The organism is Streptomyces sp. NBC_00286 (assembly GCF_036173125.1).
Lineage (GTDB): Bacteria > Actinomycetota > Actinomycetes > Streptomycetales > Streptomycetaceae > Streptomyces.
In genome coordinates this window covers 7,576,517-7,691,859 of record NZ_CP108054.1, presented here as the reverse complement: position 1 = coordinate 7,691,859, position 115,343 = coordinate 7,576,517, and the positions used below count along the sequence as shown (strand labels likewise).

Below are 115,343 nucleotides of genomic sequence, written 5' to 3'. Positions count from 1 at the left end.
CACGAACGCGGCGATGAAGCCGATCGTGGACAGCATCGACACCGTGAACAGGAGGGCGACCGTACGCTCGGACCGCTTGGCGGCCCGCTCGTCGATGTCCTGGATGCGGTGTTCGTGGGGCGGCAGCCCCGGGTCCGCGAACGGGTGCTTCTCGCCGGGAACGGCTACTTCGCCGTTCTTGTCGGCGGCCTGCTCAGCGGGCAGGTTCTCTTCTGGAGTTTCTTGGCTGCTCATGACTTCCTGGCCTTTGCGGTCCGGGCGGCCACCCACACGGCGACGGCGATCAGTCCACCGAGACCGAAGACCCAGCCGAACAGGCCCTCAGTGACCGGCCCGAGGCCGCCCAGCTCGAGGCCGCCGGGGCTCTTCGACTTGTCGCTGTTGACCTCGTCCAGGTACGCGATGATGTCCTTCTTGTTCTGCTCCGTCAGCGTGCTGTCGGGGAAGGACGGCATGTTCTGCGGGCCGGTCTGCATGGCCTCGTAGATGTGCTTCGGATCGACGTCTTCCAGCGTCGGGGCGTACTTGCCGTTGGTCAGCGCGCCGCCCTTGCCGGTGAAGTTGTGGCACTGCGCGCAGTTGGTACGGAACAGCTCGCCGCCCTTGGCGATGTCCGCGCCCTCCGGGCTGTACTGGTTCTCGGTCGGCACGGCGGGACCGGCGCCCAGCGAGGCGATGTACGCCGCGAGCTGGTCGATCTCGGCCTGCGAGTAGACCTTCGGCTTTTCCGGTACCTGGGCGCCGGGCTGCTGTGCCGGCATCCGGCCGGTGCCGACCTGGAAGTCGACGGCCGCGGCGCCCACACCCACCAGGCTCGGACCGTCGGTGGTGCCCTTACCGCCGGTGCCGTGGCAACTGGCGCAGCCGACGGCGTAGAGCTTCTGACCCTCCTCGATGGTGAGGGACTGGGCGGTCTCATCGGCCACGGCCTTGTCCGGGGGCGCGACCAGGGTGTAGATCCCCCCGGTGGCCGCCAGCGCGATGAGTAGGACGACGACCGCCGCCAGCGGATGGCGTCGTCGTGCGGAGAGCTTTTTCACGGATTACCCCGGTGTCAGGATCTTCTGCGTCGATGCTTCTGGGAGGTGCGCCTGTGGAGCGCGCGGGAGCGGGCCCGGTTACTTGATCATGTAGATCGTGGCGAAGAGGCCGATCCAGACGACATCGACGAAGTGCCAGTAGTAGGACACGACGATGGCGGCGGTCGCCTGCTCGTGCGTGAACCTGTGGGCCGCGTACGTACGCCCCAGGACCAGCAGGAAGGCGATGAGACCACCCGTCACGTGCAGGCCGTGGAAGCCGGTGGTCAGGTAGAACACCGAGCCGTACGGGTCTGACGAGAGCGAGAGGCCCTCGTGCTTGACCAGCTCCGTGTACTCGAGGACCTGACCGCCGATGAAGATCGCACCCATGATGAAGGTGACGATGAACCACATCCGGAGCTTCTTCACGTCCCCGCGCTCGGCCGCGAACACGCCGAGCTGGCAGGTGAGGGAGGAGAGCACCAGGATCGTGGTGTTGGCCGCCGAGAACGGGAAGTTGAGGAGGTCGGCCTTCTCCGACCAGAACTCGGGACCGGTCACCGATCGCAGGGTGAAGTACATCGCGAAGAGGGCCGCGAAGAACATCAGCTCGGAACTCAGCCAGATGATGGTTCCGACGCTGGTGAGGTTCGGCCGATTGACCGACGGGTGCGCGTGCCCGGTATCTACTGTCGTTGCTGTCGCCACGACCGACATTATGTCGGTCGCTTATCCCGCCCTCACTCCGGGGGGTGCCGTTCGGAGTGTCTGTCCGCTGTGCGCTGCTCGGATGGGTCAGGGAAGGGGGTACGGACCGGTGTGGATCAGGTGGTCGAGGGAGTAGCATCCGCGCATCGGGCCATGCCTGCCCGTATGGCCTATGGCCGTTTGACCTACGTCCGTACGACGTCCTTACGACGCGAGTCCCGAAGTCACGGAGGAACAATGCAGGCGACCGCCACGGTGCTGGTCTACAGCGACGACTCCAACACGCGGGAGCAGGTGCGGCTCGCCACGGGGCGTCGGCCGGCGACTGATGTTCCTCAGGTCGAGTTCATCGAGTGCGCTACTCCTGCGGCGGTTCTGAAGGAGCTGGACCGGGGTGGGATCGATGTGTGCGTGCTGGACGGGGAGGCCGTGCCGATGGGTGGCATGGGGATGTGCCGGCAGATCAAGGACGAAGTGTTCAACTGTCCGCCTGTGCTTTTGCTGATCGGGCGGCCTCAGGATGCGTGGCTGGCCACGTGGTCTCGGGCGGATGCCACGGCGATCCTGCCGGTTGAGCCTGTTGACTTCGCGTCGGCGTTGGCTTCCCTGCTGAGGCAGAAGGCCCTTAGCGCCTGAGAGCTCGGTTCGACAGGTGGTTTGGCGACCGCCGGTCCGTTGCGGTTGATCGCGCCCACGCGGCGGAGCCGCAAATCGACACAGCCCCGCGCCCCTTCGGGGCGCTTACGCCGATACCGGGCTCAAGCGTGCCCTCTCCTCTGGGCTTGGGCCCTCTACCAGCGCGCTGCCCTTTTGCCAGTTCTGCCAATCGAGGTTCCATTCGCCGTGGCCGTTGCCGAAGGCGGGCATCATCTCGCCGTTTGAGTTGAGGACCTTGACGAGGTCGCCGGGGCGGACCGTCTTGAAGAACCAGGCGGCGTTCTCGGTGCTCATGCCGGTGCAGCCGTGGCTGACGTTGGCGGAGCCCTGGGAGCCGGTGGACCAGGGGGCGGCGTGGACGTACTCGCCGCTCCAGGTGACGCGGGTGGCGTAGTACACGGGCAGGTCGTAGTTCTCCGAGCTGCCCTCGGCGATGCCGATGCTGGTGCCGCGCATCCGTACGAAGTACTCCTTGCCGAGTACGACCTTGACGCCGTTGCGGGTCTCGAAGCCCGGCTTGCCGGTGGTGACGGGGATCTGCTTGATCTCCTTGCCGTTCCGGTAGACCGACATCGAGTGCGCGGCGGCGTCCGTGACGGCCTCGACGCGGTCGCCCGTGGTGAGCTTCAGCGGCTTGGTCTTGCCGCCCCAGAGCCGTTCGGCGATCTTTATGCCGTCGAGGTTGCTGGACGCGCGGATCGTGGCGTGGGCGGGCCAGTACTCCTTGGGGCGGTAGTGCAGGGTCTTGTGGTCCACCCAGTGCCAGGCGCCCTGCACGGCGGGCTGTGAGACCACCTTGAGGGCGCGCTCGACGACCTTGCGGGCCGCCTTGTCCTTGAGGGGCGCGCTGAGTTCGGCCGTGACAGGCTGGCCGACGCCGTACGTACCCGCTTGGGGGCCGAACTTGACACCCAACCGCTTCTTCGTGGTGGGCCTGCCGGTGTCGAAGGTGAGGACCTTGCGGCCGGGTGCCCCGTCGCCGTTCTCCGTGCTCACCCGCACCGTGTAGCGGGCGTTCGCGGCCAGTGGTGAGGTGCTGTGCCAGCGGGAGCCGTCCGCGGAGAGTTCGCCCGCCACGTACCGCCCGGTGGCGTCCGTGGCCGTCACGTCGGTGATGCGTCCGCCGGAGTCCTCGGCGGTGATCTCCAGGGGCTTGTCCGGGTTGGCCTTCTTGCCGTCGCCTACCGGGGCGTTGAAGGAGACCTGGTCCGTGGCGTCGTACGGACTGGCCGAGAGCGGGTGGCCGTCGGAGGTGCAGGCCGTGACGCCCGCGCCCAGGGTGACCAGCAGCACGGTGCAGCTGGCTACCGTGCGGTTTCGCGGTGAGAGGCTCATGCGTTCAACGTAGGAACGTATGACCGCGGTGGCGCGGCGGGTGGCCCGTGTGAGGGACGTGTTGTCCGGCAAACGAGGGAGCCCGGACCCTCCGTGACGGAGTGTCCGGGCTCCAGAGCGCCGAGCGCGTGTTACTGGGTGCGGTTCTCGCCGTGGTAGTACTCGAAGACCCAGCCCCACAGGCCGATCATGATGATCGGCACCGAGAAGTACAGCAGCCACCAGCCGAAGACGACACCCATGAAGGCGAGCGCGCCGCCGATGCCGAGGGAGAGCGGCTGCCAGCTGTGCGGGCTGAAGAAGCCGATCTCACCGGCGTCGTCCGCGACGTCGGCCTCCTTGTTGTCCTGGGCGCCCACGTCGACCCGCCGGGCCGTGAAGGCCAGGTAGTAGCCGATCATGATGCTCAGGCCGAAGCCCAGGAAGAGCGCCGTGGTGCCGGCCGGCTCCTTCGACCAGTAGCCATAGACGATCGCCATGACGAGGATGAAGACGGCCAGCCAGATGAACATCTTGCCCTGGATCTTCACTTGCCGGCCTCCTTGCCACCAGCGAGGGACTTCTCGGCGGGACCGACGTTCTCGAGCTGGTCGATGGCGGCGATCTCCGGGTGGTGCAGGTCGAACGCCGGGGATTCACTGCGGATCCGCGGCAGGGTGAGGAAGTTGTGCCGCGGCGGCGGGCAGGACGTGGCCCACTCCAGGGAGCGGCCGTAGCCCCACGGGTCGTCGACTTCGACCTTCTTGCCGTACTTGGCGGTCTTCCACACGTTGTAGAAGAACGGCAGGATCGACAGGCCGAGCACGAAGGAGCTGATCGTCGAGATCGTGTTCAGCGCGGTGAAGCCGTCGGCCGCCAGGTAGTCCGCGTACCGCCGTGGCATGCCCTCGGCACCCAGCCAGTGCTGGACGAGGAACGTGCCGTGGAAGCCGATGAACAGCGTCCAGAAGGTGATCTTCCCGAGGCGTTCGTCGAGCATCTTGCCGGTCATCTTCGGCCACCAGAAGTGGAAGCCGGAGAACATCGCGAACACCACGGTGCCGAACACCACGTAGTGGAAGTGCGCCACCACGAAGTACGAGTCCGAGACGTGGAAGTCCATCGGCGGCGAGGCCAGGATGACACCGGTCAGACCACCGAAGGTGAAGGTGATCAGGAAGCCGGTGGCCCACAGCATCGGGGTCTCGAAACTCAGTGACCCCTTCCACATCGTTCCGATCCAGTTGAAGAACTTCACGCCCGTCGGCACGGCGATCAGGAACGTCATGAAGGAGAAGAACGGCAACAACACGCCGCCGGTGACGTACATGTGGTGCGCCCACACGGTGACCGACAGGCCGGCGATCGCGATGGTCGCGCCGATCAGGCCCATGTAGCCGAACATCGGCTTGCGGGAGAAGACCGGGATGACCTCGGAGATGATGCCGAAGAACGGCAGGGCGATGATGTACACCTCTGGATGCCCGAAGAACCAGAACAGGTGTTGCCACAACAACGCGCCGCCGTTGGACGCGTCGAAGATATGGGCGCCGAACTTTCGGTCCGCCTCAAGGGCGAACAGCGCGGCGGCCAGCACCGGGAAGGCCAGCAGCACCAGCACGGCGGTGAGCAGCACGTTCCACACGAAGATCGGCATGCGGAACATGGTCATGCCCGGGGCGCGCATGCAGATGATGGTGGTGATGAAGTTGACCGCGCCGAGGATGGTGCCGAAGCCGGAGAACGCCAGGCCCATGATCCACATGTCGGCGCCGATGCCCGGCGAGCGGACCGCGTCGGACAGCGGCGAGTAGGCGAACCAGCCGAAGTCGGCGGCGCCCTGCGGGGTGAGGAAACCGCCCACCGCGATCAGCGAGCCGAACAGGTACAGCCAGTAGGCGAACATGTTCAGCCGCGGGAACGCCACATCGGGGGCGCCGATCTGCAGCGGCATGATCCAGTTCGTGAAACCGGCGAACAGCGGCGTCGCGAACATCAGCAGCATGATCGTGCCGTGCATCGTGAACGCCTGGTTGAACTGCTCGTTCGACATGATCTGGCTGCCGGGGCGGGCCAGCTCGGCGCGCATCAGCAGCGCCATCACGCCGCCGATGACGAAGAACGCGAACGACGTGACCAGATAGAGCGTGCCGATCGTCTTGTGGTCCGTGGTGGTGAGCCACTTGACGACGACGTTGCCGGGCTGCTTCCGCCGTACCGGGACCTCGTTCTGGTACGTGTCTTCCGGCGCGGCACCCTGAGGTTCGTTGAGGATGCTCACAGTTGGTTCGTCTCCCGGTTCTTCTCGTGGTCCGTCTGCTCGATACCGGCCGGGACGTAACCGGTCTGGCCCTTCTCCGCGAGCTCCTTGAGGTGCTGCTCGTAGCGCTCTTCGGAGACGACCTTCACGTTGAAGAGCATCCGGGAGTGGTCGACGCCGCACAGTTCGGCGCACTTGCCGAGGAAGGTGCCCTCCTTGTTGGGGGTCACCTGGAAGGCGTTGGTGTGGCCCGGGATGACGTCCTGCTTCATCAGGAACGGCACCACCCAGAAGGAGTGGATGACGTCACGCGAGGTGAGGACGAAGCGGACCGTCTTGCCCTTGGGGAGCCAGAGGGTCGGGCCGGGGTTGTTCGTCTGCGGGTTCTCCGAGCCGGGCGTGCCGACGTCGTAGACGCCGCCGGCGTTCGCCGGGAAGTCGTTCTTGAACCGTTTCGGAATCGCGTCCAGGTTCTCGTCGGTCTTCGCGTCGCCGTTCGAACCTTCGACGTTCTCGATGTAGTTGAAGCCCCAGCTCCACTGATAGCCCACGACGTTGATCGTCACATCGGGCTTCTTGGAGGTGTCGAGGAGCTCCGACTCGTCGCGGGCGGTGAAGTAGAACAGCACCGAGACGATGACGAGCGGGACCACCGTGTACAGCGCCTCGATGGGCATGTTGTACCGGGTCTGCGGGGGAACCTCGACCTTGGTGCGGCTGCGCCGGTGGAAGATGGTGCTCCACAGGATCAGACCCCACACCAGCACGCCGGTAGCGAGCGCGGCAGCCCAGGAGCCCTGCCACAGGGAGAGGATCCGCGGAGCCTCTTCCGTGGTCGGGGTCGGCATACCAAGGCGGGGGAAGTCTTCCCAGTTGTACGAGCAGCCGGAGGCTGTCGCCAGGACCAGGCCCACAGTCAGTGCCTGCAGCAGCTTCCGCCGGAGCGGGCGCCGCGGCGTGGGGGTACCGCCCGCGCCCCCCGGGGCGTGGGGGAGGTCGGAGCCGTTGGGACTCACGTAGCGCCTTCCCGAGAGTCTCGCCCGCGCGTGATTGGCTGCGGCCTTCTCGGTGGTCGGTCGCCGCCCTGCGACGGGCAGGGGTTTGGATGTTTATGCGGACCAAACCCTAGCCGACGCCCTCCGGGGGTTCGCGGGGAGGGGGCCCCTCCGTGCCGCGAGTCGCTCCGCGGGTCACGCCGACGGGTTGGGCGCCCTTGGGATCGCTTTCAACCGGCGGAGTTTGGGGCGCCTAGTAGCTCGATCGTGCGGATTTGTGTGGCGAGTGCGAGTTGTCTGTGGTTTCTCGCGCAGTTCCCCGCGCCCCTGTCGGGGCGCTGCCCTGCTGGAAGTTTTAGCGTTGCTGTGTGGCCTACTTTGACGTTGCTTCCAGTGCTCCTCTCCATCCTGTTGCTCGGCAGGCCCTAGTCGCCGCGCTCGATGAAGGATGGGCCGATCCTGCTCGGCTTTATCGCGAGGGGCGGCGGGCTCGGCTGTTGCTCGATGCGGCTCGGGAGGCTGCTGCCGAGGCTGTTGGGTGTCGGGCTGACGAGTTGGTGTTCACCTCGTCCGGTACGTCGGCCGTGCACTCGGGGATTGCGGGGGCGCTGGCGGGGCGTCGGCGCGTTGGGCGCCACCTGATCGTGTCCGGGGTCGAACACTCTTCTGTGCTGCATGCGGCGGAGGTTCACCGGAGCGAGGGCGGGTCGGTGACCGAAGTGGCCGTACTGCGTACCGGGGCCGTGTCCCCGGACTCGTACGCCGCCGCGCTGCGGCCCGACACCGCGCTGGCCTGTCTGCAGTCGGCCAACCATGAGGTGGGTACGGAGCAGCCGGTGGCCGCGGTCGCCGCCGCGTGCCGTGAGGCGGGCGTGCCGCTGCTCGTCGACGCGGCGCAGTCGTTGGCGTGGGGGCCGGTCGAGGGTGAGTGGTCGGTGCTGACGGGCAGCGCGCACAAGTGGGGCGGGCCGTCGGGTATCGGGCTGCTCGTCGTACGCAAGGGGGTGCGGTACGCGGCTCAAGGCCCCGTCGACGAACGGGAGTCGGGGCGCGCTCCCGGCTTCGAGAACATCCCCGGCATCGTCGCCGCGGCGGCGTCGTTGCGTGCTGTGCGCGCGGAGGCCGCCGCCGAGTCGGCCCGGCTGCGGGAGTTGACGGACCGGATCCGGGCGCGGGTGCCGGAACTGGTCCCGGACGTGGAGGTGGTGGGCGACCCGGTGCGCCGGCTCCCCCATCTGCTCACCTTCTCCTGTCTCTATGTCGACGGAGAGACCTTGCTGCACGAGCTCGACCGCGAGGGCTTCTCGGTGTCGTCCGGATCGTCCTGTACGAGCAGCACGCTGACGCCGAGCCATGTGCTGAAGGCGATGGGGGTGCTGACGGAGGGCAACGTGCGCGTGTCGTTGCCCCTGGGCACGCCCGAGCAGGACGTGGACCGCTTCCTCCAGGTCCTCCCTGCTGCGGTCTCGGCGGTCCGCCAGAAGCTGGGCGCTCCGGTCCACGCGCCGCGGGCGTCCGCGGCCGAAGAAACCCTCACCGTGGACGCCCTCGGCAGGCGCTGCCCCATCCCGGTGATCGAACTCGCGAAGGTCATCGACGACGTTCCCCTGGGCGGCACGATCCGCGTCCTCTCGGACGACGAGGCGGCCCGCCTGGACATCCCGGCGTGGTGCGCGATGCGGGGCCAGGAGTACGTAGGAGAGGAGCCGGCGGACCACGGTTCTGCTTACGTGGTCCGCCGTACGTCGTAGATAGAGGTGGCCGTCAGCCCAGGTGGGACTGGACCTCCGCCGCCGCCTCATGCCCGTACGCCTTGGTGAAGCGGTCCATGAAGTGGGTGCGGCGGAGCTCGTACTCCTGGGTGCCCGTGGTCTCGATGACCAGCGTGGCGAGCATGCAGCCGACCTGGGCGGCGCGCTCGTGCGAGACGCCCCAGGCCAGGCCCGAGAGGAAGCCCGCGCGGAATGCGTCACCGACGCCGGTCGGGTCGACCTTCGCCGTCTCCTCGGCGGTGCCGACCTCGATGGTGTCCTCACCGACGGCCTCGATACGGACGCCGCGCGCGCCGAGCGTCGTCACACGGTGGCCGACCTTGGCGAGGATCTCGGCGTCGGTCCAGCCGGTCTTGGACTCGATGAGCCCCTTCTCGTACTCGTTCGAGAAGAGGTACGTCGCGCCGTCCAGCAGTATCCGGATCTCCTCGCCGTCCATGCGGGCGATCTGCTGGGAGAAGTCGGCCGCGAAGGGGATCCCCCGGGTGCGGCACTCCTCGGTGTGCCGGAGCATCCCCTCCGGGTCGTCCGCGCCGATGAGGACGAGGTCGAGCCCGCCGACGCGGTCGGCGACCTTCTTGAGCTCGATGAGCCGGGCCTCGCTCATGGCGCCGGTGTAGAAGGAGCCGATCTGGTTGTGGTCGGCGTCCGTGGTGCAGACGAAGCGGGCGGTGTGCAGCACCTCGGAGATGCGTACGGACGAGGTGTCGACCCCGTGCCGGTCCAGCCAGGCCCGGTACTCGTCGAAGTCGGCGCCCGCGGCTCCGACCAGGATCGGCGAGGTGCCGAGCTGGCCCATGCCGAAGGCGATGTTGGCGCCCACACCTCCCCGGCGTACTTCGAGGGAGTCGACCAGGAACGAGAGCGAGACCGTGTGCAGCTGGTCGCCCACCAGCTGGTCGGCGAAGCGCCCGGGGAAGGTCATCAGGTGGTCGTTGGCGATGGAGCCGGTGACTGCGATACGCACGGCTAGGACACACTCCTGCGAGGAGGGAGATTGACAGTTCACGCTATCGGGTCGGCTCCGCGACTTCGAAGCGGGCAGAACTACCCGATAGTAGGGCTTTTGCCGTAGGCCTTGCGGTGCTTACCGTTCCAATATGACGAACCTCAAGATCCACGGCTCCGCTCCGCTCGGCTTCGAGGGCTCTCTCGACCTCGACGGCGGCCTCGCGGAGCTGCGCGGCGACTGCGCCAGGATGGTGCCGCACTGGCCCGCATCCGCCCGGATCACTCCCCACCCGGTGTCCCCGTCACTCATCCACGGGGTAACGGTTCCGCCGACGTCGGCGCGGCTGCTGGACGCCATGTCGGACTACGGGGACTGATCACCCCTGAAGGGGCGCGGGGCTGTGACATCTGCGGCTCCGCCGCGATGGTGGCCCCCGCTCGAGTGGAGGGCCGGTTCCTCAGCGGGGGTCCGGCGGAGCGCCCCGATAGGGGCGCGGGGCTGTGACATCTGCGGCTCCGCCGCGTGGGCGCGAGCAACCACAACGAACCGGCACTCGCTCAGCCGCCGGAGGCACCCGCGGGGAACTGCGCTGAGCCGTGAGTGGGTGGCGACCAGCCCCTGACGAATCGCGGCATTCAGTCCGCCTCCCTCCCGGAGGGAACCGAGCGCTCCCCCGCCGCGTCCCATGGCTGTCCCCCGTAAAGGGGAGACAGGATACGACCCTGCTGCGCCCTGCCCTGTCAGGGCTGGGTCTCATGGGACCGCGGTGCGGTAGAAGGAGCGATGCGGTGAACACCGAGCGACCCGATGACGATGCCGTCCGGGAGGACGCCGCCCCGGGTGAAGCCGTCCGGGCAGAGGCCGCCACAGACGAAGCCGTCGCGGACGAGGCCGTCCGGGCCGAGACCACGCCCGGCGAAACGGCAGCAGACGAGGCCGAGCGGGACGAGGCCGCCCCGGGTGAAGCCGTCCGGGCAGAGGCTGCCCCAGCCGAAGCCGGCGGGGCCGAGGCCACGCCAGACGAGACGGCGGGGGCGCAGGCCGCCACGGACCAAGCCGTCACGGATGAGGCCGTCCCCGCCGAGACCACGCCCGGCGAAACGGCAGCAGACGAGGCCGAGCGGGACGAGGCCGCCCCGGACGAAGCCGTCCGCGCCGCAGCCGCGCCGGACGGGAGCGTCCGGGAGGAAGCCACCCCGGACAAAACCGCTGCGGCCAAGGCCAGCCCGGACCAGACCGCCCCGGACGAGGTCGTCCGGAACAAAGCTGGCCGCGACGAAACCGGCCATCCGCGCCGGAGGCGTTCCATGGCCGTCGCCGCCTCGGTCGTCGCCGCTGTGCTGCTCGTCGGGGGCGGCGGGGCGTACTTCGCCACGACCGCGTCGGACGGCGGTGGCGCGGATGACCGGGGCGGGTCCGGTACGCCGGGAGGCCAGGCCGAGCCGCCGCCGCTCGCCCTGGACGGCTACACCGGGAGCGGTTCGGGCGAGCCGAACGGCGTCGCGCCCGGCGAGCCCGACCCGAACGGCACGAAGTACCGCCTCGCGGGCAAGGCCCCCGAGGGCCCCGACTCCGCGCCCGTGTACCGCACGAAGGGCGAGGTCACGGCCGCCGAGGTGGCCGACCTTGCGAAGGCCCTCGGCGTGCCGGGCAAGCCGGTGGCGGAGGGCGAGGCCTGGAAGGTCGGGGCCGCCGAGGTCGGTACGGGACCGAGCCTTCAGGTGAACAAGACGGCGCCCGGCAACTGGACGTACAGCGAGGGCAACGCGACCTCCGAGGACGCCAAGGCCGAGCCGGTGAGCGTGGACGCCGCGAAGAAGGCCGCCGCGCCCGTCCTGAAGGCGATCGGCCAGAACGACGCGAAGCTCGACGCGAGCCAGCTCATGGGCACGAAGCGCGTGGTGAACGCCGAGCCGGCGTTCGGCGGGCTGCCGACGTACGGCTGGACGACCGGTGTCCAGATCGGAGCGGACGGTCAAGTGGCGGGCGGCAGCGGCCGGTTGAAGCCACCGGTGAAGGGCGACTCGTACCCGGTGCTCGACGCGCAGCAGACGCTCGACCTGCTGAACCGGTCCGGTGCGGGCGACGGACGCGTGGGCATCGGCGGCTGCGCCACCCCGGCCCCCCTGGAGGAGGGGACGGAGAACGCCCCGTGCGAGCCGTCGACCTTGAAGGTCAAGCCCGCTGATGTGGTCGAGGAGGCCACCTTCGGTCTGGCGTCGCAGTTCGTGGACGGGCAGCAGGCCCTGGTGCCGTCCTGGCTCTTCGAGGTACGGACCGAAGGGGCCGAGCAGACCTACACGGTGACGCATCCGGCGGTCGAACCGAGCTATCTGACCGCTCCTGCCCCGAAGCCCGAGAACCCCAGCGGCGACCCGAGCGCCGCGCCGAAGCGCCAGGACGTCAAGGTCGAGGGCTACAGCGCTGACGACAGCAAACTGACCGTGCGCTTCACGGGCGGCGTCTGCAGCGACTACTCGGCCTCGGTCGAGGAGACGGGCGACACCGTGACGGTCAAGGTGACCGAGACACCGTGGAAGGACAAGGTCTGCATCATGATCGCGAAGACCTTCCACAAGACCGTGGACCTGAAGGAACCGCTTGGGGACCGCAAGGTCGTGGGTACGGACGGCAAGGCGCTGCCCCTGGAGAAGGACCTGCCGAAGGTCACCGAGTAGGCCCCGCCGGGCAGGACCGACAGCACGCGAAGGCGGCGCCCCGTTGGAGGGGGCGCCGCCTTTCTGCGTAGACCGCGGCCTTCTGTACTGCCTGTGCTGGCCGTCCTGGGACGGACCTACGAGGCCGGGCCCGGCGTCAGTTGAAGGAGTCGCCGCAGGCGCAGGAACCCGACGCGTTCGGGTTGTCGATCGTGAAGCCCTGCTTCTCGATCGTGTCCACGAAGTCGATGGAGGCGCCGCCCAGGTACGGAGCGCTCATACGGTCGGTGACGACCTTCACACCGCCGAACTCCTTGACGACGTCGCCGTCCAGGGAGCGCTCGTCGAAGAAGAGCTGGTACCGCAGGCCGGAGCAGCCGCCGGGCTGAACGGCGACGCGCAGCGCCAGGTCGTCGCGGCCTTCCTGGTCGAGCAGGGCCTTGACCTTGGCCGCGGCGGCTTCCGACAGGAGGATGCCGTCGCTCACGGTGGTGGTCTCGTCCGATACGGACATCTGCTTCTCTCCCGGGTTGTACGGAGACTGCTTGCCGACGATTGCAACCGGCGGGGCCGCGGATTCATTCCGGGCCGAGGGCGTGTCTTTCGCTTGCACCTTCATGCTCGCACATGCGGTCGGCACCAGAAAATGTCCTGTGGACAACCCCTCAGCCGAGCCCGGAGCCGCCGGGGCCTGTGGATAAGCCCGGCACCCCCAGGACGTACGCCTGGCCAGTACGCCGACCACACACCTCGCCGTACGCCTTCTCGCAACCTGCCCTTCCGCCGCCTCTCACCGCCCACTCACCGAATCGGAACGAGACGGGATTCACGTCACATCGACAATATGGGCATCGTCAAACTGACACGAAGCGGTTATGATAGATAACGTCAATTCGACGAAAAGGCTTGTCCTGCTTGATCGTTCCAGGTGATTCAAGCGAGCCGCAGAACAGAAAGGGTGCGTGTTTCGTGACCACCGCCCAGACCCAGGAGCTCGACGTACAGCCGACGCCCCTCGCCCTGCTGCTGCTCGGCCGCGAGGCCGACCCGAGGAGCGAGCGCGGCGTCGAGTGTCCCGGTGACCTGCCCTCGCCGTCCGACCCGGACCTGGTCGAGCGCGCCCGCGCGGCAAAGGAGAAGCTCGGGGACAAGGTCTTCGTGCTCGGCCACCACTACCAGCGCGACGAGGTCATCCAGTTCGCGGATGTCACCGGGGACTCCTTCAAGCTGGCCCGGGACGCGGCCGCGCGCCCGGAGGCCGAGTACATCGTGTTCTGCGGCGTGCACTTCATGGCCGAGTCGGCGGACATCCTGACCGGCGACGACCAGAAGGTCGTCCTCCCCGACCTCGCCGCCGGCTGCTCCATGGCCGACATGGCGACGGCCGAGCAGGTCGCCGAGTGCTGGGACGTACTGACCGAGGCCGGGATAGCCGAGCAGGTCGTCCCCGTCTCGTACATGAACTCGTCCGCGGACATCAAGGCGTTCACGGGCAAGCACGGCGGCACGATCTGTACGTCGTCCAATGCCAAGCGGGCCCTGGAGTGGGCCTTCGAGCAGGGCGACAAGGTCCTCTTCCTGCCGGACCAGCACCTGGGGCGGAACACCGCGGTGCGGGACATGGGCATGTCGCTCGACGACTGCGTCGTCTACAACCCGCACAGGCCGAACGGCGGCCTGACCGCAGAGCAGCTGCGCGACGCCAAGATGATCCTGTGGCGCGGCCACTGCTCGGTGCACGGCCGCTTCAGCCTGGAGTCGGTCGAGGACGTACGGGCCCGGATCCCCGGCGTGAACGTCCTCGTCCACCCCGAGTGCAAGCACGAGGTGGTGGCAGCGGCGGACTACGTCGGTTCCACCGAGCACATCATCAAGACCCTGGAGGCGGCTCCGTCGGGCTCCAAGTGGGCCATCGGCACGGAGCTGAATCTCGTACGCCGCCTGGCGAACCGTTTCGCACCCGAGGGCAAGGAGATCGTCTTCCTCGACAAGACGGTCTGCTTCTGCTCGACCATGAACCGCATCGACCTCCCCCACCTGGTCTGGGCGCTGGAGTCCCTGGCCGAGGGCAACCTGGTCAACCGCATCGAGGTCGACCGCGAGACGGAGCAGTTCGCGAAGCTGGCGCTGGAGCGGATGCTGGCGTTGCCGTAGGGCCGACCTGCCACAAGGATGCCCCCTTCCAGGAGGAAGGGGGCATCCTTGCGTTTCAGAAGCCGCGGCGGAACGTGCGCTGCCAATACGAGTCCGCGGCACGCCGCGCCCAGGAGAGGCTGGTTCCGCGAGGTCAGCAGCGAGTATCCGTCAACGCCGAAGGGGATTGAGAACCGAACCGGATCTGGCCGCCGGCTCGGGTGCAGACGCCCAGCGTGTCGGTCCCCTGCGACCAGACCTCCTACCCCGTCGAATTCCTCAATCCCAGACGGTTTGACGACGTGTTGATCCAGGCGGTTACTTGCCACGAGCTGTAGTCGTCACGGAAGCTCTGCCAGGCATAGGTATACGCGTAGTTCTTGCCGCACCCCTTGTACTGCTTCACAGAGGCGACAGTCTGCCCATCCCACTTTATGTACGCAGTACCGCCGATCTGGTCGACATCGATGCAGCCCGGAGGCGACTCGGCGGCGGCGGCCGGGCTTGAAGTGCTGATGACCCGCGCCGACGGCAAGTGCGAGCGTGGCTGCGGCTGTTGAGAGAAGTCTTTTCATGATCCCCCCGTAGAAGTTCAGGCATCGAACGCCAAGATCACATTTGTCTACATGTCAGTGGCGAGCTGCAAGAGAGTAATTGTCAATTCCTGTGGACCAGTTGAGGTGGTTCAGATCGCGCTGGGCTCGGGTCGCTCGACGAGTTGACCGCGTTCGAAGCGGGCTCCAGCGCAACGAGGTGGGGTGCGCTCACGGCCCGCCACCCCTGCTGGGCGGACTCGACGAGCTTGAAGACCATCGCGAGGGCGTCGGTGCGGGAGCCAGTGCCGCAGGTGACCTTGGTACGCAGTCGGACGGTGGCGAAGGTCGACTCGATCGTTGTCTCAAGTCGCCCAGCGGGCGCCCGCCTTCTTCGCTCGCTTCTTCGCCCGGCGCCCTTGCGGAGTCCACCACCGCCAGGAGCTCGGCGATGAAGCCGCCTCCGCCCGTGACACTCAGGGCCATGGGGAGGACAGCGAAGATCGTTGTCCGGGCCGTCATCAGGATGGGGTGGAGGCGGTGACGGCCGCCTTCCAGTACAGCCGTCGCCCGCGGTCCCCGGGGCGCCACGATGCGAGCAAGCTCGCCCGTGTCCGTCGATGTGTGTTTTCGTTCTTAGGGATGTACTTCTTAAAACCGCGCTAAAAAACGAGGTCCCCATGCCGCGACGCCCTCACCGGAACATCCCGAAGCCGCCTCACGTCTTCGACCGCGACCTGGAGTGGAGCGAACTGACCGCCTTCGCCTCCGACGAGGATCGGGGGCCGCACCTCGCGGTCGTGTCCGGACGTCGCAGACAGGGGAAGAGCTTCCTACTCAAGGCCCTCACCGCAGCGACCAACGGCTTCTACTTCGCCGCCGTCGAAGCCACGCGGGCTGAGTCACTCAGTCTGCTGGGCAGGGAGATCGCTCGTTTCACCGACGCTCCCGTGCCGCCCATACCGCAGGACTGGACCGAAGCCCTTGAGCTGCTCTTCGACCTGGCCACGCAGCGCCCTGTCACGATCGTCATCGACGAGTTCCCCTATCTCGTCCGGGGCGACGCCTCCCTCCCCTCCCGCCTTCAGAGGATCATCGGAGCCGGATTCGGCGACGATCTGCGCCGCCATCCCCGCATCCTCCTCTGCGGCAGCGCGATGTCGTTCATGGGCGGTCTGCTCTCCGGCACGTCACCTCTGTACGGTCGCGCGCGACTCAACCTCGTCGTACACTCCCTGGGCTACAGGGACGCGGCCAAGTTCTGGAACATCGACGACCCACGCCTCGCCGTCCTCACCCACGCTGTAGTCGGCGGAACCCCGGCCTACCGGAAGGAGCTCGTGGCCAACGACGTGCCGGAGGGGCTGGACGACTTCGACGACTGGGTGTGCCGTACGGTCCTCAACCCCATGCGCCCGATCCACTCCGAGGCCGAGTTCCTACTGGCCGCCGAACCGGACGTACGCGACCGCGCCCTCTACCACTCCGTCCTCGCGGCGGTCGCGGCCGGCAACCACACCAGCGGGGGCATCGCGAGCGCGGTGGGCCGCAAGGCCACCGACATCTCCCAGCCGTTGACGGTGCTCAAGCGGTGCGGACTGCTCACCGTCGAAGCGGACGCCTTCCGCGGTAACCGCAGCGCCTACCGCATCGCCGAACCCCTGATCACGTTCCACCACGCGGTGGTGCGCCGCAATCAGAGCCTCATGATCGAGGAACGCGACCTGAACTCGGCCTGGTCCGAGTCCCGGGACACCTTTCTGAGCAAGGTCGTCGGCCCCCACTTCGAGCACCTGTGCCGCGAATGGGTCTCGTGGCACGCCGAACCCGACACCTTCGGCGGTCTGCCCATCGATGTCACCTCGGGAACCGTCGCTGATCCTGCCGCACGGACCTCCCACGAAGTCGACGTCGTCGTACGCGGCGCAGTCGGCCAGGATCACGGCATCCTGCTGTCGATCGGCGAGGCGAAGTGGAACAAGGTCATGGACGTACGCCACCTCGACCGGCTCCGCCACGTCCTCGGGCTCCTCGCAGCACGAGGCATCGACACCAGCCACGCCCGCCCCGCCTGTTACAGCGGCGTCGGCTTCACGCCGGACCTGCAAGCGGCAGCCGAGCGCGGCGAAGTGGTCCTCGTGGACCTGGAGCGCCTGTACAGCGGGGCGTAGACGCTCCGACGCCCCTGTGTGGAGGCGGAGCGACACCTGAGCCGTCCACGCCGCCCAACGGCACCGGTGGCACAAGCGGGAACGCCGGCCTCTTCGGGGGCACCGGCTGACCCACCAGGCCCTCCGCGGACCGATCGTGCGCCTTGGGTGACCGCTCAGGCGCCGAGACTCTGGATGGTCCCCTTCACCAGACGGTTGCCCTTGGCCCCGCTCCACGAGGTGTATGACGACAGCTTGGCAACCGCCACACCCAGCCACTCGGGATCACCGAGCCAGTCCAGCGCCTTCGCCTCGCTGAGCTGGTCGAACAGCGCCTTCAGCACAATGACGTGGCCGCCCGTGTAACGGCGCTCGTGATGCGTGTACCGCACCGACCACGGCTCGTACGGATGACGCCGGATGCCGTGCAGGGAGCAGCCGTCGCGGCCCATGTCGGCACCGGGCTGGGCGGCCCCGACGAAGCCTCCGGCGGGGGTGGCATGCCACCTCCGGTAAGCGGCTCGCACCTTCAGCTCCATGAGTTGGGGCCACTCGATGGCGAGCAGCGGTGCCGCCTCCCCGCGCCGACGGTGCTCCAGGCCCTCGGGCGTGAGCACGATGGACAGGCCAACCTTCCGCGTCGGGTCCCCGATCACCCACCTGTCCCCGATCAGCTCCAGCGGCCCCAGGTGCTGTGCCATGGCCTCTCCCTCTGCCCTGCCGTCCATTCGCCCGGGAACATAACCGACGCCCGGACCGACGCCCCAGGGTGGCCGCCTCCGGACCGTGCGCGCCGCAGCGATGCGTTCGGGGTCGTCGATCCCCGGGTCTGCGGACCGCCTGGCATCCAGTGAGGTCTCCCACCGGTAATGCTTGCTCATTCGATCGATCTCCTCACGGGGGTTCCGAGACAACGGTTGTACCGTTCCTCGGCGAGTTTGATCGCATCGGGATACCAGCCCTGCTGGGTTCTCTCTCGTACTCCACCCATGCGTTGAGCGATCAGCTCTCTGGTAGTCGCGCGCCCCGGCTCGCCGCGATCCGCAACGCGTCCCCCAACGCTTCGGCCAGCCGTACACCGGCGAAGCGCAACTCCCGATCCCCCGCGCTCGGTTCGTCGAGCAGCGACTTGGCCGCGTCCAGGACGTACGCGGCCGAGCCGAGTAGTTCCGTCTCCAACTCGTCCGCCATACGGGACAGTCGGCTGTCGGCGTCGTCCGTGCTGAGGTAACACGGGCGGCCGTCCGGCGTGGTCCAGGGCAGCAGCCGCAAGGGGGTGCCCGTTCCGTCGCGCATCATCTTCCGTCGCTCCTCCGAACCTGGCCTTCTGTCGGGCATGACCACCGGTGATTGATTACCGTGTGTGTCGCCATCGTTGCGCTATGGCAGGTTGCTTCAACAGGAGTGCCCCGTCCCGGCGTTGAGATCGGGACGACAACGGCCAACAGCTGACAGTCGAGAGGCGAGACCGATGACGTTCAAGCCGCAGACCCTGACCCCGTACCTGTCCGCCCGCCACTACTTCGGCGCCGAGCAGCGCCGCCATCGCGAGGGCGCGGCCCTGTCACTCGTACAACTCGCGGGCATCGTGAACTCCAGCAAGAGCACGCTCGCGCGCGTGGAGACAGCGGAGTTGATGCCACCGCCGGATCTGCCGGACCGGCTTGACGTCGCGTTCGGCACGGACCGGCACTTCCACGGGCTGTACGAACTGGCCAAACGCGAGGCGCATCCGGACCAGTACCGGCGGTTCATGGACTTCGAGGCACAGGCGGACGTGATTGAGAACTTCGGCGCCCAGGCTCTCCCTGGGTTGCTGCAGAGCAAGGAGTACGCCGAGGCTCTGCTCAGCCGCCAGGAGGACCTGACTCGGGAGCAGGTCGAGGAGCGCGTCAACGCCCGCCTGTCCCGTCAGGATCGGCTGCGCTCGGCCCAACCGCCCCTGCGCTGGGCGGTCATCGACGAGTCCGTGCTCCGGCGACAGGTCGGCAGCGAGGAGTGCATGTACAGACAACTGGCCTGGCTACTCGAACAGGTGGATACTCCGGACAGCAAGGTCCAGGTGATGCCCTTCAGTGCCGGTCCACACTCGCTGATGGGTGGCGCCCTGACCCTGCTCACCCTTCCCAACGGCTCCAACGTGGCCTACGAAGAGGGCATCCAGGTCGGTCACCTCTACGAGGACCGGGACTCGGTGAAGAAGTGGCGACGACAGTACGACGTACTGCGCGCCAACGCCCTCCCACCGGCGGCTTCGGCGGAGCTGATCCGAGACGCGATGGAGGACCACAAGCCATGCAGCACACCCCCGAGCTGAACTCCGCCCGGTGGCGCCGGAGCAGCTACAGCAACACCAACGGGGGCGAATGCGTCGAGATCACCGACGACTTCCCCGGCGTCGTCCCCGTCCGCGACAGCAAGACCCCCCACGGCCCCGTACTCCTCGTCCCAGCCGCCGCCTGGGACGAGTTCGTCAACTCCCTGAAGGCGTAACGCACGATGGTGCCCCGTACGCGAACGTACGGGGCACCATCGATCCGGCACCATCAACCCATCAGACGCCCGCCGGCTCCGGCTCCCCGGACTCCGCTTCCGCGGAGGACCCGGGTGCGGTCCCGGCCTTCTTCTCTCGCTTCGCCGCCCTCTTCTTCGCCCGGCGCTCCTTGCGGAGTTCCACCATCGCGTACAGCGTCGGGACCAGCAGCAGCGTCAGCAGCGTCGACGTGATCAGGCCGCCGATGACCACCACCGCCAGGGGCTGGGCTATGAAGCCGCCTTCGCCCGTGACGCCCAGGGCCATGGGGAGGAGGGCGAAGATCGTTGCCAGCGCCGTCATCAGGATGGGACGGAGGCGGTGGCGGCCGCCCTCCAGGACGGCCTCGACGACTCCGTAACCCTGCCTGCGGTACTGGTTGATCAGGTCGATCAGGACGATCGCGTTCGTGACCACGATGCCGATGAGCATCAGCATGCCGATCATCGCCGGTACGCCCATGGGGGTGCCCGTGGCGACCAGCAGGCCGATCGCGCCCGTCGCCGCGAACGGGATCGACACCAGCAGGATCAGCGGCTGGATCAGGGACCGGAAGGTCGCCACCAGCAGCATGAAGACGATCGCGATCGCCGCGAGCATCGCGAGGCCGAGGGACGCGAACGCCTCGTCCTGGTCCTGCGAGACACCGCCGATCTCCGCCGTCGCCCCGTCGGGGAGCTTCAGCGCGTCGAGCTTCGTCGTGAGGTCCGCGCTCACCGCGCCCGTGTTCTCGCCGGTCGGCTTCGCCGTGATCGTCGCCGCGCGCTGGCCGTCGATGCGGGTCATCGAGACCGGGCCGTCGACCAGTTCCACCGTGGCGATGTCACCGAGGGTCACATCGGGACCGAGCTGGAGCTTCTTCAGTTCGTCCAGCGTCTGGGCCGGCTTCGCCGACTTGATGACCACGTCGCGTTCGGTGTCGTCGAGGATCGCCTTGCCGCTGGGGGTGCCGCGTACCGATTGGGCGACGGCGGCGCCGAGCGTTGTGTCGTTGAACCCGGCTGCCGCAGCCTCGGAGTTGGCCTTGACGGATATCCGCGGTACGGACTGGGCGAGGTCGCTCGTCACGTCCGTGACGTCGTCGAGTCCGGCGACCGCGTCCCGCACCTCCTCCGCGGCCTCGCGCAGCACCCCGGCGTCAGCGGCCTTGACGACCACGCTCAGCTCCTGGGCGCCGAAGCCGTCACCGGCCGAGATCGTCGTCGTACCGATCCCGGAGAGCTGGCCGAGCCCCTCCTCGATGCGGTCCTGGACGTCGTCGTACGAGGCCGAGTCCGCGACCTTGACGGTGTACGAGGCCTGGTTGGTGTCCGTGCCCCCGCCGAACGCGGCCAGGAAGCCGGAGGAGCCGACGGTGACCTGGTAATCCTCGACGCCCTTCACCCCGTCGAGCATCTGCTCGACCTTCTTGGCCTGCGCGTCGGTCGCCGCCAGGCTGATGCCGGGCTTCAACTCCTGCTTGACGGTGAGGACTTCCTGCTCGCCCTGGTCGAAGAAGTTGGTCTTCAACAGCGGCGCCATGGCGAACGTACCGATGAGGACGACGACCGCGATCGCCACGCTGGTGAGGCGGCGCCGGGTGGCGAACCGCAGGACAGGGACGTAACTGCGCTGGAGTCGGCTGCGGGCCTCCTTCTCCTCGGCCTTGCGGCGTGCCTCGTCGGCGTCCTCGGGCGTGCCCTTGGGAGCGCGCAGGAACCAGTACGAGAGCACCGGTACGACCGTCAGCGAGACGAGCAGTGAGGCCAGCAGTGCCGCCGTCACCGTCAGGCTGAACGAGCCGAACAGTTCGCCGACCATGCCGCCGGTCAGGCCGATGGGGAGGAATACGGCGACCGTCGTGAGGGTGGAGGACGTGACCGCGCCCGCGACCTCCCGTACCGCCTTGAGGATCGCCTCCTGGCGCTCCTCGCCGTAGCCGAGGTGGCGCTTGATGTTCTCCAGGACCACGATCGAGTCGTCGACGACTCGGCCGATCGCGATCGTCAGGGCGCCCAGCGTCAGCATGTTGAGCGAGAGGTCCCGGGTCCACAGGACGATCAGCGCGAGGACGACCGACAGCGGGATCGAGACCGCGGTGACGAGGGTCGAGCGGACCGAGGCCAGGAAGACCAGGATGATCACGACCGCGAACAGCAGGCCGAGCGCGCCCTCGGTCGTCAGGCCCGAGATGGACTTGGAGACCGCCGGGCCCTGGTCGCTGACCACGGTGATCGTCGCGCCGGAGCCGAGGTCCTTCCGCAGGTCCGGCAGCTTGTCCTGGACCGCGTCGGAGATGGCGACCGCGCTGCCGTCGTGGTCCATCGTCAGCGAGACGGAGAGGCTGGGCTTGCCGTCGGTGCGGGTGATGGACTGCGCGGTGGCGGGCTGCTCCTCGACCGTGGCGATGTCCCCGAGGCGTACGGGCTTCTTGACGCCCTCGCCGGTGACCATCAGGTCCTGGATCTGCTTGAGGGAGGTGAAGCCGCCGCCGACCTGGACGGTGCGGTTGCTGCCGTCCTCGTCGAAGGAGCCGGCCGGGACGGTCGCGCCGCCCGCCTGAAGAGCCTGGCCGAGGACCGCGGGGTTGACCCCCGCGCGTGCCATCTCGGCGTCGTCCGGAGTGACGGTGACCTCGAGGCCCCGTACGCCGTCGACCGTGACCTGGCCGACGCCGTCGATGTCGCGCAGCTCGGGCACAACGGTGCGGTCGAGCTGGTCCGAGAGGGCCTGCTGGTCCTTGTCGGAGGTGACGGCGAGCACGACGGTCGGGATGTCGTCGGTGGAACCGGCGACGACCTGCGGGTCCACATCGTCCGGGAGCTGGACGCGGGCGCGGTTGACGGCCTGCTGGACGTCGGCGACCAGCTGCTCTGTGTTGTTGCCGTAGTCGAAGGACGCCATGATCAGGGCGTTGCCCTCGCTGGCGGTGGAGGTGACGCCGGAGATGCCGTCGACGCCTTCGAGGTTGTCCTCGATGGGCTCGACGACCTGCTTCTCGACCACGTCGGGGGACGCGCCCTGGTACGGCGCGAGCACCGACACCACAGGCAGTTCGATGGTGGGCAGCAACTGCTGCTTGAGCTGCGGGATCGCGATCGCTCCGAAAGCTAACGCGACGATCGACATCAGCCCGATCAGGGCCCGTTGCGCGAGGCTGAACCTGGACAGCCAGGACATGGGTGGCGGATCTCTCTTCTGTGGCTGAGGGTGGCTGTGTTGCTGGAGCGGCAAGAAGGGCACATGTGAGCGCCTACCCCTACACCCTGAGCCACCGTCGAGAGCCGATCCGTCGCTCCCAGGTCTCGTTCCTTATCCGGCCCCTACTGCGGGCGCAGTACGGGCGGCCGGAGCTCACTCCACCCTTGGACGTACGAGCCCCGACTCGTAGGCGATGACGACCAGTTGGGCCCGGTCACGGGCGCCCAGCTTGGCCATGGCGCGGTTCACGTGGGTTTTAACGGTGAGCGGGCTGACGTCGAGACGCTCGGCGATCTCGTCGTTCGAGTGGCCGCCCGCGACCTGGACGAGGACCTCGCGTTCCCGTCCGGTGAGCGCGGCGAGGCGTTCGGCACGGGCCGGGTCCCGGTCGTCGTCCGCTCCGTCGCCCTGCGCGAGGAACTTGGCGATCAGCCCCTTGGTGGCCACCGGCGACAACAGCGCCTCGCCGCTCGCCGCGACCCGGATGGCGTTGAGCAGCTCGTCCGGCTCGGCTCCCTTGCCGAGGAAACCGGAGGCGCCGGCCCGCAGGGACTGCACCACGTACTCGTCGACCTCGAAGGTCGTCAGCATGACGACCCGTACGTGCGTGAGGCCCGGGTCGGCGCTGATCAGCCGGGTGGCGGCGAGACCGTCCATGCCGGGCATGCGGATGTCCATCAGGACGACGTCGGCCCGCTCCTCGCGCGCGAGCCGCACCGCCTCGGCGCCGTCCGAGGCCTCGCCGACGACCTCCATGTCGGGCTCGGAGTCGACCAGCACACGGAACGCGCTCCGCAGCAGGGCCTGGTCGTCGGCGAGCAGGACGCGGATGGTCATGCGAGGTCCCCCGTGGGTGCCGTTCTCCTGGATGCCGCAGTCGTCGACGGCACGTTCGCCGAGGCGGTGCCTCCGGTCGTGCCCCCGGCCATGTCCTCGGTGCGGCTCTTGACCGGCAGGATCGCATGGACCCGGAAGCCGCCTCCGTAGCGGGGTCCGGCGGTGCAGCTGCCGCCGAGTGCGCCGACCCTTTCCCGCATGCCGAGCAGCCCGTGCCCGCCGTTCTTGTCGAGCCGGGCCTCGGCGTCGTCGCCGGGCCCGTTGTCCAACACGGTGATCTCGACGTTCGGACCCACGCGTACGACGCTGACCTCGGCCTTCGCCTCCGTACCCGCGTGCTTCTGCACATTGGTGAGGGCTTCCTGGATGATGCGGTACGCGGCCAGGTCGACGGCCGCGGGCAGGGCGGTGCCCTCGTCGGTGCGGGCCACCTCGACGGGCAGACCCGCGTTGCGGAAGGTGCCGACGAGTTCGTCGAGCCGGTTCAGGCCCGGGGCCGGTTCGGTGGGCGCCTCGGGGTCGCCGGACTGCCTCAACAGGCCGACGGTGGCGCGGAGTTCGTTGAGCGCGGAGCGGCTGGCCTCGCGTACGTGCGCGAGGGCTTCCTTGGCCTGGTCGGGGCGCTTGTCCATGACGTGGGCGGCGACTCCGGCCTGGACGTTGACGAGCGCGATGTGGTGGGCGACGACGTCGTGCAGATCGCGGGCGATGCGGAGGCGTTCCTCGGCGACGCGGCGGCGGGCCTCTTCCTCACGGGTGCGTTCGGCGCGTTCGGCGCGCTCTCTTATGGCGTGTACGAAGGCGCGGCGGCTGCGCACCGCATCGCCCGCGGCGGCGGCCATGCCCGTCCAGGCGAAGATGCCGATGTTCTCCTGCTCGTACCAGGGCATGGAGCCGGCGAGCATCGCGACGCCCGTAAGGACGGTCATGGTGAGCAGGCCGACCCGCCAGGTGGTGGGCCGGTCGGTCGCCGACGCCACCGTGTAGAGGGCGACCACGGCGGCCATGGCGACCGGGGTGCGCGGGTCGCCGCTGACCAGCTCGAGGAGGGTGAGGGCGCCCGTCACCGCGAGTACCGGGAGGGGGCCGCGGCGGCGGAAGACCAGGGCGACGGCGGCCAGCGTCATCAAGCTGACGCCCAGCGCGTCGGGTACCTGCGTGCCCCACGTTTTGCCGTCGCCGTGCTCCTCCGGGGCGGCGAACGACGCGACGATCATGATCGCCAGTACGGCTGCTGCCAGCGCACCGTCTGCTGCCAGCGGGTGGGCTCGCAGCCAGGTTGCGGTGCGCTTGATTGTGCTCACGCGTTTACGGTACGGGGCCACTGCGTTGGGCGGAACTGGTGGCAACGGTCACCGGAGGCGGCGGGCGCCTATGGGGGTGGTGGATTCGGATCACTGGCGAGTGCGGCTTCGTTGTGGTTGCTCGCGCCGTTCCCCGCGCCCCTGACGGGGCTGCGCCCCGCCATGGGGCGCGTTGCACAGGCGCCCTAGTTTTCGTCAGCCCGGAATCAGGCCGTCCTCGGTCAGCATCTCCCTGACTTCCTCCAGGGTTGCGTCGGGGGACGGGAGGATGAGTTCCGAGGGTTCCAGGGTGTCGTCGGGGAGGGGGGTGCCCAGGCGGCGTACCGCTTCGAGGAGTGCTCCCAGCGTGCGCCGGAAGCCCTCTTCGTCGCCGGACTCCATCTCCGCCAGGAGTTCGTCGTCCAGCTTGTTCAGTTCGGCGAAGTGGGCGTTGTCCAGCTTCACCTGTCCCTCCCCCATGATCCGTACGATCACGACGCCCTCCTCAAGGCGTGGGACTGCTACGGCGTGGGACTCACTGCTTGTCGAAGCGCGGGGTGTCCCGAGGCTGGTCCTGTGCCCCGGACTGCGACTGGTCCTGGGACTGTGCCTGCCCCGAAGTATTGCCCGTGCCGCCCTCGATCGCCTGCTGGGGCGTCGACGGGCCGGCCAGCTCCGCCTTCATGCGCTGGAGTTCCAGCTCCACGTCCGTGCCGCCGGAGAGGCGGTCCAGCTCGGCCTGGATGTCGTCCTTGGCCATGCCGGACGGGTCGTCGAGGGCGCCGGAGGCGAGCAGTTCGTCGATGGCGCCGGCGCGGGCCTGAAGCTGCGCCGTCTTGTCCTCGGCGCGCTGTATGGCCAGACCGACGTCGCCCATCTCCTCGGAGATCCCGGAGAAGGCCTCGCCGATGCGGGTCTGCGCCTGGGCCGCGGTGTACGTGGCCTTGATGGTCTCCTTCTTCGTACGGAAGGCGTCGACCTTGGCCTGCAGCCGCTGGGCGGCGAGCGTGAGCTTCTCCTCCTCTCCCTGGAGGGTCTGGTGCTGCGTCTCCAGGTCCGTGACCTGCTGCTGGAGCGCGGCACGGCGCGACAGCGCCTCACGGGCCAGGTCCTCGCGGCCGAGAGCGAGGGCCTTGCGGCCCTGGTCCTCCAGCTTCGAGGACTGGCTCTGGAGCTGGTTGAGCTGCAGCTCCAGGCGCTTGCGGGAGGTCGCCACATCGGCGACTCCGCGGCGCACCTTCTGCAGCAGCTCCAGCTGCTTCTGGTACGAGTAGTCGAGGGTTTCGCGCGGGTCCTCGGCCCGGTCAAGGGCCTTGTTCGCCTTCGCGCGGAAGATCATCCCCATACGCTTCATGACACCGCTCATGGGCTTCGCGCGCCCCCTTCTGACGGACTCCAGCTCCAGCGACTGCAACAGAACCCACGGTACGGGCTCTGCATCCATTACCGCACTGTTCGGGGACGGATGCGCTCATCCCCAAGGACGACTGTTGTCGGTACCGCTCCGGCGTAGGGAGTAGATGACTCCCAGGGTTAGGTACGGGACCAGTTCGGGATTACCTCAGGCGCACTGGGGGCGAACCGTCGGCAACGCCCTCTCTGTGTCCCCCCTGTGCCCCTACAGACGACCGGTGTTGCCGGATCGTTCCCCGCAGGACTGTGGTCCATGCGTGGTGACCCCTTACCCTTGGGTTTTGTGTTCCGTAGCCGTGCCAAGGAAGAGAAGGCCCTCGCCGACAAGGCGCCGGTGACCGACTCCAAGCAGCCCCGCGACCCGCAGGCCCCCAAGGGTCGGCCCACGCCCAAGCGCAGTGAGGCCCAGTCCCAGCGCCGCAGCGTCGCCCATACGCCGACGAACCGTAAGGAGGCGGCCAAGCGGCAGCGTGAGGACCGCCGTGCCGCCCTTGCGAAACAGCGCGAGGCGCTGGCCAGCGGCGACGAGCGCTATCTGCCCGCCCGAGACAAGGGTCCGGTGCGGAAGTACGCGCGCGACTTCGTCGACTCACGTTTCTGCGTCGCCGAGTTCTTCCTGCCGATGGCCGTGGTCATCCTCGTACTGAGCATGGTGCAGATCCCGCAGTTGCAGAACATCGCTCTGCTGCTGTGGCTCTTCGTCATCGTGATGATCGTGGTCGACTCGATCGGCATCGCGATCCGCCTGAAGCGGCAGCTGAACGAGCGCCTCCCGGACGAGTCCAAGCGCGGCGCCGTCGCCTACGCGCTGATGCGCAGCCTCCAGATGCGTCGCCTCCGGCTGCCGAAGCCGCAGGTCAAGCGCGGAGAGCGGCCCTGAGCGCGCAGGCTTTCGCGGGCGGTGCGGCGGATGCCTGGCTGAGCAAGCTCGGCGGATTACGGGATGTCGTACGGCAGGAACTGGTCGCCCGGCAGCTCGATGAGCAGATAGCCGGGCGGTTCCCTGTGGGGCAGCGGCTGCGGGTGCTCGACGTGGGCATGGGCCAGGGCACCCAGGCGCTCCGCCTGGCGCGGGCCGGGCACAAGGTCACCGGGCTCGAACAGGACTCGAAGATGGTCGCCACGGCCCGCGAGGCGCTCGCCGCCGAGCCGGAGGGGATCCGCAGCCGGGTACGGCTCTTCGAGGGGGACGGGCGGGAGACCGGTGTCCACTTCCTGCCGGGCAGTTTCGATGTGGTGCTGTGCCACGGCGTACTCATGTACGTCGAGGAGCCCGACGCCCTGGTCGCAGGTCTGGCCCGGATGCTGGCCCCCGGCGGCCTGCTCTCGCTGCTCGTACGGAACGGCGACGCCCTCGCGATGCGGCCGGGCCTCGCCGGTGACTGGGCCGGAGCACTTGCTGCGTTCGGCACCAGCGCGTACACGAACCGGCTCGGCCTCGACGTACGCGCGGACCGGCTCGACGCGCTCACCGGCACGCTGGCCGGGATCGGGGCGCCGTTGCACGCCTGGTACGGGGTGCGGGTCTTCACGGATCTGGCCGCGGACGACGCGCCCGTTCCGGACGACGTGGAGGCGCTGCTGGCCGCCGAGGAGCGGGCGGGGCGGACGGATCCGTATCGGGGGGTGGCAGCGTTGCTGCACTTGTGCGGGGTGCGGGGCTGAGGGCGCCTGCGGAACCTGGGGCACCTTGAAGCGCTGGTGGCCGCGACCGTTCGTACGGTCGCGGCCACTTTGCTGATTGCGGTACGTCTACGAGTCTTCGAATCTACGAAGAGGCCTCCGCGTGCAGGCTCATCGGGCCGTAGATCTCCGTGGCGTCCTCGAACAGCCGGACCTGGTCCGCTCCCCCGTCGGCCAGCGCCTTCCAGTGCTCACCGAGCCAGGACTCGGCGTCGCCCTGCGTGGTGAACTCCTCGGGCTGTACCGCGGGCTGGACCTCCGCCCCGTCGGCCTTCTCGAACCGCCACGTCCATGCCGCCATGTCGCCTCCCAAGTACCGAACCAGTACCGAGCAAGATCGGGTTACGGCCCAGACTAGGCGCTCCGCCGCGAGTTCGGGGTTCGCGCCTCCAATGGGTGCATCTCCAAAGGGTGCGTCTCCAAAGGGTGCGTCTCCAAAGGGTGCGTCTCCAAGGAGACTCTCAAGGGACCCCTGTCGCGCATGCGGTGGCCGAGGCGGAAAAATCAACCCCGTGGACATCACTCTGCTCGGGACCGGTGCTCCCGATGGTCTGCCCCGCCCTGGTTGCCCGTGTGCGGCCTGCGCGGCCGCGCTGGGGCGGGATGCGCGGGCCGCCACCGCCGTTCTCGTCGACGGCACGTTGTTGCTCGACCTGACTCCTGGGGCGGCGTTCGCGGCTGCCCGGGTGGGGCGGTCGCTGGCCGGTGTGCGGCAGGTGCTGTTGTCGCATCCGCACGACGGGCCGGCGGTCGAGGTGCCCGCGGGGCTGCCGCAGCCCGGGCGGGTGCCAGACGGGCGGGAACTGGCGCTGCTCACCGGGCACCGGGTGCGGGCGGTGGCGCTGGACGCGCCCGGGACGGGGTACCTGGTGACCGGGCCCGACGGACAGCGGCTGCTGTATCTGCCGCCGGGGGCCGCGCCCGCGGGGCTCGAGGGGACTGAAGCGGCAGTCGAGTCGTACGACATGGTCGTCGCCGATGTGCTCGGGCGGCCGGACGCGCTGGCCCGGTTGCGTGCGGCCGGGGCCGCCGGGCCCGCGACCGACGTGATCGCGGTGCATGTCGACCACGATGTGCCGCCGGGTCCGGAGTTGCGGCGGCGGCTCGCGGCGGCGGGGGCGCGGGCGGTGCCGGACGGGACGACGCTGACCGTGGGGGTGTACGAGGACGTCCCCGACGTACCGCGCCGGACGCTGGTCCTCGGCGGGGCGCGGTCCGGGAAGTCCGTGGAGGCGGAACGGCGGCTGGAGGCCTTCCCGGATGTGCTGTACGTGGCGACCGGGGGCACCCGCGACGGGGACGGCGAGTGGGCGGCCCGGGTGAGCGCCCATCGTGAGCGGCGCCCCGGTTCCTGGCGTACCACCGAGACCTGCGATCTCGTACCGCTGCTGAAGGAGGACGGGCCGCCGCTGCTCATCGACTGCCTGTCGCTGTGGCTGACGGACGCGATGGACTCCGTCGACGCCTGGGACGACGACGAGTGGGCGGGTGGGGGCGAGACGGCCCTGCGGGCGCGGGTCGAGGAGCTGACGTCCGCGGTCCGGGAGACCCGCCGCACCGTCGTGGCCGTCTCCAACGAGGTGGGGGCCGGGATCGTCCCGGCCACGCCTTCCGGGCGCCGTTACCGGGATGAGCTGGGGCGGTTGAACGCGGGGTTCGCGGCGGAGTGCGAGCACGTGTTGTTGGTGGTGGCGGGGCAGGCGGTGGCGTTGCGGGGGTGAGGACAGCTCAGCGCCGGGCGATCACTCGGTACGAGTTGGAGAAGCGGGTGCGGCGCAGCAGTGGGGCAAGCGTGTGGTCCAGGGCGAACGGGACGGCCAGCGCAGGTGCAAAACGGCCGGCCGAGCGGAGCGCGACCGCTCCGGTGAGGTCGTACGGGACGTGCGGCGCGCGCCGGTCGACGCAGACCACCGTGCAGCCGAGCGCGTCGAGTTCGCCGAGCAGGTTGCTCAGCGGTACGAGGTGCAGATGTCGCGGCTGCCCGTACGACAGCCACCACTTGCCCAGCAGCGACCCGAACGCACAGTCGGGGTCCGGGACTTCGACCAGCAGATGCCCGCCGGGCCGGAGTACGGCGAGCGCGGCGCGCAGTTCCTCGCGCGGGTCGGGGCTGTGTTCCAGGTGGTGGAGCATGCTCACCACGTCGTAACGGGCCCGCAGCCGCCCCGCGAGGTCGGCCAGCCGGCCGCGGTACGCCTCCTCGATACGGCCCAGCGCCCGCGCCCGCTCGACGCGTGCACCCACATCGGTCCCGTCGAAGGCCGTGTACGGGTGCACCTCCCTGGCGGCGGCCGGGAACCGGCCGTATCCGGTGCCGACGTCCAGCCAGCTCTCGGGCTCGGGATACGGGAGCATCGCGCGGGCCGCGGCGAGGTGGCGTCCGCGGCCGGACCGGGTGCGGAGGATGCGTACCGGCAGGGTCTCGTGGGGGAAGTCCCGCTGGTAGTAGGCCAGGCCCTCGGCGGTGAGGCGGGGGTTCTGGAAGACGTGGGCGCAGTCCTGGCATTGCTCGAGGACGAAGGTGCCGGGCTTGTGCTGGAGCAGGTCAGGCGTACGCAGCAGGGTGCGCAGCCGTCGTGAGCCGCACCAGGGGCAGTCGGGTCTGCGGGGTTCGTGGAACTCGCCAATTTCCAGGGCGAGTTCGGTGGGATACGTGGCGCGGTGGGCGGCACGATGCGAGGCGCTGGTCTGGGGTGTGGGGGACATGAGGTGCTCCTGCGGGGAAAGGACGGCGCGGCACGACCCGTACGGGCGGAACATCCGGTGCAAACCGGAACGTATGGGATCGCCCTTGCCAATTCAATGACGTTGCGGAGTCGTCTCCTTACGTACTGCAACAAGGGTGTTGACGGTGCTGGCCGGGGGCCATGTCGTACAGGCGGACCGTCCAAGGTCGGCTGCGGACGCTGCCGGTACTGTTCGGCGAATGAGCTCGCTTAATCTCGACGACTTCTCCGATCTGATCGAGCGTCCCGACGGCGGGGTGCGCCGTGACGCCGAGGCGCGCCGGGAGCGGCAGATCGTGCCGCCGGGGTCCCTCGGGCGCCTCGACGAACTGGGTGAGTGGCTGGCGGCCGCGCAGTCGGCCGTGCCGGTGCGGGCGATCGAGCGTCCGCGTGTGCTGTTGTTCGCGGGTGACCACGGGGTGGCCGAACTCGGTGTCTCCGCGCGGCCGCCCGGCAGTGCGGACCAGTTGGTGCGGGCCGTACTCGACGGCGCGAGCCCCGGGGCGGTACTGGCCCGGCGGCTGGGCGTTCCCGTACGGGTGGTCGACATGGCGCTCGACTGCGAGCCGGAGTCGCTGCCCGACGAGGTCGTACGGCATCGGGTGCGGCGTGGATCCGGGCGGATCGACGTGGAGGACGCGCTGACCCTCGAGGAGGCGGAGGCGGCGTTCCGTGCGGGGGTCGCTCTCGCGGACGCGGAGGCGGACTCCGGGACCGATCTCGTCGTCCTCGGGGATGTGAGCGTGGGCGGGACGACGGCAGCGGCCGTACTGATCGCTGCGCTGTGCGGGACCGATGCGTCTGTGGTCACCGGGCGCGGGGGGCGCGCGATCGATGACCTGGCCTGGATGCGTAAGTGTGCGGCCGTACGGGACGCTCTGCGGCGGGCGCGGCCCGTGCTCGGGGATCAGTTGCAGCTGCTTGCGACGGTGGGCGGGGCGGATCTTGCCGCGATGACCGGTTTTCTGTTGCAGAGTGCGGTGCGGAAGACGCCGGTGATTCTTGACGGGGTCGTCTCGGCCGCGTGCGCGCTGGTGGGGCAGCGGGTTGCTTTCCGTGCGCCGGACTGGTGGCTTGCGGGGCAGAGCAGCGGGGAGCCGGCGCAGGCCAAGGCTCTTGATCGCATGGCGCTCGAGCCGCTGCTTGACCATGGGGTCACGGTGGGCGAGGGCGCGGGGGCGTTGCTTGCTCTGCCGCTGGTTCAGGCGGCGGCGGCGCTGGCCGCGGAGCTGCCGGAAATGCCGGAGGCTGAGGAGCCGAAGGGGTTGGAGGACCCGGAGGATCCTGAGCCCTTGGAGGCTCAGGGCCCTGAGGGGCCCTGAGCGCTCCGCACGAAGGGCGGTTCGGAACTGCGGGTCCGTTGTGGCTGGTCGCGCAGTTCCCCGCGCCCCTAACGGGGCGCCGATCGCCCCACGCGGCGGAGCCGCAAATCGATACGGCCCCGCGGGCTGTCTCCGGCGGTGGGGCGGGTGCGGGTGCGTTGTGGTTGCTCGCGCCCACGCGGCGGAGCCGCAGATTGATACAGCCCCGCGGGTGCCTCCGGCGGTTGAGCGGGTGCGCGTGCGTTGTGGTTGCTCGCGCAGTTCCCCGCGCCCCTAAAGAGGCCTGCGGCCTCCCTAGGGGCGCGGTGCCGCACCCTGTCTTCGGGAAGTCCGCCTAACTTTCGGGGAGCCGCTTCGGAGTCGGGTCCGGTCTGCCGCCGATCCAGTCCTCCAGTTTGCGGCGGGGGACGGACCAGCGGCGGTCGTGGCGGTAGGCGCGGAGGCTTGATCTGGCTCGGGCGCGGGGGCGGCTGCGGTAGAAGCGTTTGGCCCACGGGGAGCCGGGGCGGGCCAGGCGGACGGCGCCGATCAGGGCGATGAGTGGGACGATCACGCCGAAGATCGCGAGACGGGCCTTGCCCTTGGCGAGGGCGAGCAGGGCGATGAGGAAGTTCCCGGCCACGGTGCTGATGGCGGCGCCGCGGTCCTGGAGTTCGTTCTCGCTGAGGTCGTTGACGCCGAACGGCACGAAACCGAGGAGGACCAGGCCCACCAGTGCCGCCGTGACCGCCACGACCTCGACGCTCTGGCGGCCCTGCTCGCTCCAGTAGACGTCGTCGAGATGCAGGATCAGCGCGAACTCGTCGAGCACCAGGCCCACGCCCATCCCGAAGAGGACCGCGCACAACCCCGAGCCGAAGCCGTGCCCTCCGCCCGCCACCGAGCCGAAGCCGCCGACGACGGTCAGGATCACTCCGGGGACGACGTGGTGGACGTGTACGCCGCCGGTCTTGACGTTGCCGAACGGGCCCTTGCCCGCGCGGATGAGCCGGGTGATGACCCGCGTGATCACGAAGGTGAGTACGAACGCGGCGAGCGCCAGTAGCAGGGGGAGTTTCCCCGGCTCGTAGATGTTCCGGTACCACCAGTCACCCATGTCCCCATCCTGCGACCGGATCGGGGCCGCTGCCTGCTGTGCCGTACTCTGCGGCGCGTGTCCAAGCCGGAGAACGAACCCGCGTACGGCTCCGAGAACGAGCCGGAGAAGCAGCCTGCGCCCGAGGCGTCCGGGATGTCCGGGGCCTCCGGGACGTCCGGGACGTCCGGGGCGTCCGGGGCCCCCTGGCCGGACGGCCTCCGGTTCGCGTTCGGCACGCTCACCGTGTTTCCCGTCGCGGTGTCCCGCTGGGACCGTGAGGCCGCACGGGCGGGCATGCTCTGCGCGCCCGTCGCGGGGCTGGCCGTCGGGCTGTGCGCGGCTGTGGCGGGCGGGCTGTTGCTGCTCCTGGGCGCCGGTCCGCTGCTTGCCGCCGTGGTCACCGTCGCGGTGCCCGCCGTGCTCACTCGCGGGCTCCATCTCGACGGGCTTGCCGATACGGCGGACGGGCTTGGCAGCGGTAAGCCTGCGACGGACGCGTTGCGGGTCATGAAGCAGTCGGATATCGGGCCGTTCGGCGTCATCACCCTGCTTTTCGTGCTGCTGGCGCAGGTGGCCGCCCTGTCCCAGGCGTACGGGGCTTCCTGGGTCGGCGGCATGTTCGCGGCCGTCGTTTCGGCGACCATTGCTCGGCTTGCGCTCACGCTTGGCGCTCGGGCCGGGACGCCTGCGGCTCGGCCGGAGGGGCTGGGCGCGGCCGTCGCCGGGGCGGTTCCCCTGCGGGGGGCGTTGCTCGTGGGGGGCGTCGTCACGGCCGTCGGTGCGTTCCTGGGGGCGTATGACGGGATGTACGGCTTCGTGCGCGGCGCGCTCGCCGTACTCGTCGCCTGTGCGGCGGCCGAGCTTCTGCTGCGGCGCTGTGTCCGCCGCCTCGGCGGTGTCACGGGGGACGTGTTCGGCGCGCTGGCGGAGACGGCGGCGACGACTGCGCTGGTCGTTCTGGTGCTGGGCTGAGGGCAGGTTTCTCGCCCCCGCCGCCCCTACCCATTCCCATCCCTGGGGCTCCGCCCCAGCCCCCCACCAGGGGCTCCGCCCCTGGACCCCGCTCGGGGCTCCGCCCCCGACCCCGTTTCGGGGGCCAGCCCCCGAACCCCCGGTCCTCAAACTCCCCCAGCTACCGCTGGGAGGTGCCCCCAGACGGGCTGATTTTGCGCGGCACTCGCCGGAGGGACTGTGTTGCGCGGCGCGAGCCGGGGGACTGTGTTGCGCGGTGCCTCGCCGAAGGGCTGAACGTGCGCGACGCTCGCCAAAGCGCCGAACTTGCGCGGCCACCGCCCGACGGCTGATCTGGCGCGACCGAGCCTTGTCAGCGCAGGCCCGCACCAATCAGCCCGTCTGGGGGCACCTCTGGGGGCACCCCCAGCGGTAGCTGGGGGAGTTTGAGGACGAGGCCGTTCAGGCCGATGGGGTCCGGGGCGGAGCCCCGAAAGGGGTCTGGGGCGGCAGCCCCAGCGGGGTCCAGGGGCGGAGCCCCTTGGTATGGGACGGGTAGGGGCGGCGGGGGCGCATCACCACTCACCCCAGCCGCAGCGCATGCGGCAGCGTCCCCCACGGGTGTGCGCCCGTGCCCGGTACCGCGCAGTGGACGGTGGCGCCGCGCGCGTGCGCCAGTTCGCCCACACGGGCGCCCGGCGGCACCCCGTACACCAGGTGGCACAGGCGCGTGCGCGAACCGCCCTTCCAGGGGGCGGGCCGCAGCGTCCGGTACGTCTCCCAGGAGCCCTCGAACGTGACCAGGACGTCCGCCAGCCTGCCGTACGCGACATGCGGTGGCGCCCCGTGGTTGAAGACCAAGGTGTCGCAGCCCGCACCCCAGGCCGCCGTAGCCAGCCGCTGGTAGTGGCCGAACTCACCTAGCCCAGTGGCTACTTGGTCGAGGAACGCGCCGTTCGTGCCGTACCAGTCGCGGTGTCGGGTCAGGTCGGCGGCGACCTCGGCACGCGGGCGGCGGCCGTAGGCGGTGTCCACGTACCCGAAGACCCGCACCTCGGCCGCGCGCAGACGCTCCGCGATCTCCGCGAACGCCGAGTCCGGCACCTCCCCAGGCCCGCTGGCCGGGTTCAGCACAACCCCGTAAAGGCGGGGCGCCGCGGCGACTATCGCCTCCCACTCCGCGGGGCGGACCGACGGGTGCTCGTAGTACGGAACCAGCAAACGGCTCACCGGTGGGCCGTCGCTCTGCCCAGCAGCCAGCACACCAAGGACGCCAGTACGCCGGCGGCCGTGGCATACACCACGAGGCCGATCAGGTGCGGGTCCGCACCATCCACCAGCAGCGCCACGCTCTGCGCGAGCCCCGCGGCGCAGCAGACCACCGCGGCGCTCAGGACCGCGCCAAAAGACTGAAGCAGCAGGCCTGTCCACAGGACCACGCCGAGGAGCAGCAGGGCGGTGAGGCGTACGCCGCCCAGGCCGGGCGCGTCGGGCCACAGCGCGGCCGTGGCGATGCTGAGCAGGAACAGCGCCGCGAGATAGCCGCTGAGGCACTTCACGAGGGTGACCGCGGTGGTCCGCCAGAACGCACGGGACGTACGGCTGGAGCGCAGCCCGGCGAGGCTACCGCTCCGGAACCGGTACAACAGCCACTCCGCGGGCCCCATGCTCAGCGTGAGCGCCACCGCGGCCGGCGCGGCGATCGCGGCATCCGAACCGGCGCCCTCGGCCAGGACGTCACCAAGCGCCACGTAGACCACGAGTACGCCGCTGCCCACCCCGAAGAAGGCGTACGGCAGCGACGCGCCGAGCCAGGGTGCTGCGCCGGGGCGGGAGCGCTTCCCGTCGCCTCGGAAAGGCACCAACGCTGCGAACCCCGCCGCCCAGCTCATCCGCTTCCCGTTCTCCCCCGACTCCCGTACCGCCGGAGCCACTTCACGCACCGCCAACGCCGACACCGCCGCCAGCGAGCCCAGCAACAACACCAGCCGCGCAGCGTCCGGAACCGGCCGCGCCAGTGCCACCAAGGCGCCCGCCGCCATCGGCAGCAGCGCGGCCAGCAGGGCCCGTTCGCGGCCCATCACCAGCAGCACGGTGGCCGCCCCGAGGTAGCAGGACTGCCCGGCCGCGAAGGCGACCGCGCCGAGATGGTCCGCGGCGACGGCCAGGGCGACCAGGGAGCCGAGCAGGGCGCCCGCCGGAGCGCCGATCAGGAGCGAGCGGCGGGAGGCGGTGCGGTCGCCCAGGCCCAGCCACGAGTACGCCCGGTGGGCCAGGCCCTGGTTCCAGGCCCAGCCGCACAGGGCGCCGGCCAGCAGCGGCGCCGTACCGGCCGGGAGTCCTAGGCCGTCCTCGGGGCCCGCGAGGAGGGGCGCCCCGAGGACGTAGCCGAGTCCGGGCAGCGCGAACACGACGCCTCGGAGCAGGCAGCCCAACAGGCCTATGCGCCAGGGGTCGTGGGGCGGGCCCGCCGGTTCGGGGTGGCGGCGTTCGGCGCGTGCGTACAGTTCCTCGGCCAGCGAGAACGAGTCCTTGCAGCCGTACTTCTCGCGTATCTGGTCGTCCGACATGCCGTCGGACTCCAGGAGCGCGGCGATCTCGTCGGGGTGGACGGCGGCGGCTATGAACTCGTCGAGGCGCGTGGCGAGTTCGTCCACCGGGTCGGGCTCCGCCCAGCTGGGCCGGCGTCGGCGCGGTACGGCGGGCAGGGTGTCGTACGGCGCGCCGGGCGGCATCCAGACCGAACCGCTCACCGGTCCGTCCCTCCCCCAGACTCCGTCCGGGGAGACCCCCAGGCGACAGCCTGGTACCAGGGATCGCGCAACTCGGCGGTCCAGTCGACGACGGTCTCGACGGTCGGCTCGTACACCTCGGGCAGGCCCGCGAGCTCGTGGTAGATGGTGCGGAAGGCGCCCACGGAACGGCGAAGCGTGAACCGGTCGATGACGCGCTGGCGCGCCAACCGGCCCATTGCCAGGCGCCATTCGTCGTCCTTGAGCAGCGTAAGCGCGGCCGCGGCCATCTTCTCCGGCTCGCGCGGCGGCACAACCAACCCCGTGTCGCCGACCGCCTCCTTCACCCCGCCGACATCGGTGGAGACCGTGGTCCGCCCGCACGACATGGCCTCGATGATCGAGAAGGGGAAGCCCTCCGAGATCGACGACAGCATCACCACATGCCCGGCCGCGTACGCCCGCCACACCTCGCTGATCCGCCCCTCGAAGCTGATCCCGTCCGTCACACCCAGCTCGGCGGCGAGCTTCTCCAGCTTGGTCTTGTACGCCTCTCCCCCGGGCGGCACGGGACCGAACAACCGCAGCCTGGTCTCGGGGAGTTCGGCACGCACCATGGCGTACGCGCGGATCAGTGTCTCCAGGTCCTTGATGGGGTCGATACGGCCGCACCAGGTGAGCGTGGGCACCTCCGGCTCAGGTCCGGCATGCGGGAAGGCGCCCGGGTCGACGCCGTTGTAGACGGTACGGATCTTGTCGGGGTCGGCGCCGCCGCGTTCCTCCCAGCGGCGGTTGTACTGGTTGCACGGGGTGATCAGGTCGGCTGATTTGTAGCCGAGAGTGTTCAGCTCGCGGTAGAAGCCGAGCATGAAGGCCTTGACGGGCCAGCGCTGTTCCTCGCTGCGGTAGCCGAGATAGCGCTCGCGGAGATAGATGCCGTGCTCGGTGAGCAGGAAGGGTATGCCGTCCAACTCCCGTGCGGCCAGGGCCGGAAGGGTGGCGAGGCCGCTGCCGGTGGAGTGCGAGACGGAGCCCTCGGGGAGCCGTACGCCGAGCGGGCGCAGCGCGTGTTCCAGCAGGTCGGTCGCGGTCAGCGCGTCGTGCACGGTGGGCCGGGCGGCGGCGGTCGGCAGATGCGGCAGGGTCCATATCGCCATGAGCGAGCGCAGCGCGGCCTCGGTGCGCAGGGCCGCCGACAGCCGTCCCTCGCGGGCGAGTTGGGCCAGTTCGTAGAGCGCCTCGCCGAAGTCGCAGTGCGCGCCGGGGTCGAGGAAGGACAGCAGGAACCGTTCATAGGTCTCGAGGAAGCGGCGGCGGGTGCTCCCGCGTGGTGGGCGCCGGGAGCCGGGGCGCCTGCCCCACAGGGGCACGGATATATGCTGGTAGACGTTGGACGGCAGCTCCCAGGTCACGGGTTCGCGACCGCTGCCGGCGAGCGATATGAGGTTGAACTCGACTTCGGGCATGCCCTTCACGAGCTGGTCGCACCAGGTGCTGACCCCGCCGTGGACCAGCGGATACGTGCCCTCCGTGAGCAGGGTGACATGACGGCCGGTGGTGCCGGTGGTCATCGTGGGGTTCCCCCTGGAACAGGTCTACGGCTCGATGGACGGGCGTCTGCTGTGCGCTGCGCTGCTCTCTCGTCAGACGGTTACGCGGGCAGTCTCAGCGTGAGGGCGTTCTGCGAGCTCTCCGGCGTGGTCCAGGCCGAGCGTTCACCGGCGTACGGAGTGCCGAACTCAGCCGTACCGCCCGGGAGTTGCTTGAGCGTGCCCTCCGGAGCGGTCACCGGGATCTCGGTCCCGGACGGGGCCGTGACGGTGACCGTGTCGCCGACCCGGTACGCCGTGACGTCACCGTCCGCGACAGCCCGCTGCCAGGCGGCGCGGCGCTGGAACTCGGTGCCGATCGTGCTCTGCCGCGGGTTCTCCAGCGGGGTGTTGTCAGCGAACAGTGCGCGATAGTCGGCGAGCACCTTGTCCAGGACCGGGTAGAGCAGCCGTTCCTCGGCCAGGTTGGACTGGTGGACGTAGTGCGGGCGCGGGTCGTTGTTCACGGCGTGCCCGAGAGCGATACGGGCCTCCTGGGGGACGATGTACGACGCGAAGCCGGTGGCCGGGTCGAGCGGGCCCTCCAGGCAGGTGGACGTGGGGTTGTTCTCGCAGACTCCGCTGCCGCCGTCGGCCTTGGACGTGTAGACCCAGTTGTACTCGTCGGTCATCTCGGCGGCCGTACCGACGTTGTAGTACACGTTCATCGGGTGGCGCGGCACGGTCAGCGCGGAGCCCACCGAACGCTGCTCCGGTTCACGGGAGTTGTCGGAGGCGATCCACTCGATGCCGGTGTCGGCGAGGGCGCCCGCGAGGTTCGGGTTGTCGTCCGGCTGCTGTGGCAGCGTCTTGAGACCCGAGTGCTCCCCGGTGACCAACTCTGTGGAGTCGACCGGGAGTCCGTGGCTTTCCGCCCACTTCTGGTTGTCGCTGATCTGCGCCGCGATCTCGGCGCGGCTCATGTACTGCGTCGTGCCGTCGGGGTCCTTGGCGCAGCTCCACGGCACGGTGCTGGTGTCCTGGACGCAGCCCAGGAAGGGGTGCGTGTAGGTGTGGTTGATCCAGCGGTACTCGCCCTTGTCGGCGAGGAGTTGGTCGGTCAGCGCGTCCGTGCCGCCGTTCTCGGCCTTCCACTCCTCGCCGGCGCCCGCATTGTAGACCATGTCGAGGGTGAAGTCGCTGCTCTGCTGCCACTGTGCTGCGTACACCGCGTCGTCCGCGGTCATACGGATCGGCGTGGTCCCCTCACCGTCACCCCCGACGCAGTCGAAGTCGCCCGGTGTGCAGTTGCGTTCGGTGTCCCAGCGGCTGTCGGGGGCGAAGACGTCGTCGACATGGACGGAAAAGTAGTTCCTGCTCTGGCCGAGGTGTACGCCCTGAGTCAGCCATTCGACGATGCCACGGGCCAGCACCCGGAACTGCTGCTGGTCGTCGTTGTACGCGAAGGTCACGACGAGTTCGCGGCGGCCGTCGTGGGCGTACTCGCCGACCAGGCTGCCGCGGCCCCCTCCGCCGGGCACAGCGATGTCGACGTAACTGGTGAAGCCCTCGCGCGGCCGGGCCACATACCCGTAACTCTCCTGAATGGAGCCGGAGTTGTCCTCGAACCTCAGCGGTCCGTCGAGATAGCCGAAATATCCCGCCTGCCCTGCCTCGGTGACCGAGGCCTGGCGGCCGTCGAGCGTGCCGGCCCAGCCGCCCTCGGTGGTGTAGTCGAGGCCGACACCGGGGTGCGCCCAGGTGTAGGCGTCGACCTGGGGGATGCCGAAGGTCCTCTCGTACGACTCCAGGGCGGCCTGCTCGGCCGAACCGGCCCCGAACGGCGCCTCGTTGGGCAGGACGACGCCTTGGAACTTGGCGCGCGGCACACCACCGTCCACCGTGTCGCTGAGGAACGCCTCGTCGATCGTCGGGCGGTCCGCGTCGTCGAGATCGACCGTGGTGTACGGGATGCCGGTGCTCTTCAGCTCCTCGGTGATGGCCTCGACGGGGCTGTCGCCGTTGTCGACGACCAGCACCCGGAGATCGATACGCGGCGCCTCGGCCGCGGACGCTCCGGGTGCTCCGAGGCCCAGCGCCAGCATGCCCGTCGCCGCCAAGCCAACGGCTACGGTTCTCCAACTGCGCGCGCTCTGCGGCACGGTGACTTCCTCCCCTGACGGATCCTCATGTGGTCAGCTGAGGGAGGATCCGTGGAAATCATGCAAAGCGAAGAGCGGATCACTCACACCGAATGGGGCGAGTGTGACTCAGGTCACCTCCTGTGAGGGTCGATAAATGGCCGCACCGCCACGGCGGGATGAACGGCCGCTGGAATGAGCGAAACCCGCCACCGAGCGTAGGCTCATGTCCGGTACTCCCCCGGTCCGGTCCAGCCCGCCGATCAGCCGTCTCATAGGCTCCTTCGTCGGGCCCGGCCGAGCCACCCCCCTCGGCCAGCAACTCAATGGAAGCGAGATTTCACCACCGTGACTGCTCTCACTCTCAGCACCGCCGCAGCGCCGGGCCTGCGAGCCGACGCGATCGTCGTCGGTGTCGCCAAGGGCGGCTCCGACAAAGGCGGCTCCGCCAAGTCCGGGGACCTGGTCGTCGCACCGGGCGCGGAGGCCGTGGACAAGGCGTACGACGGCGGGCTCGCCGGCGTTCTGGAGACCCTCGGCGCCTCCGGCGGCGAGGGCGAGGTGACGAAGCTGCCGGCACCGTCCGGCTTCAAGGCACCGGTCGTGCTGGCGGTCGGTCTCGGTGCGCAGCCCGACAAGGACGCCTCGTTCGGCACCGAGACGCTGCGCCGCGCCGCCGGTGCCGCCGCCCGCGCGCTGGCCGGCTCGAAGAAGGCCGCGTTCGCCCTGCCGGTCACGGACGCCGCCGACGCGGGCGCCATCGGCGAGGGCGCGCTGCTCGGGGCGTACTCCTTCGACGTCTACAAGGAGAACGCCAGCAACGACAGCAAGAAGGGCGCGAAGAACGGCAAGGCCCCGCTCGCCGAGGTCGCGCTGCTCGGCGGGAAGCCCCGCGACAAGGCGTACAAGGCGGCCGTCGAGCGCGCCATCGCCGTCTGCGAGGAACTCAACCGCGCCCGCGATCTCGTCAACACCCCGCCGAACGACCTGAACCCGGAGGCCTTCGCCGCCGTCACGCAGGCCGCGGCCAAGGAGCACGGCATCAAGGTGCAGGTGCTCGACGAGAAGGCCCTGGAGAAGGGCGGGTACGGCGGCATCCTCGGCGTCGGCGCCGGGTCCGCGTCCGCTCCCCGCCTGGTGAAGCTCTCGTACACCTCGTCCAAGGCGAAGAAGCACCTGGCCTTCGTCGGCAAGGGCATCACGTACGACTCGGGCGGCATCTCGCTGAAGCCCGCGGGCCACAACGAGACGATGAAGTGCGACATGAGTGGCGCGGCTGCCGTGTTCGCGGCCGTGGTCGCCGCCGCGCGGCTCGGCCTCGAGGTGAACGTCACCGGCTGGCTGGCCCTCGCCGAGAACATGCCGTCGGGGACGGCGACCCGGCCCGGTGATGTGCTGCGGATGTACAGCGGCAAGACGGTCGAGGTGCTGAACACCGACGCCGAGGGGCGGCTCGTGCTCGCCGACGCGTTGTGGAAGGCCTCCGAGGACAAGCCGGACGCGATCATCGATGTGGCGACGCTGACGGGCGCGATGATGCTCGCGTTGGGCAACCGTACGTTCGGCGTTATGGCCAACGACGACGCGTTCCGCTCCGCTGTCGTCGAGGCCGCGGAGGAGGCCGGTGAGGCTTCGTGGCCGATGCCTCTGCCGGACCATCTGAAGAAGGGGATGGACTCCCCTACCGCCGACATTGCCAACATGGGTGAGCGGATGGGTGGGGGGCTGGTTGCCGGGCTGTTCCTGAAGGAGTTCGTGGGGGAGGGCATCACCTGGGCTCACCTCGATATCGCGGGGCCTGCCTTCAATGACTCCGGGCCGTTCGGTTACACGCCCAAGGGGGGTACGGGGTCGGCTGTGCGCACGTTGGTGCGGGTTGCCGAGCTGGCAGCTTCTGGGGATTTGGGCTGAGGTCGCCTGAGAGCTCGGGGGGTGCGGGCTGCTGCGCGACTGCGGGTCGTCCGTGGTTGATCGCGCAGTTCCCCGCGCCCCTGAAGGGGCGCTGTCCTGCACGTCGCGATAGAGGTTGACGTCTCACACACCGGCCCGGCGTCCCGGCTTTCACGGACAAGTGCAAAGATGGGGTCTCGGCAGGACAGGGCCCCACCACAGGGCCGAAGAAAGAGCGGCCGGACACCAGCCGCCGCCCGGTCGGGAGACCGGCGTACGGCGCACATGCATGGAGGACGTGACGTGGCGAACGACGCCAGCACCGTTTTCGACCTAGTGATCCTCGGCGGCGGTAGCGGCGGCTATGCCGCGGCCCTGCGCGGAGCGCAGCTGGGCCTTGACGTCGCCCTGATCGAGAAGAACAAGCTCGGCGGTACCTGCCTGCACAACGGCTGCATCCCCACGAAGGCCCTGCTGCACGCCGGCGAGATCGCCGACCAGGCGCGTGAGGCCGACCAGTTCGGCGTGAAGGCCACCTTCGAGGGCATCGACATCGCGGCCGTCCACAAGTACAAGGACGACGTGATCAGCGGCCTCTACAAGGGCCTGCAGGGTCTCGTCGCCTCGCGCAAGGTGACGTACATCGAGGGCGAGGGCCGGCTGTCCTCCCCCACCTCCGTCGACGTGAACGGCCGGCGCGTACAGGGCCGCCACATCCTCCTGGCGACCGGCTCCGTGCCGAAGTCTCTGCCGGGCCTGGAGATCGACGGCAACCGCATCATCTCCTCGGACCACGCGCTGACCCTGGACCGCGTACCGCAGTCCGCGGTCGTCCTCGGCGGCGGCGTCATCGGCGTCGAGTTCGCCTCGGCCTGGAAGTCCTTCGGTACGGACGTCACGGTCATCGAGGGCCTGAAGCACCTCGTGCCGGTCGAGGACGAGAACAGCTCCAAGCTTCTTGAGCGCGCCTTCCGCAAGCGCGGCATCAAGTTCAACCTCGGCACGTTCTTCGAGAAGGCCGAGTACACGCAGGACGGCGTCCGCGTGACCCTCGCCGACGGCAAGACCTTCGACGCGGAGGTCCTCCTTGTCGCCATCGGCCGCGGCCCGGTTTCCGCCGGTCTCGGCTACGAGGAGCAGGGCGTCGCGATGGACCGCGGCTATGTCCTGGTCGACGAGTACATGCGCACGAACGTGCCGACCATCTCGGCCGTCGGTGACCTGGTCCCCACGCTCCAGCTCGCCCACGTCGGCTTCGCCGAGGGCATCCTGGTGGCGGAGCGTCTCGCCGGTCTGAAGACGGTGCCGATCGACTACGACGGTGTGCCGCGGGTGACGTACTGCCACCCGGAGGTCGCCTCCGTCGGTATCACCGAGGCCAAGGCCAAGGAGGTCTACGGCGCGGACAAGGTCGTCGCTCTCAAGTACAACCTCGCGGGCAACGGCAAGAGCAAGATCCTCAAGACCGCGGGCGAGATCAAGCTCGTCCAGGTCAAGGACGGTGCCGTCGTCGGCGTCCACATGGTCGGCGACCGCATGGGCGAGCAGGTCGGCGAGGCCCAGCTGGTCTACAACTGGGAGGCGCTGCCCGCCGAGGTCGCGCAGCTCATCCACGCTCACCCGACGCAGAACGAGGCGCTCGGCGAGGCCCACCTGGCCCTGGCCGGCAAGCCGCTGCACTCGCACGACTGACAGCCCTCGGGCGCGACGACACAGACTTCCGCAATTCGTAAGGAGCAACAGAAACCATGGCGGTTTCCGTAACCCTTCCGGCGCTCGGCGAGAGCGTCACCGAGGGCACTGTCACCCGCTGGCTGAAGGCCGAGGGCGAGCGCGTCGAGGCCGACGAGCCGCTGCTGGAGGTGTCGACCGACAAGGTCGACACCGAGATCCCCTCGCCCGCCGCCGGCGTACTGGCGTCCATCAAGGTCGCCGAGGACGAGACGGTGGAGGTCGGCGCCGAGCTGGCCGTCATCGACGACGGCACGGGCGCCCCCGCTGCCGCTCCGGCCCCGGCCGTCGAGGAGGTCGCCGCACCTCCGGCCCCCGAGCCGGCCCCGCAGGCCGCCCCGTCCACCGAGGCCGCCGCTCCGGCTCCGGCCCCGACCGCTCAGGCCGCCGCCGGTGGCGGCACCGCCGAGGGCACCGACGTGGTCCTCCCGGCGCTGGGCGAGTCCGTCACCGAGGGCACCGTCACGCGCTGGCTCAAGGAGGTCGGCGATTCCGTCGAGGCCGACGAGCCGCTGCTCGAGGTCTCCACGGACAAGGTCGACACCGAGATCCCGGCGCCCACCTCCGGTGTGCTCCTTGAGATCACCGTCGCCGAGGACGAGACCGCCGAGGTCGGCGCCAAGCTCGCCGTCATCGGCGCCCCGGGCGCGGCTCCGGCCGCCGCTCCGGCTCCGGCCCAGCCCGCCCCGGCCGCGGCGCCCGCCGCTCCGGCCCAGCCCGCTGCCCCGGCCGCGCCTCCGGCCCCTCCGGCTCCGGCCGCCCCCGCGGCTCCCGCCGCCCCGGCGGCTCCGGCTCAGCCCGCCGCTCCGGCTCCCGCGCCGGCCGCGCCCGCTCCCGTCACTCCGGCTCCGGCGGCTCCCGCCGCCGCGCAGCCCACCGACGAGGGCGCGTACGTGACCCCGCTGGTGCGCAAGCTCGCCGCCGAGAACGGCGTCGACCTGGCCACCGTCAAGGGCACCGGCGTCGGCGGCCGTATCCGCAAGCAGGACGTCATCGCCGCCGCCGAGGCCGCGAAGGCCGCCGCCGCAGCTCCGGCTCCGGCCGCTGCCGCACCAGCTGCTGCCGCTGCCAAGAAGGCGCCGAGCCTGGAGGCCTCCCCCCTCCGCGGCCAGACCATCAAGATGCCGCGCATCCGCAAGGTCATCGGCGACAACATGGTCAAGGCCCTGCACGAGCAGGCCCAGCTGTCCTCGGTCGTCGAGGTCGACGTCACGCGGCTGATGAGGCTGCGCGCCAGGGCCAAGGACGCGTTCGCGGCCCGCGAGGGCGTCAAGCTCTCCCCGATGCCGTTCTTCGTGAAGGCGGCGGCCCAGGCGCTGAAGGCCCACGCGCCCGTCAACGCCCGGATCAACGAGGGCGAGGGCACGATCACCTACTTCGACACCGAGAACATCGGTATCGCGGTGGACTCCGAGAAGGGCCTGATGACCCCGGTCATCAAGGGCGCCGGCAACCTGAACCTCGCCGGCATCGCCAAGGCCACCGCCGACCTGGCGGGCAAGGTCCGGGCCAACAAGATCACTCCGGACGAGCTGTCCGGCGCGACCTTCACCATCAGCAACACCGGTTCGCGCGGCGCACTCTTCGACACGATCATCGTGCCGCCGGGTCAGGTCGCGATCCTCGGCATCGGTGCCACGGTCAAGCGTCCCGCCGTCATCGAGACCGACGAGGGCCCCGTCATCGGCGTACGCGACATGACGTACCTGACGCTCTCCTACGACCACCGCCTGGTGGACGGCGCCGACGCCGCCCGCTACCTGACGGCGGTCAAGGCGATCCTGGAGGCGGGCGAGTTCGAGGTCGAGCTCGGCCTGTAACTCCGGTCGTACGTACGCGCCCTCGTCCTCCGCGGAGTTCAGCGGAGGACGAGGGCGCGTCGTCGTTTCCGCAGGGGGTATCCGTACGGGTCATCCGCCCGGGTCTTTACATCGGGCGGCCCCCTGGCAGCATGTAAGGCTTGTCTCACCTGCGCTGAAGCGCCCCCGCGCGCCCCTCTTAGACGGGAACTCGGCCTTATTGTCTAGACGTCAACGCCTCGGGGCCTTCGTACGCCCCCTTCAAAGGAGCCCTCATGACCGCGCCCGTCGTCCACTCGCTGCGCGAACAGATCCGCGAGCACATCGTGGACGGCATCGTGAGCGGGCGCTGGAAGCCGGGCGAGCGGATCGTGGAGCGGCGAATCGCCGTGGAGCTGGAGGTCAGCCAGACGCCCGTACGGGAGGCCCTGCGGGAACTGGAGGCGCTGCGGCTGATCGAGTCGGCGCCGAACAAGGGCGTACGGGTCAGGAGCCTGACGGCCGCCGACCTGGAGGAGATCTATCCCGTACGGGCCGGTCTGGAGCAGATAGCCGCCGAGCTGGCGGCGCAGCGGCTGGCCGAGGACACCACGGCGCTGGAGCCCGAGGTCGCTGCGCTGTACGAGGCGGACCGCGCGGCCGACGGCGAGGCACAGGTGCGGCACACCGTGGCCTTCCACCGGGAGATGGTGCGGGCGGCCGGGAACAGCGTGCTGCTGCACACCTGGGAGGGGCTGGGCATCGAGGTGTTCACGGCCCTGTCGATCCGCTGGCTCGGCACGCGGCAGCAGTCGTACGCGGAGGAGCACGAGGCGCTGGTCGAGGCGTTCAAGCGGCGGGATCCCGACATCGGTCGGCTGGTGAAGGAGCATGTGCTGGGGTGTGCGCCGCGCGCCGACGCGTAAGCGCTCCGCTGGGGGTGCAGTGATTCGGCTGCGGCGCCGTCGTGGCTGGTCGCTCCCGCGCGGCGGAGCCGCACATTGATACAGCCCCGCGCCTCTGAGAGGCCTGCGGCCTCCAAGGGGACGCGGTACTGCAACCGGGACCCCTCAGCCCGCCCGGCTCCCCTCCTCCCCTAGGCCCATCCGGCGGCACGCGCAGGGCGCAAGGCAACCATGCGTGCACATACTGGTGTAAGTCGTGTCGTCCTCCGGGGCGCCGCCCACGCCCGTAGCCGGCCGATGGTGGAGTCCGCATGATCCTGCCAGTGCTCGCCAAGTCCGCGCGCCTGCCTTCGGCCATGTACTCAACGGTCCGCTCCGGCGCCGGGCGGCTGACCACCGTACCGACGGCGCTGCTGCAGTCCATGACGTCGACGCCCCGGCTCTGGCGGACCCCCGGAGGCGTGCAGATCGAGGTCCGGCGCCTCGGGCGGCCCGGCACGGCAGCCGCGGCACGCGAGGTGGAGGCCGCGCTGCGGCGGGTGCCGGGGGTGAGCCGTGCCGAGGTGAACGGCACGCTGGGCTGCGTATACGTCGGCTGCGGGCCGGAGACCGACCTGGAGCGCGTCACCGGACTCGTCGCCACCGCGGACGCCGCCGCCCAAGAGGCGAAGGGTGCGGACGCCGGGCGGGCGCGGAGCCAGGTCGGCTTCCCGGGTGATCCGGGCGCCGCGGTCGGGGCGGCCGTCCGGCTCGGCGCGGGCTTGGTGGCGGTGGGTGTGGCGACGGTGGGCGACAGGCTCCGGTTGCGGGGCCTGCCGCCGGTGGTGATGTCGGCGGTCCAGCTCGTGGAGTCGGCGCCGCCGCTGCGGGACGGCCTGGTGCGCCGGATCGGTGAGAAGGCCACGGAGCGCGGCTTCGCCATGACGAACCTGCTGCTGACGACGCTGACGTTCCGGCCGCTCGGCGCCGCCGTGGCCGCCACCATGGCCGCTGCCCGGTATGTGGAGGTGCAGGCCCGGCGCCGGGCGTGGGCGGAGTGGTCGAGCCGGCTGGCGGTGCACGAAGGGACGTACCGGCATGACGCGTTGCCGGGGTACGAGCGACCGGCCAAGCTGCCGCCGGGGCCGGGCGACCGGTACGCGAACCTGGCGGCTCCGGTGGCCCTGGGTGCGTACGGGCTGACGGCGATCGGCGCGCTCAGCCATGACCGGAGCCTGGCGCTGCTGATCGCGGGTACGCCGCGGGGTCCACAGTTCGGCCGGGAGGCGTTCGCGTCCTCGGTGGCGCGGGCGGTCTCCGACCGGGGGGCGATCGCGCTGCGGCCGGAGGCGCTGCGCCGACTGGACCGGATCGACACGGTGGTCCTCGACGCCAGGGTGCTGGCCACCGGCGGCTGGACCGTCGAGGGCGTGGCGCCCCTGAACGGCGGCCCACAAAGCCCTGCTGTGCAGGAACAGGACGGTCCGACTGTGCAGGAACAGGACAGTCCGGACGACGATGAACTGCACGCCCGGATCCACGAGTTGATGGAGCCGGACGGTCCGCCGAGGCGCCCCCGGCCGCCCGGCGCCGGTCCCTTGCCGCCACAGCGGCAGGGGGACTGGAAGCTGCGGCCGTTCACCGGCGCGGACGCCGCCCCTGCCGCCGAACTACCCGCCCGGCCCGCCGCGCTCGCCCGGCAGTGGGCCGAAGAGGGCGCGCGGGTCATGCTCGTACTGCGGGCGGGCCAGCCGGTGGCCGTGGCAGCCCTCGCCCTCCAACTGCACCCGCTCGCCCACCACTTGGTGCGCGCGGCACGGGACTGCGGCCAGGTGCGGCTGGTGGGCGGCCCGCCAGGGCTGCACCGCAGGTTCGGGCTGCGGGAGGCCGCGCGTACGGGGCACCGGCGTACGGCCGCTCTGGTCCGCTCTCTCCAGTCGCAGGGCCATGGTGTCGCGGTGGTCTCGGCACGGACCCGGCGCGCCCTCGTCCGCGCGGATCTGGGCATCGGGGTGATCGCAGGTGCCCGGCACGTTCCGTGGGACGCCGATGTCGCCGCCCCGCCCGATGTCGTCCACCTGCTGCTGACCGCCCTGCCGGAGGCCCGGCGGCTCAGCCGGCTCTGCACCCGCCTCGAGGCTGCCGGCGCCGCGGCGGGCTCGGGCCTCGCGCTGCTGGTGCCCCGGCCGCGGGCCTGGGCGCGGGCCCGGCTGGTGACCGACGCGGTGACCATCGCCGGGATCGCGACGGGCTTCTGGGCGGGCTGGCGGCTGCACGGGCGTCCGACGCCGGCGGCGGCCGAACGTACGCCCTGGCATGCCATGGCGGTACGTCAGGTGATGACCCGGCTCGGCACCTCGTCCCGGGGCCTGGACGAGGCCGAGGCCGCGCGACGCCGGCAGTTCGCGGGCCGTGACCGGCACGACGGCGCCGTCACCCTGGTCGGCAGGGTCGCCGAGGAGCTGGCCAATCCGCTCACGCCCATCCTGGCGATCGGCGGAGGCATCTCGGCCGCGCTCGGTTCCGTACTGGACTCCGTGCTCATCGGCGGCGTACTCGGCGTGGACGCGTTGGTCGGCGGGGTGCAGCGGCAGCAGGCGGACCAGGCGGCGGAACGGCTGGTGGAGGCGACTTCGGCGCGGGTGAAGGTACGCCGGCCCGGCCGGACCGAGGCCGTGGAGGCGGCCGGTGAGCACCTGGTGCGCGGCGATGTGATCGAGCTGCGGGCCGGGGACGCGGTTCCCGCGGACTGCCGGGTGGTGCGGGCGCAGGGCTTGGAGGTCGACGAGTCCAGCCTCACCGGCGAGTCGCTGCCCGTCGTGAAAAGCGCCGCCCCGACCGCGGCCCGCACGGTCGCGGACCGTACGTCCATGCTCTACCAGGGGACGACCGTGGCGGCCGGCGAGGCACTGGCCGTGGTCGTCGCCACCGGTACGGCCACCGAGGCGGGCAGCGCGGCGGAGGCGGGCCCGGAGGGCGGGCCGCCGGAGAGCGGTGTGGAGCGGCGGCTGAAGGCGCTGGGCCGCTGGTTCCTGCCGCTGTCCGTCGCCGCGGGCGTGGTCCTCTTCGCCATCGATCTGCTGCGCGGACGGCCCCTGGGCGGCGCCCTGGGTTCGGCGGTCAGCCTGTGCGTGGCGGCCGTGCCGGAGGGGCTGCCGTTCGTCGCCACGGTCGCGGAGCTGGCCGCGGCCCGCCGGCTGTCCACCCGCGACACCCTCGTACGCAGCGCCTCCACCATCGAGGCGCTGGGACGCACCGACGTGCTGTGCTTCGACAAGACGGGCACGCTCACCGAGGGCCGGATCAGTCTCCAGCAGGTGTCCGATGCCTTGGAGGAACGCCCGCCCGACCAGCTCACCCCGCCCCTGCGCCGGATCGCCGCCACGGCCGCCCTCGCGGGCCCGCCGGGTCAGGCCGCGACGCTCGCCCATCCCACCGACCGTGCCATCGCGGCCGGCGCCGAACTGCTCGGCGCACCCACCGCCCGGGCCGCCGGACTCGGTACGGACTCCTGGGAGGGCCTCGCGGAGCTGCCGTTCGAGCCGGGGCGCGGCTACCACGCCGTGCTGGGACGCTCCGACTCCGAGACACGGATCGTCGTCAAGGGCGCCCCCGAGGTCGTACTGGCCCGGTGTGTCAGCATCCGCCGGGACGAGACATCTCAGCCCTTCGACGACCGGGTACGGGACGAGATCGAAGCGGAGACCGACCGGCTGGCCCGGCGCGGTCTGCGGGTCCTCGCGGTCGCCGAGCGGGTGCTGCCGGCAGGGGCTCCCCCGCAGCTCGATGACGAGGATGTCGGGGAGCTGAGTCTGCTGGGTCTGCTGGGCCTCGCGGACCCGGTGCGGTCCACAGCGGCCGAGAGCGTGAACCGGCTGTCCCGGGCAGGGGTACGTATCGTCATGCTCACCGGCGACCATCCCAGCACCGCCGCCGCGATCGCCCGGGAGCTGCGGCCCGAGGAGGAGCCGCGGCTGATGACCGGGGCGGAGCTGGACTCCCTGGACGACGCGGCGCTCGCGAAGACGCTGCCGGAGATCACGGTCTTCGCGCGGGTCACGCCGGGGCACAAGGTCCGTATCGTCACGGCTCTGCGGGCGGCGGGCCGGGTCGTCGCCGTCACGGGCGACGGCGCCAATGACGCGCCCGCCATCCGGATCGCCGACGTCGGCATCGCGCTGGGCTCGCGGGCCACCCCGGCGGCCCGCGCCGCCGCCGACGTGGTGGTCACCGACGACCGTATCGAGACCATCGTCGACGCCTTCGTCGAGGGCCGGGCCATGTGGGCCTCGGTGCGCAAGGCGCTGGGCATTCTGCTCGGCGGCAACCTGGGGGAGATCGCCTTCACCCTGGCGACCACCCTGCTCACCGGCCGCAGCGCGCTCAACGCCCGCCAGTTGCTCCTGGTCAACCTGCTCACCGACATGCTGCCCGCCATGGCCATCGCCGCCCGCCCACCCGCCGACCACTCAAGCCGGCTGCTCGCCGAGGGCCCGGAGGTCTCCCTCGGCAAGGCCTTGATTCGGCACATCCGGCTGCGGGCCGCGGTCACCACGGCGGCCGCCACCGTCGCCTGGATCGCCGCCCGCGCGACCGGCACCCGGGCGCACGCCGACACCGTCTCGCTGGTCGCCCTGGTGGGTTCCCAGTTGCTCCAGACGCTGCAGGACGCGGGCCGCGATCCGGTGGTCGCCGCGGCCGTGGTGGGGTCGTTGGCGGTACTGGGCGTGGTGGTGACCGTGCCCGGACTCAGCCACTTCTTCGGCAGTCGGCCCCTGGGTCCGGTGGGCTGGACGATCGCGGTGACGTCGGCGGCGGGTTCGGTTCTGGTGCCCGCCGTGGCGCAGGGCGCGGCCGGCGTGGTGGCACGGACGGGGCGGTCAGCGGGCCCCAGGTCTTGACCTGACCTGACCGCAAGGGGATATTCACGCGCAGGTCACCTTGGGGCAGCCCGCCGGATGGTGTCGGGGCTGACAAAGGAGGCGTAACCCGCACGTCCACATGAAAGGCGGCCTGCCATGCCGCAGATCCTCGGCACGATCCTGACCCAGGTGGCGATCGCCCTGATCGAGGCCGTTCTGGTACGCCTGATCATGCAGCTCTGGAAGTCCTTCGCCGCGAGCGGGCGCCCGGTGGCCGCGGCCACCTAAGTTTGTCCGTTTCAGGGGTTTATCGGCACGTATGCATGGAAGCCGATCCCGGGAGACCAGCGACTCACGCTTTCCAGCACGGGAGGGCGGAGATGATTCCCCCACACGCCGAGCCAGAGCCCCAGGAACAGGCCCAGCAGCAGGAACAGCCCCAGCAGGCACAGGATCAGGAGAAGAGGACGGGCGGCGGCAAGGTGGTGCACCTGCACACCGCACACGCCAACATCCCCATTCCGTACGTCACTCCAGGCGACGCCTTCTCCAAGATCCGGCTACCGAACGTCCGCACGGCCACATCAGCAGCCGCATCCGTGGCCACCACCGCGACCTCCGCGGCCACATCACTGCTCCCCTCACCCCGCAAGCTCGCCTTCTACGGCGTCCTGGGCGGAATGACCGCAGCCGGCGCCATCGGCTGGCCGGTAGCGGTAGCAGTAGGCGCCGCCACAGAGGTAATCACCCGAGAACAGTCGGCCCGCCAACGCGAAGAACACGAACGCATCGAGCGCCAGCACGCCGAGCACGAGGAACGCAGCCAGCAGCCCTCCAAGCAGACGGCGACTGCGTAACGCAGCGTCAGCCCCGCGCCCCTCCAGGGGCGCGGGGCTGTATCGATTTGCGGCTCCGCCGCGCGGGCGCACCGCACCCCTAGGGAGGCCGCAGGCCTCTTAGGGGCGCGGGGCCGTATCAATATGCGACTCCGACGCGCGGGCGCGACCAGCCACAACGGACCCGCAGATCCGAACCGCCCCCGCGCAGCGCGAACGTGCGGCCCCGCCGCGCAGACGGCGCGACCACCGCCCCGTAAGGGGCGCGGGGCTGTATCACTATGCGGCTCCGCCGCGCGGGCGCGACCAGCCACAACGGACCCGCAGGTCACCACTCCACCCCTCAGCGGAGCGCCAATGTGCGGCTCCGCCCCGCGGGCACCCCGCGCCCCTAGGGAGGCGGCAGACCTCTGAGGAGCGCGGGACTGTATCGATTTGCAGCACCGCCGCGTGGGCGCGAACAGCCGCAACGAACCCGCACGGTTCAACCTGCCCAACCCAGCGGAGCGCCAGGCACCCCGTGCCAAAAGCGGCGGCACGGAATGCCAATTTCTCGACATCGGCAGATTTACCCCTTCAACCCTTTGATCGATCATCGATCAGAGAGTTACAGTCACCGACGGGCTGCCACACAGCCCGCCGCCCTGTCCTGCCAAAGACAAAGGGCACATCCCACCCCTTACCGCTGAGGGAGACCGTCGAAGGAACCCCCTTCACGTGCCCCTCCGTATCCGGAAGGCGGCGCAATGACCGACCCCACCGCTATCCAGCCGAGCGAGCTCGACCAGCTCCCGGACCGCGACCCCGAGGAGACCGCCGAGTGGCGGGCCTCCCTGGACGCCGTCACCAAGGCGGCCGGGCCGCACCGCGCCGCGTACCTGATGCGCCGCACGCTGGAACGCGCCGAGGGCAACGGCCTCGCGCTGCCCAAGCTCCTCGAGACCGACTACGTCAACACCATCCCCACCGCCGCCGAGCCCGCCGTGGACGGCGACGAGGCGATGGAGGCCCGTATCACCGCGTGGAACCGCTGGAACGCGGCCGCGATGGTGACCCGGGGTGCGAAACACGGCGTCGGCGGCCACATCGCCACCTTCGCCTCCGCGGCCTGGCTCTACGAGACGGGCTTCAACCACTTCTTCAAGGGCAAGGAGGGGGATGGCTCCGGCGACCAGCTCTACATCCAGGGCCACGCCTCCCCCGGCATCTACGCCCGCGCCTTCCTCGACGGCCGCCTGAGCGAGACCCACCTGGACAACTTCCGCCAGGAGGCAGGCGGCAAGGGCCTCCCCTCCTACCCGCACCCGCGCCGTCTCCCCTGGCTCTGGGAGTTCCCGACGGTCTCGATGGGCCTCGGCCCGCTCTCCGCCATCTACCAGGCGCGCTTCAACCGCTACCTCACCAGCCGCGGCATCAAGGACGTCTCGCAGTCCCACGTATGGGCGTTCCTCGGCGACGGCGAGATGGACGAACCGGAGTCCACGGCCGCACTCGCGCTCGCCTCCCGCGAGGGCCTGGACAACCTGACCTTCGTCATCAACTGCAACCTCCAGCGCCTCGACGGCCCGGTCCGCGCCAACTTCAAGATCGTGCAGGAGCTGGAGGCGCAGTTCCGCGGCGCCGGCTGGAACGTCGTCAAGTCGCTGTGGGGCAACGCCTGGGACGAGCTGTTCCAGCTCGACACCACGGGCGCGCTCGTACGCCGCCTGCGCGAGGTACCGGACGCGCAGGTGCAGACGTACCAGACCCGCGACGCCGCCTACATCCGCCAGGACTTCTTCGGCTCCGACCCGGCGCTCGCCGAGATGGCGAAGCTGCTCAGCGACGACAAGATCCTGGAGTGCTTCCACCTGTCCCGCGGTGGTCACGAGGCGCGCAAGGTGTACGCCGCGTACAAGGCCGCGGTCGAGCACAAGGGCGCCCCGACCGTCATCCTCGCCCAGACGGTCAAGGGCTTCACGCTCGGCCAGGGCTTCGCGTCCAAGAACGCCAACCACCAGATGAAGAAGCTGTCGACGGACGAGTTCAAGCAGATGCGTGACCTGCTCGAACTGCCCATCTCCGACGCGCAGTTCGTGGACGGCGTCGTCCCGTACGGCCACCCCGGCGCCGACTCCCCCGAGGTTCGCTACCTCCAGGAGCGCCGCGCGGCCCTCGGCGGCCCGGCCCCCGCTCGCCGCACACACGCACTGGCCCCCCTCCCTGCCGCCGCCGACAAGACCTTCGCCGCGTTCGACAAGGGCTCCGGCTCGCAGAACGTGGCGACGACCATGGCCTTCGTACGTCTCGTCAAGGACCTGGTCCGCGACAAGCAGACGGGGAAGCGCTGGGTGCCGATCGTGCCGGACGAGGCGCGCACCTTCGGCATGGAGTCGCTCTTCCCCTCCCTCGGCATCTACTCGCCGAAGGGGCAGACGTACGAGCCGGTCGACCGTGACCAGTTGATGTACTACAAGGAGGCCAAGGACGGCCAGATCCTCAACGAGGGGATCACCGAGGCCGGTTCGATGGCGGACTTCATCGCCGCGTCCACCGCGTACTCCACGCACGGCGAGGCGATGATCCCGTTCTACATCTTCTACTCGATGTTCGGCTGGCAGCGTACGGCCGACCAGATGTGGCAGCTCGGCGACCAGCTCGGCCGCGGTTTCCTGATCGGCGCGACGGCCGGTCGTACGACGCTGACGGGTGAGGGCCTGCAGCACGCGGACGGCCACTCGCCGGTCATCGCGGCGACCAACCCGGCGGCGCTGACGTACGACCCGGCGTTCGCGTACGAGGTGGCGGCGATCGTCCGGGACGGTCTGCGCCGTATGTACGGCGAGGCGGCGCCCGGCGAGGACCCGAACGTCTTCTACTACCTCACCGTCTACAACGAGCCCCTGCCGCAGCCCGCCAAACCCGCCGGGCCCGGTGTGGACGAGGGCATCGTCAAGGGCCTGTACCGCTTCAACACGGCCGAGTCGGCGGGGCTGGACGTTGACGCCGCCAATGCGCCGCGCATCCAGCTCCTCGGCTCCGGAACGGCGATCCACTGGACACTCCAGGCGCAGAAGCTCCTCGCCGAGGAGTGGGGCGTGGCCGCGGACGTCTGGTCCGCCACGTCCTGGACGGAGCTGCGGCGCGACGCCCTGGAGGCGGACGCGGCGCTGCTGAGGGGCGAGGAGCGGGTGCCGTACGTCCGTCAGGTGCTGCATGGCGCCGAGGGTCCGGTGCTCGCGGTCTCGGACTACATGCGCCAGGTTCCGGACCAGATCGCGCAGTGGGTCGAGCAGGACTACTCCTCGCTGGGCGCGGACGGCTTCGGTCTGTCGGACACGCGTGAGGCGGCCCGCCGGCACTTCGGCGTCGACGCCGCCTCCATCGTCGTAGCGGCCCTGGCCCAGCTCGCCCGACGCGGCGAGGTCAAGGCGACGGCGGTGAAGGAGGCGCGGGAGCGGTACGGCCTGTAGGGCCGTGGCAGTCGGTCCCCATGCCCGGTGGCACCGGGCATGGGGACCGACTGCCTACTCCGCGGGAGGAATCTGCGCCTCCTCGGGAGTCGGCGGTGGGTCGGGGTGTCGGCGCAGCTGCACGATGGCCAGCGCCAGACCGCCCCACACGACGAGAATCGCGATGATCATCATCACGACGGCGCCGGCGGACATCAGCGGCCCTCCTCTCCGTGCTTGCGATGGGTCTCGCGTTCCTCGGGGGTCTCCATGTCCAGGTCGATCAGCCCGCCCCGGGCCGCCTTCCACGGGATCAGGGAGAGCAGTACGCCGACCAGCAGCGCGCCGATCGCCACGCTCCAGCCCGCTCCCAGCAGGAACTCGGTGGAGTAGCCCTCGTAGTTCTCGTCGAACTCGTCGCGCAGGCTGTCGACCATCATCCAGCCCAGCCCCAGCGGGGTGATGACGCCGAGGCAGATCCGCCACCAGTGACCCAGGCGCACGGCGGAGGTGGCGTCGGCGTCCCGCTGGAGCTCGGGCAGCTTCCGCATCAGCCAGGCCACCGCCACCACGCCGACGAGCGCGGCCATCACGATGCCGTACTGGTTGATGAAGTGGTCGGAGGCGTCGAGGAGGTAGACGCCCTCGTTGGTCGGGAACAGCAGGATGGAGGCCAGTGCCACGGCACCGCCGACGCCGAAGACGGCGGGGACGCGGTGCAGGCCGGTGCGGTCCTGCACGGCGGCGACGACCACCTGCACGATGGAGATCAGCGAGGACAGCCCGGCGATCACCAGCGACACGAAGAAGATCACACCGAACAGGCTGCCCAGCCACATCTCGGAGATGATGGTCGGGAAGGCCACGAAGGCCAGTCCGAGGCCCGCGGTGGCCACCTCCCCGACCGGCACGCCCGCCTGCTGCGCCATGAAGCCCAGCGTGGCGAACACCCCGATGCCGGCGAGGATCTCGAAGGAGCTGTTGGCGAACCCGGCGACCAGGGCGGAGCCGGTGAGGTCGGCGCGGCGCCGCAGATATGACGCGTACGTGACCATGATGCCGAAGCCGATCGACAGCGAGAAGAAGATCTGGCCGTAGGCGGCCACCCAGACACTGCCGTTGCCGAGTTCGGACCAGTCGGGCGAGAAGAAGGCATCCAGGCCCTCCGCGGACCCGTCCAGGGTGACGGCCCGGATCACCAGCGCGACGAAGAAGATCACCAGCAGCGGGATGAAAACCTTGTTGGCCTTTTCGATGCCGCGCCGGATGCCGAACGCCAGGATGACCAGCACGACCACCCAGACCGCGATGAGCGGCCACAGCACCCCGGAGACGTATCCGGAGACGAAACCGGGCGATTCGGAGGCCTGGAGGAAGCTGCCGAAGAGGAAGCCCTCAGGATCGTCGCCCCATGCCTGGTCTGCGGAGAATCCGACGTAGCGGATCGCCCAGGCGATGATGACCGCGTAGTAGGTGGCGATCACGAAGGAGATCGCCACCTGCCACCAGCCGATCACTTCCGCCGGCCGGGCCATCTGCCGCAGCGCGGCGGGGGGCGAGGTCCGGTATCTGCGCCCGATCGTGTATTCCATGATGAGCAGCGGGATACCGGCCGTCAGCAGGGCGATGAGATACGGCAGGAGGAAGGCGCCACCACCGTTCTCGTAGGCGACGGCCGGAAAGCGCCAGATGTTGCCGAGACCGATGGCGGAGCCGATGGCCGCCAGCAGGAATCCCGTTCGTGTTGCCCATTGTTCGCGGGGCTGATCCGCCATGTGCGTGTCCTCGTCCAGGGACGTCCCGATGGAAACCGCTGAACCTCTGAAATGAACTCTGGATCGACGTTAACAGCCGTTACCGGCCCATCACAGGATGTGTGCGCCCAGGCAGGTGGTGCCCCCGGCAGAATGGCGGTCATGCGTGCCGCACGGCTGATCAAGATGGTGTTGCTCCTCCAATCCCGCCCCTCCATGACCGCCGCCGAACTCGCCCGCGAGCTGGAGGTGTCCGAGCGGACCATCACGCGGGACGCGCAGGCGCTGTCGGAAGCGGGGGTGCCGGTGTACGCGGACCGGGGACGGACGGGTGGGTACCGGCTCATCGGGGGCTACCGCACTCGTCTCACCGGGCTCGCCCGGAGCGAAGCAGAGGCGCTCTTCCTGAGCGGAGTGCCCGGGGCGCTGCGCGAGATGGGGCTCGAGGACGCCGCCTCGGCCGCCCGGCTGAAGGTGTCGGCGGCGTTGCTGCCGTCCCTGCGCGACGCCCCGCACAGCGCGGCGCAGCGCTTCCATCTGGACGCCCCCGCCTGGTTCGCCGAGCCGAAGACGCCCGAGCTGCTGCCCGCCGTCGCGGAGGCGGTGTGGGACGACCGCCGGATCACCGCCCGCTATCGGCGCCAAGAGGCGGAGGTGAAGCGGGAGTTGGAGCCGTACGGCCTCGTGCTGAAGGCAGGCGTCTGGTACGTGTGCGCCCGCGTCCCGAACCCGGGCTCCTTCCGCGTCTACCGCATCGACCGGTTCACCGCGGTGGAGAGCGGCGACGAACGCTTCGTACGCGACGAGGCATTCGACCTGCCCGGCTTCTGGGCGGAACGCGCGGTGCAGTTCGCGCGCTCGATCCTGCGGGCGACGGTGGTGATCCGGCTGACGGAGGCAGGCAGACGGCAGCTGAGGTACGCCGTGGATCCGCTCTCCGCGCAGGAGGCGCTGGCCCAGGCAGGCCCGCCCGACGGCGAGGGCAGGGTGACGGTCACGCTGCCCGTCGAGTCGCACGACGTGGCGTACACCCAACTCCTCTCCCTCGGACCGGAGGTGGAGGTCCTGGAGCCGCCCGGGCTGCGGCAGCGCTTCGCGCAGGCGGTGGCCCGGACGGCGGCGTACTACGGCGTGCAGGTCACCGATAGCCCGTGACGTCCGCGGGCTTGCCCGCCTGCTCGACCTCCGCGATATAGCGCCAGGCGTCGGGCGCCGAGCCGTCGGCGTCCGTGAAGCCGTACTCCCGGGCCAGGCCTCCGCTGGACAGCGACTGCCCGTTCCAGCGCGCCACCTCGGGATCGGCGGCGAGCGCGGCCAGCGCCCGCCCGATATACGTGGGCGACTCGGAGATCGCGAAGTGCGGAGCCTGCTCGCAGGCGTCCCGCCAGTTCTCCTCGGTGACATGGAAGGCGGTGTCGAGCATCGCCTCGGAGCGCAGCCAGCCCGGGGTGAGACAGACGGCCGTACAGCCGTACTCCTTCAGCTCCTCGCCGAGGCCGTACGCCATGCGGATCGGGGTCGTCTTGGCGAGGTCGTAGAAGAACGGCTTGCGGTAGGTGGTGCGGTTGTACTCCTCGGTGCCGTCGGTGACCTCGACCAGCAGGCCGCCGCGGTTGCGGACCAGGAGCGGCAGGGCGCTGTGGCTGGTGACGATGTGCGACTCGATGCCGAGGCGCATGACCCGCAGTCCCTTGTCGAGGTCCATCTCCCACAGCTTCGGCTGCTCACGCGAGCCCATGTCGAGGTGGACGTCGCCGCCCCAGAGGTCGTTGACGAGGATGTCCAGACGGCCCTGCTCCCGGTCGATACGGGCGACGAGGGCCCGTACCTGCTCAGGTTCCAGATGGTCCGTCGGCACGGCGATGCCCCGGCCTTCGGCTCCGGTCGCCGCGTCGACCAGTTCGGCGGTCTCCTCGATGGTCTCGGTGGACCGGCCGACCTCGCTGACGTGATCACGGGTCGTACGTCCCGTGACGTACACGGTGGCTCCGGCGCGTCCCAGTTCCACGGCCATGGCCCGCCCGGCGCCGCGTGTGGCGCCCGCGATCAGGGCGATCTTTCCCTTGAGTGGCTGTGCGTTCTCCATACGACCGAGCATCCCGCCGAATGCCGACAGCCGCTGTCCGGCTTTCCATCGGGTTTTCCGTGGGCATGTGCGCGCATAACGATCTGCCTGTGCCCAGGTGCGCGGGCCGGGTACAGGCCCGATGCTGGTGCACGTGATGGACGAGACGGAGTTCTGGGACCTGGTGGACGCAACCCGCGAGGCCGCCGAGGGCGACCCCGACGAGCAGGCCGACCTGCTCGTCGAACGACTCCTCGGCCTAGACCCGGACTCGGTCCTGGACTTCGCCCGTCACTTCGAGGCCCGCTACAACCGCGCCTACTCCTGGGACCTTTGGGGCGCCGCCTGGATCCTCCTCGACGGCGCCAGCGACGACGCCTTCGACTTCTTTCGCTGCTGGCTGATCGGCCAGGGTCGGGATGTGTACGAGCATGCCGTGCACGATCCCGACCAACTCGCCGAACTCCTGCCCGACTTCGACGACGAGGTCGACGGCGACGGCGAGGAACTCGGCTACGCCGCGGACGAGGCGTACGAACAGCTCACCGGCGTCGTCGCCCCGGACCTCGGCATCCCGGCCGCGCCCCCGGAGCCGACGGGCACGCCCATCGACTTCGAGAACCAGAAGGTGCTGGCGGAACGTTTTCCGCGACTGTGGGAGCGGTTCGCGGACTGAGCGCTACTGGAAGCTACCTGCCGGGCAGCTGCCGGTGCGCCTCCGGCGCGTACGAGCCGGTCCTCGGCGCGCTGTGCTGAGGTGCCGCGTTGGCTCGGTCCAGGGCCGACGCTGTGGCGGCGGAGGGGCCCAGCACTACGGCGGCGATCGCGCAGGCCACGGTCCATGGGCTGCGTACGGTTCGTGCCCACAGGGTCGTCCGCCGGGGTCGGCGCTGCTGCTCGTTCTGGTGACTGGTCATGAGTTCCACCTCCGGTCAGTGCGTGCTTCGACGCTAGGAGGCAGGGTTCTGGGTCAGCGGTGAGCCGGCTGTGGTGTACCTGTGAGCCGTTGCCTTCCCTGGAGGTGGGCCGCGCGTTCCCTGATCGCGGGGAGGCGGGCTGTCAGGGCCTCGCCTGGGCAGGCGGTGTAGTAGCCGTCGGCGTGGCCGGCGATGGCCGCGAAGGTGCCGGGGGTGCCTGCTCGATATCTGCTCATGCTGTTTGTGGAGACCAGGCGCACCGGGGAACGCGGGTCGATGTCGCTCAGGCCCAGTTTCCAGGCCGCGACGGCTGCGACGGCGTCGGTCATGGCATGTGGGACCGGCACTCCGGTGGTGAAGGTGCCGATCGCCGCGATTCCCGTCGTACCGACGTTGAAGCCCTGGGTGTGCGCGCCGACGACGGGGCGCTCGACTCCGCCCGCGCGGCCCTCGTAGATGGTTCCACAGCGGTCCACGAGGAAGTTGTAGCCGATGTCGTCCCAGGCCCGGCCGCCGGCTTGGCCGACGTACATGTCCCGGATGATGCGGGGGGTGTCGGCGCAGTCGTAGTCGTTCGGCGAGTCGGTGTGGTGGATGAACACGGCCAGGACGCGGTCGGCGTACCGGGCGGGCGGGCGCGTGTACGCGGCGTCGCCTAGCCAGCGCTCCCTGGGGACGATGGCGGGGCGTTCGGCGCGGTGTCCCGCGGGGGTCCGTGCCGTGGCGGGTCGTCCGGTGCCCGCCGGCGTGCGGTCGGCGGCCACGGCCCAGAGGACCAGCGCGATGACGGCCGCGAGGCCGGGCAGACAGACCAGGGCCACCCGCACCGCACGCGGCAGACGCGACAGCGGTGCACGGAAGACACGCATGAGGCCCACTCTCCGGGAGACCTGTGGCTTCCGCGATGTGTGCTGTGCCACCCGGTGGAACCAACGCCCGTGCTCTGCGCGTTTTTTAGGTTCCACGCACGGGTGCAGATCCCGGCTGGGGGTCCGGGGGTCGTCCCCCGGGAAGACACAGCAGGTTCCACGCGTGCGTGGCCGAATTACGGGCCTCACGCGCGCGTGGGTGATCACTGGGCCCGCGGCGCACGTACTGAGGGGCCCAAGAGAAAGGGTGCTCCGTGGACCTGCTCGACATCCTGCTGTTGCTGGTGATCCTCTTGTACGCGGCGTCCGGCTACCGGCGCGGGCTGGTGGCGGGCTGTGTGTCGCTGGCCGGGTTCGTGGGCGGCGCGGTCATCGGCGTATGGGTGCTGCCCTGGATGATGGACCTGGTGACGGCGGGGACCACGACGGCGACGATCACGGCGGTGCTCACCGTGCTGGTGCCGGCCGCCGTCGGGCACGAACTGGCGGGACGGCTGGCCCTGCGACTGCGCCGCGAGCTGGACCGGGGCCCCCTGCGCATCGCCGACGGAGTGGGCGGTGCCGCGGCCAACACCGTGGCCGTCCTGGTGGTGGCCTGGGTCGCCGCGAGCGTGCTCGGCGCGTCCGCCTCCCCCGTCCTCAGCCAGGCCATCCGCGGCTCCTCGCTGCTCGGCGCGGTGCAGAGCACCATGCCGGAGACGACGCCGGCCTGGTACTCCCGCGCCACCTCGGCGCTCACGGAGGCGGGGTTCCCGCAGGTCTTCAACCCGTTCGAGAGCGAGCCGGCCACGAGCGTCGCCAGGCCGTCCGGGGACAGCGTCACCGCGGCGGCCAACCGGGCCGCGATGCGCTCCACAGTGAAGGTCGAAGGCGTCGCCGGCGACCAGGGCCGCGAGGGCAGCGGCTTCGTGTACGCGGCCGAGCATGTGATGACGAACGCCCACGTGGTGGCGGGCATCGACGAGCCGACCGTACGCGTGGGCGGCACGGGCCGGGCATACGAGGCGAGGGTCGTCCTCTTCGACCCCGACAAGGACGTCGCCGTCCTCGTCGTACCGGACCTCGAAGCCCCCATCCTGCCCTTCGACAACAGCGCGACGCGTGGCAACCCGGCCGTGGTCGCGGGCTACCCGCAGGACGGCGGCCTTGACCTCCAGGCGGCCACCGTCGCGAACAAGATCCAGGCCAGGGGCAAGAACATCTACGGCTCCGAGATCGTCACCCGCGAGATCTACTCCATCCGCTCCACGGTCCTGCCCGGCAACTCCGGCGGCCCCCTGCTGACCACGGACGGCAAGGTGTACGGGGTCGTCTTCGCCCGCTCCACGAGCGACGCCGAGACGGGTTACGTCCTGACCGCCGACGAGGTCGCCGACGACGCCCGGCAGGCGGCGAGGTCGTCGACACCGGTGGACACGGGCGACCCGGTCACGTCGTCCTGAGCCCCGGCAGGGGCCCCGACATCGCCCTGAGCGACGCTCAAAGGCTGCGGCCCATCATCACATCGTCGACGTACTTCCCGTCGAGGTAGAACTCCCCCGGCTGGATTCCCTCCACGACGAATCCCTCCGACTCGTACAGCTTGCGGGCCGGGGTGTTGTGGCCGAGGACGCGCAGCGACATGCGCAGGGCGCCCTGGCGGCGGGCCTCCTCGATCGCCGCGCGGATCAGCGCCCGGCCCACGCCGAAGCCGCGCGCCTCCTCGGCGACGGCGAGGCCCTGGATCTGCCGTACGTGTGCGTTGGAGACGAGCGGGGTGGGGAAACCGAGGCGCACATAGCCGACGAGGCGACCGTCCAGCTCCGCGACGAGATGGTCGCGGGGCCCGTAGCGGTCACCGAAGAACGGCTCGTACGGCGGCTCTTCCCGGGGCCTGACCGCATGCAGATACGACCAGGTCGCACGGTCCAGCCGCCCCAGTGCGTCCTCGTCTTCGAACAGGGCGGGGCGTATGTGCAAGGCGGGCATGGAGGTCACTGTACGGCGGGTGCGCGAGCCGTCGTCCGGTGTTTTTCGGCGCGCTCCGGGGGCCTCTTGGGTCCTCGGCGCGATGGCCCGGAGACCGTGGGCGGAGGATGGGGGCATGGAAGCTTCCCGAATCGCCGTGGCCGGGGCGTCCGGTCTCATCGGTGCGGCACTGGTGCGGTCGCTGACCGCGGACGGGCACGAGGTGGTACGGCTGGTGCGCCGTACGCCCCGGGCGAAGGACGAGGTCGAGTGGGATCCCGAGCGGCAGTACGTCGACGCGGCCGGGCTCAGCGGCTGCGACGCCGTGGTGAACCTCGCCGGGGCCGGGGTCGGTGACCGCCGCTGGACGTCCGCGTACAAGCGGAAGATCCGCGACAGCCGGGTCCTCGGCACGACGGCGCTCGCGGAGGCGGCCACCTCCCTCTCCCCGTTGCCGCGCGTCTTCGTGAACGGCAGCGCGATCGGCTTCTACGGAGACACCGGCGAACGGGCCGTGGACGAGAACTCGCCGCCCGGCGACGGGTTTCTGCCCTCGCTGTGCGTGGAGTGGGAGGAGGCGGCGGCGCCGGCCGAGGAGGCGGGCATACGGACCGTCTTCGCGCGCACCGGTCTGGTGGTGTCCGCCAAGGGCGGGGCCTGGGGGCGGTTGTTCCCCCTCTTCAAGGCGGGACTCGGCGGGCGGCTGGGCGGCGGACGCCAGTACTGGTCGTACATCGCGCTGCACGACGAGGTGGCCGCGCTGCGGCATCTGCTCGACACGGAGTCGTTGTCGGGCCCCTTCAACCTGACGGCGCCGCAGCCGCTCACCAACCGCGAGATCACCGCCGCGATGGGCCGGGTCCTGCACCGGCCCACCCTCTTCGCGGTGCCCGCGCCGGCGTTGCGGCTGGCGCTCGGCGAGATGGCCGGGGATGTGCTGGGGAGCCAAAGGGTGCTTCCTGCGCGGCTGTTGGAGTCGGGCTTCTCGTTCGCTTTTCCGGGGGTTGAGGAGGCGATTCGGGCGGCGGGGCGGGGCTGAGGCGGGGGGGTTCTTTCCCCAGCCCCGCCCCTTCCCGAAACGGGGGGCTGCGCCCCAGACCCCCGGCAGGGGGTGGTGGGTGACACTGCGTGTCGCGGGTGCGGGTGCGTGGTGGTTGCTCGCGCAGTTCCCCGCGCCCCTGGGGTGCGTGGTGGGTGCGGGGCCGCGGTCCGGTGCGTCAGCCCGTCGCCAACAGGGCATACGGCCCCTTGCTGACACAGGGCGTAGCTGTGCCCAGACCGAAGCTAAGCGACGGGCATAGGACGCACCGGCCCACGTCCCCTCCCGCCGGAGGGAGGGTGCCGGTTTCGTCGGGGTGCGGGCTTTTCGGTTCGCTTGCTCTTCGGGGTTGCGGGCAGTCGCAGGTTTTTAGGGGCGCGGGGAACTGCGCGACCAGCCACAACGAACCCGCAGCCGCGACACAACATGTCACCCACCACCCCGGTAGGCACCCACCCACCCGCGGTAGGCGCCCACCCGCCGTAGGCAGCGGGGCCTGGGGCGCAGCCCCCAGTTTCGGGAAGGGGCGGGGCTGGGGAAGAAAAACCCCCAACCGCCGGCGGCAACCCGCGCCCCCGTGCCCCGATGCCCCCGCCCATGCGCGACTCCCCCAGAACACCCGCCGTCCTAACCTCATCCAAAAACTCCGGAATTCCGGAAGCGTGTCGGGGGCATGACGTCCCCAGGAGCCGCGCGACCTCGAGGAGGGGCACGTGCTTGAGCCCGCTTATCAGGCGGACGTCGTCATCGTGGGAGCCGGGGTCGCGGGACTCTCGGCTGCTCACCGGCTGACCAGCGCAGGAGTAAGGACCGTAGTCCTGGAGGCCGCCCCTTACGTCGGCGGCCGTATGTCGACCGAGAAGGTCGACGGTTTCCGGCTCGACCGGATCGGCCGGCTGTTGTCCACCGCGTACCCGGAATTACGCCTCATCCCGGGCCTCGACGCACTCACCCTGCGCCCGTTCGCACCGGGCGTCCTCGTCCACGCCGACGGCCGGACGCACCGGGCGGGCGAACCCGGGAGCACGGCGAGCACCGGGGGCGCAAGGGGCGCACTCGGCGCGGCACGCGCCTTTGTGACCGCCCCCCGGAGGCCACGCGCCACCCGGCGGTCAGGGCAGTCGCCCGACGGAGCCGCCCGGCAGTCAGGGCCGTCACCCGACAGGACCGCCCGACGGTCAGGGCCGTCACCCGACGGCGCCGCACACCGGGCGTCGGCGCCACCGGCCGGCGCCCAGCCCTTGCCACGGACCTTCCCACCGCTCGGCGGCGCCATCGACCAGGCACGGCTCTCCGCCGCGCTCGGCCGGATCGCCGCCGCCCCGGTGGAGCGCCTGCTGGCGCGCCCGGACCGGCCGGCCGGTCACGCGCTGGCGGCGCGCGGCATGCCCGCCCGCACCGTCGAGGGCTTCCTGCGACCGCTGCTGGCCGCACTGCTCTGCGACCCGGACCTGACGACGTCCAGCCGGAGCGCGGACCTGGCCCTGCGCGCCTTCGCCGCCGGAGGGCTGTGCATACCGGAGGGCGGCGCCGACACCCTGCCGGAGCTGCTCGCCGCCGCCCTGCCGCCCGGCACGGTCCACACCGGCGTGCACGTCACCTCCGTGTCCACGACATCCGTACGCACCGCGGAACACGGCGAACTCCGTTGCCGCGCCGTCCTGGTGGCGACCGGCGCCCGCGCCGCCGCCGAGCTGCTGCCCGGCCTGCGGGTGCCGCCGTTCCACCCGGTGACGGTGGTGCACCACACACCCGACGAGGTGCCCCAGGCCGGAGCGGGGCTGCTCCTCGACGCGGACCGTCGCGGCCCGGTGGCCCACACCGCCGTCCTCAGCGAGGTCGACCCGTCCCGCGCCCCCGCGGGCCGCGCCCTGGTCTCGTCCACGATCCTCGGCCCACCGCCTCCGGACGCCGACCGGGTCGTACGAGCCCACCTTGCCGATCTCTACGGCACGTCCACGCTCCGCTGGGAACTCCTCGCCGTCCACCACACCCCCGACGCCGTCCCCGCGATGCCACCCCCACACGACCTCCGCCGCCCCGTCCGCCTCCTGGACGGCCTGTACGTCTGCGGCGACCACCGAGACACCAGCACCGTCCAGGGCGCCCTGCACTCGGGCCACCGAGCGGCAACGGCCCTGCTGACGGACCTCGGCGTGGGCTCGGCCAACACGGCGGCCCCGTTACCCAGGGCCGCATGACCAGACGGGGAGGCCTCGTCGCGGGGCGGGGCCTCCCCCTTCCTCCTACAGCGCTCCCAGCCACAACGGACCCGCAGCGTCAAAACTGCCCCTCCCAGCGGAGCGAGCCGTCAGCGAAGCGCCGCGACCTTGTCGCGATACCCCCGCACGGGCCCGGCGTCCCGATACGGCTCGAGCCGCCGCTCGAAGTCCCGTACGTACTCCACCGCCCGCACCGAACGCATCTCGGCCGCCTGAGCCGCCGCCTCCGCGCCCAGCTGGCAGGCCTGGTCGAGTTCGCCGAGGCCGAGGCGGGCGGTGGCGAGGACGATCCGGCAGAAGAGGCGGCTGCGGGCATAGCCGGGAGCCCGGAGCTGCAGGGACCGTTCGGCGTGCTGGGCGGCGGCGCGGTACTGCTGGAGGTCCCGGTGACAGTGCCCGAACTCGTCCGCGAGCTGCGCCTCGTCGAAGAAACGCGCCCAGTACGGGACGTCGTCGGTGGGCCGCGCCGCCTCCAGTGCCCGTTCGGCCCGTACGAGGGACGCCGTACAGGCCCGTACCTCGCCGAGCACCCCGTGCCCGCGCGCCTCCGCCGCGTGCAGCAGCGCCTGCACGACGGGCGGCCCGGACGAGCCCACGCCCTGCTGGGCGACCCGCGCCAGCTGCACCGCCTCCCGGCCGTGGCCCAGGTACACGGCCTGCCGGCTCATCGTCACCAGGACGTACGACCCGTACGCCCGGTCCCCCGCCGCCTGCGCGAGCCGCAGCGCCTGGACGAAGTACCGCTGGGCCAGTCCGTGCGCGGCGATGTCGTACGAGGTCCAGCCCGCGAGCCGGGTGAGATCGGCCGCGGCGGCGAACAGCTGGCGCCCGGTCTGCTCCCCGTACGTGCCGCGCAGCATCGGCTCCGCCTCGTGCTCCAGGTAGCGCACCAGGGCCTGCCGGGCGTGGCCGCCGCCGTAGGCGTGGTCCAGCGCGCGGAACAGCTCTCCGACCTTCCGCAGCGCCGCGATGTCGCCCGCGGTCACCCGCTGCCCGGGCTCGCGGTCGGTCGCCGGGCGCTGCCGGGGCAGGGCGCCCGGGCGGCCCTGCGCGGGCACCCGTACGACCGTGGGGTCCCCGGCGCGGCTCACCCGGTCGTCGGGCCGCCCGATCAGCCAGTCCCGGCTCGGCACGACGAGCCCCGCCGGGGTGAACGCGATCTTGCGCAGTTCCGCGTGGCTCCCGGAGTCCTTGCGCCACAGCCCGCTGACGATGTCGACGGCCTCCTCGGGCGTGGCCGCGAACTCGAGCCCCGCGTACACGGGGGCGCACGCGTCGAGGCCCAGGTCCTGCGCCGTGAGCCGGCGCCCGAGCCGGCGGGTGAACACCTCGGCGATCAGTGCGGGGGTCGTGCCGCGCGGCTGCTGGCCGCGTAGCCAGCGGGTCACCGATGTCTTGTCGTATCTCAGATCCAGCCCGTGTTCGAGACCGAGCTGGTCCACGCGACGGGCTAGTCCCGCGTTGGAGAACCCCGCTTCTGCGATCAGTGCGGCGAGCTGACGGTTGGGGGTGCGCTGCGCGGGTCGTTCCGTCATCTGCGGTGCGAACTCCTGCCTTCCAGGCCTCTGGGGGAATGACCTTGTGAACGGCGTGAATGTAGCGGTCTGTAAGCGCGCGATTGCAGACTTCGATCCGCATTCATCCGATCGTGTGAGGATTGGCCCGGAGAGTGACGGTCCCCGGACCGACAGAGCCGACCGGACCGACAGACCGGGAGGGCGGACCGGCCCGACCGGGTCGACAGGGCCGAAGTCGGCTGGAACATGGCCGGACGTACAGTGGCGTGTGGCGCGTACGCGCCTTACGGGTCTTCCAGGGAGGCGTTTGCCGTGGGTGAGTTGCGGTTCGTCCGGATGGGTTTCGGAGCGGAGGCCGTCGAGTACCAGCAGGCCTGGGACGAGCAGCGCCGCGTGCACGCCGCCCGCTTCCAGGACGAGGTCCCCGACACCTGTCTGCTCTTGGAGCACCCGCCGGTCTATACGGCCGGCCGGCGCACCGCCCCCGAGGAGCGCCCCCTCGACGGCACCCCGGTCGTGGACGTGGACCGCGGCGGCAAGATCACCTGGCACGGCCCCGGCCAGCTCGTCGGCTACCCGATCCAGAAGCTGCCGCGCCCTGTCGACGTGGTCGCGCATCTGCGCCGCCTCGAGGACGCGATGATCCGCGTGTGCGCCGACTTCGGCCTCGAGACCTCACGGGTCGAGGGCCGCGCGGGTGTATGGGTCCTCGGCGACCCGGTGGAACAGCGCCCCTCCCGATATGGAGGGGCAGCGCGCAGCGCTTCGGCTGAGGGTGGTGGCGGGCGACGGGCGGGAGGACTCTCCCTGGACTTCGACCCACGCCTCACGGACGACGAGTTCGACCCGCGCCTCAACGGCCCCGAGTACGCCCCCTCGAACGCCGGCCAGCGCCGCGAGGACCGCAAGATCTGCGCGATGGGCATCCGCGTGGCCAAGGGCGTCACGATGCACGGCTTCGCCCTGAACGTGAACCCGGACACCTCCAGCTTCGACAAGATCATCCCGTGCGGAATCCGGGACGCGGGCGTCACGTCACTGGCGTACGAGCTGGGGCGCAAGGTCACGATCGCCGAGGTCCTGCCGGTGGCCGAGAAGCATTTGCGGGCCGTACTGGAGAACGCGGACCTGCGACCTCGGGTCACCGCCGGGGGATGAGGGAGGCAAGGGCCGTGGGCAGGCGCAGGCTTTTCCAGGGGCGCGGGGCTGTATCAATTTGCGGCTCCGCCGCGATGGGGGTCCCCCCGCTCGAGCGGATTCGAGAGTGGGGGAGCGACAAGCCACAACGAACCCGCAGCCGCCCACGAACCCCTACACCCCACCCCATGGGCGCCCCGTTCAACCGCCGGAGGCAAGGCGTACGCTGGTGTGCGCCGAGGAATCGAATGCACAGGGAGCCGGTCGTGTCCGCAGTCACCCCCGACGGACGCAAGATGCTGCGCCTGGAGGTCCGTAACAGCCAGACCCCCATCGAGCGCAAGCCCGAGTGGATCAAGACCCGGGCGAAAATGGGCCCCGAGTACACCAAGATGCAGAACCTCGTGAAGAGCGAGGGCCTGCACACGGTCTGCCAGGAGGCGGGCTGCCCCAACATCTACGAGTGCTGGGAAGACCGCGAGGCGACCTTCCTCATCGGCGGCGACCAGTGCACCAGGCGCTGCGACTTCTGCCAGATCGACACCGGCAAGCCGGAAGCGCTGGACCGCGACGAGCCCCGGCGCGTAGGCGAGTCCGTGGTCACGATGGACCTCAACTACGCCACGATCACCGGCGTCGCCCGCGACGACCTGGAGGACGGCGGCGCCTGGCTGTACGCAGAGACCGTGCGCCAGATCCACGCCCAGACCGCGAACCGTGAGGCGGGCCGCACCAAGGTCGAGCTGCTGGCCCCCGACTTCAACGCCGAGCCGGCCCAGCTCGCCGAGGTCTTCTCCTCCCGCCCGGAGGTCTTCGCGCACAACATCGAGACGGTCCCGCGCATCTTCAAGCGCATCCGCCCCGGCTTCCGCTACGAGCGCTCCCTGAAGGTCATCACCGAGGCCCGCGACGTCGGCCTGGTCACCAAGTCGAACCTGATCCTCGGCATGGGCGAGACCCGCGAGGAGATCAGCGAGGCGCTGAAGCACCTGCACGAAGCCGGCTGCGAGCTCGTCACCATCACGCAGTACCTGCGCCCGACCGTGCGCCACCACCCCGTGGAGCGCTGGGTCAAGCCGCACGAGTTCGTCGAGCTGAAGGACGAGGCCGAGCAGATCGGCTTCTCGGGCGTGATGTCCGGACCGCTGGTGCGCTCCTCGTACCGCGCCGGACGGCTGTACCAGATGGCCGTCGAGAAGCGTGGCGCGTACGTCGCCTCGCAGGCCGTCTGAGATCTCCTACGACCTGCGCGATGGCACGCAGTGCCATCTGATCGTGTGAATCTGCACACAAGACATTACCCGCGAGTAGTGTCCGATACGACGCGGTTCTGACCGTTCCCGCAGATGGGGGCCATAGTCAGGGCCGCGTCGGCGTTTTCGGGCCTCGCGTCAAGGCTTCATTGGCGTTTGACCGGTTGGTCATGCCCTGGTAACACCATTCAGTGACTCTGTTCTCACGCCACGTACAGACTCATCCAGAGCCATCACCCGAGGGGGGACCTCCACCATGCAGGCCGCGCCCGTACGCGCCACAGCGATTCCGTCTTTCACCGATGCACTCCGTGCCGTCGAATCGGTCCTCATGAGCAGCGGCCAGCGCACCGCCCGCCGCAACGCATGGACCTCCGTCATGGAGGACCGCCGCCGCGCCAAGGACAGGGTCGAGGCGCAGCGCGTCCTCGAGCAGTCCGTCCTGGAAGCGTCGTTCGCCCCTCGCCCGTGACCGCCCGCCGAGGCGGCACCGCCGTCGTCGGCACTTCCCGCGCCACGTAGACTTCTCGGCATGGCGAGGAAGGACAACGCAGCGGACGCTGCGAACCCCGGGCGACTCAAGCAGATCGCTCTGACCTACAAGATGACGCGCAGGGCCGACTCCAAGATCGGTCTTGTGCTCGCGGCAGTCGGAATCGGCACCCTCGGTGTCTTCCTCGCGATCGGTTTCCTGATCGACCACCCGGTCTATCTCGGCATTCTCGGCTTCCTCCTCGCCTTCCTCGCGATGGCGATCGTCTTCGGCCGGCGGGCCGAGCGGGCCGCCTTCGGGCAGATGGAAGGACAGCCGGGTGCGGCGGCCGCGGTGCTGGACAACATGAAGCGTGGCTGGACGACGACTCCGGCGGTGGCGATGAACCGCCAGCAGGACGTGGTGCACCGGGCCGTCGGCAAGGCCGGCATCGTACTGGTCGCCGAGGGCAACCCGAACCGGGTGAAGGGCCTGCTGGCCGCCGAGAAGAAGCGGATGGCTCGGATTGTCTCGGACGTGCCCGTCCACGACATCCTGGTGGGGACCGGCGAGGGTCAGGTTGAGCTGAAGAAGCTCCGTACGACGATGTTGAAGTTGCCGCGGGTTCTGAGTGGGCCTCAGGTGACCGCGACGAATGACCGGCTGCGGGCCTTGGGCGACATCATGTCGAACCTTCCTATGCCGAAGGGGCCGATGCCGAAGGGGATGCGGATGCCGCGCGGTGGGCCCAAGATGCGGTAGCGCTGCCGCTGAGCTTGGCTGGATAGCGAAGGGCGCCCGGAACTTGTCAGTTCCTGGGCGCCCTTCGGCGTTTGTCGGGGGTGGTTCTGCGGATTGCCGACTGCGGGTCCGTCGTGGCTGGTCGCTCCCCCACTCTCGGCTGCTCCCCCACTCTCGGCTTCGCTCGAGCGGGGGGACCCCCATGAGCGGGGGGACCCCCATCGCGGCGGAGCCGCAAATTGATACAGCCCCGCGCCCCTAAAAGACTGCGGCTTCCCGCAGCCCTGGGTAGGACGCACCCAAAGCCGCGGCCCAGCGTGGGCCGCATCCGCAGCCGCGCTACAGATTGGGCAGCCCCCGAAGCCGCGCCCGGGAGTGGGTCGCCCCTGAAGGGGCCGGCCCGCTCACCGGCGCGTCGTCAGATCCGTACCTCTACCGTCCGCGCCAAGCGGTCGTGCAGCCCCCTGCCGTCGCGGTCCCAGATCAGGGCCGGGATGGCGATGCACAGCAGGGCTGTGCGGAGGAGGGCGCGCAGGGGCTGGACCGTGCCTGTTTCCAGGGTCAGGACCCTCAGGCCGAACAGGCGCTTGCCCGGGGTGAAGCCGATTGTGCCGACCGTCAGGATGCTCATCACGAAGAAGATCAGGAGTGCCCAGTTGCCCGTGGCCTGGTTGTAGCCGTCGGTGAGCAGGCCGTATGCGATCAGGAGGCACAGGCCCCAGTCGACCGCCAGGGCACCGAGGCGTCGGCCGGGGCGGGCGATCGAGCCGGGGCCCGACTCGGGGAGGCCGAGCTGTTCGCCGCGGTATCCGAAGTCGGCACCGGCTTCCTCCGCGGCCGCGCGCGGTCCGGAGAGCCACGATCCGATTGCTTGCCTGTTGTCCACGGGTCCACGGTACTGCGGAGGTTTTGGTATGCGGACAGGTGGGGTCAGCCGGGCCGGGGTCGGTTAACTTGGGCGAAACAAATGGGTCACGCTCGAGAAACCACCCGTCCCTATTGTCGGGTCTCAGCGTGTGCCACCGCACTGGCCGCACGAACGAACTACCACCCCGGCACGGACGGTCGGGAGTAGGAGGAGCTGGATGTTCCAGAACGCCGACGAGGCCAAGAAGTTCATCGCAGACGAGGACGTCAAGTTCGTAGACGTCCGCTTCTGCGACCTGCCTGGCGTGATGCAGCACTTCACGGTGCCGGCAGAGGCCTTCGACCCGAGCGAGGAACTGGCCTTCGACGGCTCCTCGATCCGCGGCTTCCAGGCCATCCACGAGTCGGACATGGCGCTTCGCGCCGACCTGTCCACCGCGCGGGTGGACCCCTTCCGCCGCGACAAGACGGTCAACATCAACTTCTTCATCCACGACCCGATCACGGGCGAGCAGTACTCCCGTGACCCGCGGAACGTGGCGAAGAAGGCGGAGGCGTACCTCGCCTCGACCGGTATCGCCGACACCGCGTACTTCGGTCCCGAGGCCGAGTTCTACATCTTCGACAGTGTCCGCTTCGAGACCAAGTCGAACGAGGCCTTCTACCACATCGACTCCGAGGCGGGCGCCTGGAACACCGGTGCGCTGGAGGACAACCGCGGCTACAAGGTCCGCTACAAGGGCGGTTACTTCCCGACCCCGCCGGTCGACCACTTCGCCGACCTGCGTGCCGAGATCTCCCTGGAGCTGAACAAGGCCGGTCTCCAGGTCGAGCGCCAGCACCACGAGGTGGGCACCGCCGGCCAGGCGGAGATCAACTACAAGTTCAACACGCTGCTCGCCGCGGCCGACGACCTCCAGCTCTTCAAGTACATCGTGAAGAACGTCGCCTGGCGCAACGGCAAGACGGCCACCTTCATGCCGAAGCCGATCTTCGGTGACAACGGCTCGGGCATGCACGTCCACCAGTCCCTGTGGCAGGCCGGCTCCCCGCTGTTCTACGACGAGGCCGGTTACGCGGGCCTGTCGGACACCGCCCGCTTCTACATCGGCGGCATCCTCAAGCACGCCCCGTCGCTGCTGGCCTTCACCAACCCGACGGTGAACTCGTACCACCGCCTGGTGCCCGGCTTCGAGGCCCCGATCAACCTGGTCTACTCGCAGCGCAACCGCTCCGCGGCCATGCGTATCCCGATCACGGGCTCGAACCCGAAGGCCAAGCGCGTCGAGTTCCGGGCGCCGGACTCCTCCGGCAACCCGTACCTCACCTTCGCGGCCCTGATGCTGGCCGGCCTGGACGGCATCAAGAACAAGGTCGAGCCGGCCGAGCCGATCGACAAGGACCTCTACGAGCTGGCTCCCGAGGAGCACGCGAACGTCGCGCAGGTCCCGACCTCGCTCCCGGCCGTCCTCGACTCCCTCGAGGCCGACCACGAGTTCCTCCTCCAGGGCGACGTCTTCACGTCCGACCTGATCGAGACGTGGATCGACTACAAGCGCACGAACGAGATCGCTCCGCTGCAGCTGCGTCCGCACCCGCACGAGTTCGAGCTCTACTTCGACGTGTGATCGACGCGCAGGTCTCGTAAGCCTGCAAACCTCCGGCTTCAGAGCCCCGCCACCGCCTTCACCGGCAGCGGCGGGGCTCCGTCGTTCTTTGCCCGGGCCGCGCCGTTCCTTTGCCCGGTGCGGGGAAGATCGGGATCCGGTTATGGCAATACCGCTGCACACTGGAATCGGGACGAGTGCCCGATGTGTGGGGTGATCGTGATGCGGAGTCGATTCCAGCCCGACCGGCGGTTGAACACGCGGATGGGGGTCACGCTGTTCCTGCTGGGGCTGCTGTACGTGGCGTTCGTCGCGGCCCTGATCGTGCTGCTGAAGTCGTGGGTGCTGGTCGTGGTGATCGCGGCGGCGCTGCTGGGTGCGCAGTACTGGTTCTCTGACCGGATCGCGTTGTTCGCGATGCGCGGTCGGGTCGTGGAGCGTGAGGAGTATCCGCAGCTGCACGGGGTGATCGACCGGCTGTGCGCCACCGCGGACATGCCGAAGCCGGCCGTCGCCGTGTCCGACATGGAGATGCCGAACGCCTTCGCCACCGGGCGCGACGCCGATCACGCCGTCGTGTGCGTGACGACCGGGCTGCTGCGGCGGCTCGAGCCCGCCGAGCTGGAGGGTGTACTCGCGCACGAGCTGTCGCATGTGGCACACCGCGATGTCGCGGTGATCACCGTGGCCTCGTTCCTCGGGGTGCTCGCCGGGCTGCTCGTGCGGTTCGTCTTCTACTCCCAGGTCTTCGGCGGGCACGGCCGCAAGGACCAGAACACGGCCGTCGTGTTCATGACGGTGATGGCGGTGTCCGCGGCCGTCTACGCGCTCAGTTTCCTCCTCATCCGGGCGCTGTCCCGGTACCGGGAGCTGGCCGCCGACCGCGCCGCGGCCATGCTCACCGGCCGCCCCTCGGCGCTCGCCTCCGCGCTGACCAAGGTCACCGGCGACATCGCCAAGATCCCCACCCGAGATCTACGGACCGCACAGGCCTTCAACGCCTTCTACTTCACGCCCGCGTTCGGCAGGACCCCGGGCATCCAGCGGCTCTTCTCCACCCACCCGAGTCTGGAGGAGCGGCTCGACCAACTGGGCCGGATCTCCGGCGAGTTGGGTGAATCGCCGTACTCCGGGAAGGCGGGCTGAGCGGCGATGGGGCTCCTGGACATCCTGCTGGGCCGCAGCAAGCCGGTGGCCCCCGACCTCGATCAGCTCTTCGCGCTGCCGTCGGCCGCGGTCACGCTGGAGGCGGCGGCCGGGTTCAAGCCGACCGGGCACGGCTCGGTGTGCTTCGCGACGGTCGAAGGGGCGGCCTTCGAGGACGTACGCCAGGAAGTGCGGGCCCTGTTGGACGCGGATGCCGAGCGGACGGGGCCGCCGGTGGAGGTGAGCCGGGACTCGTACGGGTATACGTGGCTGGTCTCGCGGCGGTCGCCGGAGGACCTGCCCGCCCTCGTGGGCGATCTGCACGCGGTGAACAGCGCGCTCGAAGGCAGCGGCTTCGGGCCGCAGTTGCTGTGCTCGGTGGTCGGCTTCCGGAGCGGGGGCGACGAGCGGCGCCCCCTCGCGCTCGTGTACCTCTACAAGCGAGGCAGCTTCTACGTCTTCGCGCCGCTCCCCGGCGGCGGGGAACGGCGCGACAACGCCTTGGAGCTGCAGATCAGAGCCGTACTCGCGAACGACCTCCGCCTGGAGCCGGACCTGAGCCGCTGGTTCCCGATCTGGGGCGCACCGGGGCTGTGACGCCGAGGGCCAGGACCACTTGTACTGGCCGCTGCTCGACGCGCCGGCCTGCGCGCCGGATGCCCGGGGAGCCGAGGGCACCCGGCGTCACGGCTCAGTTCTGCGGGCACTCCTTCCAGGCCAGGTGGTAGATGGTGCTGATGTCACCGTCGGTGGAGTCCATGGTCATGAAGCTGGTGCTGTTGGCGGGGGACGTGCCCTTGTTGACCCGGAGCTCGGTGTTGATGTTGAAGTTCCGCTCGACACCGCAGGGCGCCCACACCAATTGGGCCCACTCGGTTTCGTCGGTGGCCTGCCAGTTGTCCTCGTACGGGCCGCTGAACGGGTGCGATCTGGAGGCCGTGTCCGGGGAGCCCTGGAAGTAGTACGAGGCCTTCTGGGTGCCGCTCGCTCCGCGCTGGAGGGAGGCGAAACCCCGGTAGTCGACGCTGGCGATGGCGTAGGTGAAGCCCTGCGGTACGTGGACGATCAGGTTGAGCTGGCAGTTCTTGCGGAACGCGGTGGACGGGGCGCCGCCGCCGACCTGGGCGAGGTAGTCGCTGTAGGTCACCGTGAAGGCGGTGTTGTCCGGGGAGACGGCGACCGCCGCCGTGCCCCGAGGACAGCCGGAACCGTTCACCGTGGCGACCTTGATGACGATCTTGTCCGGGGGCGGGTCGTCGAAAACCGGCGACGAGGACGACGAAGCCTGCGCGGGGAACGCGGTGGCCAGCAGAGCGGCGATCGCGCCGCCCAGGAGGAGCCCACGAGCCATGATTCTCCAATCGGGGAACGGGAAAGGCTGGGAAGATCGACGATCGAAGGTCATGCACATGCCAAGCAGCGACATGCACAGACCCCCAGCCTGTGAAGGAGCTGTGAAGACCGAGAGCGACCGAATCGTATGGACTGCGGGGTGGCACGGCTAGAGCGATCTCCGGCCAACTCTGGCGCGATGGCGCCACCCTCCAGGCCAACTCCCATAAGCCCCGGATATACGGCGGGAAGTGGCCCCGAACGTACCGGTGCCGCCCACCCCCGCGGAGCGGACGGCACCGGATGCTCACGTACTCACGTACTCACGTACTCACGGCGCAGCCTCAGCGGCTGTAGCGCATCAGGGCCCGCACCATGTGGCACGTCGTGTCCGACGGCGGGTGGACGCCGATGAGTTCGGCCGTGCTGCGGATCTTCTCGTTACGGGCCTGGTTGGGCATGTAGACACCGGAGTCCAGCAACGCGATGGCGAGCCGCATCGCCTTGAGGCGCCGGTTGTGCGTGATGTACCAGTCACGCGGACGCCCCGGCGGGAGCGGCCGCTTCTCGATCGGCTCGTACGGCAGGTCCAGCGGAACCGGCCTCCTGGCCGTGGACTGGGTGGGCAGCGGGAAGAGTGCGGCAGCGGGCACGGGCATCCTCCTGTCGCGGTCAGGGAGCCGTCCGTCGGCGCCCTCGAACACTGCTACCAGTTTACTGCCCGCCACTGACATCGAGACACTTCGCAGAGCCCGCCAAAAGCCCAGGTGAGCAAGGAAATTGGCAGGGTGTCACACCAGGTCCGCGAGGTGCGCATGAGGCGGCGTCAAATTCGAACAGAGGCATCGGCCCTTCTCCGTCGACCGGGCGCGGGTGCGCGGGGTGACGCTGCGCGAATCCCTGACCGTACGGGCACTCGGCGGTACGCGGCTGACGCCGATCCTGACCGGAGTGAGCGTAGGACAGGAACTCTCCGACAACGGGCGGCTGTTACCGGCCACCACCCCCGACGCGGCCCTACGAGTGGCCAATCTCCTCCTCGGCACCGCGCCGCCGCCGCTCACCCCTCAACGGCTCGCACACGGCTGGCTGCATCCGCACCCACGCTCGGCCGGGCTTCTGGCACTTGCGCGTTATCTGGCGGCCGACGCAGCACTGGCCGCGGCCCTGGTCCTCCCCGTACGACTCTGGAACTGGCCCTCGTGGCTGATGCTGCTGCCGGCTCTCCTCGCCCTCATCCATCTCCCGGCGGCGTACGGCTATCACCGCAACCTCGGGCATCGCCTCGTCGACGGCCACCTCTTCGCACGTCGCGGCTTCTTCGTCCGCCGCACGGACGTGGTTCAACTGCGCGGCGTGTGCGGCACGACGGTGCGGCAGTCGCGGGTCCAGCGCCGCCTGGGCCTGGCCACGCTGCGGCTGGCCACGGCGGCGGGCGAACGGGTCTACACGGTGCGGGACCTACGGCTGACGGAGGCGGCGGACCTCGCTCGGACCGTGCTCGACCAGGAGAGAATTACTCAACTTCCTTTGTGATCTAAGCCACTTGAGTTACTCGTGCTAACTGTCGAGTAACTCTGTTCGGTATCTCGTACATAGCGGCGTACTCCCCGTTCCCGACCGGTCGCCGCCAGGGCGCCGGAGACAGGAGGCACGCCATGCCGCGTACATCGCGCAAGAGAACGCTCGGCCCCAAGAAGAAGCTCGCGTTGCTGGTGAGCGCCGTGGCGGTCGCCGGAGGCGGGGCCCTCGCCCTGGCGGCCACCTCGAACGCCGCGCCGGCCGGTCAGACGCAGACCTCGGCGGTCTGCGAGGGGCTGGCCACGGCGCTCGGGAACAACGAGAAGTTCATCGAGGGACAGCGCGCCAACCCCGACGCGCAGTCCGAGGCCCGGATCGCCAACCGGGAGGCGGTCATCGCGGAGATCGAGCGCAAGCAGGAGGCCTCCGGCTGCACGCCCGGGGAGTCGGCTCGCTGAGGGTCACCGAGGGGGGCGGGGTGGGCTGAGGCTCGGCCGCCGAGGGGTCAGCCGCCGAGGAAATCGGTGAGGCGGCGGCTCAGTTCGGCGGGTGCGGCCTGTGGCAGTGCGTGGTGCGAGATGCCGGGCAGTACGTACGTGTCCACGCGCGGCAGCAGCCGCCCTGCCCGCGCCGCCACGTCGCGCGCGTCATGAGTCCTGCTGTTCCCGGCCAGGCACAGCAGGACCGACATCTCCAAGCCCCGCAGCGCCTCCGGCTTCGGACGAGGCCCGGTCACCGGCTTCACGGAGGGGAAGCCGGCGGCCGCCTCCTGGAGTTGGAGCCAGTCGGGATCGAGGGGCACTCCCCCGCTCTCCCACTCCAAGAAGGCGCGGACACGGTGGGGCGCGGGGCGCAGCAGCATCGGCAGGGCGTGCAGCAGATACGCCGCCTTGAACCCGGCGAAACACTGCGTCGGGTCCAGAAGGAACAGGCGCCGCACCCGGGCAGGGGCCAACAGCGCGTACTGCAGGGCGATCCAGCCGCCGTACGAGTGCCCGCCCATGTCCACCGCCTCGACACCGAGGCCGTCCAGGAGCGCGTCCAGCCAGGCGGACAGGTCGGCGACCGTACGGGGGTGACGGTCGCCGGCCGGTTCGCTGCGCCCGGGGGCGCCGATCAGGTCGACGGCGAGGACGCGGCGGTTACGCGCGAGGTCGGCGGCCTGTGCGTACCAGGAGGCAGAGGTCGCTCCGCCGCCGCCCGGCAGGAGGAGAAGCGGGGGCGCGTCACGCGGTCCGCAGGCGTTGACGTACGTCGTACCGAACGGCGTCGGGACCCGGACCGCCTCCCGTTCCGCTGGCCACTTGGCCATGACCTTGTCGTAGGCCGACTTAAAGGCGTCGCTGTCGTACGTACGCATGGAGCCCCCTCCCGTATTATCTCGCCAAGCGAGATATTCGACGAGCGAGATGATAGCCCCGGAGGCGGACATGCGGCATCAGGGCCCCGAGATGGAGATCGTCCATCTCCTGCGCGCGGTGACGGTCGAACTCGGCCTGCACAGCGCCCGGTTCGCGCACCACAACGGCATGCACCCGACGGACGTACGCGCCCTGATCGAGCTCATGGATGCCTCCCGGGCCGGCGAGGAGATGACGGCCGGGCGGCTCGGTGCCGCGCTCGGGCTCAATTCCGCCGGGACCACCTCGCTGCTCGACCGGCTGGAGCGGGCCGGGCATGTGCGGCGGGTGCGGGGTCGGCAGGATCGCCGCAAGGTGGTCGTCGAGGTGAACGAGCGGGCCGTCGAACTGGGGTGGTCCTCCTTCGGGCCGCTCATCGGGAAGGCGGTGGAGTTTCTCCAGGGCTGCGACGAGCGTGAGCGGGAAGCGATCCGGGGCTTCCTGGAGGGGGTGCGGGAGGCCGCGGCGGCCGAGGGCGAGTGAGTCCTCGTACCGCCTTCGCTTTGCCTCGTACGGTCAACAGCCCCTCGTAGCCCTTGTATACGGCGGAGCCCACCCGCTCTCAAGGCGGGCCCCCAGCCCACAAGCACCAGGTAACACGGGCTTCACAGTCGGGCAATGATCGGGAAATCCCCTGTTGACAGGCTGCGGGCATCCCCGCGGCGCCCCAGTGCCGCAGCGCCGCGCGCCCGAGACGACCGAGCGCGACAAGACCCACCCCGAAGGATGTGGCCCGTGACCTTCAAGGCTGAGTACATCTGGATCGACGGCACCGAGCCGACGGCCAAGCTGCGTTCCAAGACGAAGATCCTGGCCGATGACGCCAAGGGTGCCGACCTGCCGATCTGGGGCTTCGACGGGTCCTCCACGAACCAGGCCGAGGGCCACGCCTCCGACTGCGTGCTCAAGCCGGTCTTCTCCTGCCCGGACCCGATCCGCGGCGGCGACGACCTGCTCGTGATGTGCGAGGTACTCAACATCGACATGACGCCGCACGAGTCCAACACGCGTGCCGCGCTCGTCGAGGTCGCGGAGAAGTTCGCCGAGCAGGAGCCGATCTTCGGCATCGAGCAGGAGTACACCTTCTTCGAGGGCATCAAGCCGCTGGGCTTCCCCGAGGGCGGCTTCCCGGCGCCGCAGGGCGGTTACTACTGCGGTGTCGGCGCCGACGAGATCTTCGGCCGTGACGTCGTCGAGGCGCACCTGGACAACTGCCTCAAGGCGGGCCTGGGCATCTCCGGCATCAACGCCGAGGTCATGCCCGGCCAGTGGGAGTTCCAGGTCGGCCCGCTCGCCCCGCTCGAGGTCGCCGACCAGCTGTGGCTGGCCCGCTGGCTGCTGTACCGCACCGCCGAGGACTTCGGCGTCTCCGCGACGCTGGACCCGAAGCCGGTGAAGGGCGACTGGAACGGCGCGGGCGCGCACACCAACTTCTCCACGAAGGCGATGCGCGAGGGCTACGACGCGATCATCACCGCCTGCGAGTCGCTCGGCGAGGGCTCCAAGCCGCTGGACCACGTCAAGAACTACGGCGCCGGCATCGACGACCGCCTGACCGGTCTGCACGAGACGGCCCCGTGGAACGAGTACAGCTACGGCGTCTCCAACCGTGGCGCCTCGGTCCGTATCCCGTGGCAGGTCGAGAAGGACGGCAAGGGCTACATCGAGGACCGCCGCCCGAACGCGAACGTCGACCCGTACGTCGTGACGCGTCTGATCGTCGACACCTGCTGCACGGCGCTGGACAAGGCCGGCCAGGTCTGACCCGTACGACGGCAACTCCGTACGACGGCAACTCCGTACGACTCCGTGAGGGGGCGTCCATCACAAACGGTGGGCGCCCCCTCACCGTTGTCCGCTTCATCTGTTTCAATTGGCTCATGGTCGGCCCCGAGAAGCACCCCGCGACAGGTCGCCATGACCTCGAGCCCTTCTGGCCTTCCCGTCAGCACCACGACTACGACCGTGAGTGTTGCCGCGCGCGCTGACCGCGCCGGCCCGCTGACGCCGTACCAACAGGCCCTGGGCCCGCGCGACACGACGTACGTCCTCGTCGAACTTCTCGCGCGAAAGAGCTGACCTCTCATGGCGAACACCCGTTACTTCCCGTCCGCGGATGTCGCGGATCTCCTGCCGCCGGGCACCACCCTGCTGCCCGCTCCCCCGCACACCCTGCCCAAGCTGCCGGGCCGACCGCCCATGGTCGGCTACCTGGTACTCGTACCGGCCGACCAGCAGCCCGCCCTGCCGCCCATCACGGCTCCGGAAGACGCCCCGGACCGCGAAGAACCCGAGGGCGGCGACTCCCTCGTACACGTCGACCCCGTGCGGCGTACCGCCGAGGTCGACGGACGGCCGCTCGAACTCACCTACCTGGAGTTCGAGTTGCTCGCGCACCTCGTGGCGCATCCGCACCGGGTACACACCCGCGACCACCTGGTGTCCACGGTCTGGGGCTACGGGCATGTGGGCGACGGCCGCACCGTGGACGTCCACATCGCCCGGCTGCGCCGCAAGCTCGGTGCGGAGCACCGGGGGGCGATCCGGACAGTACGGCGCGTGGGGTACAAGTACGTTCCGCCGAGCGGGCGTTGACTCTCTGCTGAAGGCAGATTCCCGTTCCGTCCCGCGGGCCGGCCGGGCAGAGTCGAAGGCATGAGACTTCTGATGCTGGGCGGTACGGATTTCGTGGGGCGGGCCGTCGTCGAGGCCGCGCTCGCCCGCGGCTGGGACGTGACGGTCCTGAACCGGGGAACCCACGAGCCTCCGGCCGGGGTGCGGTCGCTGCTCGGCGACCGCACCGCGCCCGACGGGCTCGCGGCGCTCGCGGCGGCCGAGGGCGACTGGGACGTCGTCGTCGACACCTGGTCGTGGGCGCCACGTGCCGTACGGGACGCGGCGCGGCTCCTGAAGGACCGCGCCGGCCGGTACGTCTACGTGTCCAGCTGCTCCGTGTACGCGTGGCCGCCGGCCGCCGGTTACACCGAGGAAGCTCCCCCGGTGGAGGGCGCCTCGGCGGACGCGGAGCAGACCGACTACGCGCGGGACAAGCGCGGCGGTGAGCTCGCCGCCGTCGACGCCTTCGACGAAGAGCGCTCCGTGCTCGTACGGGCCGGTCTGATCCTCGGCCCGTACGAGAACGTCGGCCGCCTGCCATGGTGGCTGACCCGCATCGCCCGCGGCGGCCCCGTCCTCGCACCCGGCCCCCGTGAGCTGCCGCTCCAGTACGTCGACGCCCGCGACCTCGCCGAGTGGGTACTCGGGGCGGCGGAACGGGAGTTGAGCGGCCCGTACAACCTCATCAGCCCGCAGGGGCATACGACGATGGGGGCACTCCTCGACGCCTGCGTGCAGGCAACGGGCAGCAACGCCGAACTCCGCTGGACCGCCCCCGAGTTGATCCTCGACGCCGGCATCGAGCCCTGGACCCAACTACCGGTCTGGGTACCACCGGCGAGCGAACTGCACGGCGCCCTCCACAGCGCGAACGTGTCACGCGCCGTGGCAACTGGCCTTCAGTGCCGCCCCGTTGAGGAGACGGTGACGGACACGTGGGCGTGGCTGCAGACCCTGGGCGGGACGGCACCTCAGCGCCCGGACCGACCGGCGAAGGGCCTCGACCCGGAGGTGGAGGCGAAGGTGCTGGGCCTATGAGCTGAGGCAGGGGCTCGCTTCATAGCGCCGGTGTCGAAAGGCGCCCCTCAGGGGCGCGGGGCTGTATCAATTTGCGGCTCCGCCGCGTGGGCGCGACCAGCCCAAACGGGCCCGCAGCCGATGAACGGCCCATCCGCGTGGGAGCGGCCAACGGACCGCAGCGTCCAAACCGCCCACCCGAGCGGAGCGCCATGGTGTAGCTGGCAACACCCCTTGATCGGAGCCCAGCCCCCGTGCCCCGTCCCGCCCCCTCCGCCAAACTGACGCCATGACGACCATCGAGACGAAAAGTGGCGGTTCCGCCGAGACCAAGAGTGGCGGTTCCGCGCGGGTGCGGGGGAGCGGGATCGCGGCGGTGCGGGGGCTCGGGCTGGCGCCGGTGCTGCTGCCGGGGGCCGTGCTCTGCTTCACGCTCTCCGTGGTGTCCATCGCGTTGATACCGATCGGGATCGGGCTCGTCACCACGCCCTGGGTGCTTACGGGCGTGCGGGCGTTCGCGGACTGGCGGCGGGTGCTGGCCGCGCAGTGGTGCGGGGTGAAGATCCCGTCGGCGTACCGGCCGGTCCCGAAGGGCGCCAAGCCGTGGACGCGTACGTTCGCGTTGCTGCGCGACCCGGCGACCTGGCGAGACCTGCGGTGGCTGCCGGTCGACATGACGGCGGGGTTCGTCACCGTGCTGCTGCCGGCGGTGCTGTTCCTCTACCCCCTGGAGGGGTTCGCGCTGGCGGCCGGGCTGTGGCGGGTCTTCGCGGACGCCGGATACGTCGCGTACTGGTACGGCTTCGTGCCGGTCACGGGCCAGGCCTCCGCGTTCGGCGCCGCCGCGCTGGCGCTCGCGCTCCTCTTCCTGGCCCACTTCGCCGGCCCGCGGCTGCTGAAGGCCCACTTCCAGCTCACCCGCGCCCTCCTCGCCCCGGGGCAGGGCGAGCTGGCCGAGCGCGTCCGCGTCCTGACCGAGACCCGCCGGGACGCGGTGGACACCTCGGCCGCCGAACTGCGGCGCATCGAGCGGGACCTGCACGACGGGGCGCAGGCCCGGCTGGTCGCGATGGGCATGGACCTCGGCACCGTCGAGGCGCTCCTCGACAAGGACCCCGAGAAGGCCAGGCAGTTGCTCGCCGAGGCCCGCCAGAAGTCCGCCGACGCGCTCACCGAGCTGCGCGACCTCGTCCGCGGCATCCACCCGCCCGTGCTCGCCGAACGCGGACTCGGCGACGCCGTACGGGCGTTGGCGCTACGGCTGCCCGTCGGCACCGAGGTGGACGTGGACCTCCCGGGGCGCGCGGACGCCCCCGTCGAGTCGGCCACGTACTTCGCCGTCAGCGAGGTCCTCACCAACGCCGTGAAGCATGCGGAGGCCGACCGGATCTGGGTCGATGTGCACCACACCGACGGCATGCTGCGGATCGCCGTCACCGACAACGGCAAGGGCGGGGCCGGGATCGGGGCCGGTTCGGGACTCTCCGGAGTCGAGCGGCGACTGAGTACATTCGACGGCATCCTGGCCGTCAGCAGCCCCGCGGGCGGTCCCACCATGGTGACCATGGAGATCCCTTGCGAGTTGTCCTAGCCGAAGACCTCTTCCTACTGCGCGACGGACTGGTCCGGATGCTCGAGGCGTACGACTTCGAGATCGCGGCGGCGGTGGAGAGCGGTCCCGAACTCGAGCGGGCGCTCGCCGAGTTGGAGCCGGACGTCGCCGTCGTCGACGTACGGCTGCCGCCTTCGCACACGGACGAGGGCCTGCAGTGCGCGCTCAAGGCGCGCCGGGCGAGACCCGGGCTGCCGGTGCTGGTGCTGTCGCAGCACGTGGAGCAGTTGTACGCGCGGGAGTTGCTGGCGGACGGGACCGGCGGGGTCGGCTATCTGCTGAAGGACCGGGTCTTCGACGCCGAGCAGTTCATCGATGCCGTACGCCGGGTCGCGGCGGGTGGCACCGCGATGGATCCGCAGGTGATCCAGCAGCTGTTGTCGCGGCGTCAGGCGGAGAGCCGGCCGCTGGGGCGGCTGACGCCGCGTGAGCGGGAGGTGCTGGAGCTGATGGCTCAGGGCCGCTCGAACGCGGCGATCGCGGAGCGCCTCGTGGTGACAGAACGGGCCATTGCGAAGCACACCTCCAACATCTTCGCGAAGCTGGACCTTGAGGTGTCGGACGATGATAATCGCCGCGTCCTGGCCGTTCTCGCCTATTTGGATCAGGGACGTTGAAACAACACCGGCATTCACTGAACAAGAGTCAGCGTTACCCCCTCAACTGCCGTTGAAACAGGGGGTTCTGGGCCCTTTGCGCCGGAATTGCTCCACCAATCTCTCACTAATTTCTGATGCCGCTGAACACCCCATGAGCCCCTTGCGTATTGAAGGACGCCGCTTCACCTCCTGTCGGGCGCCTCAATGCCCCGCAAGGAAGCCAGAGGAGTTCCATGGGACGCACGAACCGAAAACGCCGCTCAACGCTCGCCAACCGGGCGATAGCCGCATCGGCGGCTCTCGCGCTGGGCGGCGGCGGCTTGCTCGCGGCCAATATCTACGCATCGGCGGGTGAGGGGAACTCGCAGCAGAACGCGCAGCCGACCGCCGCAGGGGTGGCAACGATCAAATGCCCGGACGTCGGGCAGTCACTGAAAGATGTGCCGGACGGCGCCCGCCAGGGTGTCGACCAGGAGCTGGCGAAGCTCGACCAGCAGATCTCGGAGGCCTACACGCGTCTCGCGGACACGCGCCAGGCCCAGGCCGGTGACGCCGCCTACGTCGACAACGCCATCCTCGGCCCGCTGAAGTCCAAGCGGGTGGCCACCATCGACCGGATGAACATCAACATCCGGAACGCGGGCGGCCAGCCTCTGCAGGGTGCCGAGCAGATGGCCCAGTGCGAGGGTGTGCCGGCCGACCAGATCAACAACGGTGGAGACCAGGGTCAAGGCGACGGCCAGGACCAGGGCCAGGGCGATGGCCAGGACCAGGGTCAAGGCGATGGCCAGGACCAGGGCCAGGGCGACGGTCAGGACCAGGGCCAGGGTGACGGTCAGGACCAGGGCCAGCAGGGCGGCCCGGTCGCAGCCGACTTCCAGGACATCACCCAGGTTCAGCCGAACGGCGGCCCGCAGGGTGTGAACGGAAACGGGCTCCCCGCCAACGGTGACTCCGGTTCCACAGGCAGCTTCACCACGAGCTGTGGCACCAACGGGAACGACAACCACAACTCGGACAACATCATCGTTGCTCCGGGTGTCGACAACGGCGCCCAGCACACGCACGACTACGTCGGCAACCAGGACAACGACGCGTTCACCAGCGACGAGGAGTTCCTCCAGGCTGACACCAGCTGCGAGAACCAGGGCGACAAGTCGTCGTACTACTGGCCGGTGCTGCGCCTGCAGAACGGTGAGGACGAGTTCGACGCGAACGACCTCGGTGGCGGTGCGGAAGGCAACATCGGCCCGATCCAGGAAGCCGCCCAGGCGGAGCTGAAGTTCGTCGGCAACAAGGCGGGCGACGTCGTCGCGATGCCGCAGGCCCTGCGCATCATCACCGGTGACGCCAAGGCCTTCAGCAACGGCCTCGCCAACGCCAACACGAACTGGAGCTGCACCGGCTTCGAGGACCGGCAGCTGACGGACAAGTACCCGATCTGCCCCGAGGGCAGCTCCGTGGTGCGGACGTCCTTCTTCCAGAGCTGCTGGGACGGTCAGAACATCGACAGCGCCAACCACCGTGACCACGTGGCCTTCGTGAACGAGGACGGTACCTGCGACAACGGCTTCCAGGCCATCCCCCAGCTCCAGGCCCGTCTGGTCTACGACGTTCCGGCGCCGCAGATCGAGAACGGACAGGTCCAGAACCCGTTCGCGGTGGACGGCTTCCCGACGGAGCTGCACAAGCCGATCACCGACCACAACGACTTCCTCAACTTCTTCGACGAGGAGACGATGAACCAGGTGGTCGAGTGCATCAACAGCGGCCAGGACTGCCAGTAGCACAGTAGGTAGGCAGTAGGCAGTAGAAAGCCGGCGGTGGGATTCCCACCGCCGGCTTTCGCTTGCCCTCGAAGTGCGCCGGACCCGGGCGGCCAGCCGTGGTGACCGCCCTCGTGGTCAGCCGTGGTGACCACCCTTGTTGTGACTGCCACCGGGGTTCATGTGTTCGGACCCTTCCTCCATGGTCCCGCCGATTTGGCCGCGCAGCGCCGTGACCGTCTTCTCCTTGCCGATGGCGACCCACTTGCGGCCGACGAGGTAGTAGCCGCCGTAGTCCTTCGCCGAGTTCAGCCACTCGCGCTGACCGCGGTCGGTGGCGAACGTCGCGAGGACGAACCTGCCCCCGGAGTTCTTGCAGATGGCCTGCCGGATCGTGTCCTCGTCCATCTGCATGTTCGGCTTGCAGCCGGCCTGGCCCGCGATCTTCTCCAGACTCCCGGTCGCGGTCGCGGGGACCTTCTCCCCGCCGTCGTCCGAGCCGCAGCCGGTCAGCACCACCAGCGCGGCGGCTGCTCCGGCCGCGGCCAGACTGTGTCGCGTCAACCTCATCTTTTCCTCCGGTCACGTCCGGCGACATGTACTCCACGCCGCAGAGAGCCCCGGCAAGGGCCCTGTACTCGATACGGCTCCCGGGCGCCTCACGCTCAATCGGCCCCCCACCGAACCACACACCCGGCCCCGGCGGCCAACGCCCGCGGACACCCATCCGACGCCCGCCGGACGCCCACAGACACGCGCAGCTGGGCGCTGGACATGTGAACACCCTTACGGCACCGTCCCGTTGGAGGCCGGATTCGATCGGTAAGGTGTTCGCATGACAACCGGGGTACAGGTACGCCGCAGGATGGGTGTCGAGGAACGACGGCAGCAGTTGATCGGCGTCGCCCTCGAGCTGTTCAGCCGACGCTCGCCCGACGAGGTCTCCATCGACGAGATAGCCTCGGCCGCCGGCATCTCCCGGCCCCTGGTTTACCACTACTTTCCCGGCAAACTCAGCCTGTACGAGGCGGCGTTGAAGCGTGCCGCCGACGATCTGGCGACCCGGTTCGTGGAGCCGCGGGAAGGCCCGCTGGGCACGCGGCTGCTGCGAGTGATGCGACGGTACTTCGACTTCGTCGACGAGCACGGGCCCGGCTTCTCGGCGCTGATGCGGGGCGGCCCGGCGGTCGGCTCCTCCGCCACCAACGCCCTCGTCGACGGCGTACGGCAGGCCGCGTACCTGCAGATACTGGCGCATCTGGACATCGACCGGCCGCCCGCCCGCCTGGAACTGGTCATCCGCTCCTGGATCTCGCTCGCCGAGTCGACGGCCCTGATCTGGCTGGACGGCCGCCGCATCCCCCGAGCCGAGCTGGAAGCACAGCTCGTCCACGACTTCGCGGCGCTGGCGGCGGTGAGCGCGGCGTACGACGACGAGATGGCGAATCTGCTGCGCCGCATGCTCAAGGACGAGCCGGCCGAGGGCCCGTTCATGGACCTCGTCGGCCGGCTCGTAGCGCTCGCGTCGTAGCTCTGCCCCTACGCCCCTACGCCCCTACTCCTCGAACTTGCTGTACGAGGCGTCCAGGTCCCGCACCTCCGCGGAAGCGTGCAGCGTGACCCCGGCGGGCTTTACATGGGCCCGTAGCAGCTCCAGCGTCCGCTCGGTCAGCGCCGCCTTCGTCTCCTCGGTACGGCCGGGCAGCAGCGCGATCATGACATGCACCAGCGCATGCCCGTCCGCCTCCCCGCCGATCACCAGGTCCTCTGTCGGCCGGAACCGCGTCTTGCACGCCGGGAGCTTCGCGGCGGCCGTCTCCACCACCATCGTGTGCAGCGCGAGCGCGAACCCCTTCCGGTCGAAGGCGTCGGCAAGCGGCGCCGAGTAGTCGACGGTGATCTGCGGCATGGGCACTCCTGTTCTACGGCTCTTGCCAGCAGCCTAGCCGGTGGCCTGCGAGAAGACCGCGACACTGCGGGCCGGGACAGCGAAGGTGCCCGACTCCGTCTCGTACGACGAGCCCTTGACGACCGGGTCCGAGCCCGCGGCCTGCACCGGATGCAGCGCGTACGGCTTCCCCGCGAGCGCCGCGATCCCCTGTGTCTGCCGCTCGGGCGTCGCGTTGAAGACGACGACCAGGTCGCCGAGGTTCATCGTGATCACACCGGGCGTCTCCTCTCTGCCGCCGGACAGCGGGAAGGACAGCTGGGACTGCACCTGCTCGGCGGTGGAGAGCCCGAAGACGCTCTCGCTCGTACGGATCTTCAGCAGGTCCCGGTACGCGGCCGAGGTGCCCTCGATCTGCGGGCAGCCCACCTCGATGGAGCCCAACAGGGGCTTGGCGTATGGCCACTTGGACTGATTGTCGGCGGCCATCGGCAGCCCGCGCCCGAAGCCGTTGCCGTCCCGGCAGTCCCAGTGGATCGCGTTGAACCAGTCGCCGCTGTCGTACGAGTTGCGGTCCAGGGACTTGGAACGCAGCAGGTCGGTGCCCGCCTGGGAGAGCGCCGGTCCCTGCGAGAGCGTGGCGGTGGCCATGGCGAGGACCTGCATACGAGCACGGTCGGCCGCACTCGTCGAGGACGGCAGCTTGAAGGCGAGCGCGTCGAACAGCGACTCGTTGTCGTGCGCGTCCACATAGGCGAGAGCATCGCCGGGCGCGTCCGCGTATCCGGCGGGCGCCCCGTTGTAGTCGACCTCGGAGCCCTTGACCTGCCGGCCGCTGGAGTCGGTGAAGCGGTAGTCGGCGAGGTTGCCGGAGAGCCCCACCTTGATGAGGTCCTGGTAGTGCAGCAGGCGGGCCTTCTGCTCCTCCGAAGTGCCGTTGTTGGCAGAGGAGTTGGGGTCGGTGAAGAGCCCGGAGGCGAAGCCCTGGACGCCCGGGTCCTCGTCGAACGGGCCGCCACCACGCACCGCGTCACGCGCCCGGTCGGAGAAGGTCGCGATGCCGGTGCCGGCCATGTTCTTCTGCGTGGCCTGGACAAAGCGGGCGTCGTCGGCGACCTCGCCGAAGTTCCAGCCCTCGCCGTACAGGATGATCGCCTTGCCGTCGACGCCGTCCTTCTCGAGCGTGAGCGCGTCGAGGGCCTTGCGTACGGCGAGGATGTTCGCCTTCGGGTGGTGACCCATGAGGTCGAAGCGGAAGCCGTCGACCTTGTACTGCTTCGCCCAGGTGATGATCGAGTCCACCACCAGCTTGCCCATCATGGCGTTCTCGGGTGCGGTGTTGGCGCAGCAGGTTGAGGTGGCCACGGAGCCGTCGGCGAGCAGCCGCTGGTAGTAGCCGGGCACGATCTTGTCGAGCACGGAGGTGCCTGCCTGACCGCTGGAGGTGGTGTGGTTGTAGACCACGTCCATGACGACCCGCAGCCCGTCATCGTTGAGGGACTTGACCATCTTCCGGAACTCGACCGTACGGTCCGTACCTTCGGGATCAGTGGCGTACGAGCCTTCCGGCACCGTGAAGTGGTACGGGTCGTAGCCCCAGTTGTACGCGTCCTTCGCGGCGGTCTTCGCCACGCACTCCTGCTGCTGGTCGGAGTCGGCGGGGTAGGAGACGAGGTCGCAGCCGGGGGCCGCCTGGTCGGCCTTCGTCTCCGGGATGGTGGCGATGTCGAAGGCGGGCAGGAGATGGACGTACGAAGTCCCGGCCTCCGCAAGCTTCTTGAGGTGCCGGGAGCCGTCGCTGTTCTTGTCGGTGAAGGCCAGATAGGTGCCGGGGTGCTTCGCCGTCCTGTCCTCGATGGAGAAGTCCCGGATGTGCAGCTCCTGGATCTGGGCGTCCTTCAACGGGACGGCCTTCGGCTTTCTCAGGCGCGACCAACCGTGCGGGGCAAGGGACTTGTCGGCGAGGTCGATGACAAGGCTGCGCTTGGAGTCGGTGGTCAGAGCGAGGGAGTAGGGGTCGGTGACCTTGTTGGTGACGACCTTCTGGACCGTCGGCGCCCAGACCTTCACGACGTACCGATAGGGCTTGTTCTTCCAGGACTTGGGGCCGGTGACCGACCAGACGCCGGTGTTCCCGTCCCGCTTCATCGGCACGGCGGCGGCCTTCTCACCGATCTCCAGTGACACGTTCTGGGCCGTGGGCGCCCAGAGGGAGAGCGTGGGCCTGCCCTTGCGGAGCACGGGGCCGAGGTCCGCGTCCCTAGCGTCGTACAGATCGTCGAGTACGCCTGCGATTTGCACCGCCGTCTCGGCCACCACGGCGCCGTTGGCGGCCAGTTGGGTGGCGACGACGCGGCCTCGCAGCGCCTCACGGACCCGGTCGTGGGCGCGGTCACGGTCGCGTGGATCGACCGACCAGGCGGTGTGCTTCGCCAGGTGTGGGAACTTCTCCTTCTGCGCCTGGGTGAGCTCGCTTCCCCGCAGCCGCAGGCGGCGCGCGTCGGAGAGGTCGCCGTCATGGGCGTACAGCAGCTGGGTGGAAGCGGCCGACTTGGCGCCGTTCCAGACGACCGTGTTCGCGTCGAGCCAGACGGCCTCGGCCTTGTGGGCAGCCTTGGGGGCGGCTTTGGGGTCTGCTTCGGTGTCGCGGGTGAGGTCGTGCCGGGCGGGCTCGGCGGCGGGCCTGGCGCCGGACGGCGGCGCAGGCGAAGGCGCGGTGTTCGCGTGCGCCGCGAGGGCTGCCTGGACGAGCACTGCGGCCAGCGCGGTTACGGTGACCGCAGCGACTCGCCTGGTACGGGCGGTACGGCGCTTCGGCGACGCCGGTTGCCATCTCGATATCACGGATGTGGACTCCTTGCGATGACGGCTCTCGTGGGTCCGACCCCGAGCGACCGTATCGCCGCCGAAAGCCTTGCTGCAAGACTTCTGAAACATCCAGAAACAACTTTCAGCAGTTGCAGTCGCCGCTGGCTGCGGTGGCTCAGCAGCTCGGCTTTCCGGCGTGAATCGCCAGGGCCGTATTGGAACCGAGGGTCGCTGTGAACTGCCCCGAACTGTCCACGGTGACGGTCGTGTTGCTCTGCACGTCGCAGTACGTGCCGCCCGGAAGCGACGTCTGATACGTACGGGTCAGAGCGCTCGACTCGTGATTGATGGCGACGTACCCCTTGTCGCCCCGCCCGAAGGCGATCGCGTCGCCCCCGTTGTCCCACCAGTTGGTGACGGGCTCACCGCGGGTGGCGTTGCGGAAGGCGACCATCGACTTGATCTCCGGCCAGGCGTGCTGGCACTTCCAGCCGTCCTGCCAACAGGCGCTGACCGCACCGCCGTTGGGCGGGCCGGCGTCCGTGGACGAGAACTCGAAGCCGGAGTTGATGTCGGGCGCGCCGTAGGGGTAGGCCAGCATGAAGACGTTGGCGAGGGTGTAGTTGGCGTTGTCCTTGTAGCTGAGGGTCGATCCGTTGCGCTCGGTGTCGTGGTTGTCGACGAAGACGCCGGAGACACCGCTGCTCATGTAGCCCCAGCCCTCGCCGTAGTTCTTGAGGTAGGCGAGGTTCTCGCTGTTGAACACGCGCTTGAGGTCGTAGGCGTACCGGAACTCCTGGACGTCCCCGTTGCCGGTGTACTCGGTGGGCTGGACGGCCTCTCCACTGCCGTAGATGACCTCCTGCTTCCAGTACGCGTCCGGATTGCTCAGCCGCGACTTGATGGCGGAGAGGTCGCCCGCCGGGATGTGCTTGGCCGCGTCGATACGGAAGCCGTCGACGCCGTAACCGAGCAGCTTGTTCATGTAGCCGGCGACGGCGGAGCGGACGTACTCCTCGCCTGTGTCCAGGTCGGCGAGCCCGAGCAGTTCGCAGTTCTGGACGTCGGCGCGGTTGGTGTAGTCGCTGATGCGCGAGGTGCAGTCGTTGAGGTCGTTCGACGAGTACAGGCCCGGGTAGTCGTACTTGCTGTACGAGGAGCCGCCGGTGCCGGTGCCGTTGCCCGCCGCCATGTGATTGATGACGGTGTCGACGACGACCTTCACGCCCGCGCTGTGGCAAGCGGCGACCATGTCGGTGAAGTCACCGGTGCTGCCGAGCCGTCCGGCGATCGCGTAGCTGACGGGCTGGTACGAGGTCCACCACTGCGCGCCCTGGATGTGCTCGGCGGGCGGGGAGACCTGCACGTAGCCGTACCCGGCCGGGCCGAGCGTGCTGGCGCACTCCTTGGCGACCGAGTCGAAGTTCCACTCGAAGAGGACGGCGGTGACGTCCTTGCCACCGGGCGGCGACGCGGACGCGGTGCTCGCGGGGACGGCGAGCACGGCCGAGGCGGCCGCTACGAGGGCGAGGGTGCCGGAGAGAGATTTACTGGCCATGTGGGGTCCTTCTCCATCGAAGGTGGCGCATTGCGGGTGCGGGTGCGGGTGCGGGTGCGGGTGCGGGTGCCATGGAACAGCCGGTGAACTTTCTTGCTGAAAGCTTGCAAGCCTGCGGTGCGGCAGATAGTAGAGGCACACCTCCCGAAGCGGAAGCCGAGCCTCTGAAAATGCCGGAAAGTTCTTGCAGCGACTGCCAGTTGGCGGCTTACCAGGGTCCCGCGACCACCCGACCGGGGAAGCCCCCAACGGCATCCCGTTACGCCGGAGAGCGGGGCGCTATGTGGACTGCCGCTCCCGCGTTTCGACCGCCCTTACGAGGTCACGACTCAATAAAGGTAATACCAAGGCAAAGTCACGGCTAGATCATGGCAAAGAACACCCACCGCGAGGTCGGGCAGATACGCCAAGATCGAACTAACCATCCCATCCTGCCGCTTTATCTGCTGTTAACGTCACCGCGGCTCTGAAAGCGACATGACCACCAGGGCCTGACAACAGAAGATAAACGGGAGGAAATGTGCGTAAGTTGGCAGCGGGCGCCCTTGTGGTGGGCCTCTTCGCCATGGGCGCGGGCACGGCAGTCGCGGCGTCGTGGCACGACATGCCGACGTTCTCGACCGGCGGTGCGAAGCTCCACCACGGCGAGTACGCGTGGCACCCGGCGGGCACGCACCACGGCGCCTTCGAGTGGAAGGGAAAGCTCCAGGACACCGACCACGATGACGGGCACAACGTGTACGTGCAGGTGAAGGTCGAGGGGTACGGCTGGAGCCGCTACAACGGGAAGCAGAAGAAGACCGTTTCCATCGGAGCGCGCAACTGGGCGGCCCCGCAGCGTTACACCGACGACGCGGACATCCGCGTCTGCCGTGACAAGGGTTCGTTCAACCCTGATAACTGCTCGGTCTCCAAGCACTACAACAGGTAAGCGAAAGCACATCGGCAAGTCTCGGGCCCAGGTTGACCACCTGGGCCCGGTCGCTTCTTTGGGGGAAGCCATCAGTACGTCAAAAGTCCTTTCGGCCAAGGGAGTTGACCTCTCCTACGGCAAGCAGCCGGCTGTCCGTGACGCTCACCTCTCGATCGCCCGGGGGGAGGTCGCCGTCATCACCGGGCAGAGCGGTTCGGGCAAGTCCTCGCTGCTGTACTGCCTTGCGGGCGTGCTGCCTCCGGCGCGCGGGCAGGTTCGGTTCGAAGGGCAGGTGCTCGGTGGCCTCACCGACGAAGAGATCAGTGCGCTGCGCCGGGAACGGTTCGGTTTTGTCTTCCAGTACGGCGAGTTGCTGCCCGAGCTGACCATCGAGGAGAACACCGCTCTGCCGCTGCGCCTGGCGGGACAGCGCAAGCGGCCCGCGCTGGCGGCCGCCGGTGAGGTGCTCGACCGGCTCGGAATCGGTGAACTGCGCGAGCGCCGCCCCTCGCAGGTGTCGGGCGGACAGAGCCAGCGCGTCGCCGTCGCCCGGGCCCTGGTCCACCGCCCGGCCGTCGTCTTCGCCGACGAGCCGACCGGGTCCCTGGACAGCGCCAACTCCTCTGCCGTACTGAAGGAGTTCCTCGACCTGGCGCGCTCGCAGGGCACCGCCGTCATCCTGGTCACCCATGATCCCGCCGTCGCCGCGCAGGCCGACACCCACTACACGATGTCCGACGGCGTGCTCACGTCTCGGGGGGCGGCGTGAGGGAGTTCCTGCTCGGCCTGCGCCTGTTGTTCGGCGCCGGCCGCGGCAACCGCATACGTTTCTTCCTCATGGCGGTCGGCGGCTCCCTCGGAGTCTGCTGCCTCGCCCTCGTCCTCACCATTCCTCAGATCCTCGACGCACACGACGGCCGGGCCGCCGCACGACAGCCGGAGACCGCATCCGCGCAGCCCGCGGGTGCCACGCTGGTCCTCCAGCGCACCGACCCGTACGGGTCCAAGGGCTTCACTCGGGTGTTCATCGCCAAGGGGACCGAGAACACCAAGGACGCGGACAAGATCCCGCCGGGGCTGAAGGAACTCCCGGACCCTGGCGAGGTGTTGGTCTCCCCTCGGGTACACGACCTGCTGCGTGACCAGCCCGCGGTCAAGGCACTCATGCCGGGCCGAGAGGCGGGTCTGATCGGCGCCGCAGGGCTCGCCCATCCCGACGAACTGTTCGCTTACGTCGGCACCACTCGCGACAAGATCGCCGACGAGGGCCGCGCCCTGGAGAGCTTCGGATACAGCTACGCCCCCGTCCCGGCCATCGAGCCCTCCACACTCACCTACGTCCGCTTCGCCATGGGATCACTCGTCCTGCTCCCCCTCGGCATCTTCCTCTCCGTCTGCGCCCGACTCTCCGCCGCCAGCCGGAACCGCCGCCTCGCCTCCCTGCGTCTGCTGGGCCTGAGCACCAAGGGCACCCAGCGGGTCAACGCCGCCGAGACCGTCGTAGCCGCGCTGCTTGGCGCGATCATCGGCCTCGGTGAGTACTGGGTTCTCAACCAGGTGATGACCCGGACCGGACTGCCCAGCCTGAGGTGGTACCCGGACGATGGCGCGCCGTCCGCTATCACCATCGCCATCTGCCTGATCGGCTGCCCGCTTCTCGCCTGGTTCGTCGGCCGGGCCAGCGCACGCGATGCCGCCGCCAATCCACTGGCGGTACGCCGCACCGCCGCACCCAAGCGCCCCACCAAGTGGGGTGGCCTGTTGCTGGTGACCGGCCTCGGAATCGTCGTCGGCTACTGCGCCACCGGCTTCACCGATCGCCCCGCAAACAGCATTGGCCTGAACGCACTCGTGATGCCGGCAGGCATTCTGCTGACGGGGCTGGGGCTCGTGCTGACGCTGCCCCTGATCTCGTACGCCCTCGCCCGCCGACTGGCGCGAACCACACAATCCCTCACCCTGAATCTGGCGATGCGGCGCAACGAGGTCGAGCCCGGCAGCACCATGCGCGTCGTCACCGGCCTCGTGCTGCTCGTCTTCTCCGCCTCCCTCGCCCAGGGCGTGCTCATCCAACTGGACCAGGTCACCCGGCCGTCCGCTCCCGTCCAGGACTACTCCTTCCAACTGTCCTCGCTCACCGTGCGAGAGCAGCAGGAACTCGCCGAGGTACCAGGGGTACGCGCGCACGCAGTGACGATGGACTCCTGGACCGACCCCGAAGGCTCCGCTGACCAGCCTTGGGCCAGCGCCGTCGTCGCCACCTGTGGTCAACTGGCCAAACTGGTACAGCACTCCGACGGCTGCGTGGACGGCAAGGTGATGCGGCTCAGCGACCCGGACGCGGGCACCGGTCAGGGCGCGCGCCCCGGTGACTCCCTCATGTTCCGCATACCGGAAGGCGGCCAGGGCAAGACCCTGAGCATCACGCTTCCGCAAGACAAGATCGCCTACAGCGGGTACGACCCGTCGGGAGTCGGTGGAGCGGAGGTGCTGATCCCGCCGTCGGCGCTGCCTGCCACGGCCCGCCCGGAGAGGGCGCAGTACGTCCTCACCGGCAGCTCTGACCACGACGAGGTCCGCAAGGTCCTCGACGGTATCGCCGCCGTCATCCCGACCGCCGAAGTCAACCCCGTCGGCGTGAACGTCGACGGCCTCGAGCAGATCGCCGTCCTCGAAACCCTGCTCGCCGTCGGCATGATCATGGGCCTGGTCATCGGTACGGCGGCCTTCGTCGTCTCGGCGACCGACCGGGCGGTGGAGCGGCGCCCGCAGGTCACCGCCGTCACGCTGATCGGCGCGCGGGCGCGGACGATGCGGGCCGCGCAGTGCGTGCAGGTCGTACTGCCGCTGAGCATCGGCCTCGCCCTGGCGCTTGTGACGGGCAAGCTCGCCGAGGCGTGCTATCTGATCACCGGAGGCAGCGAGATCTACTGGGACTTCGCCGGACTCCCGGTACTCGCGCTCGCGGCAGCGGGAGTGGCGGCCGTGTCCGCCCTCGGAACCCTGCCGCTCGTTGGCCGACGCATCGACCCGGAACTGATCCGCCGCGACTGATCGCGCGCATTCGTCCGCACTCGCCCGACTGCGGTCACCGGCCCGACTTGCTCGGCCAGGCTTGCTCTGCCTCGAGCAAGCCTGGCCTGCGATGCTAGGTGCGGGACCGTCACGCGGTCCGGACCGGGACCTCGGAGCCGTGCATGGCATCCGGTTTCCGGGCGCCGGGGACGCGGTCGCGTTGCGACCGCGTCCGGCCGGGCCGCAGGCATTACTTCGTGGTGGAGCCGGGGCGTTGGCGGTATTCGTCGACGACGGCTCGCTTCAGGATGGCGGTCTCCTGCAGGACCGTGCCCTTCTTGCCCGTCCGGGTGTCCTTCGTCAGGTAGCTGCGTTCGCCGAGGTAGGTGAGGGTGTCACGGTCGAAGATCCACTCGGTGGCCCACGACACCCGCTTGTCGACGCGGATGATGCCGACCCCGTGCCGGCCCGCCGGATCCACCGCGTCCTCGACCCGCTCGACCCCGGGGATCTTCGCCGCGGCACCGTACAGCGCGGCGGCGGTCCGCGGAGGCATGACCGACGCGTTCAGCAGTTCGCCGATCTCGTCGAAGACGGCCTGTGCCTTCTCCTCGCCCTTCACCGGCTTCGCCAGGCGGTAGAGCTCCTCGAGCAGTTCGTCCGGATCGGTGGGCAGGGACGCCAGCCACTTGTACGTGGGGCGGCCGACACCCGCCGGGGTGCCGGGCGAACCCGGCGGCAGCAACTCCCTGAGCGGGACGTAGTCACCGTTCTCGTAGAACTCGGCCAGTTTCTTCACCGGGCCCGGCTCCTGTGACAGCCACGCCTCCCGCTCGCTCAGTCGCCCCGGCTCGCACGGGCCGTCCTCCTGGCACTCCGCTCCGGCTTCCAGACTCCTGACGTAGACCAGCTGGTCGTCGCGTACGGGCGTGACTTCCGACTTCGCGGCGACCTCGGCGATGCGGTCGAGCAGGACCACGGCGCTGTCGCCGCCGGGCTTTTCGACGCCGTTGCCGGAATCCGCCCTGGTGACGAGGCCTACGGTCAACGCCCCGGCCAGCGCCAGGGCCGCGGCGGGCATCCACAGTGCCGGGCGCGACAGCCGGAGACGAGGCTGCTTCGTCTGCGGGTCTTCTCCGGAGGCCTGGCCGGAGGTCGTACGGCTCTGGTCGTCATCGATGAGCTGCATCAAGCGGTCCTTGTGGTGGGAGTGGCGACCAGGAGGTACGTCCCGTTCGGGTGGGGGCGGGAGCAGCCGGGTCAGCTCCTCGCGCTCCTCGCCCTCACGCTCGGCCCGGATGGGGCTCGGCCCGGAACCGGCGGCGTTCATCGGGGTCCCTCCTGAATCTCCTGGAACGGAATGGCCGCCAACGCGGCCTCACTTGGTAGCTCTCCGCGACGGCGCAGCGGTTCCGTATTGTTTGCGAGAATTTCCTTGTTTGCTCGAGTTTCCGGCTTTTCTTCCCGTAGCTGATGATCGGTCAGTTTCCACAGCCTCGCCCGCGCTCTGGACAGCCGTGACCGCACGGTTCCCACGGGGACGCCCAGGGCCTCGGCCGCCTGCGCGTAGTCCAGGCCTGTCCATACGCATAGCGCCAGCACCTCCCGCTCCCCGCGCCGCAAACGGTCGTAAACCTCCCGTACGGCGGCCAGCCGGCGGGCGTCGTCGAGGCGGCCGGCGGTCTCGTCGGCGAAGTCCGCCACCAAGTCCGGTGCGGGGCGGCGGGCCAGGAAGGCCAGACGGCGGCCGAGGCCGCGGTTGGCGTTGCGGGACTTGTTCGTCGCCATGCCCAGCAGCCAGGGCTTCACCGTGCCGCCTTCCGGCTCCAGTTGCTCCCGGGTGCGCCAGGCGTCGAGGAAGGTGTCGGCCATCACCTCCTCGGCGGTCGACCAGTCGCCGGTCAACCGGAAGGCATGGTTGTAGACGGTGCGCGCGTACTCCTCGTAGATCTCCGCGAAGGCCTCGCGGTCACCCGCCCGTATCCGCGCGCGCAAGCGGTCACTCATGTCCTATGCACCTCATACACCTCACACCCGTGACTCTCCGCCGGGTGCGGGTGGTTCCGGTGACCTGCGCCACAGCCACTCAGGGCTGCCCGTGCACCTTCGGCCCGGTGGCTCACCCGGACCAGCGCCTCGAACCGGAACCGCGCACGGCACCTGAGCGACTTCAAGAGTGACCTTCAACTGTGTACTTCGAGAGTGCACTTCAACGGTGCATCGGACGGACTGAAACATGGGGGCGCGCAGGTGAGTGAGACCGTGTACGCGGAGCAGTCCTGGAATCCGCTGGCCAGGACGGTCGAGCTGACCGAGGGCGGGCTGAAGGTGGGGAGCAGGACGACTCCGCCGGCCGAGTTGCACATGGTGGCCATGGCGGATGCGTATCTGCGGGGGCAGTGGCTCGGCGGCGGTGGCTCCGAGCGGCCGTTCGCGCATTTCCCCTCCGGCACCGGGATCGTGCCGGTCACGCGTATCACCGGGTCCACGAAGCCGGTGAAGGCGCGCCGGGCGGCCGAATTCGCCCAGTTTCTTGGGGATATGGCGGTACGTCATGCCGGTGGCCCGGCGGCGGTCAGCGCGCTCGCCGACCGGGCGCGGGCGGAGGGTGTGCCCCTGTGGATGGCACGGCGTTTCGCCGACGGTCCGGGCGGGCCGGTCACGGTGGCCGTGGACCGGCGGTCCGTGCGCGTCGACGTCTGGTCGCCGTCGGCCCCCGTCGTACGGATCCGGGCCCCGCACGGAGTGTCGGCCGACCGCAGGGACACCAGCCGGGGGCTGCTGCTGACGGTGGGCGAGGCGCCCGCCATGCTGGCCGCGACCTCCGCCGTGCGGAAGTCGAAGCGTTCCGTGGTCGTCGAACTCCCGCAGCGCCGCTGGGAGTTGACGCGCGAGAACGCGCGGACCTCCCGCCTGACCTGCAACGGCCGTCTCGTAGCCCTCCTCACCCGCCCCCTGCCGGGCGCGGCCATGCCGGGCGCGGCCATGCCGGGCACGGCGCTTCTCCCCCTCGCGGACGTACGGCACGACAGCCCCGAACCGCTGGATGCCGTCATGGCCCACACCTTCGCGGTCGCCTTCGGCCTCGGCGACGCGACGGGCACGGTCCGCTTCCGCGCCCGCCGGACCGCGTCCGCGGATGAGCCCGTCTGGGACCAGCCCTGGTTCACCAACCTGGGCTCCGGCAGCGACGACAACGGCTCCGGCGGCGGGGCCGGAGACGGCTGGGACGCGGGCAGCGGAGGCGGCGACGGTGGCGGTGGGGGCGGCGACGGTGGTGGCGGCGGAGGCGGCGGGGACTGACGTCGCGGGCCCACGGCGGACAGCGCCGAGGCTCAGGCGACGCGGCGAGGGGCTGGGGCTGGTGCGGGAAATTGTGACACTTGCACGGGCAAGTGTCACAATTTCCCCCGACAGTCATGCCCCCCGAGGCACGCCGCCCAAGCACGCCGTCGTTCCTATCGCCGAACTGTCGCGTCGTCATCGACCGCGACCTTGTCCGCCCCGATCCGCTGTATGCGTTCGGTGCCCCAACTCCCCAGTGGGGCCAGGGCGGCGTTGAGGGAGATGCCGTGCTCGGTCAGGGAGTACTCGACCTTCGGTGGCACCTCTCGGTACACCTCACGATGGACGAGCCCGTCTTCTTCCATCTCCCGCAGATGCTGAACCAGCATCTTCTCGCTGACGCCCGGCAGTCCGCGGCGCAGTTCGGCGAACCGGCGGGTTCCGTGGTGGTGCAGCTCCCAGAGGATCAGTGACTTCCACTTGCCGGCGACCACGTCCATCGCCGCGTCGATACCGCAGAAGTAGGGACCTCGTCGTGCCGGCGCTGCCATCCCGCTCCTCCCCAGAGGCACTTACCAAATGGTGAGTACCTGACTAATTAGTCCGTACTGGTCAACTCTAGCGGCGGCGGAGAGGATCGAGCCGAAGAGTCGAGAGCCGAAGAGCCGCAGACCACGAGGGGAACCGCGAAGTGACAGCGAACAACAACGACGTTCAGGTGAGCGTTCTCGGGCTGGGCGCGATGGGGACCACCCTCGCAGAGGCGCTGGTGAAGGCCGGGTACACGACAACGGTCTGGAACCGCTCACCCGGCAAAACGGAAGGCCTCGTCGCGCTGGGAGCCAGGGCCGCCGCCACGTCCGGCGACGCGGTCCGTGCCGGCGGGCTGGTGATCGTATGTCTGCTGGACCACGTCTCGGTCCATGAAGTACTCGATCCGCTCTCCGACGATCTGGCCGGGCGAACCCTGATCAACGTCACCACGACATCCCCGGCCCAGTCCCGGGAGTTGGCCGCCTGGGCAGCCCGTACCGGAGTCGCGTATTTGGACGGCGGCATCATGGCCGTACCGCAGATGATCGGCCGGCCGGGGGCATCCGTCCTCTACAGCGGGTCGGCCGAGGTGTTCCATCAGCACAAGCCGCTGCTCGAACTCTGGGGAACCAGTACCTACTTCGGTGAGGATGCCGGGCTGGCGTCCCTGTACGACCTCGCCCTGCTCTCGGGCATGTACGTCATGTTCGCCGGATTCATGCACGGCGCGGCGATGGTCGCACCGGCCGGTGTGACGGTGGGCGAGTTCGCCACCATGGCGGCGCCCTGGCTGACCGCCATGACCGGCGGCTTCCAGGAATTCGCCGAGGTCATCGACGGCGGGGACTACACCGTCGACGGGCAACAGAGCCTCAGGTTCTCCGACCTCGGCGACATCCTGACCGCCAGTTCCGAACAGGGCATCAGCACCGAGGTGGTGGCCACGGTCCAGCGCCTCATCCAACGCCAGATCGACGCGGGCCACGGAGAGGAAGGCTTCGCCCGGATCTTCGAGAGCTTCCGCCAACCCGGCTGACAGGCCGTGCCCCCACCTCATGACGGTTCATTCGCCGTTGTAGAGCCTGTCCAGACCCACGAGTTGGATGGTGGGGTCTTGTTCGGCGGCTTGATGGAGGTCCCCGGTAAAGCCTGCGCCGCTGAAGCAGATGAGGCGGGTCTGCTCCGCCGATGTGGCGCCGCGGGCGTGGAGGAGTTCGCGGATGTGCTGGAGGCGTTCCAGGTGGCCGATGCCCATGGTGTCGTTCCATTTGGCTTCGCCGATGGCGAGCAGGGCTTCGCGGTCGGAGGCGTCGTCGTCCCCGTGGCCGAAGACGGCGACATCGACTTCGTGGCTGGTTCTGGCGGAGGGGTCGTTGACGGTGCCGGCCGCCACGCGCGTGGGGTGGCCGCCGTACGTTTCGGGGGCTGCGTGCCAGCGGGCCCATTCACGGCAGAGGGTCTCGAAGTGAGGGCCGAGGACCTTGCTGCGGAAGGTGGCCTGGGCGCGCCGCCAGACGGTGGGGGCGCGGCCAGGACGTTCGAGGTCGCCCCAGTTGGGGCGCATGACGGCGTGGTAGAAGGTCACGAGCGGTTCGGCGATGCGGTAGGCGGAGCGGTTGCGGCGGAAGGCGTCGGGTTCGTGGCGGATGAGGCCGACGTCCTCGAGCACGGTCAGCGGGTGGGCGAGGTCGGTGGCTTTGCGGCCGAGGTAGTCGGCGATGCCGCCGCGTGCGGCGTTTCCTGAGGCGATGGCTGCCAGTACGGAGTGGTAGAGCGCGGTGTCGTGAAGTTCGGGCTCTTCGGCGAGGAGGTAGCGGGCTTCGCGGAAAAGTGGGCGGCCGGGGTTGAGGACGGCGCGGATGACCCAGTCGTCGAAGTCATCGGGGCCGACGGGGGTGTCGCCCTGGGTGAATTCACGGCGGTAGGCGGGGGTGCCGCCGACAATGGCGTGCGTGAGGGCGGCGGTTCGGGGATCGGTGATGTCCCAGAACTGGGCGGCCATGCGGTAGTCGAGGGTGGGAACGACGAGTTCGAGACCGGCACGACCGCGCAAGGGTGCGTTGCCGGACAGCAGCCTGCTCATGAAGGACAGGGCGGAGCCACACAGAAGGAGACGGACCGGGGTGTTGTCATGGCGGGCGGCGGGGTCCAGGGCCCGCTGGATGATCGACGGCAAGGCCGGAGAGGCCTTGGCCAGGAAGGGGAACTCGTCGATCACGGCGATCGTGGGGCCGTCGGTGGCAATGCGCAGGAGTCGAGTGATGGCCTCGTCCCAGTGGGCGAAGCGAAAGGGGCCAGGCTCGCCGCAGTAGACACCCAGGGCTTCGCCGAACTGTCGGAGCGCGTCGGCCTCGGTGGTCTCCGTGGCCGTGAACATGAAGCCGCCGGAGGCACGGGTGATCGCGTCGAGAAGGAACGTCTTGCCCTGACGACGCCGCCCCGAGACGACACCCAGCGCGGCCTCGCGACCGGGGTAGGTGGCGAACCGGGTCAGCTCGGTCCACTCAAAGTCCCGGTCGAACATCTCCGCAGGCTTGTCCGGCCTCATCGGAGTGCCCCTCACTACGTATAGGCCAGCTTATTATAGATGCAACTATACATATATCTCGAGCAGTAGCCCGCGACCCCAACGTCAGCAGGGCCCGCCGCCCGGGACCGGGCAGCGGGCCCTGAAGACCGACCGCAGGCTGCGCTAACGGCCCTCGACGAGCGGACCGTCAGCCCGTCGTCCACCAAACCGTCGTATCCCCCGGCACCTTCGCCTCCCCCTCGTCCGTGACCGTCACCTCGTCGCTGGTGAGGAGGACTCGGCCGTACGCCGGTACCGTCACCGCATCACCACCCGTGTTCGCCGTGCAGGTGAACTCCCCGCGGCGGAAGGCGAGTACGCCCTCGGGGGCCTTCAGCCATTCGACGCGGTCGCCGGCGCCGAGGTCGGGCTGCTCACGCCGTACGGCGATCGCCGAGCGGTACAGCTCCAGGGTGGAGCCCTCGGCCCCGGTCTGCGCCTCGATGCTCAGCTCGGCCCACTCGGCGGGCTGCGGCAGCCAGCTGCCGCCGGCGCCGAAGCCGTACGACGATCCTGTACGGGTCCACGGAATCGGCACCCGGCAGCCGTCGCGGAAGCCGTCCTGGCCGGCGCCCCGGAAGTACGCGGGGTCCTGCCGCACCTCGTCCGACAGGTCGACGACGTCGGGCAGGCCCAGCTCCTCGCCCTGGTAGATGTACGCCGATCCGGGCAGCGCCAGCATCAGCAGCGTCGCCGCCCGCGCCCGGCGCAGGCCGAGTTCGCGGTCTCCTGCGGTACGGATCTGAGTGCCGAGGCCGGCCGGGTTGGCGAACCGGGTCGCGTGCCGGGTCACGTCGTGGTTGGACAGCACCCAGGTGGCCGGGGCGCCCACCGGGCGCATCGCGTCGAGGGTGCGGTCGATGCACGCCCGCAGCTCGGCCGCGTCCCAATAGGTGCTCAGGTACTGGAAGTTGAAGGCCTGGTGCAGTTCGTCGGAGCGTACGTAGTTGGCGGTGCGCTCGATGGTCGGGGTCCACGCCTCGGCGACGAAGATACGGGCGCCCGCGTATTCGTCGAGCACCGTGCGCCACTGCCGGTAGATGGCGTGCACGCCGTCCTGGTCGAAGAACGGCATGACATCGTTGCCCAGCAGCTTCACCTGCTCGCGCGTGCCCAGGTCCGGCAGCCCCTCGGCCTTCACCAGTCCATGGGCGACGTCGATACGGAAGCCGTCGACGCCCATGTCCAGCCAGAACCGCAGGATCGAGCGGAACTCGTCGCCGACGGCCGGGTGGTCCCAGTTGAAGTCGGGCTGCTCGGGCGCGAAGAGGTGCAGGTACCACTCGCCGGGCGTACCGTCCGGCTCGGTCACCCGCGTCCAGGCGGGCCCGCCGAAGATGGACTCCCAGTCGTTCGGCGGGAGTTCACCGTTCGCGCCCTTGCCGGGACGGAAGTGGTAGCGGTCCCGCAGCGCGGAACCCGGCCCCTCGGCGAGCGCCCGCTTGAACCACTCGTGCTGGTCGGAGGAGTGATTGGGCACCAGGTCGACGATGATCCGCAGGCCCAGCTCATGGGCGTCGCGGATCAGCGCGTCCGCGTCGAGCAGGTTGCCGAACATGGGGTCGACGGCCCGGTAGTCCGCGACGTCGTAGCCGGCGTCGGCCTGCGGCGAGGCGTAGAAGGGGCTGAGCCACACGGCGTCCACGCCGAGGTCTCGCAGATACGGCAGTCGGGAACGTACGCCCTCCAGGTCGCCCATGCCGTCGCCGTTGCTGTCGGCGAAGCTGCGCGGATAGACCTGGTAGATCACCGCGTCCCGCCACCAGTCACGGTGTCTGGCGACGGTGGCGAGAACCGACGTCGAAGCGGGGGCCGGGACCGGGTCGGTGGAGTGCTGGCTCATGGCGTCCTTGGTACGTAACGGGGTTGAGATCATGGGGTGTGTGGGCAGTAGGTGAGGAGGCGACCGCCTCGGGCTTCCGTGGCAGCGCCCCCTTAGGGGCAGCGCCCCTTTTAGGGGCGCGGGGCTGTGTTCAATTTGCGGCTCCGCCGCGCGGGCGCGACCAGCCACGACGGCGCCGCAGCCAAACGACGGCTTGTCGCGGCACCCCCAGCGGCAGCGGAGGCGCGGAGTGTCACCCCTTCGTGCCGCCCGCGGTGAGCCCAGTCACCAAGTTCTTCTGCACAAGGTAGAAGAACGCGGAGACCGGCACCGCGATCAGCACAGCCGTCGCGGCCATGTAATGCCGCTGAGCGTCATGCTCGCTGATGAAGCTCTGCAACCCGACCGCGAACGTGTACTTCGTGTCGGACAGCATGAACGTCGAGGCGAACGCGACCTCGCCGAACGCGGTGATGAAGCTGTAGAACGCGGCGACCGCCAGGCCCGGTTTGGCCAGTGGCAGGATCAGCCGCGCGAACGTGCCGAAGGGGGTCAGCCCGTCGACGCGCCCGGCCTCGTCGATCTCGAACGGGATCGTGTCGAAGTACCCCTTGAGCAGCCAGGCGCAGTACGGCACGGCCGTCGAGCAATAGACGAGGACCAGGCCAAGGTAACTGTCGATGAGCTGGAGTTCCGACAGAATCTGGTACATGGGCACGATCAGTACGGCGATCGGGAACATCTGGGTCACCAGCAGCACCCACATGAACTTCTTGTAGCCCGGGAAGCGCATCCGCGAGACCGCGTAACCGGTCGTCGAGGCGACCAGTACGCCGATGAGTGTCGCGCCGAGCGAGACGATCAGCGTGCTCGTCAGCCAGTCGAAGAACTTCGTCTCCTGGAGCACGAAGACGTAGTTGTCGAAGGTCATCTTCCCGAAGATGCGCTCGGGGTGGAGGTAGTCGTCCTTGTCCGGGCCGAGGGACAGGAAGACCAGCCAGGCAATCGGGAACAGCGCGATCAGGCTCGTGACGATCAGGATGCCGTGGGAGGCGAGGGTGGCGCCGAGGCCCTGCTCGCCGCGCCGGCGGACCTTGCGCGGCCGGACCGCGTCCGGGTCCTGATCCGCGGCGGACGTGGTCGGAAGCGTCGTAGTGCTCATGGGGACTCCTGCCTCAGATCGCGAGCTGCGGATCATTGCGGTTCAGCCAGCGGCGGTAGACGGAGGTGAAGACAATCAGGATGGAGAGGAGCAGGATGCCGTACGCCGCCGACTGCGCGTAGTCGCGTGGCTGCTGGCCGAAGCCCAGGTAGTACGCCCAGGTCACGAGGATGTCGACGTCGGGGGCGGTGTTGCCGAACAGCAGGAAGATGATGGCGAACTGGTTGAAGGTCCAGATGACGCCGAGGAGTACGACGGTGGAGCTGACGGACCGCAGGCCCGGCAGCGTGACGTACCGGAACCGCTGCCAGGCGGTCGCGCCGTCCATCTCGGCGGCCTCGTACAACGTCGAGTCGATCGACTGCAGTCCGCCGAGCAGCGAGACCATCATGAACGGCACCCCGCACCAGGTGTTGACCATGATCGCGGCGAACCGCTGCCAGAAGGTGTCCTCCAGCCACAGCGGCGTCGGCAGGTGGAGCGCGTCTAGGGCCGAGTTGATGACGCCGCTGTCGGCGAGCATGAAGCGCCAGCCGAAGACGGTGACGAAGGTGGGCACGGCCCACGGCAGGACCAGGATGAGCCGGTAGAAGGTGCGCCCGCGCAGCTTCTGGTTGAGGAGGAGCGCGAGGCCGAGGCCGATGGAGTAGTGCAGGGCGACGCAGGCGGCCGTCCAGGAGACCGTCCAGATGAAGTGCGACCAGAAGCGGTCGTACGCGGTCTCGCCCCACAGGAGGTCGGCGTAGTTGTCGAGGCCGATGAACTTGTACGTGGCCGCGATCTCGTTGACGCCGATCGTGCGGGCCGTGTTGAGGCTGTTGGCGTCGGTGAGCGAGAGGTAGAGGCCGTACCCCAGGGGGTAGAGCACGAGGACGCCGAGCACGACGACCACGGGCATGATCATGGCGTACGCGTACCAGTACTTCTGGTAGCTGTGCCTGAAGCGCCTCAGTGGCCCGGGGCGCGGCGCACGCTCACCGCGGCGCTTGCCGGTCGCGCGGTCGATGGCGACTGTCATGTTTCGACACCTTCGGGAGATCAGGGGCAGGGCACGCAGGCCGGTGGCCGTCGGGTCCCTCCCCCGAGTTGAGGGGGACCCGACGGCCACGCGGTGTCACTTGCTGAAGTCCGGGACCAGCTTGGCGATCGCGGTCTCAGCGCTGCTCAGGCCCTCGTCGAGGGACTTCTTGCCGCCGGCGACCTCGTTGAGTTCGGTGTCGAGCGGGGTCCACAGGGAGCTGTACTCGGGCAGCGCCGGGCGCGGCTGGGCGACGGGGAGCACGTCCTGGTAGCCGGCGATGCCCGGGTCGGCCTTGACCTCGGCGGTGTAGGCGTCGTCGCGGGTCGGGAGCGTGGAGTTCTTGAGGGCGATCGTCTCCTGGGACTTCGCCGAGGTCATGAACTTCAGGAACTTCAGCGAGGCCTCCTGGTGCGCCTGGTCCGAGCCGGCGTACACGGAGAGGTTGTGGCCGCCGGTCGGGGCGCCCGCCTTGCCGGTGGAGCCGGCCGGGACGGTGGCGATGCCGAGGTTGGCCTTGTCCTTGAAGGCCGAGCCCTTGTAGAAGTTCGTGATCTCCCAGGGGCCCTGGATGATCGAGGCGACCTTGCCGCTGACGAACGCCTCCTGGATATGGGCGTACGCGTCGGCGGTGGTGTCGGCCTTGTGCAGGCCCTTGCCGTCGAAGAGGCTCTCCCAGGTCTCGTAACCCTTGACGGCGGCGGGCGACTTGACGGTGATCTTCTTGGCGTCGGCGTCGACCGTGTCGGCGCCCTCGCCGTAGAGGAAGGACTGCGCGTAGTAGGCCTGGGTGGAGCCCCAGTAGCCGTCGACGCCGGTCTTGTCCTTGATGGTGGCGGCGGCCGTCTTCAGGTCGTCCCAGGTGGCGGGCGGCTTGCTGATGCCGGCCTGCTTGAAGAGGCCCTTGTTGTAGACCAGCGCGAGCGTGTCGGTGACCAGGGGGACGCCGTACGTCTTGCCGTCGTACTTGGCCTGCTCGATCAGGCTGGACTGGAACGTGGCCTGGTCCGCGAGGGCCTCGGTGCCGTCCAGCGGCAGGAAGAAGCCCTTCTTGGCGAAGGCGGGGGTCCAGCCGACCTCGGAGCGCAGGACGTCCGGGGCGCCCTTGGCGCCGGCGGCGGTGTCGAACTTGTTCTGCGCCTGGTCGAAGGGCACGTTGACGTAGTCGACCTTGATGTCAGGGTTGGCCTTCTCGAATTCCTTGACCAGGGCCTTGTACGTGGGTGCCTCATTGGTGGCGTTGGAGGTGTCCCACCAGGTGATGGTGACCGGACCGCCGGCGTTGTCGCCGCTGTCGCTTCCGCCGCAGGCCGTCGCCGTGAGGGCGAGGGACGCCACCAGCGCGGTGGCCGCTATGCCACGCCGCATGAGTTCTCCTTGAGGGTGAAAGCCCGTGTGGTGTTGAGAGCGGCCCCGTCCGCCGCTCGCCGCCGACTCGCGGACCGCGTCGCTGCCGCCGCCGGGCGACGCTGAACGTAACAGCGCTGCAAGCGTTGCGAAAGAGCTTGCAGCAAAAAAGTGCAAGTGATCTACGAAGTTATCCGGGCGCGACCCTGGAGCGGCCGTCGTGAGACGCTTGTTTACGGACGTAGGCCAGCCAGTACCGCCTATGCAAGACTCTGCAAGCCCTTGCCGTCACTCTCACCAGGGAGCGCGATGACCCAGCAGCCCGGACCGGGCCGGTCACCAGGTCGCCCACCACGCCGAACCGGTGTGCAAGGCGATCACCGGCCGGTACAGTCCAGCCCTGTGACCACACGGCTTGCCGACATCGCAGCCCAGGCGGGGGTGAGCGAAGCGACCGTCAGCCGCGTCCTGAACGGGAAGCCGGGCGTCGCCGCCACCACCCGCCAGTCCGTACTGGCCGCACTGGACGTCCTCGGCTACGAACGCCCCGTACGCCTGCGGCAGCGCAGCGAAGGCCTGGTCGGCCTGATCACGCCGGAGCTGGAGAACCCGATATTCCCGGCGCTTGCCCAGGTCATCGGCCAGGCCCTGACCCGGCAGGGCTACACCCCCGTCCTCGCGACCCAGACTCCGGGCGGCTCCACCGAGGACGAGCTGACGGAGATGCTCGTCGACCGTGGTGTCGCCGGCATCATCTTCGTCTCGGGCCTGCACGCCGACACCTCCGCGGACATGCAGCGCTACGAGCGGCTGCGCGGCCAGGGCGTCCCGTACGTCCTCGTCGACGGCTTCTCGCCGAAGGTCCAGGCCCCGTTCATCTCGCCGGACGACCGCGCGGCGATGGCCCTCGCCGTCACCCACCTCGTCTCCCTCGGTCATACGAACATCGGGCTCGCCCTGGGCCCGAAGCGGTTCGTGCCCGTACAGCGGAAGATCGAGGGCTTCGTGCGGACGATGCAGGACCTGCTGGGCCTGACTACGGACGACGTCGAGAAGCGCCTCGTACAGCACTCCCTCTACACCCTGGAGGGCGGCCAGGCCGCCGCCACCGCGCTCATCGACCGCGGGTGCACGGCCGTCGTCTGCGCCAGCGACATGATGGCGCTCGGTGCGATCCGTGCGGCGCGGCAGCGCGGCCTGGAGGTTCCGCGGGACGTCTCGGTCGTCGGCTTCGACGACTCCCCGCTCATCGCCTTCACCGACCCGCCGCTCACCACCATCCGTAAGCCGGTCCCGGCCATGGGCCAGGCCGCCGTACGGACGTTGCTGGAGGAGATCGGCGGAACACCGGCTCCCCACAGCGAGTTCGTGTTCATGCCGGAGCTGGTGGTACGGGGATCGACCGCTTCGTCCCCTGGGGAACGAAATCGTCCCTAGGCAGTAGAAAACGCCGCGTTTCATACGTCCCTCAGGCGGAGAACGTGCGGCCAGGACCCGACCGACGGATGATCGGTGGGGGACGGATTCTCTGGCAAACTCTTCACCCATGGGCGAGACGACGGTGACGACTCTGGAAGGCCGGCAGGCCGGTCCGACGCCCGTCGCGGACGAGGTGGACGGCCGCCGCCGCGCGGGCCAGGCCTTCCTGCGCCGGCTGCGTGCGCCCCGCCGTCCCCGCCTCTGGTTCGAAATCCTGCTGATCGCGATGAGTTACTGGACGTACTCGCTCATCCGCAACGCCGTTCCCGAGCAGAAGGCCGAGGCGCTGCGCAACGCCGACTGGATCTGGAAGGTGGAGCACCACCTCGGGATCGCCGTCGAGGAGACCGTCAACCATGCCGTGAATTCGGTGACTTGGCTCATCGTCGGCATGAACTACTACTACGCGACACTGCACTTCATCGTCACGCTCGGTGTCCTGGTCTGGCTTTTCCGTAGCCATCCCGGCCGTTACGCGGCGACCCGCATGGTGCTGTTCGCGACCACCGGTGTCGCCCTCGTCGGCTACTACCTGTATCCGCTCGCGCCGCCGCGCCTGATGAACGGCAGCGACTTCATCGACACGGTCGTCGTCCACCAGACCTGGGGCTCCATGGCATCCGGCGACCTGAAGAACATGTCGAACCAGTTCGCCGCGATGCCCTCCATGCACATCGGCTGGTCCGTCTGGTCCGGCCTGACGATCTTCGCCCTCGCGTCCGTCCCCTGGGTCCGGGTCCTCGGTCTCCTCTACCCCACGGCCACGCTGGTGGTCATCGTCGCCACGGCCAACCACTTCTGGCTGGACGCGGTGGGGGGTGTGCTGTGCCTGGGGTTCGGGTTCGGGGTGGCGTGGGTCTGGTACGGGGTACTGCCGTACGGGTTGCCGCGGCTGGTTCCGACGCCGGTGGGAGGGCGTGAGCGGCGGCTCTTGCCGAGCCGAGCGTGAGGGGGCGGGGCCGGGGGGTTTTCGCCCCCGCCGCCCCTACCCGTCCCATACCAAGGGGCTCCGCCCCTGGACCCCGCCGGTGTTCGCCCCAGACCCCACCAGGGGCTGCGCCCCGGACCCCATCGGCCTGAACGGCCTCGTCCTCAAACTCCCCCAGCTACCTCCCCCAGCTACCGCTGGGGGTGCCCCCAGAGGTGCCCCCAGACGGGCTGGTTGGTGCGGGCCTGCGCTGAGAAGGCTCGGTCGCGCCAAATCAGCCGTGGGGCGATGGCCGCAGTCAGCCCTTCGGTGATGGCGCGCAAAAATCAGCCCGTCCGGCGTTTGAGGACCGGGGGTTCGGGGGCTGGCCCCCGAAACGGGGTCCGGGGCGGAGCCCCGAGGGGTCTGGGGGCGGATCCCCGGCGGGGTCCAGGGGCGGAGCCCCGAGCCAGGGTCTGGGGCGCAGCCCGGCGGGGTCCAGGGGCGCAGCCCCGAGCCAGGGTCTGGGGCGCAGCCCGGCGGGGTCCAGGGGCGCAGCCCCGAGCCAGGTCTGGGGCGCAGCCCCGGCGGGGTCCAGGAGCGCAGCCCCGAGCCAGGTCTGGGGCGCAGCCCGGCGGGGTCCAGGAGCGCAGCCCCGAGCCAGGTCTGGGACGCAGCCCCAGCGGGGTCCAGGAGCGCAGCCCCGAGCCAGGTCTGGGGCGCAGCCCCGGCGGGGTCCAGGGGCGCAGCCCCTTGGTATGGGACGGGTAAGGGCGGCTGGGGCGAAACAACCCCCGAGCCAGCCCTACCCCCCGTAGAACAACTCCTCCACCACGCCCCGCGCCCGCCGCGTCGTACGCCGATACGCGTCCAGCATGTCGCCCACATGCCCAGGGCCGAACCCCAGATAACGGCCCACGGCCGCCAGCTCACGCCCCGCCGACGGGAACGTGTCGCCCGCCCGCCCCCGCACCAGCATCACCGCGTTCCGCACCCGCGTAGCCAGCACCCACGCCTCATCCAGTATCGAGGCGTCCTCGGCGGAGATCAGCCCGGCCGCGCACGCGGCGGCCAGGGCCTCCCGGGTGCGGGTCGTGCGCAGGCCCGGCTCCGCCCAGGCGTGCTGGAGCTGGAGAAGCTGCACAGTCCACTCCACGTCGGACAGGCCGCCGCGCCCCAGCTTGGTGTGGAGGGTGGGGTCGGCGGCCCGGGGCAGACGCTCGGATTCCATCCGGGCCTTCAGTCGGCGGATCTCGCGTATGGCGTCGTCGCCGAGTCCTTCCGCGGGATAGCGGAGAGGGTCGATGAGTTCCATGAAGCGGCGGCCCAGGTCCGCGTCGCCGGCGACGGGTTCGGCCCGTAGCAGGGCCTGGGATTCCCAGACCAGGGACCACCGGCGGTAGTACGCCTCGTACGAGTTCAGCGTCCGCACCAGCGGCCCCGACTTCCCCTCCGGCCGCAGATCGGCGTCGATCATCAGCGGCGGATCGGAGCTCGGGATCTGCAGCAGCCGCCGCATCTCCGAGACCACGGCATGGGCGGCCTTCGAGGCCTCCTGCTCGGGCACGCCCTCACGCGGTTCGTGTACGAACAGGACGTCCGCGTCGGAGCCGTAACCCAGCTCGTGCCCGCCGAACCGGCCCACCCCTATCACCGCGAAGCGGGTCGGCAGCGTGTCCCCCCAGCCCTGCCGTACGACAGCCCGCAGCGTCCCGGCGAGCGTGGCGGCCGTCAGGTCGGACACCGCGCCGCCGACCATGTCGACGAGCGCGCCCTGGTCTACCTGGTCGGCTGGCGACTCCTCCGTACCGTACGAGCGGACGATGTCCGCGGCGGCCGTACGGAACAGCTCGCGCCGACGCACCCCGCGCGCGGCGGTGACCGCGGCCTCTCCCCCGTCGGCGCGCCCGACGGCGGAGAGGATCTCCTGCTCCAGGTGGGCGCGGTCGCGGGGGCCGAGACCGCCCCCGTCGCCGTTGCCGTCGCCGAGCAGCGCCACCGCCTCCGGGGCCCGCATCAGCAGGTCGGGAGCGAGCCGCCCGGCGGACAGGACGCGGGCCAGGTTCTCGGCGGCGGCGCCCTCGTCGCGGAGCAGCCGTAGGTACCAGGGGGTCTTGCCGAGCGCGTCGGACACCTTGCGGAAGTTGAGCAGTCCCGCGTCGGGGTCGGCGGAGTCCGCGAACCAGCCGAGGAGCACGGGCAGCAGCGTCCGCTGGATCGCCGCCTTGCGGCTGACCCCGGATGCCAGCGCCTCCAGGTGGCGCAGCGCGGAAGCCGGGTCCGCGTAGCCGAGGGCGACCAGCCGCTCGCGGGCCGCGTCCGCGCTCAACCGGGCCTCGCCGGGGGCGAGTTGGGCCACGGCGTCGAGCAGTGGCCGGTAGAAGAGCTTCTCGTGCAGGCGTCGTACGACGGAGGTGTGCCGCCGCCACTGACGGTTCAGCTCGGTGACGGGGTCGGTGCGCAGGCCGAGCGAGCGGCCGATACGGCGCAGATCGTCGTCGTTCTCCGGCACGAGATGCGTACGCCGCAGCCGGTAGAGCTGGATGCGGTGCTCCATCAGGCGCAGGAACTTGTACGCCTCGTCCAGCTGCACGGCGTCGGAGCGCCCCACGTAGCCGCCCGCGGCCAGCGCCTTCAGGGCTTCCAGCGTGGTCCGGCTCCGTAGCGTCGTATCGGCCCGGCCGTGCACCAACTGCAGGAGCTGTACGGCGAATTCGACATCCCGGAGTCCACCGGGACCGAGCTTCAGCTCGCGCTCGATCTCGGCGACGGGGATGTTCTCGACGACGCGGCGGCGCATCTTCTGGACGTCGGGGACGAAGTTCTCGCGTTCGGCGGCCTGCCAGACGAGGGGGGCGAGCGTAGCGACGTACTCCTCGCCGAGTTCGATGTCCCCGGCGACCGGCCGGGCCTTGAGCAGGGCCTGGAACTCCCAGGTCTTGGCCCAGCGCTGGTAGTAGGCGAGGTGGCTGGAGAGCGTGCGGACCAGTGGGCCGTTGCGGCCCTCCGGCCGCAGGTTGGCGTCGACGGGCCAGATGGAGCCCTCGACGGTGGTCTCGGAGCAGATCCGCATCAGATGGGAGGCGAGCCGGGTCGCGGCGCGCAGGGCCTTGCCCTCGTCGGCTCCGTTCGCGGCCTCCGCGACGAAGATGACGTCGACGTCGGAGACGTAGTTCAGCTCCTGTCCCCCGCACTTGCCCATGGCGATGACCGCGAGGCGGCACATCGCGGCGTCCTCGGGGGCGGCGGCCCGGGCGATGGCGAGCGCGGCGCGCAGGGTGGCGGTCGCGAGGTCCGCGAGTTCGGCGGCGGTCTCGGCGAGGTCGGTCGTTCCGCACACGTCACGGGCGGCGATGGACAGCAGACAGCGGCGGTAGGCGACGCGCAGGGACACCGGGTCGGAGGCTTCGGCGAGGCCGCGCTCGAACTCGGCGATCCCGGGGTGCAGGTCCTGCGGCTCGTACATCACGAGCGCCTGCCAGTCGAGCGGGTGCCGGGCGAGATGGTCGCCGAGCGCGGCGGAGGCGCCGAGCACTCCGAGCAGCCGGTCGCGCAGCGGCTTCGACGCGATCAGCGTGTCCAGCAGCTCGCGCTGTCCCGCGTGATCCTTCTGCGCCTCGACGAGCCGTACGAGTCCCAGCAGCGCCAG

At 69.8% G+C, this 115,343-nt stretch carries 96 protein-coding genes and 3 pseudogenes (2 of these 99 running past the window's edge); 50 read left to right on the top strand and 49 right to left on the bottom strand.

Translation table 11 applies throughout. From position 1 onward, the window contains the following. From qcrA to ctaE, 3 genes are all read right to left on the bottom strand, one after another. On the bottom strand, positions 1-234 hold the 5' end (the start) of the coding sequence (qcrA, locus tag OHT21_RS34735) for a cytochrome bc1 complex Rieske iron-sulfur subunit (protein ID WP_328772218.1). Its footprint begins 828 nt before the window's first position; only the first 234 of its 1,062 coding nucleotides appear in the window; the start codon lies at positions 232-234; its stop codon lies off the left edge, out of view. Continuing rightward, positions 231-1,040 carry a cytochrome bc1 complex diheme cytochrome c subunit gene (qcrC, locus tag OHT21_RS34730; RefSeq protein ID WP_328772217.1) on the bottom strand — a complete coding sequence of 270 codons (810 nt, stop codon included), beginning with the start codon at positions 1,038-1,040 and terminating at the stop codon, positions 231-233. The genes qcrA and qcrC overlap by 4 nt, the downstream gene beginning before the upstream one ends. 78 nt (positions 1,041-1,118) lie before the next feature. Next, positions 1,119-1,739, bottom strand: coding sequence for an aa3-type cytochrome oxidase subunit III (gene ctaE, locus OHT21_RS34725; protein WP_328772216.1), 621 nt, complete (start codon positions 1,737-1,739; stop codon positions 1,119-1,121). A gap of 228 nt (positions 1,740-1,967) precedes the next feature. Between ctaE and OHT21_RS34720 the strand changes: the two genes are divergently transcribed. Next, positions 1,968-2,366, top strand: a complete 399-nt coding sequence (locus tag OHT21_RS34720) for a hypothetical protein (protein WP_328772215.1) — start codon at positions 1,968-1,970, stop codon at positions 2,364-2,366. 105 nt (positions 2,367-2,471) lie between these two features. Here the strand turns inward: OHT21_RS34720 and OHT21_RS34715 are convergent, their stop codons facing one another. The 4 genes from OHT21_RS34715 to ctaC form a co-directional block, all read right to left on the bottom strand. Next, positions 2,472-3,722 (bottom strand): L,D-transpeptidase, encoded by a 1,251-nt coding sequence (locus OHT21_RS34715; protein WP_328772214.1) that lies wholly within the window; start codon positions 3,720-3,722, stop codon positions 2,472-2,474. Positions 3,723-3,853: 131 nt separating this feature from the next. Continuing rightward, positions 3,854-4,252: a cytochrome c oxidase subunit 4 gene (locus OHT21_RS34710; protein ID WP_165340779.1), complete on the bottom strand. Its 399-nt coding sequence runs from the start codon at positions 4,250-4,252 to the stop codon at positions 3,854-3,856. After that, a complete protein-coding gene (gene ctaD, locus OHT21_RS34705) occupies positions 4,249-5,982 on the bottom strand; it encodes an aa3-type cytochrome oxidase subunit I (RefSeq protein WP_328772213.1) in 1,734 nt (577 codons plus the stop codon). The genes OHT21_RS34710 and ctaD overlap by 4 nt, the downstream gene beginning before the upstream one ends. Beyond that, positions 5,979-6,977, bottom strand: a complete 999-nt coding sequence (gene ctaC / locus OHT21_RS34700; protein ID WP_328772212.1) for an aa3-type cytochrome oxidase subunit II — start codon at positions 6,975-6,977, stop codon at positions 5,979-5,981. The genes ctaD and ctaC overlap by 4 nt, the downstream gene beginning before the upstream one ends. Before the next feature lie 347 nt (positions 6,978-7,324). On the opposite strand from ctaC, the gene OHT21_RS34695 reads away from it, so the two are divergent. Then, the gene (locus OHT21_RS34695) at positions 7,325-8,707 is read left to right on the top strand and encodes a cysteine desulfurase/sulfurtransferase TusA family protein (protein ID WP_328772211.1); all 1,383 of its coding nucleotides are present in this window, start codon (positions 7,325-7,327) and stop codon (positions 8,705-8,707) included. A gap of 13 nt (positions 8,708-8,720) precedes the next feature. Here the strand turns inward: OHT21_RS34695 and OHT21_RS34690 are convergent, their stop codons facing one another. Then, positions 8,721-9,695 (bottom strand): carbohydrate kinase family protein, encoded by a 975-nt coding sequence (locus OHT21_RS34690; protein ID WP_328772210.1) that lies wholly within the window; start codon positions 9,693-9,695, stop codon positions 8,721-8,723. A gap of 133 nt (positions 9,696-9,828) precedes the next feature. On the opposite strand from OHT21_RS34690, the gene OHT21_RS34685 reads away from it, so the two are divergent. Further along, complete coding sequence (locus OHT21_RS34685) at positions 9,829-10,056, top strand: hypothetical protein (RefSeq protein WP_328772209.1); 228 nt, start codon at positions 9,829-9,831, stop codon at positions 10,054-10,056. Between the two features lie 412 nt (positions 10,057-10,468). Beyond that, positions 10,469-12,358 carry a hypothetical protein gene (locus tag OHT21_RS34680; protein ID WP_328772208.1) on the top strand — a complete coding sequence of 630 codons (1,890 nt, stop codon included), beginning with the start codon at positions 10,469-10,471 and terminating at the stop codon, positions 12,356-12,358. A 136-nt stretch (positions 12,359-12,494) separates the two neighbouring features. Here OHT21_RS34680 and OHT21_RS34675 read toward each other — a convergent pair whose 3' ends face one another. Continuing rightward, entirely contained in the window at positions 12,495-12,851 is a 357-nt protein-coding gene (locus OHT21_RS34675) for a HesB/IscA family protein (RefSeq protein ID WP_328772207.1), read from the bottom strand. Positions 12,852-13,306: 455 nt separating this feature from the next. On the opposite strand from OHT21_RS34675, the gene nadA reads away from it, so the two are divergent. Beyond that, positions 13,307-14,491, top strand: coding sequence for a quinolinate synthase NadA (gene nadA / locus OHT21_RS34670; protein WP_328772206.1), 1,185 nt, complete (start codon positions 13,307-13,309; stop codon positions 14,489-14,491). Between the two features lie 664 nt (positions 14,492-15,155). Here the strand turns inward: nadA and OHT21_RS34665 are convergent. Together OHT21_RS34665 and OHT21_RS44840 are read right to left on the bottom strand one after the other, a co-directional pair. Further along, positions 15,156-15,376, bottom strand: a pseudogene (locus tag OHT21_RS34665) (IS256 family transposase); the annotation flags it as partial. Between the two features lie 56 nt (positions 15,377-15,432). Further along, positions 15,433-15,567, bottom strand: a pseudogene (locus tag OHT21_RS44840) (efflux RND transporter permease subunit); the annotation flags it as partial. Between the two features lie 116 nt (positions 15,568-15,683). Between OHT21_RS44840 and OHT21_RS34660 the strand changes: the two are divergent. Further along, complete coding sequence (locus OHT21_RS34660; protein WP_328772205.1) at positions 15,684-17,174, top strand: AAA family ATPase; 1,491 nt, start codon at positions 15,684-15,686, stop codon at positions 17,172-17,174. A gap of 155 nt (positions 17,175-17,329) precedes the next feature. On the opposite strand, the gene OHT21_RS34655 is transcribed toward OHT21_RS34660, so the two are convergent. Next, complete coding sequence (locus OHT21_RS34655; RefSeq protein ID WP_328772204.1) at positions 17,330-17,854, bottom strand: hypothetical protein; 525 nt, start codon at positions 17,852-17,854, stop codon at positions 17,330-17,332. Positions 17,855-18,155: 301 nt separating this feature from the next. Beyond that, the gene (locus OHT21_RS34650; protein WP_328772203.1) at positions 18,156-18,452 is read right to left on the bottom strand and encodes a hypothetical protein; all 297 of its coding nucleotides are present in this window, start codon (positions 18,450-18,452) and stop codon (positions 18,156-18,158) included. 172 nt (positions 18,453-18,624) lie between these two features. Here OHT21_RS34650 and OHT21_RS34645 point away from each other — a divergent pair, with 172 nt between their 5' ends. Together OHT21_RS34645 and OHT21_RS34640 are read left to right on the top strand one after the other, a co-directional pair. Continuing rightward, positions 18,625-19,470: a helix-turn-helix domain-containing protein gene (locus OHT21_RS34645; protein WP_328772202.1), complete on the top strand. Its 846-nt coding sequence runs from the start codon at positions 18,625-18,627 to the stop codon at positions 19,468-19,470. Further along, positions 19,449-19,646 (top strand): DUF397 domain-containing protein, encoded by a 198-nt coding sequence (locus OHT21_RS34640; protein WP_328772201.1) that lies wholly within the window; start codon positions 19,449-19,451, stop codon positions 19,644-19,646. The genes OHT21_RS34645 and OHT21_RS34640 overlap by 22 nt, the downstream gene beginning before the upstream one ends. 61 nt (positions 19,647-19,707) lie before the next feature. Here the strand turns inward: OHT21_RS34640 and OHT21_RS34635 are convergent, their stop codons facing one another. The 5 genes from OHT21_RS34635 to OHT21_RS34615 all read right to left on the bottom strand — a co-directional run bounded on the left by OHT21_RS34635 (position 19,708) and on the right by OHT21_RS34615 (position 26,352). Beyond that, entirely contained in the window at positions 19,708-22,845 is a 3,138-nt protein-coding gene (locus OHT21_RS34635) for an efflux RND transporter permease subunit (RefSeq protein ID WP_328772200.1), read from the bottom strand. Positions 22,846-23,019: 174 nt separating this feature from the next. Next, on the bottom strand, positions 23,020-23,703 hold the full coding sequence (locus tag OHT21_RS34630) for a response regulator transcription factor (RefSeq protein ID WP_328772199.1): 684 nt from the start codon (positions 23,701-23,703) through the stop codon (positions 23,020-23,022). After that, on the bottom strand, positions 23,700-25,007 hold the full coding sequence (locus OHT21_RS34625) for a sensor histidine kinase (RefSeq protein WP_328772198.1): 1,308 nt from the start codon (positions 25,005-25,007) through the stop codon (positions 23,700-23,702). The genes OHT21_RS34630 and OHT21_RS34625 overlap by 4 nt, the downstream gene beginning before the upstream one ends. Positions 25,008-25,202: 195 nt before the next feature. After that, positions 25,203-25,481, bottom strand: a complete 279-nt coding sequence (pspAA, locus tag OHT21_RS34620; protein ID WP_328772197.1) for a PspA-associated protein PspAA — start codon at positions 25,479-25,481, stop codon at positions 25,203-25,205. Positions 25,482-25,521: 40 nt separating this feature from the next. After that, positions 25,522-26,352, bottom strand: a complete 831-nt coding sequence (locus tag OHT21_RS34615; RefSeq protein WP_328772196.1) for a PspA/IM30 family protein — start codon at positions 26,350-26,352, stop codon at positions 25,522-25,524. A gap of 300 nt (positions 26,353-26,652) precedes the next feature. On the opposite strand from OHT21_RS34615, the gene OHT21_RS34610 reads away from it, so the two are divergent. Both OHT21_RS34610 and OHT21_RS34605 read left to right on the top strand, forming a co-directional pair. Beyond that, complete coding sequence (locus OHT21_RS34610) at positions 26,653-27,279, top strand: DUF3043 domain-containing protein (protein WP_328772195.1); 627 nt, start codon at positions 26,653-26,655, stop codon at positions 27,277-27,279. 80 nt (positions 27,280-27,359) lie between these two features. Further along, positions 27,360-28,064, top strand: a complete 705-nt coding sequence (locus OHT21_RS34605) for a class I SAM-dependent methyltransferase (RefSeq protein ID WP_328774337.1) — start codon at positions 27,360-27,362, stop codon at positions 28,062-28,064. Between the two features lie 103 nt (positions 28,065-28,167). Here the strand turns inward: OHT21_RS34605 and OHT21_RS34600 are convergent, their stop codons facing one another. Next, positions 28,168-28,383: a hypothetical protein gene (locus tag OHT21_RS34600; protein ID WP_165339726.1), complete on the bottom strand. Its 216-nt coding sequence runs from the start codon at positions 28,381-28,383 to the stop codon at positions 28,168-28,170. A 211-nt stretch (positions 28,384-28,594) separates the two neighbouring features. On the opposite strand from OHT21_RS34600, the gene OHT21_RS34595 reads away from it, so the two are divergent. Next, positions 28,595-29,803 (top strand): bifunctional adenosylcobinamide kinase/adenosylcobinamide-phosphate guanylyltransferase, encoded by a 1,209-nt coding sequence (locus tag OHT21_RS34595; RefSeq protein WP_328772194.1) that lies wholly within the window; start codon positions 28,595-28,597, stop codon positions 29,801-29,803. A 7-nt stretch (positions 29,804-29,810) separates the two neighbouring features. Here the strand turns inward: OHT21_RS34595 and OHT21_RS34590 are convergent, their stop codons facing one another. Further along, positions 29,811-30,788, bottom strand: coding sequence for a class I SAM-dependent methyltransferase (locus OHT21_RS34590; protein WP_328772193.1), 978 nt, complete (start codon positions 30,786-30,788; stop codon positions 29,811-29,813). A 220-nt stretch (positions 30,789-31,008) separates the two neighbouring features. Here OHT21_RS34590 and cobT point away from each other — a divergent pair, with 220 nt between their 5' ends. Continuing rightward, the gene (gene cobT / locus OHT21_RS34585; RefSeq protein ID WP_328772192.1) at positions 31,009-32,130 is read left to right on the top strand and encodes a nicotinate-nucleotide--dimethylbenzimidazole phosphoribosyltransferase; all 1,122 of its coding nucleotides are present in this window, start codon (positions 31,009-31,011) and stop codon (positions 32,128-32,130) included. A 334-nt stretch (positions 32,131-32,464) separates the two neighbouring features. Here the strand turns inward: cobT and OHT21_RS34580 are convergent, their stop codons facing one another. Further along, a complete protein-coding gene (locus OHT21_RS34580) occupies positions 32,465-33,226 on the bottom strand; it encodes a hypothetical protein (protein ID WP_328772191.1) in 762 nt (253 codons plus the stop codon). Between the two features lie 135 nt (positions 33,227-33,361). On the opposite strand from OHT21_RS34580, the gene OHT21_RS34575 reads away from it, so the two are divergent. Beyond that, on the top strand, positions 33,362-34,180 hold the full coding sequence (locus tag OHT21_RS34575) for an adenosylcobinamide-GDP ribazoletransferase (protein ID WP_328774336.1): 819 nt from the start codon (positions 33,362-33,364) through the stop codon (positions 34,178-34,180). Positions 34,181-34,741: 561 nt separating this feature from the next. Here OHT21_RS34575 and OHT21_RS34570 read toward each other — a convergent pair. The 4 genes from OHT21_RS34570 to OHT21_RS34555 form a co-directional block, all read right to left on the bottom strand. After that, positions 34,742-35,389: a spherulation-specific family 4 protein gene (locus OHT21_RS34570; protein WP_328772190.1), complete on the bottom strand. Its 648-nt coding sequence runs from the start codon at positions 35,387-35,389 to the stop codon at positions 34,742-34,744. Continuing rightward, positions 35,386-36,912, bottom strand: a complete 1,527-nt coding sequence (locus tag OHT21_RS34565; RefSeq protein WP_328772189.1) for a hypothetical protein — start codon at positions 36,910-36,912, stop codon at positions 35,386-35,388. Before OHT21_RS34565 ends, OHT21_RS34570 begins: the two co-directional genes overlap by 4 nt. Further along, positions 36,909-38,462 carry a GT4 family glycosyltransferase PelF gene (gene pelF, locus OHT21_RS34560; RefSeq protein WP_328772188.1) on the bottom strand — a complete coding sequence of 518 codons (1,554 nt, stop codon included), beginning with the start codon at positions 38,460-38,462 and terminating at the stop codon, positions 36,909-36,911. Before pelF ends, OHT21_RS34565 begins: the two co-directional genes overlap by 4 nt. 80 nt (positions 38,463-38,542) lie before the next feature. Beyond that, positions 38,543-40,525 carry a hypothetical protein gene (locus tag OHT21_RS34555; protein ID WP_328774335.1) on the bottom strand — a complete coding sequence of 661 codons (1,983 nt, stop codon included), beginning with the start codon at positions 40,523-40,525 and terminating at the stop codon, positions 38,543-38,545. Positions 40,526-40,909: 384 nt separating this feature from the next. Here OHT21_RS34555 and OHT21_RS34550 point away from each other — a divergent pair, with 384 nt between their 5' ends. The 8 genes from OHT21_RS34550 (at position 40,910) to aceE (ending at position 55,994) form a co-directional block, all read left to right on the top strand. After that, positions 40,910-42,472 carry a leucyl aminopeptidase gene (locus OHT21_RS34550; RefSeq protein WP_328772187.1) on the top strand — a complete coding sequence of 521 codons (1,563 nt, stop codon included), beginning with the start codon at positions 40,910-40,912 and terminating at the stop codon, positions 42,470-42,472. A gap of 282 nt (positions 42,473-42,754) precedes the next feature. Continuing rightward, positions 42,755-44,143 carry a dihydrolipoyl dehydrogenase gene (gene lpdA, locus OHT21_RS34545; RefSeq protein WP_328772186.1) on the top strand — a complete coding sequence of 463 codons (1,389 nt, stop codon included), beginning with the start codon at positions 42,755-42,757 and terminating at the stop codon, positions 44,141-44,143. A 56-nt stretch (positions 44,144-44,199) separates the two neighbouring features. Further along, entirely contained in the window at positions 44,200-46,002 is a 1,803-nt protein-coding gene (sucB, locus tag OHT21_RS34540; protein ID WP_328772185.1) for a 2-oxoglutarate dehydrogenase, E2 component, dihydrolipoamide succinyltransferase, read from the top strand. A gap of 254 nt (positions 46,003-46,256) precedes the next feature. Beyond that, on the top strand, positions 46,257-46,886 hold the full coding sequence (locus OHT21_RS34535) for a GntR family transcriptional regulator (protein WP_328772184.1): 630 nt from the start codon (positions 46,257-46,259) through the stop codon (positions 46,884-46,886). Positions 46,887-47,176: 290 nt separating this feature from the next. Beyond that, positions 47,177-51,745: a cation-translocating P-type ATPase gene (locus OHT21_RS34530; RefSeq protein WP_328772183.1), complete on the top strand. Its 4,569-nt coding sequence runs from the start codon at positions 47,177-47,179 to the stop codon at positions 51,743-51,745. Positions 51,746-51,862: 117 nt separating this feature from the next. Beyond that, the gene (locus OHT21_RS34525) at positions 51,863-51,994 is read left to right on the top strand and encodes a hypothetical protein (protein ID WP_328772182.1); all 132 of its coding nucleotides are present in this window, start codon (positions 51,863-51,865) and stop codon (positions 51,992-51,994) included. 92 nt (positions 51,995-52,086) lie between these two features. Then, positions 52,087-52,563, top strand: a complete 477-nt coding sequence (locus tag OHT21_RS34520; protein ID WP_328772181.1) for a hypothetical protein — start codon at positions 52,087-52,089, stop codon at positions 52,561-52,563. 725 nt (positions 52,564-53,288) lie between these two features. After that, on the top strand, positions 53,289-55,994 hold the full coding sequence (aceE, locus tag OHT21_RS34515) for a pyruvate dehydrogenase (acetyl-transferring), homodimeric type (protein ID WP_328772180.1): 2,706 nt from the start codon (positions 53,289-53,291) through the stop codon (positions 55,992-55,994). A gap of 54 nt (positions 55,995-56,048) precedes the next feature. Here the strand turns inward: aceE and OHT21_RS34510 are convergent, their stop codons facing one another. Continuing rightward, complete coding sequence (locus tag OHT21_RS34510) at positions 56,049-56,189, bottom strand: methionine/alanine import family NSS transporter small subunit (RefSeq protein ID WP_328772179.1); 141 nt, start codon at positions 56,187-56,189, stop codon at positions 56,049-56,051. Further along, positions 56,189-57,748: a sodium-dependent transporter gene (locus OHT21_RS34505; protein ID WP_328772178.1), complete on the bottom strand. Its 1,560-nt coding sequence runs from the start codon at positions 57,746-57,748 to the stop codon at positions 56,189-56,191. Before OHT21_RS34505 ends, OHT21_RS34510 begins: the two co-directional genes overlap by 1 nt. A 141-nt stretch (positions 57,749-57,889) precedes the next feature. Here OHT21_RS34505 and OHT21_RS34500 point away from each other — a divergent pair, with 141 nt between their 5' ends. Then, entirely contained in the window at positions 57,890-58,882 is a 993-nt protein-coding gene (locus OHT21_RS34500) for a helix-turn-helix transcriptional regulator (protein ID WP_328772177.1), read from the top strand. Here the strand turns inward: OHT21_RS34500 and OHT21_RS34495 are convergent. Beyond that, complete coding sequence (locus tag OHT21_RS34495) at positions 58,866-59,813, bottom strand: SDR family oxidoreductase (protein ID WP_328772176.1); 948 nt, start codon at positions 59,811-59,813, stop codon at positions 58,866-58,868. The two genes, OHT21_RS34500 and OHT21_RS34495, sit on opposite strands and share 17 nt — an antisense overlap. Before the next feature lie 136 nt (positions 59,814-59,949). Here OHT21_RS34495 and OHT21_RS34490 point away from each other — a divergent pair, with 136 nt between their 5' ends. Further along, positions 59,950-60,468: a DUF4240 domain-containing protein gene (locus OHT21_RS34490; protein WP_328774334.1), complete on the top strand. Its 519-nt coding sequence runs from the start codon at positions 59,950-59,952 to the stop codon at positions 60,466-60,468. A 13-nt stretch (positions 60,469-60,481) separates the two neighbouring features. Here OHT21_RS34490 and OHT21_RS34485 read toward each other — a convergent pair whose 3' ends face one another. Both OHT21_RS34485 and OHT21_RS34480 read right to left on the bottom strand, forming a co-directional pair. Then, positions 60,482-60,709, bottom strand: coding sequence for a hypothetical protein (locus OHT21_RS34485; protein ID WP_328772175.1), 228 nt, complete (start codon positions 60,707-60,709; stop codon positions 60,482-60,484). A gap of 53 nt (positions 60,710-60,762) precedes the next feature. Then, on the bottom strand, positions 60,763-61,578 hold the full coding sequence (locus OHT21_RS34480; protein ID WP_328772174.1) for a peptidoglycan recognition protein family protein: 816 nt from the start codon (positions 61,576-61,578) through the stop codon (positions 60,763-60,765). A gap of 254 nt (positions 61,579-61,832) precedes the next feature. Between OHT21_RS34480 and OHT21_RS34475 the strand changes: the two genes are divergently transcribed. After that, entirely contained in the window at positions 61,833-63,020 is a 1,188-nt protein-coding gene (locus OHT21_RS34475) for a MarP family serine protease (RefSeq protein WP_328772173.1), read from the top strand. A gap of 37 nt (positions 63,021-63,057) precedes the next feature. Here the strand turns inward: OHT21_RS34475 and OHT21_RS34470 are convergent, their stop codons facing one another. Next, entirely contained in the window at positions 63,058-63,546 is a 489-nt protein-coding gene (locus OHT21_RS34470; protein WP_328772172.1) for a GNAT family N-acetyltransferase, read from the bottom strand. A gap of 115 nt (positions 63,547-63,661) precedes the next feature. Here OHT21_RS34470 and OHT21_RS34465 point away from each other — a divergent pair, with 115 nt between their 5' ends. Further along, positions 63,662-64,564 (top strand): TIGR01777 family oxidoreductase, encoded by a 903-nt coding sequence (locus OHT21_RS34465; protein WP_328772171.1) that lies wholly within the window; start codon positions 63,662-63,664, stop codon positions 64,562-64,564. A 713-nt stretch (positions 64,565-65,277) separates the two neighbouring features. Beyond that, positions 65,278-66,765 (top strand): NAD(P)/FAD-dependent oxidoreductase, encoded by a 1,488-nt coding sequence (locus OHT21_RS34460; RefSeq protein WP_328772170.1) that lies wholly within the window; start codon positions 65,278-65,280, stop codon positions 66,763-66,765. A gap of 110 nt (positions 66,766-66,875) precedes the next feature. Here the strand turns inward: OHT21_RS34460 and OHT21_RS34455 are convergent, their stop codons facing one another. Then, the gene (locus OHT21_RS34455) at positions 66,876-68,321 is read right to left on the bottom strand and encodes a regulator (protein WP_328772169.1); all 1,446 of its coding nucleotides are present in this window, start codon (positions 68,319-68,321) and stop codon (positions 66,876-66,878) included. Positions 68,322-68,615: 294 nt separating this feature from the next. Between OHT21_RS34455 and lipB the strand changes: the two genes are divergently transcribed. The 4 genes from lipB to OHT21_RS34435 all read left to right on the top strand — a co-directional run bounded on the left by lipB (position 68,616) and on the right by OHT21_RS34435 (position 71,927). Next, positions 68,616-69,461: a lipoyl(octanoyl) transferase LipB gene (gene lipB / locus OHT21_RS34450; RefSeq protein WP_328772168.1), complete on the top strand. Its 846-nt coding sequence runs from the start codon at positions 68,616-68,618 to the stop codon at positions 69,459-69,461. A 245-nt stretch (positions 69,462-69,706) separates the two neighbouring features. Next, positions 69,707-70,672, top strand: coding sequence for a lipoyl synthase (lipA, locus tag OHT21_RS34445; RefSeq protein WP_328772167.1), 966 nt, complete (start codon positions 69,707-69,709; stop codon positions 70,670-70,672). A gap of 277 nt (positions 70,673-70,949) precedes the next feature. Further along, positions 70,950-71,165: an SCO2195 family GlnR-regulated protein gene (locus tag OHT21_RS34440; protein ID WP_328772166.1), complete on the top strand. Its 216-nt coding sequence runs from the start codon at positions 70,950-70,952 to the stop codon at positions 71,163-71,165. Positions 71,166-71,225: 60 nt separating this feature from the next. Further along, complete coding sequence (locus OHT21_RS34435; protein ID WP_328772165.1) at positions 71,226-71,927, top strand: DUF4191 domain-containing protein; 702 nt, start codon at positions 71,226-71,228, stop codon at positions 71,925-71,927. Between the two features lie 397 nt (positions 71,928-72,324). Here OHT21_RS34435 and OHT21_RS34430 read toward each other — a convergent pair whose 3' ends face one another. Beyond that, positions 72,325-72,792 (bottom strand): RDD family protein, encoded by a 468-nt coding sequence (locus OHT21_RS34430; RefSeq protein ID WP_328772164.1) that lies wholly within the window; start codon positions 72,790-72,792, stop codon positions 72,325-72,327. A gap of 199 nt (positions 72,793-72,991) precedes the next feature. Between OHT21_RS34430 and glnA the strand changes: the two genes are divergently transcribed. The 3 genes from glnA to pspAB all read left to right on the top strand — a co-directional run bounded on the left by glnA (position 72,992) and on the right by pspAB (position 76,123). Further along, positions 72,992-74,401 carry a type I glutamate--ammonia ligase gene (gene glnA / locus OHT21_RS34425; RefSeq protein ID WP_328772163.1) on the top strand — a complete coding sequence of 470 codons (1,410 nt, stop codon included), beginning with the start codon at positions 72,992-72,994 and terminating at the stop codon, positions 74,399-74,401. Between the two features lie 201 nt (positions 74,402-74,602). Beyond that, positions 74,603-75,526 carry a zinc metalloprotease HtpX gene (gene htpX, locus OHT21_RS34420; RefSeq protein ID WP_328772162.1) on the top strand — a complete coding sequence of 308 codons (924 nt, stop codon included), beginning with the start codon at positions 74,603-74,605 and terminating at the stop codon, positions 75,524-75,526. A gap of 6 nt (positions 75,527-75,532) precedes the next feature. After that, a complete protein-coding gene (pspAB, locus tag OHT21_RS34415; protein ID WP_328772161.1) occupies positions 75,533-76,123 on the top strand; it encodes a PspA-associated protein PspAB in 591 nt (196 codons plus the stop codon). Positions 76,124-76,217: 94 nt separating this feature from the next. Here pspAB and OHT21_RS34410 read toward each other — a convergent pair whose 3' ends face one another. Both OHT21_RS34410 and OHT21_RS34405 read right to left on the bottom strand, forming a co-directional pair. Continuing rightward, positions 76,218-76,877: a DUF4360 domain-containing protein gene (locus OHT21_RS34410; protein ID WP_328772160.1), complete on the bottom strand. Its 660-nt coding sequence runs from the start codon at positions 76,875-76,877 to the stop codon at positions 76,218-76,220. A gap of 325 nt (positions 76,878-77,202) precedes the next feature. Then, positions 77,203-77,511: a hypothetical protein gene (locus tag OHT21_RS34405; RefSeq protein WP_328772159.1), complete on the bottom strand. Its 309-nt coding sequence runs from the start codon at positions 77,509-77,511 to the stop codon at positions 77,203-77,205. 229 nt (positions 77,512-77,740) lie between these two features. Between OHT21_RS34405 and OHT21_RS34400 the strand changes: the two genes are divergently transcribed. Beyond that, the gene (locus OHT21_RS34400) at positions 77,741-78,394 is read left to right on the top strand and encodes a PH domain-containing protein (RefSeq protein ID WP_328772158.1); all 654 of its coding nucleotides are present in this window, start codon (positions 77,741-77,743) and stop codon (positions 78,392-78,394) included. 122 nt (positions 78,395-78,516) lie between these two features. Next, positions 78,517-78,834 (top strand): annotated as a pseudogene (locus OHT21_RS34395) (hypothetical protein); the annotation flags it as partial. Between the two features lie 50 nt (positions 78,835-78,884). Here the strand turns inward: OHT21_RS34395 and OHT21_RS34390 are convergent. Beyond that, positions 78,885-79,739 carry an alpha/beta fold hydrolase gene (locus OHT21_RS34390; protein ID WP_328772157.1) on the bottom strand — a complete coding sequence of 285 codons (855 nt, stop codon included), beginning with the start codon at positions 79,737-79,739 and terminating at the stop codon, positions 78,885-78,887. Between the two features lie 70 nt (positions 79,740-79,809). Here OHT21_RS34390 and OHT21_RS34385 point away from each other — a divergent pair, with 70 nt between their 5' ends. From OHT21_RS34385 to OHT21_RS34355, 7 genes are all read left to right on the top strand, one after another. After that, positions 79,810-80,262, top strand: a complete 453-nt coding sequence (locus OHT21_RS34385; RefSeq protein WP_328772156.1) for a MarR family winged helix-turn-helix transcriptional regulator — start codon at positions 79,810-79,812, stop codon at positions 80,260-80,262. Between the two features lie 252 nt (positions 80,263-80,514). Continuing rightward, positions 80,515-81,543 (top strand): glutamine synthetase, encoded by a 1,029-nt coding sequence (gene glnII / locus OHT21_RS34380; RefSeq protein ID WP_328772155.1) that lies wholly within the window; start codon positions 80,515-80,517, stop codon positions 81,541-81,543. Between the two features lie 321 nt (positions 81,544-81,864). After that, positions 81,865-82,374: a winged helix-turn-helix domain-containing protein gene (locus OHT21_RS34375; protein ID WP_328772154.1), complete on the top strand. Its 510-nt coding sequence runs from the start codon at positions 81,865-81,867 to the stop codon at positions 82,372-82,374. Between the two features lie 60 nt (positions 82,375-82,434). Beyond that, the gene (locus OHT21_RS34370; protein WP_328772153.1) at positions 82,435-83,433 is read left to right on the top strand and encodes an SDR family oxidoreductase; all 999 of its coding nucleotides are present in this window, start codon (positions 82,435-82,437) and stop codon (positions 83,431-83,433) included. Between the two features lie 268 nt (positions 83,434-83,701). Then, on the top strand, positions 83,702-85,003 hold the full coding sequence (locus OHT21_RS34365) for a sensor histidine kinase (protein ID WP_328772152.1): 1,302 nt from the start codon (positions 83,702-83,704) through the stop codon (positions 85,001-85,003). Then, the gene (locus tag OHT21_RS34360; RefSeq protein WP_328772151.1) at positions 84,988-85,641 is read left to right on the top strand and encodes a response regulator transcription factor; all 654 of its coding nucleotides are present in this window, start codon (positions 84,988-84,990) and stop codon (positions 85,639-85,641) included. The genes OHT21_RS34365 and OHT21_RS34360 overlap by 16 nt, the downstream gene beginning before the upstream one ends. A gap of 215 nt (positions 85,642-85,856) precedes the next feature. Further along, positions 85,857-87,410 (top strand): DUF1996 domain-containing protein, encoded by a 1,554-nt coding sequence (locus OHT21_RS34355; protein ID WP_328772150.1) that lies wholly within the window; start codon positions 85,857-85,859, stop codon positions 87,408-87,410. Positions 87,411-87,527: 117 nt separating this feature from the next. Here OHT21_RS34355 and OHT21_RS34350 read toward each other — a convergent pair whose 3' ends face one another. After that, positions 87,528-87,959 (bottom strand): hypothetical protein, encoded by a 432-nt coding sequence (locus tag OHT21_RS34350; protein ID WP_328772149.1) that lies wholly within the window; start codon positions 87,957-87,959, stop codon positions 87,528-87,530. Positions 87,960-88,224: 265 nt separating this feature from the next. On the opposite strand from OHT21_RS34350, the gene OHT21_RS34345 reads away from it, so the two are divergent. Continuing rightward, positions 88,225-88,920, top strand: coding sequence for a TetR/AcrR family transcriptional regulator (locus tag OHT21_RS34345; RefSeq protein ID WP_328772148.1), 696 nt, complete (start codon positions 88,225-88,227; stop codon positions 88,918-88,920). 24 nt (positions 88,921-88,944) lie between these two features. On the opposite strand, the gene OHT21_RS34340 is transcribed toward OHT21_RS34345, so the two are convergent. The 3 genes from OHT21_RS34340 to OHT21_RS34330 form a co-directional block, all read right to left on the bottom strand. Further along, positions 88,945-89,298 (bottom strand): 5-carboxymethyl-2-hydroxymuconate Delta-isomerase, encoded by a 354-nt coding sequence (locus tag OHT21_RS34340; RefSeq protein ID WP_328772147.1) that lies wholly within the window; start codon positions 89,296-89,298, stop codon positions 88,945-88,947. 33 nt (positions 89,299-89,331) lie between these two features. Further along, positions 89,332-92,121 carry a pullulanase-type alpha-1,6-glucosidase gene (gene pulA / locus OHT21_RS34335; protein WP_328772146.1) on the bottom strand — a complete coding sequence of 930 codons (2,790 nt, stop codon included), beginning with the start codon at positions 92,119-92,121 and terminating at the stop codon, positions 89,332-89,334. A gap of 139 nt (positions 92,122-92,260) precedes the next feature. Next, positions 92,261-93,643, bottom strand: a complete 1,383-nt coding sequence (locus OHT21_RS34330; protein WP_328772145.1) for an alpha-amylase — start codon at positions 93,641-93,643, stop codon at positions 92,261-92,263. Between the two features lie 520 nt (positions 93,644-94,163). Between OHT21_RS34330 and OHT21_RS34325 the strand changes: the two genes are divergently transcribed. Genes OHT21_RS34325 through OHT21_RS34315 form a run of 3 tightly spaced genes read left to right on the top strand, consistent with a single transcriptional unit; the run spans position 94,164 to position 97,610 of the window. Beyond that, complete coding sequence (locus OHT21_RS34325; protein WP_328772144.1) at positions 94,164-94,574, top strand: hypothetical protein; 411 nt, start codon at positions 94,164-94,166, stop codon at positions 94,572-94,574. Between the two features lie 58 nt (positions 94,575-94,632). Beyond that, the gene (locus OHT21_RS34320) at positions 94,633-95,325 is read left to right on the top strand and encodes an ABC transporter ATP-binding protein (RefSeq protein ID WP_328772143.1); all 693 of its coding nucleotides are present in this window, start codon (positions 94,633-94,635) and stop codon (positions 95,323-95,325) included. Continuing rightward, positions 95,322-97,610, top strand: coding sequence for an FtsX-like permease family protein (locus tag OHT21_RS34315; RefSeq protein WP_328772142.1), 2,289 nt, complete (start codon positions 95,322-95,324; stop codon positions 97,608-97,610). Before OHT21_RS34320 ends, OHT21_RS34315 begins: the two co-directional genes overlap by 4 nt. 211 nt (positions 97,611-97,821) lie before the next feature. On the opposite strand, the gene OHT21_RS34310 is transcribed toward OHT21_RS34315, so the two are convergent. Together OHT21_RS34310 and OHT21_RS34305 are read right to left on the bottom strand one after the other, a co-directional pair. Beyond that, the gene (locus OHT21_RS34310) at positions 97,822-98,901 is read right to left on the bottom strand and encodes a CU044_5270 family protein (protein WP_328772141.1); all 1,080 of its coding nucleotides are present in this window, start codon (positions 98,899-98,901) and stop codon (positions 97,822-97,824) included. Beyond that, positions 98,898-99,578, bottom strand: a complete 681-nt coding sequence (locus OHT21_RS34305; RefSeq protein WP_328772140.1) for an RNA polymerase sigma factor — start codon at positions 99,576-99,578, stop codon at positions 98,898-98,900. The genes OHT21_RS34310 and OHT21_RS34305 overlap by 4 nt, the downstream gene beginning before the upstream one ends. Positions 99,579-99,821: 243 nt before the next feature. Between OHT21_RS34305 and OHT21_RS34300 the strand changes: the two genes are divergently transcribed. Further along, complete coding sequence (locus OHT21_RS34300) at positions 99,822-100,874, top strand: hypothetical protein (protein WP_328772139.1); 1,053 nt, start codon at positions 99,822-99,824, stop codon at positions 100,872-100,874. A 155-nt stretch (positions 100,875-101,029) separates the two neighbouring features. Here OHT21_RS34300 and OHT21_RS34295 read toward each other — a convergent pair whose 3' ends face one another. Continuing rightward, positions 101,030-101,407: a winged helix-turn-helix transcriptional regulator gene (locus OHT21_RS34295; RefSeq protein WP_328772138.1), complete on the bottom strand. Its 378-nt coding sequence runs from the start codon at positions 101,405-101,407 to the stop codon at positions 101,030-101,032. 140 nt (positions 101,408-101,547) lie between these two features. Here OHT21_RS34295 and OHT21_RS34290 point away from each other — a divergent pair, with 140 nt between their 5' ends. Beyond that, entirely contained in the window at positions 101,548-102,426 is an 879-nt protein-coding gene (locus OHT21_RS34290; protein ID WP_328772137.1) for an NAD(P)-dependent oxidoreductase, read from the top strand. A 27-nt stretch (positions 102,427-102,453) separates the two neighbouring features. On the opposite strand, the gene OHT21_RS34285 is transcribed toward OHT21_RS34290, so the two are convergent. From OHT21_RS34285 to OHT21_RS34265, 5 genes are all read right to left on the bottom strand, one after another. Then, entirely contained in the window at positions 102,454-103,938 is a 1,485-nt protein-coding gene (locus tag OHT21_RS34285) for an AAA family ATPase (RefSeq protein ID WP_328772136.1), read from the bottom strand. A 169-nt stretch (positions 103,939-104,107) separates the two neighbouring features. After that, the gene (locus OHT21_RS34280; protein WP_328772135.1) at positions 104,108-105,802 is read right to left on the bottom strand and encodes a glycoside hydrolase family 13 protein; all 1,695 of its coding nucleotides are present in this window, start codon (positions 105,800-105,802) and stop codon (positions 104,108-104,110) included. Between the two features lie 232 nt (positions 105,803-106,034). Continuing rightward, positions 106,035-106,943 (bottom strand): sugar ABC transporter permease, encoded by a 909-nt coding sequence (locus tag OHT21_RS34275; RefSeq protein ID WP_328772134.1) that lies wholly within the window; start codon positions 106,941-106,943, stop codon positions 106,035-106,037. Between the two features lie 13 nt (positions 106,944-106,956). Further along, positions 106,957-107,961, bottom strand: coding sequence for a carbohydrate ABC transporter permease (locus OHT21_RS34270; RefSeq protein WP_328772133.1), 1,005 nt, complete (start codon positions 107,959-107,961; stop codon positions 106,957-106,959). 96 nt (positions 107,962-108,057) lie between these two features. Beyond that, positions 108,058-109,329: an extracellular solute-binding protein gene (locus tag OHT21_RS34265; protein ID WP_328772132.1), complete on the bottom strand. Its 1,272-nt coding sequence runs from the start codon at positions 109,327-109,329 to the stop codon at positions 108,058-108,060. 381 nt (positions 109,330-109,710) lie between these two features. Between OHT21_RS34265 and OHT21_RS34260 the strand changes: the two genes are divergently transcribed. Together OHT21_RS34260 and OHT21_RS34255 are read left to right on the top strand one after the other, a co-directional pair. Further along, positions 109,711-110,745 (top strand): LacI family DNA-binding transcriptional regulator, encoded by a 1,035-nt coding sequence (locus OHT21_RS34260; protein WP_328772131.1) that lies wholly within the window; start codon positions 109,711-109,713, stop codon positions 110,743-110,745. Positions 110,746-110,854: 109 nt separating this feature from the next. Further along, positions 110,855-111,736, top strand: a complete 882-nt coding sequence (locus tag OHT21_RS34255; RefSeq protein WP_328772130.1) for a phosphatase PAP2 family protein — start codon at positions 110,855-110,857, stop codon at positions 111,734-111,736. A gap of 763 nt (positions 111,737-112,499) precedes the next feature. Here OHT21_RS34255 and OHT21_RS34250 read toward each other — a convergent pair. Next, on the bottom strand, positions 112,500-115,343 hold the 3' portion of the coding sequence (locus tag OHT21_RS34250; RefSeq protein ID WP_328772129.1) for a bifunctional [glutamine synthetase] adenylyltransferase/[glutamine synthetase]-adenylyl-L-tyrosine phosphorylase. 162 nt of this gene lie beyond the right edge of the window; 2,844 of the gene's 3,006 nt are visible here — the last part of the coding sequence; its start codon lies beyond the right edge, outside the window — the gene reads right to left on this strand; the stop codon is at positions 112,500-112,502.

Excerpts from the sequence above, each read along its gene's own strand:
- OHT21_RS34535 (WP_328772184.1), top strand. The coding sequence starts at position 46,257 with ATGACCGCGCCCGTCGTCCACTCGCTGCGCGAACAGATCCGCGAGCAC.
- OHT21_RS34385 (WP_328772156.1), top strand. The coding sequence starts at position 79,810 with ATGCGGCATCAGGGCCCCGAGATGGAGATCGTCCATCTCCTGCGCGCG.
- OHT21_RS34305 (WP_328772140.1), bottom strand. The coding sequence starts at position 99,578 with ATGAGTGACCGCTTGCGCGCGCGGATACGGGCGGGTGACCGCGAGGCC.
- cobT (WP_328772192.1), top strand. The coding sequence starts at position 31,009 with ATGAGCTCGCTTAATCTCGACGACTTCTCCGATCTGATCGAGCGTCCC.
- glnA (WP_328772163.1), top strand. The coding sequence starts at position 72,992 with ATGTTCCAGAACGCCGACGAGGCCAAGAAGTTCATCGCAGACGAGGAC.
- OHT21_RS34555 (WP_328774335.1), bottom strand. The coding sequence starts at position 40,525 with ATGCTGGCGCTGGGCCTCGGAGCACCCGGAGCGTCCGCGGCCGAGGCG.
- OHT21_RS34480 (WP_328772174.1), bottom strand. The coding sequence starts at position 61,578 with ATGCGTGTCTTCCGTGCACCGCTGTCGCGTCTGCCGCGTGCGGTGCGG.
- OHT21_RS34500 (WP_328772177.1), top strand. The coding sequence starts at position 57,890 with ATGCGTGCCGCACGGCTGATCAAGATGGTGTTGCTCCTCCAATCCCGC.
- OHT21_RS34490 (WP_328774334.1), top strand. The coding sequence starts at position 59,950 with ATGGACGAGACGGAGTTCTGGGACCTGGTGGACGCAACCCGCGAGGCC.
- OHT21_RS34370 (WP_328772153.1), top strand. The coding sequence starts at position 82,435 with ATGAGACTTCTGATGCTGGGCGGTACGGATTTCGTGGGGCGGGCCGTC.
- OHT21_RS34580 (WP_328772191.1), bottom strand. The coding sequence starts at position 33,226 with ATGGGTGACTGGTGGTACCGGAACATCTACGAGCCGGGGAAACTCCCC.
- OHT21_RS34720 (WP_328772215.1), top strand. The coding sequence starts at position 1,968 with ATGCAGGCGACCGCCACGGTGCTGGTCTACAGCGACGACTCCAACACG.
- OHT21_RS34615 (WP_328772196.1), bottom strand. The coding sequence starts at position 26,352 with ATGAGCGGTGTCATGAAGCGTATGGGGATGATCTTCCGCGCGAAGGCG.
- OHT21_RS34350 (WP_328772149.1), bottom strand. The coding sequence starts at position 87,959 with ATGAGGTTGACGCGACACAGTCTGGCCGCGGCCGGAGCAGCCGCCGCG.
- OHT21_RS34280 (WP_328772135.1), bottom strand. The coding sequence starts at position 105,802 with ATGAGCCAGCACTCCACCGACCCGGTCCCGGCCCCCGCTTCGACGTCG.
- OHT21_RS34485 (WP_328772175.1), bottom strand. The coding sequence starts at position 60,709 with ATGACCAGTCACCAGAACGAGCAGCAGCGCCGACCCCGGCGGACGACC.
- pspAB (WP_328772161.1), top strand. The coding sequence starts at position 75,533 with ATGGGGCTCCTGGACATCCTGCTGGGCCGCAGCAAGCCGGTGGCCCCC.
- OHT21_RS34455 (WP_328772169.1), bottom strand. The coding sequence starts at position 68,321 with ATGACGGAACGACCCGCGCAGCGCACCCCCAACCGTCAGCTCGCCGCA.
- OHT21_RS34525 (WP_328772182.1), top strand. The coding sequence starts at position 51,863 with ATGCCGCAGATCCTCGGCACGATCCTGACCCAGGTGGCGATCGCCCTG.
- OHT21_RS34390 (WP_328772157.1), bottom strand. The coding sequence starts at position 79,739 with ATGCGTACGTACGACAGCGACGCCTTTAAGTCGGCCTACGACAAGGTC.
- ctaE (WP_328772216.1), bottom strand. The coding sequence starts at position 1,739 with ATGTCGGTCGTGGCGACAGCAACGACAGTAGATACCGGGCACGCGCAC.
- OHT21_RS34505 (WP_328772178.1), bottom strand. The coding sequence starts at position 57,748 with ATGGCGGATCAGCCCCGCGAACAATGGGCAACACGAACGGGATTCCTG.
- OHT21_RS34255 (WP_328772130.1), top strand. The coding sequence starts at position 110,855 with ATGGGCGAGACGACGGTGACGACTCTGGAAGGCCGGCAGGCCGGTCCG.
- OHT21_RS34610 (WP_328772195.1), top strand. The coding sequence starts at position 26,653 with ATGCGTGGTGACCCCTTACCCTTGGGTTTTGTGTTCCGTAGCCGTGCC.
- OHT21_RS34685 (WP_328772209.1), top strand. The coding sequence starts at position 9,829 with ATGACGAACCTCAAGATCCACGGCTCCGCTCCGCTCGGCTTCGAGGGC.
- OHT21_RS34655 (WP_328772204.1), bottom strand. The coding sequence starts at position 17,854 with ATGGCACAGCACCTGGGGCCGCTGGAGCTGATCGGGGACAGGTGGGTG.
- OHT21_RS34650 (WP_328772203.1), bottom strand. The coding sequence starts at position 18,452 with ATGATGCGCGACGGAACGGGCACCCCCTTGCGGCTGCTGCCCTGGACC.
- OHT21_RS34715 (WP_328772214.1), bottom strand. The coding sequence starts at position 3,722 with ATGAGCCTCTCACCGCGAAACCGCACGGTAGCCAGCTGCACCGTGCTG.
- OHT21_RS34530 (WP_328772183.1), top strand. The coding sequence starts at position 47,177 with ATGATCCTGCCAGTGCTCGCCAAGTCCGCGCGCCTGCCTTCGGCCATG.
- pelF (WP_328772188.1), bottom strand. The coding sequence starts at position 38,462 with ATGACCACCGGCACCACCGGCCGTCATGTCACCCTGCTCACGGAGGGC.
- OHT21_RS34465 (WP_328772171.1), top strand. The coding sequence starts at position 63,662 with ATGGAAGCTTCCCGAATCGCCGTGGCCGGGGCGTCCGGTCTCATCGGT.
- OHT21_RS34275 (WP_328772134.1), bottom strand. The coding sequence starts at position 106,943 with ATGAGCACTACGACGCTTCCGACCACGTCCGCCGCGGATCAGGACCCG.
- OHT21_RS34675 (WP_328772207.1), bottom strand. The coding sequence starts at position 12,851 with ATGTCCGTATCGGACGAGACCACCACCGTGAGCGACGGCATCCTCCTG.
- OHT21_RS34345 (WP_328772148.1), top strand. The coding sequence starts at position 88,225 with ATGACAACCGGGGTACAGGTACGCCGCAGGATGGGTGTCGAGGAACGA.
- OHT21_RS34330 (WP_328772145.1), bottom strand. The coding sequence starts at position 93,643 with ATGGCCAGTAAATCTCTCTCCGGCACCCTCGCCCTCGTAGCGGCCGCC.
- OHT21_RS34495 (WP_328772176.1), bottom strand. The coding sequence starts at position 59,813 with ATGGAGAACGCACAGCCACTCAAGGGAAAGATCGCCCTGATCGCGGGC.
- htpX (WP_328772162.1), top strand. The coding sequence starts at position 74,603 with ATGCGGAGTCGATTCCAGCCCGACCGGCGGTTGAACACGCGGATGGGG.
- OHT21_RS34635 (WP_328772200.1), bottom strand. The coding sequence starts at position 22,845 with ATGTCCTGGCTGTCCAGGTTCAGCCTCGCGCAACGGGCCCTGATCGGG.
- OHT21_RS34600 (WP_165339726.1), bottom strand. The coding sequence starts at position 28,383 with ATGGCGGCATGGACGTGGCGGTTCGAGAAGGCCGACGGGGCGGAGGTC.
- OHT21_RS34645 (WP_328772202.1), top strand. The coding sequence starts at position 18,625 with ATGACGTTCAAGCCGCAGACCCTGACCCCGTACCTGTCCGCCCGCCAC.
- OHT21_RS34270 (WP_328772133.1), bottom strand. The coding sequence starts at position 107,961 with ATGACAGTCGCCATCGACCGCGCGACCGGCAAGCGCCGCGGTGAGCGT.
- OHT21_RS34590 (WP_328772193.1), bottom strand. The coding sequence starts at position 30,788 with ATGTCCCCCACACCCCAGACCAGCGCCTCGCATCGTGCCGCCCACCGC.
- aceE (WP_328772180.1), top strand. The coding sequence starts at position 53,289 with ATGACCGACCCCACCGCTATCCAGCCGAGCGAGCTCGACCAGCTCCCG.
- OHT21_RS34435 (WP_328772165.1), top strand. The coding sequence starts at position 71,226 with ATGGCGAGGAAGGACAACGCAGCGGACGCTGCGAACCCCGGGCGACTC.
- OHT21_RS34365 (WP_328772152.1), top strand. The coding sequence starts at position 83,702 with ATGACGACCATCGAGACGAAAAGTGGCGGTTCCGCCGAGACCAAGAGT.
- OHT21_RS34630 (WP_328772199.1), bottom strand. The coding sequence starts at position 23,703 with ATGACCATCCGCGTCCTGCTCGCCGACGACCAGGCCCTGCTGCGGAGC.
- OHT21_RS34410 (WP_328772160.1), bottom strand. The coding sequence starts at position 76,877 with ATGGCTCGTGGGCTCCTCCTGGGCGGCGCGATCGCCGCTCTGCTGGCC.
- OHT21_RS34340 (WP_328772147.1), bottom strand. The coding sequence starts at position 89,298 with ATGCCGCAGATCACCGTCGACTACTCGGCGCCGCTTGCCGACGCCTTC.
- OHT21_RS34295 (WP_328772138.1), bottom strand. The coding sequence starts at position 101,407 with ATGGCAGCGCCGGCACGACGAGGTCCCTACTTCTGCGGTATCGACGCG.
- OHT21_RS34440 (WP_328772166.1), top strand. The coding sequence starts at position 70,950 with ATGCAGGCCGCGCCCGTACGCGCCACAGCGATTCCGTCTTTCACCGAT.
- OHT21_RS34470 (WP_328772172.1), bottom strand. The coding sequence starts at position 63,546 with ATGCCCGCCTTGCACATACGCCCCGCCCTGTTCGAAGACGAGGACGCA.
- OHT21_RS34510 (WP_328772179.1), bottom strand. The coding sequence starts at position 56,189 with ATGTCCGCCGGCGCCGTCGTGATGATGATCATCGCGATTCTCGTCGTG.
- OHT21_RS34575 (WP_328774336.1), top strand. The coding sequence starts at position 33,362 with ATGTCCGGGGCCTCCGGGACGTCCGGGACGTCCGGGGCGTCCGGGGCC.
- OHT21_RS34660 (WP_328772205.1), top strand. The coding sequence starts at position 15,684 with ATGCCGCGACGCCCTCACCGGAACATCCCGAAGCCGCCTCACGTCTTC.
- OHT21_RS34640 (WP_328772201.1), top strand. The coding sequence starts at position 19,449 with ATGCAGCACACCCCCGAGCTGAACTCCGCCCGGTGGCGCCGGAGCAGC.
- OHT21_RS34265 (WP_328772132.1), bottom strand. The coding sequence starts at position 109,329 with ATGCGGCGTGGCATAGCGGCCACCGCGCTGGTGGCGTCCCTCGCCCTC.
- OHT21_RS34355 (WP_328772150.1), top strand. The coding sequence starts at position 85,857 with ATGGGACGCACGAACCGAAAACGCCGCTCAACGCTCGCCAACCGGGCG.
- OHT21_RS34520 (WP_328772181.1), top strand. The coding sequence starts at position 52,087 with ATGATTCCCCCACACGCCGAGCCAGAGCCCCAGGAACAGGCCCAGCAG.
- OHT21_RS34310 (WP_328772141.1), bottom strand. The coding sequence starts at position 98,901 with ATGAACGCCGCCGGTTCCGGGCCGAGCCCCATCCGGGCCGAGCGTGAG.
- sucB (WP_328772185.1), top strand. The coding sequence starts at position 44,200 with ATGGCGGTTTCCGTAACCCTTCCGGCGCTCGGCGAGAGCGTCACCGAG.
- OHT21_RS34285 (WP_328772136.1), bottom strand. The coding sequence starts at position 103,938 with ATGAGGCCGGACAAGCCTGCGGAGATGTTCGACCGGGACTTTGAGTGG.
- OHT21_RS34375 (WP_328772154.1), top strand. The coding sequence starts at position 81,865 with ATGGCGAACACCCGTTACTTCCCGTCCGCGGATGTCGCGGATCTCCTG.